This is a genomic window from Ancylobacter vacuolatus (assembly GCF_030813595.1).
GTDB lineage: Bacteria > Pseudomonadota > Alphaproteobacteria > Rhizobiales > Xanthobacteraceae > Ancylobacter > Ancylobacter vacuolatus.
Window position 1 is genome coordinate 1 of record NZ_JAUSUH010000002.1, and the last position, 114480, is coordinate 114480.

Annotated in this window: 97 protein-coding genes, 1 tRNA gene and 1 pseudogene (1 of these 99 only partly in view); 38 read left to right on the forward strand and 61 right to left on the reverse strand. The window is 68.4% G+C overall.

The window, feature by feature from the left end:
- The first annotated feature begins 336 nt into the window (after positions 1-336).
- Complete coding sequence (locus J2S76_RS04020) at positions 337-1428, forward strand: FecCD family ABC transporter permease (protein WP_307057759.1); 1092 nt, start codon at positions 337-339, stop codon at positions 1426-1428.
- A complete protein-coding gene (locus tag J2S76_RS04025) occupies positions 1428-2249 on the forward strand; it encodes an ABC transporter ATP-binding protein (RefSeq protein ID WP_307057761.1) in 822 nt (273 codons plus the stop codon). The genes J2S76_RS04020 and J2S76_RS04025 overlap by 1 nt, the downstream gene beginning before the upstream one ends.
- A 101-nt stretch (positions 2250-2350) precedes the next feature.
- Here J2S76_RS04025 and J2S76_RS04030 read toward each other — a convergent pair whose 3' ends face one another.
- The 8 genes from J2S76_RS04030 to J2S76_RS04065 form a co-directional block, all read right to left on the reverse strand.
- Entirely contained in the window at positions 2351-3127 is a 777-nt protein-coding gene (locus tag J2S76_RS04030) for a 2,3-dihydro-2,3-dihydroxybenzoate dehydrogenase (RefSeq protein WP_307057763.1), read from the reverse strand.
- Positions 3109-7005, reverse strand: coding sequence for a non-ribosomal peptide synthetase (locus tag J2S76_RS04035; RefSeq protein ID WP_307057765.1), 3897 nt, complete (start codon positions 7003-7005; stop codon positions 3109-3111). The genes J2S76_RS04030 and J2S76_RS04035 overlap by 19 nt, the downstream gene beginning before the upstream one ends.
- A 4-nt stretch (positions 7006-7009) precedes the next feature.
- Positions 7010-7297 (reverse strand): phosphopantetheine-binding protein, encoded by a 288-nt coding sequence (locus J2S76_RS04040; RefSeq protein WP_307057766.1) that lies wholly within the window; start codon positions 7295-7297, stop codon positions 7010-7012.
- Positions 7297-7938, reverse strand: coding sequence for an isochorismatase family protein (locus J2S76_RS04045; protein ID WP_307057768.1), 642 nt, complete (start codon positions 7936-7938; stop codon positions 7297-7299). Before J2S76_RS04045 ends, J2S76_RS04040 begins: the two co-directional genes overlap by 1 nt.
- Position 7939: 1 nt before the next feature.
- Entirely contained in the window at positions 7940-9565 is a 1626-nt protein-coding gene (locus J2S76_RS04050) for a (2,3-dihydroxybenzoyl)adenylate synthase (protein ID WP_307057770.1), read from the reverse strand.
- On the reverse strand, positions 9562-10830 hold the full coding sequence (locus J2S76_RS04055) for an isochorismate synthase (RefSeq protein WP_307057772.1): 1269 nt from the start codon (positions 10828-10830) through the stop codon (positions 9562-9564). Before J2S76_RS04055 ends, J2S76_RS04050 begins: the two co-directional genes overlap by 4 nt.
- A 25-nt stretch (positions 10831-10855) precedes the next feature.
- Entirely contained in the window at positions 10856-11995 is a 1140-nt protein-coding gene (locus J2S76_RS04060) for a YncE family protein (protein ID WP_307057774.1), read from the reverse strand.
- 62 nt (positions 11996-12057) lie between these two features.
- Positions 12058-13128: an ABC transporter substrate-binding protein gene (locus J2S76_RS04065; protein WP_307057776.1), complete on the reverse strand. Its 1071-nt coding sequence runs from the start codon at positions 13126-13128 to the stop codon at positions 12058-12060.
- Positions 13129-13560: 432 nt separating this feature from the next.
- Between J2S76_RS04065 and J2S76_RS04070 the strand changes: the two genes are divergently transcribed.
- Positions 13561-14883, forward strand: coding sequence for a UDP-glucose dehydrogenase family protein (locus J2S76_RS04070; protein ID WP_307057779.1), 1323 nt, complete (start codon positions 13561-13563; stop codon positions 14881-14883).
- Positions 14884-15272: 389 nt separating this feature from the next.
- Complete coding sequence (locus J2S76_RS04075) at positions 15273-16118, forward strand: YihY/virulence factor BrkB family protein (protein ID WP_370874692.1); 846 nt, start codon at positions 15273-15275, stop codon at positions 16116-16118.
- Between the two features lie 63 nt (positions 16119-16181).
- Here the strand turns inward: J2S76_RS04075 and J2S76_RS04080 are convergent, their stop codons facing one another.
- The 8 genes from J2S76_RS04080 to J2S76_RS04115 form a co-directional block, all read right to left on the reverse strand.
- The gene (locus J2S76_RS04080; RefSeq protein WP_307057781.1) at positions 16182-16802 is read right to left on the reverse strand and encodes a TPM domain-containing protein; all 621 of its coding nucleotides are present in this window, start codon (positions 16800-16802) and stop codon (positions 16182-16184) included.
- Entirely contained in the window at positions 16802-17641 is an 840-nt protein-coding gene (locus J2S76_RS04085; protein ID WP_307057783.1) for a TPM domain-containing protein, read from the reverse strand. The genes J2S76_RS04080 and J2S76_RS04085 overlap by 1 nt, the downstream gene beginning before the upstream one ends.
- Before the next feature lie 2 nt (positions 17642-17643).
- Positions 17644-18264: a LemA family protein gene (locus J2S76_RS04090; RefSeq protein WP_307057785.1), complete on the reverse strand. Its 621-nt coding sequence runs from the start codon at positions 18262-18264 to the stop codon at positions 17644-17646.
- A 349-nt stretch (positions 18265-18613) separates the two neighbouring features.
- Positions 18614-19429: a COG3904 family protein gene (locus J2S76_RS04095; protein WP_307057787.1), complete on the reverse strand. Its 816-nt coding sequence runs from the start codon at positions 19427-19429 to the stop codon at positions 18614-18616.
- 4 nt (positions 19430-19433) lie between these two features.
- The gene (locus tag J2S76_RS04100) at positions 19434-20720 is read right to left on the reverse strand and encodes a hypothetical protein (RefSeq protein ID WP_307057789.1); all 1287 of its coding nucleotides are present in this window, start codon (positions 20718-20720) and stop codon (positions 19434-19436) included.
- Positions 20721-20821: 101 nt separating this feature from the next.
- Positions 20822-21736, reverse strand: coding sequence for an NAD-dependent epimerase/dehydratase family protein (locus tag J2S76_RS04105; RefSeq protein ID WP_370874693.1), 915 nt, complete (start codon positions 21734-21736; stop codon positions 20822-20824).
- Between the two features lie 59 nt (positions 21737-21795).
- Entirely contained in the window at positions 21796-26418 is a 4623-nt protein-coding gene (locus J2S76_RS04110) for a rhamnan synthesis F family protein (RefSeq protein WP_307057793.1), read from the reverse strand.
- Positions 26419-26750: 332 nt separating this feature from the next.
- Positions 26751-26826: transfer RNA gene (locus tag J2S76_RS04115), tRNA-Ala, on the reverse strand.
- A 236-nt stretch (positions 26827-27062) separates the two neighbouring features.
- On the opposite strand from J2S76_RS04115, the gene J2S76_RS04120 reads away from it, so the two are divergent.
- Complete coding sequence (locus J2S76_RS04120; RefSeq protein ID WP_307057796.1) at positions 27063-27347, forward strand: YggT family protein; 285 nt, start codon at positions 27063-27065, stop codon at positions 27345-27347.
- Between the two features lie 14 nt (positions 27348-27361).
- On the forward strand, positions 27362-27694 hold the full coding sequence (locus J2S76_RS04125; protein ID WP_307057798.1) for a DUF167 family protein: 333 nt from the start codon (positions 27362-27364) through the stop codon (positions 27692-27694).
- A gap of 47 nt (positions 27695-27741) precedes the next feature.
- On the opposite strand, the gene J2S76_RS04130 is transcribed toward J2S76_RS04125, so the two are convergent.
- The 3 genes from J2S76_RS04130 to J2S76_RS04140 all read right to left on the reverse strand — a co-directional run bounded on the left by J2S76_RS04130 (position 27742) and on the right by J2S76_RS04140 (position 30646).
- Entirely contained in the window at positions 27742-28251 is a 510-nt protein-coding gene (locus J2S76_RS04130; RefSeq protein ID WP_026221174.1) for a GNAT family N-acetyltransferase, read from the reverse strand.
- 167 nt (positions 28252-28418) lie between these two features.
- Positions 28419-30248, reverse strand: coding sequence for a translational GTPase TypA (typA, locus tag J2S76_RS04135; protein WP_307057800.1), 1830 nt, complete (start codon positions 30246-30248; stop codon positions 28419-28421).
- Between the two features lie 164 nt (positions 30249-30412).
- Positions 30413-30646 carry a hypothetical protein gene (locus J2S76_RS04140; protein ID WP_307057802.1) on the reverse strand — a complete coding sequence of 78 codons (234 nt, stop codon included), beginning with the start codon at positions 30644-30646 and terminating at the stop codon, positions 30413-30415.
- A 230-nt stretch (positions 30647-30876) separates the two neighbouring features.
- Between J2S76_RS04140 and J2S76_RS04145 the strand changes: the two genes are divergently transcribed.
- Entirely contained in the window at positions 30877-31173 is a 297-nt protein-coding gene (locus J2S76_RS04145) for a hypothetical protein (RefSeq protein ID WP_307057804.1), read from the forward strand.
- A 19-nt stretch (positions 31174-31192) separates the two neighbouring features.
- Here the strand turns inward: J2S76_RS04145 and J2S76_RS04150 are convergent, their stop codons facing one another.
- Entirely contained in the window at positions 31193-32320 is a 1128-nt protein-coding gene (locus tag J2S76_RS04150) for a site-2 protease family protein (RefSeq protein ID WP_018388092.1), read from the reverse strand.
- Between the two features lie 152 nt (positions 32321-32472).
- On the opposite strand from J2S76_RS04150, the gene J2S76_RS04155 reads away from it, so the two are divergent.
- The gene (locus J2S76_RS04155; protein ID WP_307057808.1) at positions 32473-32970 is read left to right on the forward strand and encodes a pyridoxamine 5'-phosphate oxidase family protein; all 498 of its coding nucleotides are present in this window, start codon (positions 32473-32475) and stop codon (positions 32968-32970) included.
- A gap of 16 nt (positions 32971-32986) precedes the next feature.
- Here J2S76_RS04155 and J2S76_RS04160 read toward each other — a convergent pair whose 3' ends face one another.
- Positions 32987-33874: an AraC family transcriptional regulator gene (locus J2S76_RS04160; RefSeq protein WP_307057810.1), complete on the reverse strand. Its 888-nt coding sequence runs from the start codon at positions 33872-33874 to the stop codon at positions 32987-32989.
- 133 nt (positions 33875-34007) lie between these two features.
- Between J2S76_RS04160 and J2S76_RS04165 the strand changes: the two genes are divergently transcribed.
- A complete protein-coding gene (locus J2S76_RS04165; RefSeq protein WP_307057812.1) occupies positions 34008-34763 on the forward strand; it encodes an SDR family NAD(P)-dependent oxidoreductase in 756 nt (251 codons plus the stop codon).
- 183 nt (positions 34764-34946) lie between these two features.
- Here J2S76_RS04165 and J2S76_RS04170 read toward each other — a convergent pair whose 3' ends face one another.
- From J2S76_RS04170 to J2S76_RS04185, 4 genes are all read right to left on the reverse strand, one after another.
- Positions 34947-36176 carry an argininosuccinate synthase gene (locus J2S76_RS04170; RefSeq protein WP_126279497.1) on the reverse strand — a complete coding sequence of 410 codons (1230 nt, stop codon included), beginning with the start codon at positions 36174-36176 and terminating at the stop codon, positions 34947-34949.
- A gap of 102 nt (positions 36177-36278) precedes the next feature.
- Entirely contained in the window at positions 36279-36797 is a 519-nt protein-coding gene (locus J2S76_RS04175; RefSeq protein ID WP_307057817.1) for a hypothetical protein, read from the reverse strand.
- 9 nt (positions 36798-36806) lie between these two features.
- Positions 36807-38069, reverse strand: a complete 1263-nt coding sequence (rlmN, locus tag J2S76_RS04180; protein WP_307057819.1) for a dual-specificity RNA methyltransferase RlmN — start codon at positions 38067-38069, stop codon at positions 36807-36809.
- A gap of 195 nt (positions 38070-38264) precedes the next feature.
- A complete protein-coding gene (locus J2S76_RS04185; protein ID WP_307057822.1) occupies positions 38265-39038 on the reverse strand; it encodes a GyrI-like domain-containing protein in 774 nt (257 codons plus the stop codon).
- 216 nt (positions 39039-39254) lie between these two features.
- Here J2S76_RS04185 and dapF point away from each other — a divergent pair, with 216 nt between their 5' ends.
- From dapF to J2S76_RS04205, 4 genes and pseudogenes are all read left to right on the forward strand, one after another.
- A complete protein-coding gene (gene dapF, locus J2S76_RS04190; RefSeq protein ID WP_307057824.1) occupies positions 39255-40154 on the forward strand; it encodes a diaminopimelate epimerase in 900 nt (299 codons plus the stop codon).
- Positions 40155-40156: 2 nt separating this feature from the next.
- Positions 40157-41458 carry a tRNA (N(6)-L-threonylcarbamoyladenosine(37)-C(2))-methylthiotransferase MtaB gene (gene mtaB / locus J2S76_RS04195; protein ID WP_307057826.1) on the forward strand — a complete coding sequence of 434 codons (1302 nt, stop codon included), beginning with the start codon at positions 40157-40159 and terminating at the stop codon, positions 41456-41458.
- A gap of 32 nt (positions 41459-41490) precedes the next feature.
- A pseudogene (ftsY, locus tag J2S76_RS04200) lies at positions 41491-42405 on the forward strand (signal recognition particle-docking protein FtsY); the annotation flags it as partial.
- Positions 42406-42407: 2 nt separating this feature from the next.
- Positions 42408-43010: a septation protein A gene (locus tag J2S76_RS04205; RefSeq protein WP_307057830.1), complete on the forward strand. Its 603-nt coding sequence runs from the start codon at positions 42408-42410 to the stop codon at positions 43008-43010.
- Between the two features lie 39 nt (positions 43011-43049).
- On the opposite strand, the gene J2S76_RS04210 is transcribed toward J2S76_RS04205, so the two are convergent.
- From J2S76_RS04210 to J2S76_RS04220, 3 genes are all read right to left on the reverse strand, one after another.
- Complete coding sequence (locus tag J2S76_RS04210) at positions 43050-44096, reverse strand: aldo/keto reductase (RefSeq protein WP_307057831.1); 1047 nt, start codon at positions 44094-44096, stop codon at positions 43050-43052.
- A 105-nt stretch (positions 44097-44201) separates the two neighbouring features.
- The gene (locus tag J2S76_RS04215) at positions 44202-46265 is read right to left on the reverse strand and encodes an acyltransferase family protein (RefSeq protein ID WP_307057833.1); all 2064 of its coding nucleotides are present in this window, start codon (positions 46263-46265) and stop codon (positions 44202-44204) included.
- Between the two features lie 140 nt (positions 46266-46405).
- Positions 46406-47092, reverse strand: coding sequence for an arylesterase (locus J2S76_RS04220; protein WP_307059110.1), 687 nt, complete (start codon positions 47090-47092; stop codon positions 46406-46408).
- Positions 47093-47206: 114 nt separating this feature from the next.
- On the opposite strand from J2S76_RS04220, the gene J2S76_RS04225 reads away from it, so the two are divergent.
- The 5 genes from J2S76_RS04225 to J2S76_RS04245 all read left to right on the forward strand — a co-directional run bounded on the left by J2S76_RS04225 (position 47207) and on the right by J2S76_RS04245 (position 53599).
- A complete protein-coding gene (locus J2S76_RS04225) occupies positions 47207-47932 on the forward strand; it encodes an ABC transporter ATP-binding protein (RefSeq protein ID WP_307057835.1) in 726 nt (241 codons plus the stop codon).
- Complete coding sequence (locus J2S76_RS04230; protein WP_307057837.1) at positions 47929-50532, forward strand: ABC transporter permease; 2604 nt, start codon at positions 47929-47931, stop codon at positions 50530-50532. The genes J2S76_RS04225 and J2S76_RS04230 overlap by 4 nt, the downstream gene beginning before the upstream one ends.
- Positions 50533-50690: 158 nt before the next feature.
- Positions 50691-51470, forward strand: coding sequence for a Bax inhibitor-1/YccA family protein (locus tag J2S76_RS04235; protein ID WP_018388109.1), 780 nt, complete (start codon positions 50691-50693; stop codon positions 51468-51470).
- 143 nt (positions 51471-51613) lie between these two features.
- Entirely contained in the window at positions 51614-51973 is a 360-nt protein-coding gene (locus tag J2S76_RS04240; RefSeq protein WP_307057839.1) for a DUF1428 domain-containing protein, read from the forward strand.
- A 183-nt stretch (positions 51974-52156) separates the two neighbouring features.
- Positions 52157-53599, forward strand: a complete 1443-nt coding sequence (locus J2S76_RS04245) for an NAD-dependent succinate-semialdehyde dehydrogenase (protein ID WP_307057841.1) — start codon at positions 52157-52159, stop codon at positions 53597-53599.
- Positions 53600-53673: 74 nt separating this feature from the next.
- On the opposite strand, the gene J2S76_RS04250 is transcribed toward J2S76_RS04245, so the two are convergent.
- The 3 genes from J2S76_RS04250 to J2S76_RS04260 all read right to left on the reverse strand — a co-directional run bounded on the left by J2S76_RS04250 (position 53674) and on the right by J2S76_RS04260 (position 57158).
- Positions 53674-55896: a xanthine dehydrogenase family protein molybdopterin-binding subunit gene (locus J2S76_RS04250; protein WP_307057843.1), complete on the reverse strand. Its 2223-nt coding sequence runs from the start codon at positions 55894-55896 to the stop codon at positions 53674-53676.
- A gap of 5 nt (positions 55897-55901) precedes the next feature.
- Positions 55902-56360 (reverse strand): (2Fe-2S)-binding protein, encoded by a 459-nt coding sequence (locus J2S76_RS04255; protein WP_307057844.1) that lies wholly within the window; start codon positions 56358-56360, stop codon positions 55902-55904.
- 174 nt (positions 56361-56534) lie between these two features.
- Positions 56535-57158 carry a TetR/AcrR family transcriptional regulator gene (locus J2S76_RS04260; RefSeq protein ID WP_307057846.1) on the reverse strand — a complete coding sequence of 208 codons (624 nt, stop codon included), beginning with the start codon at positions 57156-57158 and terminating at the stop codon, positions 56535-56537.
- A 136-nt stretch (positions 57159-57294) separates the two neighbouring features.
- Here J2S76_RS04260 and J2S76_RS04265 point away from each other — a divergent pair, with 136 nt between their 5' ends.
- The 5 genes from J2S76_RS04265 (at position 57295) to J2S76_RS04285 (ending at position 62249) form a co-directional block, all read left to right on the forward strand.
- Entirely contained in the window at positions 57295-58374 is a 1080-nt protein-coding gene (locus tag J2S76_RS04265; RefSeq protein ID WP_307057848.1) for a putative urea ABC transporter substrate-binding protein, read from the forward strand.
- Positions 58375-58631: 257 nt separating this feature from the next.
- On the forward strand, positions 58632-59450 hold the full coding sequence (locus J2S76_RS04270; protein ID WP_307057850.1) for an ABC transporter permease: 819 nt from the start codon (positions 58632-58634) through the stop codon (positions 59448-59450).
- A gap of 1 nt (position 59451) precedes the next feature.
- Positions 59452-60300, forward strand: a complete 849-nt coding sequence (locus J2S76_RS04275; RefSeq protein WP_307057851.1) for an ABC transporter ATP-binding protein — start codon at positions 59452-59454, stop codon at positions 60298-60300.
- Positions 60301-60305: 5 nt separating this feature from the next.
- Entirely contained in the window at positions 60306-61619 is a 1314-nt protein-coding gene (locus tag J2S76_RS04280) for an NtaA/DmoA family FMN-dependent monooxygenase (protein ID WP_307057853.1), read from the forward strand.
- 168 nt (positions 61620-61787) lie between these two features.
- Positions 61788-62249, forward strand: coding sequence for a flavin reductase (locus J2S76_RS04285; protein WP_245261865.1), 462 nt, complete (start codon positions 61788-61790; stop codon positions 62247-62249).
- Between the two features lie 31 nt (positions 62250-62280).
- On the opposite strand, the gene uraD is transcribed toward J2S76_RS04285, so the two are convergent.
- The 5 genes from uraD to pucL are packed head-to-tail and all read right to left on the reverse strand — an operon-like array spanning position 62281 to position 68961.
- Positions 62281-63174, reverse strand: a complete 894-nt coding sequence (uraD, locus tag J2S76_RS04290; protein WP_307057855.1) for a 2-oxo-4-hydroxy-4-carboxy-5-ureidoimidazoline decarboxylase — start codon at positions 63172-63174, stop codon at positions 62281-62283.
- Positions 63171-64532, reverse strand: coding sequence for a guanine deaminase (gene guaD, locus J2S76_RS04295; RefSeq protein ID WP_307057858.1), 1362 nt, complete (start codon positions 64530-64532; stop codon positions 63171-63173). The genes uraD and guaD overlap by 4 nt, the downstream gene beginning before the upstream one ends.
- Positions 64529-67255: a molybdopterin-dependent oxidoreductase gene (locus J2S76_RS04300; protein ID WP_307057860.1), complete on the reverse strand. Its 2727-nt coding sequence runs from the start codon at positions 67253-67255 to the stop codon at positions 64529-64531. The genes guaD and J2S76_RS04300 overlap by 4 nt, the downstream gene beginning before the upstream one ends.
- Positions 67252-68076, reverse strand: coding sequence for an FAD binding domain-containing protein (locus J2S76_RS04305; RefSeq protein WP_307057861.1), 825 nt, complete (start codon positions 68074-68076; stop codon positions 67252-67254). Before J2S76_RS04305 ends, J2S76_RS04300 begins: the two co-directional genes overlap by 4 nt.
- 45 nt (positions 68077-68121) lie before the next feature.
- Positions 68122-68961, reverse strand: a complete 840-nt coding sequence (gene pucL / locus J2S76_RS04310) for a factor-independent urate hydroxylase (protein WP_307057863.1) — start codon at positions 68959-68961, stop codon at positions 68122-68124.
- A 519-nt stretch (positions 68962-69480) separates the two neighbouring features.
- Here pucL and J2S76_RS04315 point away from each other — a divergent pair.
- The 3 genes from J2S76_RS04315 (at position 69481) to J2S76_RS04325 (ending at position 71899) form a co-directional block, all read left to right on the forward strand.
- On the forward strand, positions 69481-70284 hold the full coding sequence (locus tag J2S76_RS04315; RefSeq protein ID WP_307057865.1) for an SDR family oxidoreductase: 804 nt from the start codon (positions 69481-69483) through the stop codon (positions 70282-70284).
- Between the two features lie 96 nt (positions 70285-70380).
- Positions 70381-71025, forward strand: coding sequence for a TenA family protein (locus J2S76_RS04320; protein WP_307057867.1), 645 nt, complete (start codon positions 70381-70383; stop codon positions 71023-71025).
- Between the two features lie 409 nt (positions 71026-71434).
- Positions 71435-71899: a Ros/MucR family transcriptional regulator gene (locus J2S76_RS04325; protein ID WP_018388129.1), complete on the forward strand. Its 465-nt coding sequence runs from the start codon at positions 71435-71437 to the stop codon at positions 71897-71899.
- Positions 71900-72243: 344 nt separating this feature from the next.
- Here J2S76_RS04325 and J2S76_RS04330 read toward each other — a convergent pair whose 3' ends face one another.
- The 6 genes from J2S76_RS04330 to J2S76_RS04355 all read right to left on the reverse strand — a co-directional run bounded on the left by J2S76_RS04330 (position 72244) and on the right by J2S76_RS04355 (position 78206).
- Entirely contained in the window at positions 72244-73011 is a 768-nt protein-coding gene (locus tag J2S76_RS04330) for a glutamine amidotransferase (RefSeq protein WP_307057870.1), read from the reverse strand.
- Positions 73012-73119: 108 nt separating this feature from the next.
- Positions 73120-73581, reverse strand: a complete 462-nt coding sequence (locus J2S76_RS04335) for a tellurite resistance TerB family protein (protein ID WP_018388131.1) — start codon at positions 73579-73581, stop codon at positions 73120-73122.
- Positions 73582-73838: 257 nt separating this feature from the next.
- Positions 73839-74567, reverse strand: coding sequence for a GntR family transcriptional regulator (locus J2S76_RS04340; RefSeq protein WP_370874694.1), 729 nt, complete (start codon positions 74565-74567; stop codon positions 73839-73841).
- Positions 74568-74901: 334 nt separating this feature from the next.
- Positions 74902-76416: a tripartite tricarboxylate transporter permease gene (locus tag J2S76_RS04345; RefSeq protein WP_307057874.1), complete on the reverse strand. Its 1515-nt coding sequence runs from the start codon at positions 76414-76416 to the stop codon at positions 74902-74904.
- 53 nt (positions 76417-76469) lie between these two features.
- On the reverse strand, positions 76470-76970 hold the full coding sequence (locus J2S76_RS04350) for a tripartite tricarboxylate transporter TctB family protein (RefSeq protein WP_307057878.1): 501 nt from the start codon (positions 76968-76970) through the stop codon (positions 76470-76472).
- Positions 76971-77195: 225 nt separating this feature from the next.
- Complete coding sequence (locus J2S76_RS04355; RefSeq protein WP_126279467.1) at positions 77196-78206, reverse strand: Bug family tripartite tricarboxylate transporter substrate binding protein; 1011 nt, start codon at positions 78204-78206, stop codon at positions 77196-77198.
- A gap of 740 nt (positions 78207-78946) precedes the next feature.
- Between J2S76_RS04355 and zwf the strand changes: the two genes are divergently transcribed.
- From zwf to edd, 3 genes are all read left to right on the forward strand, one after another.
- Entirely contained in the window at positions 78947-80422 is a 1476-nt protein-coding gene (gene zwf, locus J2S76_RS04360; protein WP_307057881.1) for a glucose-6-phosphate dehydrogenase, read from the forward strand.
- 177 nt (positions 80423-80599) lie between these two features.
- On the forward strand, positions 80600-81292 hold the full coding sequence (pgl, locus tag J2S76_RS04365; RefSeq protein WP_307057882.1) for a 6-phosphogluconolactonase: 693 nt from the start codon (positions 80600-80602) through the stop codon (positions 81290-81292).
- Positions 81293-81383: 91 nt separating this feature from the next.
- Positions 81384-83222 carry a phosphogluconate dehydratase gene (gene edd / locus J2S76_RS04370; RefSeq protein WP_307057884.1) on the forward strand — a complete coding sequence of 613 codons (1839 nt, stop codon included), beginning with the start codon at positions 81384-81386 and terminating at the stop codon, positions 83220-83222.
- Positions 83223-83330: 108 nt separating this feature from the next.
- Here the strand turns inward: edd and J2S76_RS04375 are convergent, their stop codons facing one another.
- A complete protein-coding gene (locus J2S76_RS04375) occupies positions 83331-84422 on the reverse strand; it encodes a DUF2125 domain-containing protein (RefSeq protein ID WP_307057886.1) in 1092 nt (363 codons plus the stop codon).
- A 316-nt stretch (positions 84423-84738) separates the two neighbouring features.
- Here J2S76_RS04375 and J2S76_RS04380 point away from each other — a divergent pair, with 316 nt between their 5' ends.
- On the forward strand, positions 84739-85296 hold the full coding sequence (locus tag J2S76_RS04380) for a gamma-glutamylcyclotransferase (protein ID WP_307059113.1): 558 nt from the start codon (positions 84739-84741) through the stop codon (positions 85294-85296).
- A gap of 21 nt (positions 85297-85317) precedes the next feature.
- Here J2S76_RS04380 and J2S76_RS04385 read toward each other — a convergent pair whose 3' ends face one another.
- The 4 genes from J2S76_RS04385 to ftsE all read right to left on the reverse strand — a co-directional run bounded on the left by J2S76_RS04385 (position 85318) and on the right by ftsE (position 88103).
- Positions 85318-85626: a hypothetical protein gene (locus J2S76_RS04385; RefSeq protein ID WP_307057888.1), complete on the reverse strand. Its 309-nt coding sequence runs from the start codon at positions 85624-85626 to the stop codon at positions 85318-85320.
- 104 nt (positions 85627-85730) lie between these two features.
- Positions 85731-86414: a YdcF family protein gene (locus tag J2S76_RS04390; RefSeq protein ID WP_307057890.1), complete on the reverse strand. Its 684-nt coding sequence runs from the start codon at positions 86412-86414 to the stop codon at positions 85731-85733.
- An 8-nt stretch (positions 86415-86422) separates the two neighbouring features.
- Positions 86423-87409, reverse strand: coding sequence for a cell division protein FtsX (locus J2S76_RS04395; protein ID WP_307057891.1), 987 nt, complete (start codon positions 87407-87409; stop codon positions 86423-86425).
- A 34-nt stretch (positions 87410-87443) separates the two neighbouring features.
- Positions 87444-88103, reverse strand: coding sequence for a cell division ATP-binding protein FtsE (gene ftsE, locus J2S76_RS04400; protein ID WP_018388144.1), 660 nt, complete (start codon positions 88101-88103; stop codon positions 87444-87446).
- A gap of 202 nt (positions 88104-88305) precedes the next feature.
- Here ftsE and hpt point away from each other — a divergent pair, with 202 nt between their 5' ends.
- Positions 88306-88893 (forward strand): hypoxanthine phosphoribosyltransferase, encoded by a 588-nt coding sequence (hpt, locus tag J2S76_RS04405; protein ID WP_307057894.1) that lies wholly within the window; start codon positions 88306-88308, stop codon positions 88891-88893.
- 155 nt (positions 88894-89048) lie between these two features.
- Here the strand turns inward: hpt and J2S76_RS04410 are convergent, their stop codons facing one another.
- The 11 genes from J2S76_RS04410 to J2S76_RS04460 form a co-directional block, all read right to left on the reverse strand.
- Positions 89049-91877, reverse strand: coding sequence for a TIGR02302 family protein (locus tag J2S76_RS04410; protein ID WP_307057896.1), 2829 nt, complete (start codon positions 91875-91877; stop codon positions 89049-89051).
- 162 nt (positions 91878-92039) lie between these two features.
- Entirely contained in the window at positions 92040-93308 is a 1269-nt protein-coding gene (lysA, locus tag J2S76_RS04415) for a diaminopimelate decarboxylase (RefSeq protein WP_307057899.1), read from the reverse strand.
- 13 nt (positions 93309-93321) lie between these two features.
- Positions 93322-93531, reverse strand: coding sequence for an LPS translocon maturation chaperone LptM (lptM, locus tag J2S76_RS04420; protein WP_307057901.1), 210 nt, complete (start codon positions 93529-93531; stop codon positions 93322-93324).
- A gap of 89 nt (positions 93532-93620) precedes the next feature.
- Positions 93621-94439 carry an exodeoxyribonuclease III gene (locus J2S76_RS04425; protein WP_307057903.1) on the reverse strand — a complete coding sequence of 273 codons (819 nt, stop codon included), beginning with the start codon at positions 94437-94439 and terminating at the stop codon, positions 93621-93623.
- A gap of 299 nt (positions 94440-94738) precedes the next feature.
- Entirely contained in the window at positions 94739-95500 is a 762-nt protein-coding gene (locus J2S76_RS04430; protein WP_307057905.1) for an outer-membrane lipoprotein carrier protein LolA, read from the reverse strand.
- Between the two features lie 181 nt (positions 95501-95681).
- Positions 95682-98171 (reverse strand): DNA translocase FtsK, encoded by a 2490-nt coding sequence (locus J2S76_RS04435; protein WP_307059115.1) that lies wholly within the window; start codon positions 98169-98171, stop codon positions 95682-95684.
- Positions 98172-98398: 227 nt separating this feature from the next.
- Positions 98399-99712, reverse strand: coding sequence for an aminotransferase class I/II-fold pyridoxal phosphate-dependent enzyme (locus J2S76_RS04440; RefSeq protein ID WP_307057907.1), 1314 nt, complete (start codon positions 99710-99712; stop codon positions 98399-98401).
- 88 nt (positions 99713-99800) lie between these two features.
- Positions 99801-100730, reverse strand: coding sequence for a dihydrodipicolinate synthase family protein (locus J2S76_RS04445; protein ID WP_307057909.1), 930 nt, complete (start codon positions 100728-100730; stop codon positions 99801-99803).
- A gap of 326 nt (positions 100731-101056) precedes the next feature.
- Complete coding sequence (locus J2S76_RS04450) at positions 101057-102424, reverse strand: ammonium transporter (RefSeq protein ID WP_307057910.1); 1368 nt, start codon at positions 102422-102424, stop codon at positions 101057-101059.
- 51 nt (positions 102425-102475) lie between these two features.
- Positions 102476-102814 (reverse strand): P-II family nitrogen regulator, encoded by a 339-nt coding sequence (locus tag J2S76_RS04455; protein ID WP_013168191.1) that lies wholly within the window; start codon positions 102812-102814, stop codon positions 102476-102478.
- 296 nt (positions 102815-103110) lie between these two features.
- Positions 103111-104001 carry an acyl-CoA thioesterase gene (locus J2S76_RS04460; protein WP_307057913.1) on the reverse strand — a complete coding sequence of 297 codons (891 nt, stop codon included), beginning with the start codon at positions 103999-104001 and terminating at the stop codon, positions 103111-103113.
- Between the two features lie 168 nt (positions 104002-104169).
- Here J2S76_RS04460 and J2S76_RS04465 point away from each other — a divergent pair, with 168 nt between their 5' ends.
- Complete coding sequence (locus J2S76_RS04465) at positions 104170-105402, forward strand: ubiquinone biosynthesis hydroxylase (RefSeq protein WP_307057915.1); 1233 nt, start codon at positions 104170-104172, stop codon at positions 105400-105402.
- A 3-nt stretch (positions 105403-105405) separates the two neighbouring features.
- Here the strand turns inward: J2S76_RS04465 and J2S76_RS04470 are convergent, their stop codons facing one another.
- On the reverse strand, positions 105406-105633 hold the full coding sequence (locus J2S76_RS04470) for a Trm112 family protein (RefSeq protein WP_018388162.1): 228 nt from the start codon (positions 105631-105633) through the stop codon (positions 105406-105408).
- Between the two features lie 110 nt (positions 105634-105743).
- Between J2S76_RS04470 and J2S76_RS04475 the strand changes: the two genes are divergently transcribed.
- Complete coding sequence (locus J2S76_RS04475) at positions 105744-106418, forward strand: GntR family transcriptional regulator (RefSeq protein ID WP_307057918.1); 675 nt, start codon at positions 105744-105746, stop codon at positions 106416-106418.
- 161 nt (positions 106419-106579) lie between these two features.
- On the opposite strand, the gene J2S76_RS04480 is transcribed toward J2S76_RS04475, so the two are convergent.
- Positions 106580-107383: a gamma-glutamyl-gamma-aminobutyrate hydrolase family protein gene (locus tag J2S76_RS04480; RefSeq protein WP_307057920.1), complete on the reverse strand. Its 804-nt coding sequence runs from the start codon at positions 107381-107383 to the stop codon at positions 106580-106582.
- A 237-nt stretch (positions 107384-107620) separates the two neighbouring features.
- Between J2S76_RS04480 and J2S76_RS04485 the strand changes: the two genes are divergently transcribed.
- From J2S76_RS04485 to J2S76_RS04505, 5 genes are all read left to right on the forward strand, one after another.
- The gene (locus tag J2S76_RS04485; protein WP_307057921.1) at positions 107621-109036 is read left to right on the forward strand and encodes an MBOAT family O-acyltransferase; all 1416 of its coding nucleotides are present in this window, start codon (positions 107621-107623) and stop codon (positions 109034-109036) included.
- 14 nt (positions 109037-109050) lie between these two features.
- Complete coding sequence (locus J2S76_RS04490; protein ID WP_307057923.1) at positions 109051-110169, forward strand: alginate O-acetyltransferase AlgX-related protein; 1119 nt, start codon at positions 109051-109053, stop codon at positions 110167-110169.
- A gap of 88 nt (positions 110170-110257) precedes the next feature.
- Positions 110258-110791 (forward strand): prolyl-tRNA synthetase associated domain-containing protein, encoded by a 534-nt coding sequence (locus tag J2S76_RS04495; protein ID WP_307057925.1) that lies wholly within the window; start codon positions 110258-110260, stop codon positions 110789-110791.
- A 71-nt stretch (positions 110792-110862) separates the two neighbouring features.
- Complete coding sequence (gene trxA, locus J2S76_RS04500; RefSeq protein WP_307057927.1) at positions 110863-111789, forward strand: thioredoxin; 927 nt, start codon at positions 110863-110865, stop codon at positions 111787-111789.
- A gap of 74 nt (positions 111790-111863) precedes the next feature.
- On the forward strand, positions 111864-112541 hold the full coding sequence (locus J2S76_RS04505; RefSeq protein WP_307057930.1) for an LON peptidase substrate-binding domain-containing protein: 678 nt from the start codon (positions 111864-111866) through the stop codon (positions 112539-112541).
- A 160-nt stretch (positions 112542-112701) separates the two neighbouring features.
- Here J2S76_RS04505 and J2S76_RS04510 read toward each other — a convergent pair whose 3' ends face one another.
- A protein-coding gene (locus tag J2S76_RS04510) for an efflux RND transporter permease subunit (protein ID WP_307057932.1) crosses the window boundary here: on the reverse strand, positions 112702-114480 show its 3' portion. It continues 1422 nt past the right edge of the window; the window shows 1779 of its 3201 coding nt (coding positions 1423-3201); the start codon falls outside the window, past its right edge — the gene reads right to left on this strand; the stop codon is at positions 112702-112704.

Genomic DNA, 114480 nt, shown 5'->3' on the forward strand with positions numbered 1-114480 from the left:
GTCCGCCGGCGGCACGGGCCTGCGTCCCTCGCGGTCCGGCGCTGCCGGGCACCTCAGGATGAAGGGGGATGCGAAAGCCGGAAGGCCGGGGCCCCGCCCGACCGTCTTCGCCCGCCCCCTCACCCGCCGCTGCGCGGCGACCTCTCCCCGACGGGGAGAGGTGACGGCGATGCGCGCGACCCTTCCCGCTCCCCCGCCTCACAAAGACCACTCCACACTGGAACCATTCCAGAAATTTCCCTGATACAGCAGGAACTTGACCCGCCCTTGCGGCTCATGCAGAACCGCCTTGTGTCCCTTGGCGCCCTGTGGTGCCGAAGGGCGGCCGGAGATCGCATGCGCCTGTCCCCTGCCCCCACCCCTGCCGCCCATGCGGCCTCCCACGCCTCCCATGCCGGCGAGCGCGCGGCCTATGCGCGCCTCGTGCGCCGGCGCGTTCTGCTCGTCGCCGGGCTCGGTGCGCTGATGGCGCTGGCGCTGGTGGTCGACATCGCCACCGGCCCTTCCAACCTGCCGCTTGCCGACGTGGTGTCCGGCCTTGTGAACCCCGCCGGGCTCGACGCCCCCTCCCGCGTCATCCTCTGGCAGGTGCGCCTGCCGATGGCGCTGATGGCGGTGCTGGTGGGGGCGGCGCTGGCGCTGGCCGGGGCGGAGATGCAGACCATTCTCAACAACCCGCTGGCCAGCCCCTTCACCCTCGGCGTGTCCTCCGCCGCCTCCTTCGGCGCGGCGCTGGCGCTGGTGCTGGGGGTGAGCCTGCCGGTGATCCCCGCCGACTGGAACCTGCCGGCCTTCGCCTTCCTCTTCGCCCTCGGCTCGGTGCTGATGTTGCAGGCCATGGCCAATCTGCGCGGCACCGGGGTGGAAACGCTGGTGCTGTTCGGCATCGCGCTGGTGTTCACCTTCAACGCGCTGGTGGCGCTGGTGCAATATGTCGCCAGCCAGGAGGCGCTGCAGCAGCTGGTGTTCTGGAGCATGGGCAGCCTCTCGCGCGCCAGCTGGGGCAAGCTCGGCGTGCTGGCGCTGGTCATCGCCGCCGTGGTGCCGTTCTCGCTGGCCGCCGCCTGGCGGATGACGGCGCTGCGCCTCGGCGAGGACCGGGCGCGCTCCTTCGGCATCTCGGTCAGGCGGCTGCGCTTCTTCTCGCTGCTGCGGGTGAGCCTGCTGGCCGCCACCTCGGTCGCCTTTGTCGGCACCATCGGCTTCATCGGGCTGGTGGCGCCGCACATTGCCCGGATGCTGGTGGGCGAGGACCACCGCTTCTTCCTGCCGGCGTCGATGCTGGCGGGCGCCGTCATCATGTCGCTGGCCTCGGTCGGCTCGAAGCTCATCGTGCCCGGCGCGCTGCTGCCGGTCGGCATCATCACCGCGCTGATCGGCGTGCCCTTCTTCATGGTGCTGATCTTCGCCCGCAGGGAGCGGATGTGATGGTGCCCTCCCTCACCATCGAGGGCCTGTCCGTCGTTTATGGAAGGCGGCCGGTCATCGACAACCTCACACTACCTCCGGTTGCGGGCGGCGGGGTGACGGCGCTGATCGGCCCGAACGCGGCCGGCAAGACCACCCTGCTGCGCGCGCTCGCCGGGCTGGTGCCGGCGAAGGGGTCGGTCCGGCTCGGTCAAGCGGCGCGCGTTGGTCCCACTGCACCGATCGTCCACCCCATCGAACTGACTGCACTGCCGATTTCGCAGCATGCGCGGCACGTCACTTACATGCCGCAGGCCCTGCCGCAGCGTGTGGCGCTCACCGTGTTCGAGGCGACGCTTTCGGCGCTGATGTCGGCCCGCAGCGAGGTCGTGCTTTCGCAAGCGCAGGCACAGGCGCGCGCGCTGGAGGTGCTGGAAAGGCTTGGAATCCTTGATCTTTCCCGGCGCGGCCTGGATGAGTTGTCCGGCGGCCAGCGCCAGCTCGCCAGCCTCGCGCAATCGCTGGTGCGCGAGCCGACCGTGCTGCTGCTCGACGAGCCGACCAGCGCGCTCGACATCCATCACCAGATGCGGGTGATGCAGCTGGTGGCGGAACTGGCGCGCGAGCGTTCCATCATCGTGGTGATCGTGCTGCACGACATCGCCCAGGCCGCCCGCTACGCGCAGCGAATCGTTGTTCTGGAACAAGGGCTTATCGCCGCAGATGGTCCGCCGGAACAGGCGATTACGCCTGAAATGCTGGCCCGCGTCTACAAGGTCGAAGCCCGCGTCGAACCGTGCTCGCAGGGTTTTCTGCAGGTGATCGTCGATCGCGCGGTGTAGTTGAGCGTTTTCGAGCGAAGTGGATACCGGTTCGCGTCAAGAAAACGCGTAGATTCAAGGAGCTAGAGCATTTCCCCGATTCATTTAATCGGGGAAATGCTCTAGCCGCGCAGTGTGGCGCCGCCATCGACATAGAGATCGGCCATGGTGACATGGCCGGCGCGGTCGGAGAGCAGGAACAGGACGGCGTCGGCGACATCGTCCGGATTCGCCAGCTTTCCCAAAGGGATGCCGGCCTTGAAGGTCTCCGGCGTGCCGGCGATCACCCGTGCGGCGCCGTGCTCGTCCGCCCACATGCCGGTCTGCATCGGCGTCAGGGTGGAGCCGGGCGCGACGATGTTGCAGCGAATGCCGTGCGGCGCCAGTTCCAGCCCGAGGCAGCGGGTGAACATGGTCGCCGCCGCCTTGGAAGCGGCATAGGCCGCCATGGCATGGCGCGGAATGCCGGCGGCATTGGAGGAGACGACCACCATCGCCCCGCGATTGCGCGGCTTCATCACCCGCGCCACCGCCCGCGCCACCCGGAAAACGCCGGTGGCGTTGATGTCCAGCACCCGCTCCCACTCGGCATCGGAAAGGCTCGTCACCGGCTCATAAGAGAGCACGCCCGCCACATGGGCGAGCAGATCGATGGGGCCTATCTCGCCTTCGATCCGCGCCACCAGCGCGTCCACCGCCTCGGTCGAGCGCACATCGAGCAGGAACGGGGTAACGGCCGTGCCCAGTTCCCCGGCCAGCGCCTCCCCCCCCGCCTCCTCGCGATCGGTCGCGACGACGCGCACGCCCTCCGCCACGAGTTGGCGCACCAGGGCCGCACCAATGCCGCCGGCCGCGCCCGTCACCAGCGCGATTTTGCCGCTCAACCCGCTGTCACGCATGGCTTTTCCTCGTTCGCTGCCGCCATTTCCAGCGCCTTCGCCAGCGCGGGGGCGATCGCTTGCACCGCCGCCGGCCCGGTGAGATGGGCGTGCAGGCTCGGCACCTCGATCACCTCGACCGACGCCGCATAGGGCTCCCACTGCGCCGGCGAGAGATCCCGCCCCGCATGGTCCAGCGCGGCGCGGAAATGCAGGATCGGGCCATGGTAGCGGCGGTGAAAATGCCCGCGCACCAGCCGGTTATTGCCCGCCACCACCCGCACCACGCCGTCCAGCGCCGCGTCGGGCAATTGGCCGAGCGGGCTGTCGGAAGCGCGCAGAAAAGCGAGCACGGAAGGCCGGTTCAGCGCCAGCGCCGGCAGTCGGTCGGGGTCATGGCCGGCGATGGCGAGCAGCGCCCTCAAGGCGCCGTCCTCGCCCGGGTCCGGCTCGCCGCGCCAGACATCGCAGGGGTAGGAATCGAGCAGCGCCACCACGCCGACTTCCGCGCTGGTCTCGGCGAGCCGCACCGCCATCGCCTGCGCGAGGATGCCGCCGACCGACCAGCCGAGCAGATGATAGGGGCCTTGCCGCCGCAGCGCGCGAATGCGCGCGACATACTCGGCCGCCAGCGCCTCCAGGTTTTCCGGCGACTCGACGCCCGGCGCCAGCGCCGGCGCCTGCAGGCCATACACAGTCCGGCGGGGGCTGAGCGTCCGCGCCAGCCTTCCATAGCACCAGGAAATGCCGCCAGCGGGATGGATGACGAACAAAGGCGGCAGGTCGGGCGCGCCCTCGACAAGGGTGATAAGCGGCGCGAGGCCGAGATCCTCCGCCGGGGCCTCCGCCTCCACCAGCCGGGCGAAGCCTTCCACTGTCGGCTGGGCGAACAGGGCGCCAAGGCCGGGATCGCGGCCGAACGCCGCGCGCACCCGCAGCAGCAGCGCGACGGCACTGAGCGAATCCCCGCCCAGCGCGAAGAAGTCGTCCTCGGCCATGACCGGCGAACCGAGCTTCAATTCTGCCGCGAAGAGGCCCGCCAGCATCCGCTCGGTCGGCGTGGCCGGCAAACGACTGCCGGAACTGGCAAAATCCGGTGCCGGCAGCGCGGTGCGGTCGAGCTTGCCATTGGCGTTCACCGGCACTTGGTCGAGCGCGACTATCGCCGCCGGCACCATATAGTCCGGCAGGCGGACGGCCATTGCGGCCCTCAGCGTGGAAAGGTCGGCGCCGGGCTCGGCCACCACATAGGCGACAAGGCGGGTGGTCCCCCGGTCCTCGCGGGCGAGGAGGGCGCACTGGCGCACGAGGCCGCTCTCCATCGCCGCCGCCTCGATCTCGCCGAGTTCGATGCGCAGGCCGCGGATCTTCACCTGATGGTCGGAGCGGCCGAGAAACACCACCGCCCCGTCCGGCCGCCACAAAGCGAGGTCGCCGGTGGCGTAGATCCGTTCGCCCGACCGGAACGGGTCGGGAAGGAAGCGCTCTTCGGTCAGGTCCGGCCGGCCGAGATAGCCGCGCGCCAGCTGCACCCCGCCAAGGAAGAGGTGGCCCGGCACATCGGGCGGCTGCGGCCGGCCAGCCTCGTCGAGCACATAGAGCCGGGTGTTCCACACCGGAAATCCGATCGGCACCGGGCGCGAAGCATCATCCGCGCCGGCCGGCCAGTAGCTGACATCCACCCCCGCCTCGGTCGGCCCATAGAGATTGTGCAGCTCGGCGGAGAGGGTTCGGTGGAACCGGTCGCGCAGGTCGGCCGGGAGTTCCTCGCCGGAGCAGAACACGCGGGCAAGGCGCAGCCCCTGCACGGCCGGCTCGGCGAGAAAGGCGGCCAGCATGGAGGGCACGAAATGCGCTGTCGTGATCGCTTCCTCCCGGATGATCCGCGCCAGCGCCAGCGGATCCCGATGCGCCTCCGGCGGGGCGACCACAAGGCAAGCACCTGATATCAATGGAAGGAAGAACTCCCACACCGAGACATCGAAGGTCGCTGGCGTCTTCTGCAGGATTCGGTCGGCTTGGGTGAAGCCATACTGCGCCCGCATCCATTCCAGCCGGTTGACGATGGCGCGGTGCTCAATCACCACGCCCTTCGGTTCTCCGGTCGAACCCGAAGTGTAGATCACATAGGCCGCATCATCAGGCGCCGGGCCGGTGAGCGCCACCTCGGCCGGCGCCACCGGCCAGTCGCAGAACGACAGAACCTCGACCTCGCCCCTGAAGCGGTGGGCATCCTCCGCCCGCACCAGCACGAGGCGCGGCTTGGCCGAGGCGAGGATGCGGGAAAGCCGCGCCTCCGGCTGGGCGAGATCGAGCGGCAGATAGGCAAGCCCCGACCGCAGCACCGCGACCAGCGCCACCACCAGATCGAAGGAGCGCGGCAGTGCCACCGCGACGATGCCGCCCTCACCCGCCGGCAGACGCGCCGCTAGCGCCCGGCTGCGCGCTTCCAGCGTGGCATAGTCCATCGTCTCCCCGGCAAAGCGCAGCGCCGGCGCGTGCGGCGTCACCCGCATCTGCGCCTCAATCAGCGCGGCGAGCGTGATGTCGGGCACGGAGTGGTCGGTGCCGTTGAGGTCGTAGAGGTGGCGCTGCGCCTCCTCCGGCGTCGCGGTGGGCACATCGTCGAGGTTCTCGGCCGCGCTGGCCGCCGCGATGAAATGCGCCAGCCGGGCGGCGTGCGCCGCCACGGCATCGGCGGCGTAGAGGTCCGGATTGGCGTCCACCTCCAGTCGCAGGCCATCCGTGCCGTGCAGGCGGAAGGTGAAGGTGATGTCCTCCACCGGCCCGGTCGACAGCACGTCCAGCCGGCTGGAGAGTCCGTCGAAGCGCGGCGTCTCGTCGAAGGGCAGGAGATTGATCAGCGGCCCGTGCAGCCGGCGCTGGCCGCCAACCCGCCGGAGGTCGCGCCGCAGCTGCTCCGAGCGGTAACGGCCGTGCCGGCGGGCGCGGATGAGGCTTTTCGCCACCGCGCCGAGATAGGCGTTGCGGTCGCCCCCCTCCGTCAGGTCGACGCGCAACGGCAGCACATTCATCAGCATGGAAGGCACTCGCGCCGCCGCGCTGCCGAGCCGCGCCATGAACGGCACGCCGACGATCACCTCCGACGTGCCGGTGTGGCGCCCGACATAGGCAGCCGTCAGCGCCGTCACGACGTCCGGCCAGGGGATGGCCGTGCGCTCGGCCACCGCCCGCAGCCGCGCGAAGGCGGGCGCGTCGATCTCCACCGCGCGGCGGTGGAAGGCGGGCGCGCTCATAGGGTTGCCGGGCGCGAGGCTCGCCACATCTGGCGCGTCGGCGAACAGCGCGCGCCAATAGGCACTGTCTTTTTCACGCTTCTCGGAGGTTTGATAAGCCGCATCTTCGGCGAGGGCGGCGGCAAGGCCGGGCAGCGGCGCGCCGGTGGCGGTGCCGCGCCGGCGGGCATTGTAGAGTTCGGCCACCCGCTGGGTGAGCAGGATCATCCCGTAGCCGTCAATGGCGAGATGGTGGATGCGCTGCTGCCAGATATGCCGCTCGCCCCCCAGCACGAACAGCCGCTCGGCGGCGAGTTTGTCGCGCGTCGGGTCGATCGGGGCCGCCATGTCGCGGGCGATCTCCACCTGAGCCGCCGCCAGCGGGTCGATCTCCCGCGAGAGGTCGATCACATCAAGCACCGGACGCTGCGCCGGGTCGATCACCTGCCTCGGCCCGCCGGGCGCGTCGATCATTCGCAGGGAGAGCGCGTCGGCCTCCGCCACCGCCTGCGCCAGCGCCGCCTCGAAGGCCGTGCGGTCCAGCGGGCCGGTCAGCTCGATCAACTGGCCGGTATTGAACAGCGGGTTGGCGGGGTCGAGCCGCTGCGCGTACCACAGGCCGGACTGCGCCTCGGTGAGCGGATGGGCCTGCGGCTCGGCCATGCGTTCACGCGCCCGCGCTCTGCCGGGCCTCGACCAACGCCCACCAGCCGTCCAGCGTCGGGGTCTCGGCGAAGGCCGCGAAGTCGAGCGCCAGCCCGCCCTCGCTCCATTTCAGGACGAGGTTCATCGCCCGCATGGAATCGAGGCCGAGGTCGATGAGGCTGTCGCCGCCGCCGATCTCCTCAGGGTCCTCGTGCAGCATCCGGGCGATGTCGGCGCGCATGGCCTCGCGCGTCACCGGCGCGGCGGCAGGTGTTAAGATGCGGCGGATATCGCCGGGCTCAATGGCCATCACAGCACCTCCAGGATTTGCGCGGTGTTCAGCGGAACGCCGCACACATCAGCGACATAGGCCAGCGCGAGGTCATGCTTGGCGCGGGAGAAATCGGCCAGCGCATCGGCTGCCATGAACGGCTCGATATCGCGCATGAAGGCGTCGGCGGCGGTCAGCGTGCAGCCGATATGCGCGTAGACGCCTGATATGATGAGCTGGTCGCGGCCGCGCGCGCGCAGCAGAGTCTCCAGATTCGAGCGCTGGAAGGCGCTGTAGCGGTGCTTCACCAGCGTGAAATCGCCCGGCTGCGGGGCGAGCGCGGCGAGGATCGGCTGATGCGCGGGCGCAGCGCTCATTCCCGGCCCCCAGAGGTCGGCCTGCAGGCCCCGGTCGCGCCGGTCCTGGTCGCCCTCCTGTGCGGTGTAGAACACCGGCACGCCCGCCTTGCGCGCCGCCTGCGCCAGCGCGGCGATGTTGGCGACGACGGTGACGAGCGGGTCGGCACCGGAAGTGAAGGGGCGCAGGAAATAGTTCTGCATGTCGTGGATCAGCAGCGCCGCGCGGTCGCGCTGCAGCTTCCACGGCGCGCGCGGCGTGGGCAGTTCCTCGGCGCGAGGCAGCGCATAGGGGGAAATCGTCGGCAAGCCTTTGGCGGTCATGTCAGCCCTCCGCCTGTGCGAGGAAGCGCCGGCGCAGGCTGGCGCGCAGTTCCTTGCGCGAAACCTTGCCCACCGCTGTGGTCTCGAAGCCATCGACGAAGACGATCTGGTCCGGCACCTTGAAGTCGGCGAGCCCACGCCGGCGCATCCACGCCTTCAGCGCCGCCGCCTTCGGCGTCTCGCCTTGCGCGATGATGAAGGCGCAGGAGCGCTCGCCGAGAAACGCGTCCGGCAGCGAGACCACCGCCGCGTCGAACACATTTGGGTGCCCGAGCAGATGGTCCTCGATCTCCTCGGCGGAAATCTTCTCGCCGGCGCGGTTGATGTGGTCGCCCGCCCGGCCCTGCACGACGAGATTGCCGTCCAGCATGCGCTTCACCACGTCGCCGGTGCGGTAGAAGCCATCCGGCGTGAAGGCGCGGGCATTGGCGCCGTCATTATTGTGATAGGCGCGGATCGTGTAGGGCCCGCGCGTCAACAGGTTGCCGGCTTCACCCTCCGGCACGGGGCGGCCCTCATCGTCGAGGATCAGCACCTCGTCATCCGGGCTGATCGGCCGGCCCTGCGTGGTGACGATGGTCTCCTCCGGGTCGTCGAGGCGGGTGTAGTTCACCAGCCCCTCAGCCATGCCGAACACCTGCTGCAGCGTGCAGCCGAGCACGGGGCGCACCCGGCGGGCGGATTCGGCCAGGAACTTCGCGCCCCCAACCTGCAGCACCTCGAGCGAAGACAGGTCGTGCGGCGTCGTCGGCGCCGCCTGCAGCCAGAGCAGCGCCAGCGGCGGCACCAGGCCGGTAATGGTCACGCCCTCGCGGGCGATCAGCGGGAAAGCGGCTTCCGGGCTCGGCGAGGGCGCCAGCACCACGCGCGAACCCGCATAGAGCGCGCCGAACACGCCGGGCGAGCTCATCGGGAAATTATGCGCCACCGGCAGCGCGGCGAGATAGACGCTGTCGGGGGTCAGCCGGCAGATCTCGGCGCTGGCGCGGAAGGAATAGATGTAGTCGTCATGGGTGCGCGGGATCAGCTTGGAAAGGCCCGTCGATCCCCCGGAGATCTGCAGGAAGGCTACGTCGGACGGCTCAGCATCTTCGGGAAGGGCGGCCGCATCGCCATCCGGCAGCGCGTCGAGCGCGGTGAACGGCCCGGCCTCGCCCACCACCACGACATGGGCGAGCTCCGGCACCTCGCCGCACACCTCCTGCGCCAGCGCCCGGTAGTCGAACCCGTCATGCCGGTCGGCGATGATGTAACCGCGCGCTTCGGCGGTGCGGGCGAAATGGACGATCTCGACGCTGCGATGCGCCGGCAGCGCATAGACCGGGACCAGCCGGGCGCGGAACAGGCCGAACACGACGGAGAGAAATTCGGCGATATTGGGCAGTTGCACCACCACCCGGTCGCCCAGCTTCAGCCCGAGCGCCAGCAGGCCGCGCGCAAGCCGCTCGGCCCGCGCGTCCAGCTCGGCGAAGCTCCAGCGCTGCTCGCCCCCGATCACGGCCAGCCGGTCGGGCATCGCGGCCACGCGCGCGCGCAAAAACGAGGTGAAGGTCTCCCCGCGCCAATAGCCCTTGTCGCTGTAGCGGGCGGCAAACGCCGTCGGCCAGACCTGCTGCAGCGGCCTCATGCGCGCTCCTCCATCAGGGGGGCGCCCTTCTCGTCGATGCCGAGAGCGGTGAGCAGGGCGGCGAATTTGGCCGAGGTCTCCTCGCCTTCCGCCGCCGGATCGGACCCGGCGACAATGCCCGCGCCGGCTGAGAGCCGTGCCTCACATCCGGAAAGCTCAGCGCAGCGGATCGCCACATGCCAGTCGCCATCGCCGGAAGCCTCGCACCAGCCAACCGCGCCGGCGTAGAAGCCGCGCTCATAGCCTTCCAATTCGGCGATGGCCCGCGCCGCCGCCGCCCTCGGCGTGCCGCAGACGGCGGGCGTCGGGTGCAGCAGCAGCGCGAGGTCGAGCGCGGAAAGCGTGTCATCGCGCAGGCGGCCCGCGATCGGGGTACCGAGATGCCACATGCTGGCGGTGGAGGTCAGTTCCGGCTCGCCCGGGGCGGCGAGATCCGTGCAATGGGGCGCCAGCTGGTCGAGTATGGCCTCGACCACCTCCCGGTGCTCGCGCCGGTCCTTCTCGGAGCCGAGCAGCGCCTGCGCCGCCGCGCGGTCCGCCGCAGCCGCGCGGGCCCGGCGGGACGAGCCGGCAAGCGGATGCGAAGTGACGTCGCGGCCGCGCTTCGACACCAGAAGCTCCGGTGTCGCGCCCACCAGCACACGCGGCGCACCGGCGCTCGGCAGCGGCACGCAGAAGGCGGCGACGCTCACATCCCGCGCCAGGGCGCGCAGCAGGGCGGCCGCATCGATCGGCCGGTCGGCAAGGATCTTCAGGCTGCGCGAAAGCACGATCTTGCGCAGCCCCTCCTGGCTCTGCGCCATCCGCACCAACGCCGCGGCGACGGCGGCCTCATAGGCGGCAAGCGTCGGCTCCGGCGTCACCTGCCAGCGCGCCGGGCGGGCGCTTTCGGCCCGGCGCGGCAGCGGGAAGGAGGAGGCGAGGTCGGAGCGGCCGGGGCGGCGCGACAGCTCCGCCGGTCGATAGAGATGGGCTGGAACCTGCGCCGCGAAGGGCAGCGCGCCGACGACGAGCCTGGGCCCCTCCCCACCCGCCAGCAGCCGACGCACCCGCGCGCCCGGAGGCTCCAGCCCCTCGGCGACAGATTCGAGCCACCCCCGCGCCACCAGCGTCTCCCCGGTGGAAGCGAGCACGAACGGCATGGCGGGCGCGGGGGAGAGCGACGGCGCGGCGTCGGCGACGCGACCGGGTGCCGGCGCCGCCTCGAACGAATCGGTTCTCGCCGCACCCGCGCGCCAACGCATCGCTCCGTGGGAAACCGTCATGATGGCAGGGCTCCGGCGCAGCCGATCAGGGCCTGATCAGGGTGACGGTGTCGCCATAGGGGTCGACCATTGGCACCGGACGGGCGCGGGGGGCCTCGCCGGCGGGCGCGGCGGCTCCGGCGGGCGGCGCGGCCGGACGCGGACGGCCGGCGGTCTTCAGCTTGTTCGACACATAGGCATTGCCGGTGGCGACATCGACCGTCACGGTCTGCGGCATCGAGCCGGTGACGATGTTGGCGACCGGGTCCAACGTCTTGGTATCAATGAGCGAGGTGAAGCCGGCCTGCCGGTTGGTGACATAGAGCAGGTTGCGCTGCGGATCGATGGCAAGGCTGAGCGCGCCCGGGCCGGTGGGAATCTTCTTGATGACCTTGCCGTCCTTGGCATCGAGCGCGACGACCTCGCCCGAGCCCTGATGGGCGACGAACACCTGGTCGCCGGAAGCATCATAAGCGAGGTTGATCGCCCCCTCGCCGCCCGAAGGGAAGCTCGTGACCTTCTTGCTGGCGAGATCGACGACATGCACCTCGTTGCTCTCCATGGCGGAGAGGAAAAGGCGCTGGCCCTTGGCGTCGAGCGCGATGCCGGTCACTGAGCCGGGCAGATTGTCGATGGAACCGACGATTTCCTTCTTGGCGCCGTCGACGATCCACACCGAGGATGGCGTGTCGCGCCGGCCGGTCACGCTGACATAGGCGCGGTTGGCCGCCTCGTCGACGGCGACCTCGCGCACATGCGCCTTCTCGCCCTTGGCGAGCTTGGCCACGACCTTGCCGGTGGCGAGATCGACCACCGCGACCGAGCCGTCGCGGGTCTGCGTGCCGTAGAGCGTCTTCGTCTTGTTGTCGATGGCGAGCCCGAACACCGGGTCGTCGCCGAGCGCGATGGTTTCCTTCGTCTCCAGCGTCGCCGGGTCGAGCGCGTAGATGAAGGTCTCGGTGGCCCCTCGGGCGCCAGCGGCGGCGACATAGACACGGTTCATCGGCGCGCTGAACACCAGTTCATACAGTCCCGCGCCGGGCTTCACCGTCTTGACGAACTCGGGATCGGCCAGCGCCGCACCGGCAAGGCCGACCAGCGCCACCGAGGCAAGGGCAACCCGGGCAAGGGCAACCCGGGCGAGCGATCGCAGGCAGGGCCGGGCAAAGGTCGCGTCGATCGGCATGACGTGTCTCCGTTGAGTAATGTCGGGATATCCGCGACAGGGCCGCCCCCCGGCGGGCCCCGTCAGTCGAGGCTGATCCAGTTGGGTCCTTCGACCGGCACGGTGAGAAAGCGCTCATTGACCTGCGCCACCGTGCGCTCGACATCGAGCGCCGCGAAGCGTTCGGGATGGATCCACTTGGCGAGGATCTCCACCGTGAACAGGTCGAGCGGCGAGTTGAGCATCTGGTGCGAGAGGCCGTGGACGCGGTGAGCGCGCACGGCGGCAAAGCCGGAGAAGCCCGGCCGGGCGACCACACGCGCCAGCGTCTCGCGCGCCTTGTCGGCGCTGTATTCCGGGCCGATCAGCAGCCCGGCAGTGCCTTCCATGTGGCTGCCGCCGGTGGCGATATAGACCTGCGGGTCCTGGGCGATGACATATTCGAGGTTGAGCTTGCCGAAGGCGCGCGAGATCACCGCCGCGCCGATATTGGTGCCGCCCACCGCCTCGATGATGTCGCCGACATTGCCCCGACCGGGCGAATTGCAGCAATCCGCCGTCATCGCCGCATGCGGTTCGAGAAACACGCGCGGACGCTCGGCCTCGCTCAGCCCGGCGAGCGTGTCGCGCACCGCGTCGAGATGGCTGCGACGGAAGGCGAGGAATTCCTCCGCCTTGGCGGAAGCCCCGGTGGCCGCCCCGAGCAGGAGCAGGCTCGGTTCCATATGCGTCAGCGGATGGGTGAAGAAGTCGATCACCACCACCGGAATGCCCGCCGCCTCGATGCGCGCGCGCTCCTCCGGCGAGGGCTGGCCGCCGAGAGAGAACACGGCAAGATCGGGCCGCGCCGCCACCACCTGCTCCACCGAGACGGCGCCGGCCGAGCTCGCCACCTTGGCGAGGGTGACGATGGCCGGGAACCTCGCCCGGTAGGCGTCATAGGTGCGCGTGCCGATTCGGTTGATGTCGTGCGGCCACGCGGCCAGCACGCTTACCGGGTCACGGTGGATGAGCGCCAGGGCGATGAGAAAGCGGCCGTCGTCGATCAGCAGCCGCTTGGCCGGCGCCGCCAGCGTCACCTCGCGCCCGGTCACGTCCTTCAGCGCAATCTGCCCCTGTGCCGGAACCGTCAAAGCAAGAAAGACGAATGCCAACGCCGCCCGCCACCCCGCCCGGAGGCGGCACGCAACTGCAGTCTTGGCGCGAATACGGAAAAACATGGGCGGAAAATACCGGCAAGAAACGCGATTTGCGGAGCCTATTCCCTCCGAAATGCCCGTTATGTCAACTAAACAATTTGTAATTGCTTGTTTTTAATTGGTCTAATTTGTATTCTTTTCTATATGTGAAACGTTTTTACTTACATGCCTCCATCTTGTCTTGACGTCGCGTCATCACAACGCCCTGGCCGGCGAGGCCAATGGGGCACTCCTGTGTCGTTCGAACGACGCAGAAGGCTGGCAGTCTTCTTGCCCCAGAAACCACGAGCCGCGACGCCTCTCCAAAGGGAGGGCGCCATTGGCTAAAGGGTAGAAGGCTCCTGACCGGCGGTAGGAGCCCCGCCGCCAACCGGATTGAGAGCACCCATGCGCGTCGCGATGATCGGCACAGGCTATGTCGGCCTGGTTTCCGGCACCTGCTTTTCCGATTTCGGCCACGACGTTACCTGCGTCGACACCGACCTCTCCAAGATCGAGCGGCTGAAGGCGGGCATCATGCCGATCTTCGAGCCGGGCCTCGACGATCTGGTCGCCCGCAATGTGGCCGACGGCAGGCTGCACTTCACCACCGACCTCGCGGAAGCGGTCGCGGGCGCGGAGGTGGTGTTCATCGCGGTGGGCACGCCCTCCCGCCGGGGCGATGGCCATGCCGACCTGTCCTATGTCCACGCCGCCGCCCGCGAGATCGCCCGCGCCGTCAAGGGCTTCACCGTCGTTGTCACCAAGTCGACCGTGCCGGTCGGCACCGGCGCCGATCTCGAAGCGATCATCCGCGAGGAAGCGCCGGACGCCGACATCGCCGTGGTCTCCAATCCCGAATTCCTGCGCGAGGGCGCGGCGATCGAGGATTTCAAGCGCCCGGACCGCATCGTCGTCGGCACCGCCGATCCGCGTGCCCGCGAGGTGATGGCGGCTCTCTACCGTCCGCTCTCGTTGAACACCGCGCCGCTTCTGTTCACCGATCGCGCCAATGCCGAGCTGATCAAATACGCCAGCAACGCCTTTCTCGCGGTCAAGATCACCTTCATCAACGAGATGGCGGACCTGTGCGAGAAGGTCGGCGGCGACGTGCAGGAAGTGGCGCGCGGCATCGGCCTCGACCGCCGCATCGGGCCGAAATTCCTGCATGCCGGGCCCGGCTATGGGGGTTCCTGCTTTCCCAAGGACACGCTGGCCCTCACCCGCACCGCCCAGGAGGCGGGCACGCCGCTGCGCCTGGTCGAGACCGTGACCACGGTCAACGAAACCCGCAAGGCCGCGATGGGCCGCCGGGTGCTGGAAGCGCTGAGCGTGCCTCCGCGCGGGGCCACCGTTGCCGTGCTCGGCCTCACCTTCAAGCCCAACACTGACGACATGCGCGACAGCCCGGCCATCAACATCGTGCAGTTGCTGGTCGATCGGGGGGTGAAGATCCGCGCCTATGATCCGGTCGGCATGGAGGAGGCGCGCAAGGTTCTCCCCGAGGGCATCCACTACGCGACCGGCGCCTATGAATGCGCCGAGGGCGCCGACTGCCTGGTCATCGTCACCGAATGGGACGCCTTCCGCGCCCTCGATCTCGACCGGCTGAAGACGCAGCTGCGCAGTCCCATCGTGGTCGATCTGCGCAACATCTACCCCCCAGAAGACCTCATCCGCCGCGGCTTCACCTATGTCGGCATCGGACGGGGCGATCTGTCGATAGGCTGAGCCTGCGCGCCCCTCGGCGGAACATGGCTTCCTCCGTCGCGTTGCCCCCTCGACCAGCAACCCGATACGGTCATGGGCGGGCCTCGCACCCCCGCGCAGTGGCGGGTTGTCGGGATGGCAGCGCGGGAGGGACAGGCGTGAGCACAAGCGAAAGACGCGCGATATGGAGCGCGGCCCTCAGCGGCGCCGTGATCGGCGCCCTCGCCAGCGCGGCTCTTCGCTCAGTAGGCCAGGGCCAGACCTTTGGCGGCGCGCCTCGAACGGCAAGCCACGCCGGCGCGGGCTTGGAGGGCGCCCGCGGGCGCGCCGCCGCAAACCCCGCTCAGATTCCGCGTCGGGGCTGGCGCGATATCGTCCTTCGCACGGGCAAGGCCTTCTTTGCCAATCGGGTGCTCGGCCTTTCGGCCGGCGTCACCTTCTATACGCTTCTCGCCACCTTCCCCGCCCTTGCGGCCATCATCTCGCTCTACGGGCTGTTCCTCGACCCCGCAACCATTCAGGGCCAGCTTGAGGCGGCCTCCTGGCTGCTGCCGTCAGGCGCCATCGAGGTGATGCGGGACCAGATCCAGCGGCTGAGGGCGACGGAGACCTCCAGCCTTGGATGGCGCTTCGTGTTCAGCCTCGGAGCGGCGCTATGGAGCGCGAACGCGGCCACCAAGGCGATGATCGAGGCGCTCAATATCGTTTATGAGGAGGAGGAGCGGCGCTCCTTCCTCCACTTCACGCTGGTCACGCTGGGCTTTACCCTCGCCGCCGTGCTCTTCGCGGTCATCGCGCTTGCGGCGGTGGTGGTGCTGCCGCTCATGCTCACGGTGCTCGACCTTCCCAGCGGCAATGAGCGGCTGATTACGTGGCTGAGATGGCCGGCGCTGGCCGTGGTCGTGGCGTTCCTCATCACCGTCATCTACCGCTTCGGCCCGTCGCGGGAGCGGCCGCAATGGAAATGGGTAAGCATGGGCAGCGCGGTCGCCGCCTTTCTGTGGCTTGCGACCTCGGCAGGCTTCTCCTGGTATGTGAGCCACTTCGCCTCCTATGAGCAGACCTATGGATCGCTGGGCGCGGTGATCGGCTTCATGGTGTGGATATGGCTGTCGATGTCGGTGCTTCTGCTGGGCGCGGAATTGAACGCCGAGATCGAGCATCAGACCGCCATCGACACCACCACGGGCGCTCCCCTGCCGATGGGCCTGCGCGGGGCCCGGATGGCGGACACCATCGGCGCGGCTCAAGGCTGATCGCACCGCCGCGCGCCGGCAAATGCGGCACCGGCGGCTCCGGCGGCTTGTCCGGCGGATCGCTCAGATGACGATCATGTGGTCAGGCAGTTCGTTGGTATCGCCGGCGATGGGCGGCACATGCCGGGCGAGAAGGTGACCGGCCACGGCCACGCCATCCACCAGCCCGTCGCCGAGTCGCCCCTGCCGGGCGCCGGCCAGCACGGCGGCGCACACGCTCTCCCAGGCCTCATGCCCCACCTTGGCGTGAATCGCCTCGTCGGCGACCACTTCCACCAGATGCTCGGCCGGCGCCACCAGGATCAGCACCCCGGTGCGGCCGCTGGTCCGGTGAATGCCCCGCGCCAGGAAATGGTCGATGGCGGCGGCCCTTCCGGCTTCCTCGCGGGCAAAGCGCGGCACGGTGAGCGCCCCGAGCGGGGTGAAGATCAGCACCGCGCCGGCCACCATAAAGGCGCAGGCCTGCACGGAGAGCAGTGCAGGCGTGTCCAGCGCGGTCAGCAGGGCGAGCGGCCAGGGCAGCACCAGCGCCAGCAGCGCCGCCCACATCAGCCCGTAGAAGGGGTGGCGCACCAGCGGCCGGGTGAGCACCACGACGCGGATCTCGCCCGCCGTGGCCGCCTCCGCCTGCGCGATCGCGGCAGCCACCGCCACATGTTCCTGTTCGCTCAAGCTCTTGCCCATCACCAGCTTCCCGATGCCCCGCCGCCGCCGGAGGAGCCGCCGCCGCCCGAGAAGCCACCACCACCGCCACTACTGCTGCCGCCGGACCAGCCGCCGCCGCTCCGGCGTGACCAGTCCCAGCCCGCCGCGCCGCCCGTGAGCGCCCCGGCGCCGCGCCGCCCGCGCGTGCGCAGATGGCCCGACTTGGCCTGCCGGTAGAACACGAAGGCCCAGAAGGCGATCATCAGCACGATGAAGACGATGTGCCCCCAATCCTCGCCGCTCATCGCCGGCTCGGCCGCAAGGCGGGCGCGTTCGCGCGCCTCTTCCGGGTCGAGATTGAGCACCTCGATCACCGCGTCGGCGCCCTTCTCGATGCCGCCGGCGAAATCGCCGTTGCGGAAGGCCGGGAGAACTGCGGTCTGGATGATGGTGCTCGCCACCGCATCGGGCAGCACCCCCTCCAGCCCATAACCGGTCTCGATCCGCACCCGCCGCTCAGTGGGCGCGACCAGCAGAAGCACGCCATTGTCCTTGTCGCCCTGCCCCAGCTTCCAGAAGCGGAACAGCCGGTTCGCATAGTCCTCCACCGAGGTGCCCTCCAGCGAGGGCACGGTGGCGACGACGAACTGGTCGGTGGTGCGCGCTTCCTGCGCGGCGAGCTTGGCCTCCAGCGTCGCCCGGGCGTCGGGGCTCAGCACCTGCGCGCCATCCACCACCCGCCCGGAAAGGGCGGGGAAGGTCATATCCGCCCACGCCACGCCAATGCCGAGCGACAGGCCGGCGAGGACGACCAGCCCTGCCAGCAGCACGCGCGCGGCGGCGCGCCTGAGGGGTCCCGAGGGGATCACCGCCCGCACGGTCAGTTGAACTTCACCTGAGGCGCCTTCATCTGCTCCTCGGCGATGGTGAAGGTCTCCATCGGCTTGCTGCTGCGATACAGCGTGCTGGCCCAAAGGACGCCGGGGAAGGTGCGCAGCTCGGTATTATAGACGCGCACCGCCTCGATATAGTCGCGCCGCGCCACGGCGATTCGGTTTTCCGTGCCTTCGATCTGCGCCTGAAGCGCCAGGAAGTTCTGATTCGCCTTCAGGTCGGGATAGGATTCGGAGATGGCTATCAGGCGCCCCAGCGCGCCGGAAAGCTGCGACTGCGCCTGCTGGAACTGCCGGAACTGTTCGGGGTCGGTGATGGTGGAGGCATCGACCTTGATCGAGGTCGCCTGCGCCCGCGCCTGCGTCACCTGGGTCAGCACCTCGCTCTCGTGCTGGGCGTAGCCCTTCACGGTCTCGACGAGGTTGGGGATCAGTTCGGCGCGGCGCTGATACTGGTTCAGCACATCGCTCCACGCCGCCTTGGCCTTCTCCTCATTGGTCGGGATGTTGTTTACCCCGCAGCCGGCAAGGCCGGTGGCGAGCACCACCAGCAGCAGCGGCGCGAGAAGGCGGCGGGAGAACCCCGACAGGCGGGAGAGGTTCGGCATGACGGGCCCTTTCAGCAGCACGGCCGCTTGGCGACGCGCTGACTATAGAGCGGAGCGCTGCCGAGTTCATCACTCCAATCAGGACTTGCCGCTGCCTCGCTCGCCCAGCACGTTGAAGGCGATCATCATGGAAACGGCAAAGCCCACCAGCAAAAGGGCGGAGACGAGGGGAATGGGGAGAAAGCCGAGAGCGCTCATGGCGGCACGTCCAGTCAGAGAGGCGCTTGATATAGGCGCGCCAGCCCGCTTTGGGATGGGGGACATCCATGCAGGCAAGCCATTGATGAAGTGCAAAAATGTCGGCGCCGCGGCGCTTTTTTCGCCGATTTGCGACGCGGTCTGAAAAAGCCTAGGGCGTCGCCAGCTTGAACTCGCGCAGTTCCTCCGGCGTGAAATAGAACATCTCCTGCGGCGGGGTCTCCATGGCGCTGATCCAGACCCGGGGATCGACCCCCATGCTGACCAGATGGCGCTGCGCCTCGGCGGAGACGCGCTGCGCCTGCGCCATGCCCTCGGCGCCATCGAGGTGCGGCCCGCCCGGCTGATGGGCGGCAAAGACCTGATGCACGCCGATGGCCGACCCCGGCTCCGCCGTGCGTTTGACGCCCGCCGCGAAAATGAGTGGGCAGGAAGAGGCGCAGAGCGCTTTCGCCTCGACGCGCGTGGCCAGCCCTCGGGCGCGGATCAGCCGCCCCATGGCCAGCGCATCGGCAACCGAGCCGCCCGGCGAACTCAGCGCCACCGCCTTCACATAGCTTCCGCGCTTCTCAAGCTCGGCCTTGAACCGCTCGGCCGTGCCGGGGGTGATGGTTCCCCGCGCCTCCAGCCGGCCATCGGCCAGCAATTCGATCGTCATCGCCTGCCGCAGCTCGGCATCGGGCTGGCGGCCGGGGCGATCCTGGCCCGGTGGCGCCTTGTCGGGGCGCGCGGACGGCAGATAGGGCACCGCCGGCGCCTCGGCCGGGGCGGTGGGGTCGGCGTTCGGCAGGGCAGCGGGCGCCTGCCCGCGCTCGTGGAAATCCCACACCACCACCAGCACCGTCAGCCCGACAAGGGCGCGGAAGACCAGCCTCAGCAGCGTCTCGTCCGGACGGTCCCCGAGCGCGCGGCGCCACAGCGCGCGCGCCGGCGCGGGAGAAGATGGGCCTGGGGCGGCGGCGTCCAAAAGCTCAGTCCTTCTTGATCCGATTGGCGGGCAGTGTCGTGACCGTCGCGGCGGGCGAAACCGCGGCCCCCTCCGCTTCGGTCATCGCCGCCTCGAACGCCTCCGCTTCCGACGCCGTCCGCCGCTCGTCGCCCACCTGCCGGGCCAGCCGCAGCGCGGTGATGAGCTGGGCGGCCGACATCGTGTCCGCCTCGGCCGGTTGCTCCTCGCGCCGGATCGCGGCGTGCACCACGCACAGGATGAGCACGAGCACGGCCGGCAGCAGGTCGATGGAGATGGCCCCGGCCCAGCTCGGCAGGAAATCGCCAGCATAGCGCACCACCGCCTCGGCGGTGGAGAGCGGCTGGAAGCGTGCCGGCTCGACCGATCCGGTGCCGATGATCTTGTCGGCGGCCTGCGAGAGCGCGTTCGCCTGCGCCTGCACCGCCTTCTCGACGCTGCCGACAACGGTGGACTGGCGTCCCGCGAGATCCGCCGTGCGGCCATCGGCGGCGGGGGCGATGAAGCCGGTGACGAGGTCGTCGGCCGCCCGCCGCACCGCCGGCGCCATCGAGGTCTGTTCCAGCGAGGCGATGGTGCCGATCAGCGCCAGCGCCTCGGCGCCGAACGCATCCGAGCGGGCCTTGATGTCGCCCTGCCCGGAGACGAAGGCCCGCATCCGGGCGATCTGCGCGCTGCCCTCTTCATACAACGCCTTCGCCCGCTCGCCGCTCGCCGCGACTTGACGGGCGAGATCGTCGAGCTGGCTGGACATCTGGCTGAGCAACTGGACCACCGTGCCCGACCCGCCGGTGCCGGTGAGCGCCCCGCCGCGCTCCGCGTCTGCCAGGCGGGCGAAACGGGTCGAGGCCAGCTGGATATCGGGGAGGAGGCTCTGTGCGCCCAGCGCCCGGTTATGCGCCGTGTCGAGGTCGCGGGTGTAGTTCTGCACCGTCACCGCGAGATGCTGCTCGATGGCTGCCGCCCCCGCCAGCGCCGCGGCGTTCAGCCAGGACGACATGGCGATGATCATCAGCGAGCCGAGCAGCATGGCGGCGGTGAGCCACAGGCGGCTTGCCACGTCCCGCACATGCGGCAGGAAGCGCAGCAGGAACGACCAGAAGGCGTAGATCGCGATCGAGACCGCGCTCGAATAGATGATCGCGGCGAAGACCGTCATAACGGGCGAGCCGTCGAGCAGTTCGCGAACGCCGAGATAGGTGTAGACGCCCGACGCGAGGGCCAGCACGGCAAGCGTGAGGCGCATGGTCGTGTCGAGCCCGGACACGCCTTCGCGCAGAGCCGAAGCCATTCAGGGGAACCTCGTGGGAAAACTGTCTTGATGTTGCCGGGCTTTGCGCCGGCAATGTGACGCAGGGTCCCGCGGGTCCGCTCGCCCGCGTCACAGCTCCGTTACCCCGCCTGCGCCATCCATTCATAGGTTGCCCGCACCCCTTCGCGCAGCGGGATTGTGCTTTCCCAACCGAAATCGGCCTTCGCCCGCGAGACGTCCAGAATGGATTCGCACACGTCGAGAGCCCGTCCTGGTCGATAGAGCGGCGCGATGTCACGGCCGGTGACGGCGTGCAGGATGGCGATGATCTCGTTCAGCGACGTGCCCTGCCCGCTGCCGGCATTATAGGGGCCGGTCCTGTCCGTCGCGACGGCGCGGGCGCACAGATCCGCCAGTTCCGTCACATAGACATAGTCGCGCACCACGCTGCCATCGCCCCAGATCTCGATCGGCTCATTCTGGCGAAGCCTGGTCAGGAAGGTGGAAATGACGCCCTGCACACCGGCGTGGCCCTGTCGCGGGCCATAGGGATTGGAGGCGCGGATCGTCACCGGCGACAGCCCCCGCGTGCGGCCGTAGAGGTCGAGATAATGCTCGATCGCCACCTTGACGATTCCGTAGGAATTTATCGGCCGCAGCGGATGCGTCTCGGGGATCGGCACCTGGTCGGGTCGTCCATAGACGGTGCCGCCGGACGACAGGAACAGCAACCGCGACACCCCCACCCGGCTCATGGCATCGAGCAGGCCGAGAGTGCCGATCAGGTTTCCCTGCACATCCAGCGCGGGGTTAAGGTCCGCCGTGCCGGGGACGGTGGTTCCGGCCAGATGCAGCACCGCTTCGACCCCCGCCAAGGCTTCGATGAGAACCATCTGGTCGCTGAAGTCGCCGACAAGATACTCAACACCCTCCACCGGCGGGCGAAACCTCTCCGGCTGCCGGTCGAGCACCTTGACGCTATGCCCGCGAGCCCGCAGCCGGTCCACCACATGGGAACCGATGAAACCGCAGCCCCCGATTACAAGCGTCTTCACACACATCGTCCTGTCGCTCGAATGGCCAGGCCATCCCTCAGACCTGCCCCGGCAGGCAATTAACGGGTAACGCCCCTTATATTGGTCACAACCGCCCGCCAACCTTCCAGCAGTGGAATTACACCAAACAGCCGCTCAAGCGCATGCAGATCCGTCCCGTCGTCGGACAGCGGCTCGCGGGGATAATCCGATCCTTCCAGCTTGAGATCGACGAACGGCTTGAGCGCGGCCGTTCGCATCCAGAACATGGTGCCGATCGGAAAATTGATCGCCTTCGGAAGCGCCGCGTGCCCCATCGCACGCGCAAGACGCTCCGCCTTCCGCCAATTTCGCGTCCAGCCGAAGATGTGCGGATCGTCGGGATAGATAAGACCCACCTTCGGATCTTGCGCGAAATGGCCGAGGACAAGATCCATCATGCGCCCGCCCTGCGGGCCGCCCAGCAGGTTCTCCAGCAGGAAATCGCTCCAGGCCGACACCATGGCGGCGTTTGCGAGCTGGACGCTGCGCTTGATGTGGACATGCCCGACCACTTCGTAGTCCTCAACCAGCTGAGGACCGAAGGTGGAGAGCAGGGGTGCGATATCGCGCCCGATATTGGGCGTCTGGCGCACCACCACGCGCCCGCGATGCCGCTTGAAGATCTCTTCCACCTGTTCGGGGGCGGCCATCTCCCCCACGCTGATGAACAGGTCCGGCTGAGCCTCGTTCAGGGCCAGGCGAGCCGCGAACTCCCGCAGCCGCTCAGGAAAATAGGCATGCAGGTGAAGCGCGGCTCGGATCGCCGGAGCCGAACCTGGCCGGTGGGCCTGCTCGCCCCCCTGAAGGACCTCCAGCATCCACGGACCGGGAGGGCGGCCCTTGCGCAGGAAATCGGCATAGGCCTCGCGACGGCCATCATACCCGCTGGCGAGCGTCTGCGCATAGACATACGGGTTGAAGCCCGGCTCCGGCTTGCGCGCCGCCCCGATCTGGCCCAGGCGATCAATATAGGCCGCGACCAGATCACGCGACGCCGCCGTCTCGCCCGTCCCGGCCTCGAAGAAATCGGCGCGGAAGCGACCGGAGGCGATGATCGTCTCGATGTCGCCAGCCCTTTTGTCGGCACGGCTCCTCGCCTTCAGGCCCAGCGCGTCAAGGCGCTCCACATAGCGCCCAAGGTCCAGATTCGCGGCAGCGTAAACCTTCGCCTTGTCGGAAACCTCTTTGCAAAGCGCCTCGGACCGGACGAGGGCCAGGAGCTTTTTGGCCATGTCGGCTGTGTCGAGATAATCGGCGACGCAGGCCTCCCTGAGGCCCGCTTGCGTCAACAGCTCGGCGATTCCGGTGGCCCGCTCGAAGCAGAGCACGGGCATCCCGCGCGCCAGCCCATCGATACCCACATTCGGCAGTGGATCGAGACGGCTGGAAACGAGCAGCACGTCCGCCATCTCATAGGCAAGCTCGATTTCCGAAGTTGCCGGCAGCATGGTCACGCGGTCGGCGATGCCGGCGCGCTGCAGCTGATCGCGCAGATAGACCGAATAGGCATAGTCGCGGTCTGGGGCGTAGCCTTCGCCCAACCAGGCAAAATGCACATACTCACCCCCCGGCGCCTTGAGAACCCTGTTCGCGGTTTCGATGAACAGGTCAATGCCCTTGCGGATCTCCACCGTACCTGCGCCGAGAACCTGGAAGCGCTTGCGCTTCCCGGCAAGCGTGTCCTGCCCCGACGACAGAACCTCGCGCAGCATGGCCCGTTCGGCGTCCTGCTCGGCCTCCGCTATCTGCTTTCCCGGAACAACGCATTTGCCCTGCGCAATGACGTGCAGATGCGGCGTGAAGTCCATCCGATTGGTGTCGAAGGCATTGTCGAGCGTCAGCTGCGTCGAGAACACGGTCTCGTCCGCCCAGCGCATGGCATCGGGGAAAGCCGACCTCTTGCCGGTATAGGCGGCGAATTCGTGCAGCAGGGCGACCGTGGGCACGCCATTCTGGCGGAGCGGGGCCAGCACGGCGTGAGATTCGACCGAGTTAACGATGGCGAATGCGAAATCCGTTTCGGACGCCAGGCGCGCGATCAGCTTCTCATAGGGCGCCGACTCCATACTGTGGAGATTGGCATCGATCACCGTCACGGCGACGGCACGAAAATCCTCAAGGATTTCCCCGCCCAGCAGGCTAAGGATGGTTACATTATACTTCTCAGCGAGGCGCTGTGCGATGTTGAGCGTCAGAATGGGCGCGCCCGTTCGGCTCGCCTGGTGACTCACGACAAGAATGTTCTTCTTCTCGGCATCGCGCTCCTTGCCCCCCGGATGAGCGCGCGCCGCACCGGCCATGGAGACCGAAGGCGGCGCCGCGCTTCCCCCTGGCTCGGCATCTGAACGGGCCGGATCGTATTTCAAGGCACGCCGTGCGTATCTCGCCGCTTTGTCCGCCGGGAGCGGCGGCGAAAGAGCCGCCAGACAGGTGTAGAGGTTGAACTTCAGCTTGGCGCGGACGAGTCGCAGCGGGTGCCTGCGGCTTCGGGACAGCTCCTGCTCCAGCGCCGTTGCGCGCGCCGTCGCCGCGATCCACCGCGCCACCACCTCCCGCAATTGTCCGAGCGGAGCCGCGTCGCGGTCGCTCGGCAGCGCAGGCCGACCACTGCCCGACGGCGGGGCCGCCAATCGGCGGGCGCTGGCGATGACGGCGAGACTGCCTTCGGCGAGCTGGGGATCGTAGGCGTTGGCAGCCAGCAGCGAACGCCATTCTGCCACAGCGTGCGCCTGGAGAACGGCCATCTTGATGAAGGGAAACCCCTGCTCGATGAGCTCGCGCCACTGCGTCGTCGTCGGGTTGGTGTGCCCCCGGCTCGGAAACAGCGCCTCGCTCGTAAGTCCCTTCGTCTGGAAGGCGGCAAGAACGTTAAGCTCATAGGACAGGATGACGTCCTGCTTGCTCTGCAGCCATTGGACGCCGGACAGGAAAGCGGCGAGTTCGGCCACCCCCTGGTCCTTGGCCACCAGAAAATAGCTCTGCAGATGATGGCGAAATTCATAATTGTCGGTCAGGCTGACAATCTGCGCCTCGGAGGCGCGAACCCGAGCCATCACCGCCTGCATCGCCGCGTCACTGAACGGCCCCACGAGGCTGTCATTGATCAGGCCCAGGAGCCGCACCCCCGAGAGATCGACGAGGCCGGCGACATGGGCCCAGGCGGCGAAGTCGAGGCCGCCATTCTCGCGAATGACCAGACCATCGACCCGATCAGCCATGTCAGCCGGGTCGACCTCATGCCCCCGGTCGGCGACGATGATCAGAACGACCGATAGCCCGCAATTCTTCAGCGCATCGATGTAGCGGCCCACATGCGGTTTGATGGTTCCGCCCGGCGCATGGGTGACGAAGAGAACCAGTTCGTCGGCCGGCGCCGCCACCTTGATCGTCTCGATTCTTGCCGTCGCAGGCAGGCGGACCCGATCCTCGGCGCGCCGGCGCAGCCCCTGCTCCCAGCCCTCGCGCAGATAGTGCTGGAGGGGCTCCTCTCCAGCGGCGAGGCTGTGGGGATAGGCGTCGCGATACCAGACAGGGTCGAAGTCGGGCGAGGGTTTCAACCCCGCCGCCGAGCCCCGCGTCAGGTAGTGCAGCAGCGGGTTGAGCCCCGATGCCCGGACCTCCTGGTAGGTGTCGACGTAGAACTGGGTCGAGAAGACGGGATTGGGATCGCGCCCCTCCTTCGCCCCATAGGCGATATAGTGGCGCAGCGCGTCCTGCCGGTTTCCCGGCACATCGGGATAACGCTCCAGATACCATTGGCCATCGAACAGCCCCGACGCCTCGATCTGCGCCGCGTCTGCGGCAAGCGTCTGCGGCTCCGCGGCGTCAGCGGCAAGCGCCGGCGGTTCCGCCTCGGCGTGCCGGCAGTCTTCGGCAATCTTCCTGCGGCCAAAGGCGAAGACGCCATGCCTCTCCTTCAGCCGGGCGATGCGCCGTTTGAATGCGCGCGGAAAGGCTGAACGGGTCGCCATCGCCGCAAGGCGCCTCTCCAGGGCGGCATTCTCGGCCGTCAGCCCGGCGATGCGCCGCTTGCGCTCTTCCGTCTCGATGCGGCTCATCACCAGACGGGCCTGCACCTCCAGCTCGGCCTCCATGGGGGCGACAGGTCGACGCTCGAACAGAATGGCCCAGGGGGTCAGGAACGAGCCGTCGAATTCCGCCCTCGGCCCAAAGCCCTGCTGCGCGAAAAGCCGCATCCAGTAAAGCGGCGGCTGGACATTGATATGAGTGGCTTCAGCGAAATCCAGCGGCGTTGACGAGAGCAGGACCCGTGGCGCCGCGCGGCACATATTCTCGATCGCCCGCATGGCCTCGGCCGGGGGCATATGCTCCACAACCTCGATGCATGTGACGAGATCATAGGATGCCTCGATCGGATCGGCGATCGAGCCGCATTCGCAGTAAGCCTGCAATCCTGCGGGCACCTGCCCGATGGCATAAGACGAGAAGTCCCGGCCGAACGCCTCGATGCCGCGCGCGCGCAGAGCCTCGACAAGAAATCCTATGGCGCAGCCGGCATCGAAGACGGTTTTCGGCGCCCACGCTTCATCAATTCGCTGCGCGACACCCGCGAAGAAGGCCTGCCAGTGCGGTTCTTCCCGTGTATAAGGAATTCCACAGTACAGCCGATAATATTCTTCGCCGTACGCCGCATCGCCCATTCAAATGCAACCTCAGGACCAAACTAGAGCGCCGCATCCTCAGCCATGGGCCAATGAATGTCACCCCTGCGTCCCGTCGGATAACACACAGCGCTCCCATTAGCTGTGCCGACGAAAGGATGAAGCGTCAAGTGGTACGGTAGCTTGGTAGGGTCGACAGAAGCAGGCCTCGCCCCGAACCGCTGGCGAAGCGTCGCCGCGCGTTTCTCGCGCCCCAGAAGGCCGGAACTGAACGCAGATTAAACACACACGCCCGCAAGGTCCATCGGCCTCGCGGCATGCCCGCTGTCATGGCCAGCCGGGCGAACATAAAACGAAACAGGAAGCTGGGATGGTGGAGCCGAGGGGATTTGAACCCCTGACCTCTGCAGTGCGATTGCAGCGCTCTCCCAACTGAGCTACGGCCCCAAGCCTCAGGCCGCGCCTTGTACGTTCGCCGCCCCTGCGCTGTCAAGGCGCCTCGGCATGGTTGCCGCACGGCGCTGTGAATCAGGGTTGCCGCAATGCAGCGGCAGCATTAAGCATCGTGGCGGACGGCGCTTTGGCGGCTGATCCGATCCGGTCGAAATACCGGGTCGGCCGGCAGGTTTCCAACGCGACGAGCAAGTCCGCGCCGTGCTCCCGCCCCTGCTTCGAGGCTGCCGATGAATTCGCTTCTCTGGCTCTTTAATACGCTGATCTCGCTCTATGTCTGGATCCTCATCGCCTCGGCCATCTTGTCCTGGCTGGTGGTGTTCAACGTGGTGAACGCGCAAAATCCCATCGTGCGCAGCGTCGGCGAATTCCTCTGGCGGGTGACGGAGCCGGTGCTGGCGCCGCTGCGGCGTTTGCTGCCCAATCTCGGCGGCATCGACGTTTCGCCTGTCATCCTCATCATCGGGCTTTATTTCATCCAGAACCTCGTCAACGAGTTCTTCCTCGGGTTTTGACGGGCGCCTCACCCATGGCGCTTCCCTGGAGCGAGACGGCCGACGGCGTAACGGTGACGGTGCGCGCCACCCCGCGCGGCGGGCGCGATGCCATTGACGGCATCGTCGCCCTGTCTGATGGGCGCCGCGCCCTGAAGGCGCGCGTCAGCGTCGCCGCCGAGGACGGCAAGGCCAATGCGGCCCTGGCGAAGCTGCTGGCTAAGGCGGCCGGCATCGCCCCCTCGCGGGTGGAACTGCTGTCGGGCGCCACCGGGCGGACCAAGAGCTTCCGGCTCAGCGGCAATGCGCAGGAGATTGCCGCCCGGCTGTCAGGCCTCAAGGGCGGGAAAGACGACGAACCGGCGTAGACACCACAGGAGAAGCAGCGGGCCGCCGGCAAGGCGCGGGTCAGGCGTCAGGCGTTCCAGCCAAAGGCCAGCTTCTCCAGCGCGCGACCGCCGAAGGTCTCGGTGGAGCGGGCGACACTGAGCCCCCCCATGGCGCGGTAGAAGCCCAGCGCCGGCTCGTTGGCCGCCAGCGCCCACACCGCCAGCCCGTCGAACCCGGCACTGACGAGTTCCTTGCGGGCATCGCCGAACAGGCGGCGACCGAAGCCCAGCCCCTGATATTCCGGCCGCAGGTAAAGTTCGTAGATCTCGCCCTCGAAGGGCAGGCCCTTGGCGCGGTTACGCCCGACATTGGCATAGCCTGCCACGGCATCGCCGAAGGTCAGCACCATGACCCGCGAGCCGCGCTTCAGCGCGGTCTGCCACCAGGCAGGGCCACGGCGCAGGATCATCTTTTCCAGCTCGGCACCGGGAATAAGGCCGCGATAGGCAAACCGCCATGCCGAATCATGGATATCGGCAATGTCGCCTGCATCGGCCGGCCGAGCCCGGCGTGTCTCGACGAGAAGCGTGCTCATGACCCGATGGGAGCAAATGCGCTCGGCGGGATCAAGGGGTTTCCACACCGATGGCGCGATCGTTCCACCGGGGCGTGGCGCGGGCGCCACGCTCTCGCCCGAAAAAGAAAGGCCCGCCCGCGCACGCGGACAGGCCTTTTACGACATCGACAGGGGGAGCGGGAGCGTCAGACGCCCTCGGACTCCTTGCGGCGCTCCTCGCGCTTGCGCTCGTTCGGGTCGAGCCAGCGCTTGCGGATGCGGATCGACTTCGGCGTCACCTCGACCAGTTCGTCGTCCTGAATCCAGGCCAGCGAGCGCTCCAGCGTCATGCGGATCGGCGGGGTGAGGCGCACCGCCTCATCCTTCGAGGTGGTGCGGATATTGGTGAGCTTCTTGCCCTTGAGAACGTTCACTTCCAGATCGTTCTCGCGGTTGTGCTCGCCCACGATCATGCCCTGATAGACCTTCCAGCCGGGCTCGATCATCATCGGGCCGCGATCTTCGAGGTTCCACAGCGCATAGGCCACCGCCTCGCCGGCCTCGTTGGAGATCAGCACGCCATTGCGGCGGCCGGGGATCTCGCCGCGATGCGGCTGATAGGCGTGGAACAGCCGGTTCATGATGGCGGTGCCGCGCGTATCGGTCATCAGTTCGCCCTGATAGCCGATGAGGCCACGGGTCGGGGCGTAGAACACCAGGCGCTGGCGGCTGCCGCCCGAGGGCTTCATCTCGACCATTTCGGCCCGGCGCTCGGACATCTTCTGCACGACGACGCCGGAATATTCCTCGTCGACGTCGATCAGCACTTCCTCGACCGGCTCAAGAATCTCGCCGGTGGCCTCGTCCTTGGAGAACACCACGCGCGGACGCGACACGGCGATCTCGAAGCCCTCGCGGCGCATGGTCTCGATCAGCACGGAGAGCTGGAGTTCGCCGCGACCGGAGACGAAGAACGAATCCTTGTCGGTGGATTCCTCGATCTTCAGCGCCACATTGCCTTCCGCCTCGCGCAGCAGGCGGTCGCGGATGACGCGGCTCGTCACCTTGTCGCCCTCGGTGCCGGCGAGCGGCGAATCATTGACGATGAAGGACATGGTGACGGTCGGCGGGTCGATCGGCTGCGCCTTCAGCGGCTCGGTGACTTCGAGCGCGCAGAAGGTGTCGGCAACCGTGCCCTTGGAAAGGCCGGCAATGGCGATGATGTCGCCCTGCACGCCTTCTTCGATCGGCTGGCGCTCGATGCCGCGGAAGGCGAGGATCTTGGAGACGCGACCCTGCTCGACCAGCGAGCCGTCCTGCGCGAGAACCTTGATCGCCTGGTTCGGCTTGATCGAACCGGAGGTGATGCGCCCGGTGATCATGCGGCCGAGGAAGGGGTTGGCTTCCAAGAGCGTGCCGATCATGCTGAACGGGCCGTCATCGACGGTCGGCTCGGGCACATGCTTGAGCACGAGGTCGAACAGCGGCGCCATGCCCTGGTCCTGCGGGCCTTCGGCGCTCGCGGCCATCCAGCCATTGCGGCCGGAACCGTAGAGGATGGGGAAGTCGAGCTGCTCGTCGCTGGCGTCGAGCGCCGCGAACAGGTCGAACACCTCGTTGATGACTTCCTGCGAGCGGGCGTCCTGGCGGTCGACCTTGTTGATCGCCACGATGGGACGAAGACCAACCTTCAGCGCCTTGCCGACCACGAACTTGGTCTGCGGCATCGGGCCTTCGGCGGCGTCGACCAGCACGATGGCGCCGTCCACCATATTGAGGATGCGCTCCACCTCGCCGCCGAAATCGGCATGGCCGGGGGTGTCGACGATGTTGATCCGGGTATCCTTCCAGACCACCGAAGTGGCCTTGGCGAGGATGGTGATGCCGCGCTCCTTTTCGAGGTCGTTCGAATCCATCACACGCTCGGCGACGCGCTGGTTCTCACGATAGGAGCCGGACTGCTTCAGCAGTTCGTCCACCAGCGTGGTCTTGCCGTGGTCGACGTGGGCGATGATGGCGATGTTGCGCAGCTTCATATGAAAACACCAAAAAGCGGGCCCGAACGGTTCCGGACCCGCATGAATTTTGCGGCGCACTATACTCACAACGCCCGCGAGATCAACGCCGGAAGGCACGAACGGCCCGGGAAGGCGCGAAAAAGCGCCGATGGAGCGCCTCACAGGGCGCCTCGGCAGAGCGTCTAATGGTCGCGGCGCAGCTCCCACAGGCGGCGGATCTGCGCCGGCTTGAGGATCTCTCCCTCCGCCGTGCGCAGCCACGCCACCTCGCGATGGGCCGGCGACTGGGTCATGGCAAAGGCGACCGCGTCGTCCACCGTCCCGAACTCATAGGCCTCCGGCCACGGATCGGGGGCGTCGACCGTGTGGGAAGGCGGCCAGTATTGCAGCCGGACGGGCTCGTGATCGGGGGTCATGAACCTTCTCCTCGGCGCGCCAGGGATCGACAGCCGCCGCGCCCGCGCGCGCTGGATCAAGGCGCGACGTTGGGGGTAACGCGCCAAGACATGGAAAGTTCCCTCCCACCGGCGCCCTGGCGTCGGCGCCCTGCGCCCGTTGAAAAGGTTCGGGAGCAGCGCGCTCCCTCGCCCTTGAAGCGCCCGCCGTTTCGCCCACTTCTGAAGGGTCGAGACGCAAGGAGTGGGTCATGGATCCGAACAAGGGCAAGCCGCAGAATCCCGAATACACCGAGAGCGAGATCGACGAGAGCGTGGAGGACACCTTCCCCGCCAGCGATCCGCCGGCCCTCGGCGGCATCACCGGCGCTGTGCCGCCCTCCGATGGCGGCGTGCCGGGCGGGACGCAGGTCATTCCCCCGCCCGGCGCCAGGGCCGACGATTCCGACCTCACCGAGGCCGAGATCGACGAGGCCCTGGAGGAGAGCTTTCCCGCCAGCGACCCGCCCTCCTTCACCGCCGTCACCGGCGTGAAGGAAGGCAACTGAGCGGACGCCTCCCGCCCGGTCACACCGGGCGCGAGGGCGCCGGCCGCTTCGCCCACGGCCCGAAGCGCGCGTCCGGCTGAGCCGCGCGCAGCATCATCATCTCGCCGACATTCTCCGGCGAGAGCAGGCCGACCAGCCGGCCGGCGCCGTCCAGCACCCCAACAACCGGCGCGCCGCGCTGGGTGATCAGCGCCAGCGCGCGATCCAGCGGCGTGCGGGTGCCGACGGTGGGCACGTCCGCCTGCATCGCCTCCAGCACCGAGGCACCGGGGCCCTGCGCCTGCAGCGCCGCGATCATCGCGTCGCGGGTCAGCACGCCGCGCAGATGCTCGGCGCCGTCGACGATGGGGAAATCCTTCTGCGTGGTGCGGATCAGCGCCTCCGCCGCGTCGCCCACGCTCGCCGTCGGCCCCAGCGTCTCGAACTGGGTGATCATCGCGTCCTCGACCAGCAGCCCCTGCGCCGCCTGCTTCATCTGCACCTGCCCGGCCTCGCCGGAAGCGGCGAGGAAGACGAACACGGCGATGATGATCAGCATCGGGTTGCCGAAGATGCCCAGCACGCCGAGGCCGATGGCGAGGCCCTGGCCGATCGAGGCCGCCATCTGCGTCGCCTGGGCATGGCTCATCTTCATCGCCAGCAGCGCCCGCAGCACCCGGCCGCCATCCATGGGGAAGGCGGGAATGAGGTTGAACACCACGAGGAAGATGTTCGCCGCCGCCAGCTTGGCCAGCAGGCTCACCTGCGGGTTCTCGATCGCCTCGATGTGCTCCACCCCGACATTGCCGCCGAGGAACACCAGCAGCACGGCGGCGATGACGACATTCACCGCCGGTCCGGCCAGGGCGACCACGAGTTCTTCCGACGGCTTCTCGGGGATGCGCTCCAGCCGGGCGATGCCGCCGAACGGCCAGAGCGTGACCTCCGGCGTCTTCACCCCGTAGCGGCGCGCCGCGAAGATGTGGCCGAACTCGTGCAGCAGTACGCACAGGAACAGCAACGCCACGAAGGCAACGCCCTCCCACGCCGCGCCCGCCCCGCCGCGCTGGTAATAGGCGACCCAGATCCAGGCGAGAAACAGCAGGAAGGTCACATGGATGCGGACCGCGGTGCCGTAGACATATCCGACCGTGAGCGACCAGGGCATGAGATTCTCCTTGAGGTGCCGTTCGCTACCATAGCCGCAGCGAAGCCGCATGACAGCGCAAGAGCCCGAATGGCGCTGCGTCATCGGCGCATCCCGCAAGGAACCACCACTGCACCAACGGGTTCTCCCCTCGAACCCGAGGAGGCATTCACATGGACGACAAGACCACTGCCGAGGCCATCGACCACGTGTGGGAGATGATGGAGGACATGCGGATCTGCATGCTCGTCACCCGCGAGGGCGAAACTCTGCGCGCCCGCCCGATGGATGCTCACCCCTCGCGCGAGGAAGGCTGCATCTGGTTCCTCTCCGACCGCCGGGGCCACAAGGACGACGAGCTGGACCGCGACCCGCAGGCCGCGCTCACCTTCGCCAAGCCGGGCGACAACAACTACCTCTCCGTCTCCGGCCAGGCGGAAGTCTCGAACGACCGTGCCAAGATCGACGAGCTGTGGAGCGACATGAACAAGGCGTTCTGGCCGGAGGGCAAGACCGACCCGAATATCTGCGTCCTGCGTTTTGTGCCCGATCAGGCCGAATATTGGGACGGCCCGTCGAGCTCCATCGGCGTGCTGTTCAAGATGATGTCCGCCCGCCTGTCCGGGTCGACCACCGATCTCGGCGAAAATCGCAAGGTGCCGCTGGACTGAGGTCCATCGGCGACACTCAGGCCGCGCGCGCCTTTTCGCGGGCGGCCCTGGCGTCACGCACCGGCGGGACGCCGAACAGCCTGCCATATTCGCGGGTGAACTGCGGCACGCTCTCATAGCCGACGGCAAAGGCGGCCGTGCTGGCGGAAGCACCTTCCGCCGCCATCAGCCGCCGCGCCTCGATCAGCCGCAGCTGCTTCTGGAACTGCAGCGGCGAGAGTGAGGTCGCGGCGCGAAAATGCTGATGGAAGGTGGAGGGGCTCATCCCCGCCGCCTCCGCCAGCCGGCTGACCGGCAGGGGTCTGGCGAACTCGGCACGCAGCAGCGCCACCGCGCGGGCGACGCGCTGGGCGTGGCCGTCCGGCCAGCCCAGGCGCCGGATGGCCGCTCCATGGCGGCCAGCGAGCAGCCAGTAATGCATCTCGCGGATGAGCGGCGCCTGGAGCACCGGCAAGGCCGCTGGACGATCGAGCAATTGCAGCAGCCGCAATGCCGCTGCCGCGACCTCGCCATCCGTCGGGTCGACCCGCACGGGATCGGCACTGCTCGCCAGCGCCGGTCCCATCTCGCGCACGAGCTCGGCAACGATCGCGAGGTCCAGCTCCAGCACCAGCGAGATATAGGGCGTGGCGTGGCTCGCTTTGGTGATCTGGCTGACGATCGGCACATCAGCGGTGATGAGCAGCGAGTCGCCCGCCCCCAGACCGTATTCCTGCGTGCCCATCGTCACCTGCTTGGCGCCCTGCACCACCAGGCAGACCAGCGGCCGGGCAATGGCGTGGGTGACGCCGGACGGGGTGGCGACGCGAAAGAACATGAGCCCCGGAATCGGGGTTGCGGCGATCCCGTCCGCGTTGGCGTGCAACCGGCCGTGCCGGTCCATGATGTCGAGCAGCGTTGTCATGCCGGCATTCTACCCCGCTCAGGTGGGAAGGAAAGCACCTTCGGAGGATCAGGCAAGAACTCGCGCCCATCCGGCAAGCGCAGGCCGGCGCCGCGCGTCATATCTGGCTCACCCCAATAACAGGAGACCGATCATGACCACCATCACCCTCATCACCGGCGGCAGCCGTGGCCTCGGCCGAAACACCGCCCTCAGCGTTGCCCGTCGTGGCGGCGATGTCGTGCTGACCTATCACAGCCGCGCGGAGGACGCGCAGGCCGTCGTCGCCGAGATCGAAGCCATGGGCCGCAAGGCGGTGGCGCTGCAGCTCGACACCGGCAAGGTCGCCGATTTCCCCACCTTCGCCGACACGCTGCGCGCGGCGCTGTCCGAGACCTGGGGCCGGGCCGATATCGACCATCTCGTCAATAATGCCGGCCATGGCGACTATGCCGCCTTCGCCGAGACCACCGAGGCGCAGTTCGACCGGCTGGTCGACGTGCATGTGAAGGGCGTGTTCTTTCTCACCCAGACGCTGCTGCCGCTGATCGCCGATGGCGGGCGCATCGTCAATTTCTCCTCCGGCCTCACCCGCTTCGCCTATCCCGGCTACGCCGCCTACGCGGCGATGAAGGGCGCGGTCGAGGTGCTCACCCACTACATGGCGAAGGAGCTTGGCGCGCGCGGCATCGCCGTCAACACGGTGGCGCCGGGGGCGATCGAGACCGATTTCGGCGGCGGCGCGGTGCGCGACAATCCCGAGATCAACAAGCACCTCGCCGGCATCACGGCGCTGGGACGTGTCGGCGTGCCTGACGATATCGGCCCGATGGTGGCCAGCCTGCTGTCGCCGGACAATCGCTGGGTCACGGCCCAGCGCATCGAGGTGTCCGGCGGGCAGGCGATCTGAGGAAAAGCGGGGCGCTGGGGAAACTCGCACCCCTCATGCCCGGGTTTGACCCGGGCACCCAGTGGCTGGCTGCACTGGAAGGTCTGGGTCCCCGGGTCAAGCCCGGGGATGAGGGAGGTTGCAAAGGGAGGCGGGCAGAGCTTTCGGGTCAGGCGCGCGCAAACTCTCCCGCCCAGCCTCGTTTCAGCCCCGGACCTTGCGGTCGCGGTTGGCCAGGGTGCGCAGGCGCAGTGCGTTCAGCTTGATGAAGCCGGCGGCGTCGCGGTGGTCATAGGCGACCGCGCCTTCCTCGAAGGTCACGAGGTCCTGGTTGTAGAGCGAATAGGGCGAGGAGCGGCCGACCACCTCGACATTGCCCTTGTAGAGCTTGATCCGAACCTCGCCGCTGACAAATTCCTGGCTCTTGTCGATCAGCGCCTGCAGCATCTCGCGCTCGGGCGAGAACCAGAAGCCGTAATAGATCAGCTCCGCATAGCGGGGCATGATGTCGTCCTTCAGATGCGCCGCGCCACGGTCGAGCGTGATGCTCTCAATGCCGCGATGCGCCTGCAGCAGGATCGTGCCACCGGGGGTCTCGTAGACGCCCCGCGATTTCATGCCGACGAAGCGGTTCTCCACGAGGTCGAGCCGGCCGATGCCGTTGGCTTTGCCGAGTTCGTTCAGCCTGGTCAGCAGCGTGGCGGGCGAGAGCTTTTCCCCGTCGATGGAGACGGCGTCGCCCTTTTCGAAGCCCACCGTGATGTAGGTCGCCTTGTCAGGCGCGGCCTCGGGCGAGATGGTACGCTGGTAGACATATTCCGGCGCCTCGTCAGCCGGGTCTTCCAGAACCTTGCCCTCGGAGGAGGAGTGCAGCAAATTGGCATCGACCGAGAACGGCGCCTCGCCGCGCTTGTCCTTGGCAATCGGGATCTGGTGGGTCTCGGCGAATTCCAGCAGGCGGGTGCGCGAGGTCAGGTCCCATTCGCGCCACGGCGCGATCACCTTGATCTCTGGCTCCAGCGCGTAATAGGCGAGCTCGAAGCGCACCTGGTCGTTGCCCTTGCCGGTGGCGCCATGGGCCACGGCGTCGGCGCCGACCTTGCGGGCAATCTCGATCTGCTTCTTCGAGATCAGCGGCCGGGCGATGGAGGTGCCGAGCAGGTACAGCCCCTCATACAGCGCATTGGCGCGGAACATCGGGAAGACGTATTCGGAAACGAATTCCTCGCGCACATCCTCGATGAAGATGTTTTCCGGCTTGATGCCGAGCAGTTCCGCCTTCTTGCGCGCCGGCTCCAGTTCCTCGCCCTGGCCGAGATCGGCGGTGAAGGTCACCACCTCGCAGCCATAGGTGGTCTGCAGCCATTTGAGGATCACCGAGGTGTCGAGACCGCCGGAATAGGCGAGCACCACCTTCTTCACATCGTTCGCCATGTCAGGTTCCGAAAAAGTCATGTTGCGCAGGAAAGAGGCCGAGCCCGAAAGGGCGCGCGGACTATAGGCATGGCGCGCGCCGGTGCAAGCTCTGCACGATGGCTAGGGGGCCGACGGCGGCGCCGGCTGTGCGGGCGCCGGCGAGGCGGGGGGCAGCGGCCGCGCCACCAGCTCGGCCCGAAGCGGCTTCCAGAAGCCGGCATTCCACCCCGCGACCAGCCAATAGGCCAGCCCGCCGGCGAACCCGGCCGCGATCACGTAGAGATCGCCGTCGAAGGGCACCGGCACCTGCGCATAAGGCGCGAAGACCGAGGCGGCGAGCCAGGCCGATACCGCGCCATTGGCCACATGGAACATCCAGGAACGCACGGCGAAGGCTTCGGCGAACAGGATGCCGATCAGCGCCACCGCCCACATCGCCAGCACCACCATCATCAGGAGGTAGCTCGCCGCCGCCAGCGCGTCATAGAGCGCGATCGCCTCGACATCGACATTGCCGGCGAGAAGGTCGCCGACCCGCCAATAGCCGAACAGGATCACCAGGAAGGAGGCGATGAAGCCGCACATCATGCCGAGCGGCACGAGGATGAAACGCAGCAGCAGGCGCAGCAGATTGTCCATCGTCCCCGCCTATTCCGCCGCCGCCGCCATGGCGCGCAGCGCCAGCCGCTCGCGGGCGGAGAGCTTTTCCGTCTCGCTCTTCAGCTGGCCGCAGGCGGCGAGAATGTCGCGGCCGCGCGGCGTCCGCACCGGGCTGGAATAGCCGGCGCGAAAGACGATGTCGGAGAACTGCTCGATCGTCTCCCATTCCGAGCACTCATACTTCGTGCCCGGCCACGGGTTGAACGGGATCAGGTTGATCTTGGCCGGAATGCCGGCGAGCAGCTTCACCAGCGCCTTGGCGTCGGCGGGGCTGTCGTTCACGCCCTTGAGCATGACGTACTCAAAAGTGATGCGCTTGGCGTTGGAGGCCGGCGGGTAGGTGCGGCAGGCTTCCAGCAGCTCTTTCAGCGGGTACTTCTTGTTGATCGGCACCAGCTCGTCGCGCAGTTCGTCGCGCACCGCGTGCAGCGAGATGGCGAGCATCGGCCCGACCTCGCGGCCGAGCTTCTCGATTTCCGGCACCACGCCCGAGGTCGAGACGGTGATGCGCCTTTTGCCGATGCCGAGGCCTTCGCCATCGGCCAGCACCTCGATGGATTTCGCCACCGAGTCATAGGCGTAAAGCGGCTCGCCCATGCCCATGAACACGATGTTGGTCACCAGCCGGTCGCCCTCGGTGGGCAGGCCGGGGCCGACGGCACGGTCGCGGCCGGGATAGTCGCCGAGCCGGTCGCGCGCCACCATCACCTGCAGCACGATCTCGGCGCTGGTGAGGTTGCGCACCAGCCGCTGGGTGCCGGTGTGGCAGAACGAGCAGTTGAGCGTGCAGCCCACCTGGGAGGAGACGCACAGCGTGCCGCGGTCGCTCTCGGGGATATAGACCATCTCGACATCGTGCGGCTTGTCGCCGGCAATGTCGGGCGGCAGGCGCAGCAGCCATTTACGGGTGCCGTCATTCGACACCTGCTCCACCACCACCTCGGGGCGGTCGAGCGTGAAGGCGGCACTGAGCTTCTCGCGCAGGCCTTTGCCGACATTGGTCATCTCGTCGAAGGACAGCGCCCCGCGCAGATAGATCCAGTGCCAGAGCTGGGCGACGCGCATGCGCTGCTCACGCTCGGAAACGCCGATCTCAGCCAGCGCCTGCGCCAGCCCGGCGCGGTCCAGCCCGGCAAGGGACGGCTTCGCAGGCGACGGCTTCGCTTCCACGCGGCCCGTCTCGGTGCCGGCGATCTCTACGGGAGCACGCGCCCCGGCGGCAGCGGCCGCAGTGGTATCGATCAGGTTCATGTGGCTATCGATGATGTCCGTTTGCGCGCCTCTTAGCACAGAGCGGCGGGCGAGGCGAATATGGGGCTGCTGCCACCGTCATCCCGGACGAAGGCATAGCCTTCGAGCCGGGATCGCGCGCAGAAAAGGGCACGGTGGGTTCGCGCGATCCCGGATAGGACCTGTCGGTCCTTCCGGGATGACGGCCTCGTTAAATCACTTCAGCGGCACCCAGATGTCGATGACGAGGTTGTCCTCCGGCGTGGTGCGCGGGTCGGAGCGGTATTCCTCGACATAGACGTCCTGCGCCTCGAGATCCTTCGCGTCGAGCAGGTTGGCGATCTGCTCATAGGTGGGGTCCATCGCATCATAGGGGCCGCGATGGGTGAAGCGCAGCGCCTTGCCGGCCGGCGAGGCGGAAAACACCATGCCGTTCTGCGGCTTTTCCGCCGTCGCCCCTTCGAACGGCACCGCCGCCTCGAAGTCGAAGCCCATATCGTCGGTCGAGGTGTAGATGATGAAGGAGGCGCCATTGGGCTTGAGCTTCAGCCGCGCCATCTCGGCGTCGATCTCCTTCAGCGTGGCGACGATGGTCTTGAAGGCGTCGTCCCAGGTCGCACGGGCCTTCTTCATCAGCACCGGCACCGGCTGCATCACCGCCGGGTCGCCAAAGCCATCGGGCCGGGTCAGGGGATCGGGCGCGGGGGCGACGTTCTGCGTCTCCACCGAGCGCGGGTCGACCATCGGCGGCGCGATCATGTCGTCCTCGTCGAGCGGCGCCGCGTCCGGCGCGGGAGCGGCGGGGGCGGCGGGAGAAGCGTCGGTCGGCGCCTGCGCCCGCAGCGGTGCCGGCAGCGCCAGAACCGCGACGAGCGCGAGCACCGCCAGGCGCGTGAGCAGGTGCAGGAGCCCGCGCGGAAGGGCGCGGAAAGGCGAAATCACCATCATCGTCGGTTCACCGGAAAGGGCGCGGGCCAAGAGGTCTAGCATTCCCGCCCGCCGCCTGCGACGCCGCGCGGAACACGCTGAGGTGTTTGCCCGCACCTGTCGCTCGCCTGCGACACGTTTGCCGGCATGCCAGCGCCACGCCGTCCATCCGGCGCGGTCGATAGGTCTGGCCAATCCTCCGCGCTTCGCCATATAAGAGCCGCACCCTCTTCCCTCACATTCGGTGGCCCTGCCGCCGCACGCTGTGAAACCGGGTCCATGGCCGCGCTGGAAAACCGCCCTTTCGTGAAGATGAACGGTCTCGGCAACGAGATCGTCGTGCTGGATCTGCGCGACGCGCCGCTGATGGTGCCGCCGGAAGAGGCGCGCGCCCTCGCCCGCGACGGCGTGCTGCCCTTCGACCAGATCATGGCGCTCTACCCGCCGCAGAGCGAAGGCACCCACGCCTTTGTCCGCATCATCAATGCCGATGGCTCGGAATCGGGCGCCTGCGGCAATGGCACGCGCTGCATCGCGCTTTATGAGGCCGGCCGGACCGGCGCCGACCATCTGGTGTTCGAGAGCGTCGCCGGCCCGCTCGATTGCACTCTCGCGCCCGAGGGCATCACGGTCGACATGGGCGTACCGCGCTTCGGCTGGCACGACATTCCCCTCGCCGGCCCGGTCGCCGACACCCGCGCCATCGAATTGCAGGCCGGCCCGGCGGAAGCGCCGGTGCTGCGCGCGCCCGCGGTGGTGAATGTCGGCAATCCGCACGCCATCTTCTGGGTCGATGATGTGAACGCCGTCGATCTTGCCCAGTTCGGGCCGGAGCTGGAACACCACCCGATCTTCCCCGAGCGGGCCAATATATCGGTGGTGCAGATCGTCTCGCCCGAGCACATCATCCTCAGGGTGTGGGAGCGCGGCGTCGGCCTCACCCGCGCCTGCGGCACCGGCGCCTGCGCCGCTGCCGTCTGTGCCGCGCGCCTCGGCCTCACCGGGCGGCGCGTCACCGTCACCCTGCCGGGCGGCGATCTCGTGATCGACTGGCGCGAGAGCGACGACCACATGCTGATGACCGGCCCGGCCGAAATCGAGTTCGACGGCCGGCTCACCGCCGCCATGCTCGGCGATGCCGAGCCCACCGCCGCCCGACCCGGCGCCGGCGCCGAGTGACCATGGCGCTCGCCTCCCCTGCCCGCGCCGCGCCGGTTGAAGTCGTCACCTTCGGCTGCCGGCTGAACGCGCTCGATTCCGCCACCGCCAAGGCGATGGCCGGCGCGGCCGGGCTGGAGAACGCTGTTATCGTCAACACCTGCGCCGTCACCGCCGAGGCGGTGAAGCAGGCCCGCCAGACCATCCGCCGGCTCAAGCGCGAAGCCCCCTCGCGCCGCATCCTTGTCACCGGCTGCGCCGCGCAGACCGAGCCCGAACGCTTCGCCGCGATGGAAGAGGTCGACCGCGTGCTCGGCAATGCCGAGAAGACGGCGCCCGAGAGCTGGAAGGCGACCCGCGCCGCGCTCGATTTCGGCCTCGGGGACATGGCAAAGGTCGTGGTCGGCGACATCATGGCCGTGCGCGAGACCGCGCCGCATTTGCTCGACGGCCCGGCCGACACGATCGAGGGGCACACCCGCGCCTTCGTGCAGGTGCAGGAGGGTTGCGACCACCGCTGCACCTTCTGCATCATTCCCTATGGGCGGGGCAATTCCCGCTCGGTGCCGATGGGCGCCGTGGTGACGCGGGTGCGCGAGCTGGTAGTCGAGGGCGCCCGCGAAATCGTGCTGACCGGCGTCGACCTCACCTCCTATGGCGCGGATCTTCCCGGCGCGCCGAGGCTCGGCACGCTGGTGCGCGCTTTGCTGCGCCATGTGCCTGATCTGCCCCGGCTGCGGCTGTCCTCCATCGACTCGGTGGAGGTGGACGACGAGCTGATGCGGGCTCTGGCGGAAGAAGAGCGGCTGATGCCCCATCTCCACCTCTCGCTGCAGGCCGGCGACGATCTCATCCTCAAGCGCATGAAGCGCCGCCATGCGCGCGCCGACGCCATCGCCCTCTGCGCCGCGCTGCGGCGGGCGCGGCCGGACATGGTGTTCGGCGCCGACCTGATCGCCGGGTTCCCGACCGAGACCGAGACGGCGTTCCGCGCCTCGCTCGACCTTGTCGATGCCTGCGGGCTCACGCATCTGCATGTCTTCCCCTTCTCCCCGCGCCCCGGCACGCCGGCCGCCCGCATGCCGCAGGTTCCGCCCGCGCTTGCCCGGGAGCGGGCGCGGCGACTGCGCGAGAAGGGCGCCCACGCGCTGCTGCGTCATCTCGCCGGCGAGATCGGCGGGCGGCGCGAGGTTCTGGCCGAGCGCGGCGGGCTGGCCCGCACCAAGAGTTTCACCCCGGTGCGCCTTGCCACACCGCTGGCGCCCGGCACGCTCACCCATATCCGCATCGCCGGCCATGACGGCGTTCGGCTGATCGCGGCATGAACGACATGAACGACGACACCACCACCCGCCCCGGCTTCTGGAAGCGCCTGACGCAGGGCCTCACCCGCACCGCCACCGGCCTGTCGACCGGCATCACCGACCTGTTCACCAAGCGCAAGCTCGATGCCGACACGCTGGAAGATCTGGAAGACGTGCTGATCCGCGCCGATCTCGGCGTTGACACCGCGGCCCGCATCGCCGCCGCCGTGGGCAAGGGGCGCTACGACAAGACCATCGAGCCGGACGAGGTGCGCGCCCTCGTCGCTGCCGAAATCGAGGCGGTGCTGAATCCCGTTGCCGTACCTCTGGTGTTCGCCGCGGACAGCAAGCCGTTCATCCTGCTGATGGTCGGCGTCAACGGCTCGGGCAAGACCACCACCATCGGCAAGCTCGCCTCCACCCTGAAGGCGCAGGGCAAGAAGGTCGTGCTCGCCGCCGGCGACACGTTTCGCGCCGCCGCGATCGAGCAGCTGAAGGTGTGGGCCGACAGGACCGGTGCCACCGTCGTCTCCCGTGCGCCCGGCGCCGACGCCGCCGGCGTCGCTTTTGACGGGCTGCAGCAGGCCCGGGCCGACGGCGCCGACGTGCTCATCATTGACACCGCCGGCCGGCTGCAGAACCGCGTCGAGCTGATGGCGGAACTGGAGAAGATCGTCCGCGTCATCAAGAAGCAGGACCCCACCGCCCCGCACGCCGTGGTGCTGACGCTGGACGCCACGGTGGGCCAGAACGCGCTCCAGCAGGTGGAAGCGTTCAAGCGGGTGGCGGGCGTCACCGGCCTCGTCATGACCAAGCTGGACGGCACCGCGCGTGGCGGCATCCTGGTCGCCCTCGCCGCCAAGCACGGCCTTCCCATTCATCTCGTCGGCGTCGGCGAGGGCATTGACGACCTGCAACCCTTTGCGGCGCGCGATTTCGCCCGCGCCATCGTCGGACTGGAGCACTGACCATGAGCGATTCACCGTCCGATGCGCCGTCCGCCAAGCGCCTGCGCACCATGCACCCGCTGCTCAAATTCGCGCTGGAGCTGGGCCCGCTGGTCGTGTTCTTCGTCGCCAATGGGCGCGGCGGCATCTATCTCGCCACCGGTGCCTTCATGGTCGCCACCTTCGCCGCGCTGGCTGTCATGTGGATCATCGCCCGCAAGATCGCGGTGATGCCTCTGGTCTCGGCCGGCGTGGTGCTGGTGTTCGGCACGCTCACTTTGGTGCTGCAGGACGACCATTTCATCAAGATGAAGCCGACCCTGGTCAATGCGCTGTTCGGCGGCGCCCTGCTTGCCGGCCTGTGGCTGCGCAAGCCGCTGCTGCCCTATGTGCTGGGCGACGTGTTCGTGCTGACCGACCAGGGCTGGCGTGAGCTCACCATTCGCTGGGGCGTGTTCTTCCTGGTCATGGCGGTGCTGAACGAGATCGTCTGGCGCAACGTCTCGACCGACACCTGGGTGGCGTTCAAGACCTTCGGCTATCTCCCGCTGACGCTGGTCTTCGCCATGGCGCAGGTGCCGCTGATGACCCGCCATGCCCCGCCCGAAAGCAAGGGCGAAAGCTGAGGGAGGGCGGCGCGCGCTCCGCCCGCCGCCCGCCGCCTCTCAGGGGCAGGGATTGCCGCGAAGCTGGTGCACGGCGTCGATGCGCGCCAGCACCTCCGGCGACAGCGTCAGGTCAGCCGCGCCGATATCGGCGGCGAGCTGTTCCATCGTCGTCGCGCCGATGATGACCGAGGTCACGAATTCCGGCGTCAGGCAGAAGGCGATGGCCATCTGCGACGGATCGAGCCCGGCATCGCGAGCGATGGCGAGGTAATCCTCGATCGCCTCCTCCGCCCCCGGCACCTGGTAGCGGAAGGCCCGCTGGAACAGGGCAGTGCGCGAGCCCTCAGGCAGCGCGCCCTTCTGGTACTTGCCGGTGAGATAGCCCTGGCCGAGCGGCGAATAGGCCAGCAGCCCCACCTCCTCGCGCAGGCTCACCTCGGCCAGCGCCGTCTCATAGGTGCGGTTCAGCAGATTATAGGCGTTCTGCACCGAGGCGACGCGCGGCCCGCCCGTGCGTTCCGCCTCGCTGAGAAATTTCATCGTGCCCCAGGCGCTCTCATTGGAGAGGCCGACATGGCGGATCTTGCCTTCCTTCACCAGCTCGCCAAAGGCGTCCAGCGTCTCGGCGATCGGGGTTTCCTCGCCGGCCGCGCTTTTCCAGCGGGTCGGGTTGGCCCCGAACAGATCGACCGGACGGCCCGGCCAGTGGAGCTGGTAGAGGTCGATATAGTCGGTCTGGAGACGGGTAAGGCTCTTCTCCACCGCCTCGCGGATCTGCCCGCGTGTCGGGCGCGCGGGCGCGCCGTCGTCGCGAAACCAGGTCATCTGCGACAGCCCGCACACCTTGGTGGCGAGGATCACCTTGTCGCGGTTGCCGCGCGCCTTGAACCAGCTGCCGATGATGCGTTCGGTGGAACCCTGGGTCTCGGGCTTGGGCGGAATGGAATAGAGTTCGGCGGTGTCGAAGAAATTGATGCCGTGGTCGAGCGCATGGTCCATCTGCGCGTGGCCTTCGGCCTCGGTGTTCTGCTCGCCATAGGTCATGGTGCCGAGACAGATCGAGGAGACCTCGAGGCCGGTGCGGCCGAGCGGGCGATATTGCATAGGGCTGGCTTTTCGGAAAAAGGGGGGAGGAAGGTGCGGGCAAGATAGGTAGCCGCGCTCCGCCCGGCAAGCGGCCTCCATGGGAAAGCCCCCACCGCGCCACCCTCAGGGCGGGGCCTCTCCTGGCGGCCGGCCCGGTCGCAAAACAGTCGCGATTTCCTCGAAGGCCGCCGTCATCGCCGGCTCCACCAGCGCCGCGCCATGGTTGGAGAGGTGGTCGCCGTCGAGATAATAGGTGCCGTCGCGGTCGCCCCAGAGATAGCGCCCGTCGCGCGCGAAAAGCTCGTCGAACGACAACACCCAGACCTTCTCGCCGCGTAGCTTGTCCAGCTCCGCCTCGGCGAACCCCTGGAGCTTGCCGCTCTCCTCGATGGTGACGGAGGTTTCCCGCACCGCCTGCTCGAACTGCGCCTCGCCCTGCCCTTGCTCCAGCTCGAGCAGGATCGCCTGCTCGATCACCTTGCGCGGCAGCACCCTGTGCTCGGGCACCTGGTCGATCAGCACCACGGCGACGCCGAGATCGCGATACTCCTTCACCGTCGCCGCGAGATGGCTGGAGAAAGTGTCGCGCGAGGTGGCGAGGGAGGGGAAAAACGGGTCGCCCTCCGGGCCCAGCGCGAAGGAGCGGCGCCCCTCGCGGCCGGCATAGACCGACCACCGGGCGGCCAGCACCACCACGTCGAACTGCCCCTCGCGGACCGCCTGCACCTGGTCGCGTGTCGCCTGCTCGCACACCCCGATATCGAAGATCGCCCGGTGCAGCGAGGTGCGGTTGATTGGCGGGCAGCTGGCGAGCGCCATCTGGTACACCGCATTGTCGCGCCCGACGCCGGCAAAGGCCCGCAGGACCGAGCCGGCATGGCTGTCGCCGATGATCAGAATGCGCAGCTTCGGGTTCGCCGGGGTGAAGACCGCGCACAAAGGCGGCCGGTTCGCTCCCGCCGATACCGGCGTGCAATCGACGCGGAGCCCTGCCCCGCGCGTGGACGCGAGGAGCCTTTCGGCGTAGCTGCCGGGCGCGATGCCGGCGAGCCGGCTCGGAATGCCGCCGGAGAGGCTGGCATAGAGGCCGACGGCAACGAACCCGGCACCGACCACGCCGCTCGCCGTGAACACGGCGCGGCGCGAGGGCAGCAGCGGAATCGGCCGCCGGCGAAAGGGCTGCTCGACAAAGCGCCAGCTGAGATAGGCCAGCAGCATCGACAACAGCGCCAGCCCCATCATCAGCTCCGGGGCGGGTTCCACCAGCGAGCGGATGCGGGCAAAGGCGAATAGCGGCTGGTGCCAGAGATAGGCGCTGTAGCTGATGAGCCCGATGCCCACCAGCGCCCGCGCCGAGAGCAGGCGGGCCACCCATGTGCCCTTATGGGCGAACAGCACCACCAGCGCCGCCCCGCCCACCGGCACCAGCGCATAGAGGCTCGGAAAGGGCGTGTTCTCGTCGAAGGCGAAGATCGCGAACAGGATCATCCCCAGCCCCAGCGCGCTCAGCGCATTGCTGGCGTGCGGCAGATTTTTGGCGCCTGGCGGGCGGCTGGTGGCGAGAAAGCCGCAGATCGAGCCGGCGAGAAGCTCCCAGATGCGGAACTGCGGCAGGTAGAAATTCGCCCGCGCCGCGTAGCGCCAGCCCCATTCGGTGGCGAGAAGGCCGAGCACCGCGGACGCCACCACAAGCCAGAACAGCGTGCGCCGGCCAAAGCGCCAGAGCAGCGCCAGGCTCAGCGGCGCGAACAGGTAATATTGTTCCTCCACCGCCAGGCTCCAGGTGTGCAGCAGCGGCTTCAGTTCGGCAGCGGCGGCGAAATAGCTGCCTTCCTCGCTCCAGAACAGGAAATTGGAGACGAAGAACACCACCGCCATCAGGCTGGCGCCGAACTCGCGCAGCTGGTCGGGGATCATCCACATCCAGGCGAAGGGCAGACACGCCAGCATCACCACGCTGAGCGCCGGCAGGATGCGCCGCGCCCGTCGCTCATAGAAGCGCGCGATCGAGAAGGTGCCACCCTCGATCTCGGACAGCAGGATGATGGTGATCAGGTACCCGCTGATGACGAAAAAAACGTCGACCCCGACATACCCGCCGGAAAACGCCCCGAAACCGGCATGAAACAGGATCACAGGAACGACGGCGACGGCCCGAAGGCCGTCGATCTCGCTTCGGTATTTCATGTGCCCCCGCACAGGCAGACAATGCACGACATGGATGGCCCCGGGGGCGAGCGATAGCGTAGCCGCCCCCATGCGTCGAGGACCGCCCGGCAACACGTCGTCACAATTTTGCCATCACCCTCCCGCGCGGCGGGGCAGGATCAGCCGGGATTGGCCCCGCCGGCGGCCCCTGTGCCGCCCGCCGCCGGCGCTCCCGCCTTCAGCGTGCCGATGAACGCCTCCACCGCCGGAAGCATGCGCTCGACGATGATGTCGACCCCGGCGGCGGTGGGATGGACGCCGTCGGGCAGGTTCACCGCCGTGTTGCCCGCTACGCCATCGAGGAAGAACGGATAGAGCGGCACGTCATATTTCTGCGCCAGCCGCTCATAGAGGCCATCGAAGCGCTTCTGATAGGCGGCGCCAAGATTGGGCGGCGCCCGCATGCCGGCCATCAGCACCGGAATGCCGCGCGCCTTCAGCCGTGCCAGAATGGCATCGAGCGAGCGCTCGGGAATGGCGGGATCGAGCCCGCGCAGCGCGTCATTGGCGCCCAGCTCCAGGATCACCCCATCGGTGCCCTCGGGGATCGACCAGTCGAGCCGCGCGAGGCCGGCGCTGGTGGTGTCACCGGAAACGCCGGCATTCTCGATCACAACCTCGTGTCCCTTGGCCCTGAGTGCCGCCTGCAGCCGTACCGGGAAGGCCTGGCTGGCGGGCAGGCCGTAGCCGGCGGTGAGGCTGTCGCCAAACGCCACGAGGCGCAGCGGTTCGGCCAGAACAGGGCTGGCAATGCCCGCCGCGCCAAGCAGGACAAGGCCGCAGAGCGCAAAGAGCCGATGGAGCAATCGTGACAAGGGCCTACCCTTTCGGAAACGGTGCAGCGCAACATATGGTGCGGGAGATATCGGCCTCCAGAGGACGAGGCCTTCGCCGGCCCAAACAGACGCGAAAAGAGCCCCATGCCTTTTGACAAGACGACCGCCACCGCCATCCGCCTCGACGGGGTGGATCTCTCCCTCGGCAGCGGCGCGGCGCGCGTCCACATCCTCAAGGGCGTCTCGCTCGCGATAAAGCAGGGCGAGGCCGTTGGCCTGGTCGGCCCCTCCGGCTCGGGCAAGTCGAGCCTGCTGATGGTGCTCGCCGGGCTGGAGCGCGCCGATGCCGGCCGGGTCGAGGTGGCGGGGCAACAGCTCACCGGCCTCGACGAGGATTCCCTCGCCCGCTTTCGCGGCCGCCATGTCGGCATCGTGTTCCAGGCCTTCCACCTCATCCCCACCATGACGGCGGTGGAGAATGTCGCCGTGCCGCTGGAGCTTGCCGGCCGGGCCGACGCCTTTGCGCGCGCCGCCGCCGAACTCACCGCCGTCGGCCTCGGCCACCGGCTGGACCATTACCCCTCGCAGCTTTCCGGCGGCGAGCAGCAGCGCGTGGCGGTGGCCCGCGCTTTGGCGCCGGAGCCGCGCATCCTCGTCGCCGACGAGCCGACCGGCAATCTCGACGAGGCCACCGGCCGGCAGATCATGGACCTGCTGTTCGAGGCACAGGCGCGGCGCGGCGCCACGCTGGTCATCGTCACCCATGACGCGACGCTGGCCCGCCGCTGCGACCGCACGGTGCGGCTGCGCTCCGGCGCGGTCGAGGCGGAAGAGGCGTTGGCCGGCGCCGGCGCAGAGTCGCGCGCATGAGCACGGATCAGGTCTCCACCTCGGCGGCGGCTGCCGGCCGGGCCGCCCCGCTGCGCGCGCCCAGCCGCCGCACCCTGCCGCTGCGCTTCGCCCTGCGCGAACTGCGCGGCGGCCTGCGGGGCTTTGCGGTCTTCCTCGCCTGCCTCGCCCTCGGCGTCGCCGCCATCGCCGGCGTCGGCGCCTTCTCGCGCGCCCTGACCGATGGGCTGGCGCGCGAGGGCACCACCCTGCTCGGCGGCGATGCCGCCTTCACCCTGGTGCAGCGCGAGGCCAGCCCGGAGGAATACCGGCTCATTGAGGCGGGCGGGCGGGTCTCCACCATCGCCACGCTGCGGGCGATGGCCCGGGCCGGCAGCGGCGAGGCGCTCGACGCCACGCTGGCGGAAGTGAAAGCGGTGGACGGCGTCTACCCGATGGTCGGCACGCTCGACATTGTGCCGCCCCAGCCGCTTGCCGGCGCGCTCGCGCGCGACGGCGACGCCTATGGCGCGCTGGTCGATCCCTCCCTTGCCGACCGTCTGCAGCTGAAAACCGGCGATCGCTTCCAGCTCGGCGCCGCGACCCTCATCCTCAAGGGCACCCTTGAGCGCGAGCCGGACCTGCTCTCCACCGGCCTCGGCTTCGGCCCGCGCCTGATGGTGTCGGTCGAGGCGCTGCGGGCAACCGACCTGCTGCAGCCCGGCAGCCTGGTGCGCTGGCACTACCGGGTGAAAATGGACCGCCCGGCGGAACTCACCGCCTTCGTCGAAAGGGTGCAGAAAGGCGCGCCGGAGGCGGGCTTCGAGGCCCGCACTCGCGATGCCGCCGCCCCTCGGCTGGAAAACAATGTTCGCCGCTTCACCGAATATCTAACTCTCGTCGGCCTCACGGCACTCCTCGTTGGCGGCGTCGGCGTCGCCAATGCCGTGAAGAGCCATCTCGACGCCAAGCGCGGCGTCATCGCCACCTTCAAGAGCCTCGGCGCGCCGGGGGTGACGGTGTTCGGCATCTATCTCGCCGAGGTCGGGCTGATCGCGCTGATCGGCATCGCCATCGGCATCACGGTGGGTTCCGCCCTGCCCTTCCTCGCCGATGCCGCCTTCGGCCATCTGCTTCCCGTCGCCATCGAACCCAGCCTGCAACCCGGCGCGATCCTGCTGGCGCTGGCCTATGGCGCGCTGATCGCGCTGGCCTTCGCGCTCTGGCCGCTCGGCCTTGCCCATGACGTGCCGGTGTCGGCGCTGTTCCGCGAGCATGTGGAAGGCGCACGGCACCGCCCGCGCCTCGTCTATATCGCCCTCACCACACTGGCGGTGGCCGCCTTGGCGGGCCTCGCGGTCTATGCCTCCGAGCAGCGGCATATCGCGATGATCTATCTCGCGGCGGCGGCGAGCGTATTGGTAACGCTGCGCCTGGTCGCGGCCGGCATCATGGCGGCCGCCCGCCGGCTGCCGCGCCCGCGCTCCACCGCACTGCGCCTCGCTCTGGCCAATATCCACCGGCCGGCGGCGCTCACCCCCACCATCGTGCTGTCGCTCGGCCTCGGCCTGACGCTGCTGGTGACGCTGGCGCTGATCGACCGCAGCCTGACGCGCGAACTCACCTCGCGCCTGCCGACCGAGGCGCCGAGCTTCTTCTTCCTCGACATCCAGAACAGCGAGACCGAGGCCTTCACGCGCTTCCTGCGCGAGAAGGCGCCGAAGGGCGAGGTCGAGGTGGTGCCGATGCTGCGCGGGCGCATCCTCACCTTGGGCGGGCGCGCGGCGGAGAGCCTCGATCCGCCGGCGGAATTCGCCTGGGTTCTCTCCTCCGATCGCGGCATCACCTACGCGCAGGACCTGCCCGAGGGCTCGGTGCTGGCGGGCGGCGAATGGTGGCCGGCCGATTATGCCGGGCCGCCGCTCGTCTCCTTCGAGCGCGAGATCGCCGACGCCTTCGGCCTCAAGATCGGCGACGAGGTGACGGTGAACGTGCTCGGCCGCTCCATCACCGCCACCATCGCCAATCTGCGCGATGTGGAGTGGGAGCGGCTGGCCATCAACTTTGTCATGGTCTATTCGCCCAACACCTTCGCCGGCGCGCCGCACACCTCGCTGGCGACGCTGACCCTGCCGGAAGGCGGCGATGTCGCCACCGAGCGCAGCCTCGGCCGCGCCGTGGCGGCGGACTTCCCCGCCGTAACCGCCGTGCGGGTGAAGGAAGCGCTGACCCAGATCGGCGAGATCGTCGGCAATCTGCTCATCGCTATTCGCGGCGCCAGCCTCGTCACCCTGCTCTCCAGCGTGCTGGTGCTCGCCGGGGCGCTGGCGGCCGGGCAGCACCACCGGGTCTATGACGCGGTGATCCTGAAGACGCTCGGCGCCACGCGGGCGCGGCTGGTGGCCGCCTACGCGCTGGAATATGCCGCGCTTGGCCTCGTCACGGCGGTAGTCGCGGTCGGCGCCGGCACGGCGGCGGCCTATGTGGTGGTGGTCTATGTGATGAAGATCGGCTTCGCCTGGTCCACCGGCGCGGCGCTCGGCGCGGCGGCGGTGGCGCTGGTGCTCACCGTCGGCTTCGGCCTCATCGGCACCTGGCGGGCATTGGGGCAGAAACCGGCGCGCATCCTGCGCAATCTGTGAGTGCGTATCGGCAGAACCCACTGCCCTAGCGTCATTCCTGTCGCAAACTTCACTTGCGGCAGGCCCGTGCCGCCCTCATATTCAGCGCAATGATCCACGTCCCCCGGCAGAGTGCCGGTGGCGGCGTGGATGACGGGATTTCGCGAGAGGATTCGACCATGTCCGACTTTAACCGCAACGTCTCCGTGCCGCGCTTCGGGGCGACCGCGGCCCGGACGCAGGCCGACATCGACCAGGGCCTGCGCGCCTACATGCTGCGCGTCTACAACTACATGACGCTCGGCCTTGCCATCACAGGCGCGGCGGCGCTGGGCATTTACATGCTCGCCGTCTCCGACGTGGCGACGCCCTACCAGTTCGCCGGCATCTACCTCACCGAGTTCGGCGCGACGCTGTTCGGCAGCCCGCTGCGTTATGTCGTGATGTTCGCGCCGCTGGCCGCCGTGCTGTTCCTCAGCTTCCGGGTCGACCGGCTGAGCGTCGGCGTGGCGCAGACCATCTTTTGGGTCTATGCCGCGCTCGTGGGCGTGTCGCTGGCCAGCATCTTCCTGGTCTACACGCATGAGAGCATCGTCCGGGTGTTCTTCATCACCGCGGCGGCGTTCGGTGGCCTCAGCCTCTATGGCTATACCACCTCGCGCAGCCTGTCGGGCCTCGGCTCGTTCCTGATCATGGGCCTGATCGGCATCCTGGTCGCCATGGTGGTGAACATCTTCCTCGGCTCCACCATGCTGCAGTTCATCATCTCGGTGGCGGGCGTGCTGGTGTTCGCGGGCCTCACCGCCTACGACACCCAGCGCATCAAGGAGATGTACTTCGCCGGCGACGACGACGTGGTGGCCGGGCGCAAGGCGATCATGGGCGCGCTGACGCTCTATCTCGACTTCATCAACATGTTCCTGATGCTGCTGCAGCTGTTCGGCAACCGGAACAACTGAGCCGCCGCACCGCTCCGCTGATACGAAAGCCCCGGCCCCGCGCCGGGGCTTTTTCGTTTGCGCGCCCTCCCGGCCGGCGACCGTACTTCCCATGCGGAATGGGCTAGACTGTCGGCCTGCCCCGGCAGAACGAGGAGGACGCCATGAGCTATATCGACGGATTCGTCATCGCCGTGCCGACCGCCAACAAGGAGGCCTACCGCGTCCTGGCCGAGAAGGCTGCGCCGATCTTCTTCGACCATGGCGCGCTGCGGCTGGTGGAGAACTGGGGCGACGACGTGCCGGACGGCAAGGTCACGGATTTCCGCCGGGCGGTACAGGCGACGCCCGAGGAGACGGTGGTGTTCTCCTGGATCGAATGGCCCTCGCGCGAGGCGCGCGATGCCGGCATGAAGACCTTCATGGAAGACCCGCGGCTGAACGAGATGACCGACATGCCCTTCGACGGGCAGCGCATGATCTTCGGCGGCTTCGCCCCGCTGCTGGACCAGAAAAAGGGCTGAGCCACCCTCTGCCCGCCGCCTCACAACCGATGTGACCGTCCCGGCGATTGTCGCCATGCCGGCCGGGCGCTACATAGCCTTGGCCGGCGCCGGCCAGGAGGGCTGCGCCCCGGGAGCCTGATCCGGTCAGGTCGTCCGCCTGATCGGAGAATCAGTCTCCCCCTGATGGAGAGGCGGAAACCCATGAACTGGGCGGATTTCAAGCGCGACGCGAATCTCATTGGCGGCGAATGGGTGGGCGCCGATGGCGGCGGCACGATCGACGTCACCAACCCGGCCACCGGCGAGGTGATCGGCACCGTGCCGAATGCCGGCACCGACGAGACCCGCCGCGCCATCGCCGCCGCGCAGAAGGCGTTCGAGACCTTCTCGCGCACCACGGCGGATGAGCGCGCCAAGCTGCTGCGGCGCCTCCACGCCGCCATCATGGACAATCAGCGGGCGCTGGCCGAACTGCTCACCATCGAGCAGGGCAAGCCGCTGGCGGAATCCATGGGCGAGGTCGGCGCCAGTGCCGCCTATGTGCTGTGGTTCTCGGAAGAAGCCCGGCGCGTCTATGGCGACGTCATCCCCTCGCCCTGGGGCGAGCGGCGCATTCTCGTCACCAAGCAGGCGGTAGGCGTGGTGGCGGCGATCACGCCGTGGAACTTCCCCTCCTCCATGGCGGCGCGCAAGATCGGCCCGGCGCTCGCCACTGGCTGCACCTCGGTGATGAAGCCGGCGACCCAGACCCCCTATTCCGGCCTCGCCTGGGGTGTGCTGTGCGAACAGGCGGGCTATCCCAAGGGTGTGGTCAACATCCTCACCGGCTCGGCCTCGGCCATTGGTGGCGAGATGACCTCCAACCCCACCGTGCGCAAGATCACCTTCACCGGCTCCACCCCGATCGGCAAGATGCTGATCAAGCAGGCCGCCGACACGGTGAAGCGCGTCTCGATGGAACTGGGCGGCAATGCGCCCTTCCTCATTTTCGACGACGCCGATCTCGACAAGGCGGTGGAGGGCGCCATCGCCTCGAAATACCGCAATTCCGGCCAGACCTGCGTCTGCGCTAACCGCTTCTATGCCCAGGCCGGCATCTATGACGCCTTCGTCGAGAAGTTCGCCGCCGCCTCGGCCAAGCTCAAGGTCGGGCCGGGCCTTGAGGAAGGCGTGGTGCAGGGCCCGCTGATCGACGACAAGGCGGTGGCCAAGACCGCGAGCTTCGTTGCCGACGCGCTGGCCAAGGGCGGTCGGCTCGTCACCGGCGGCAAGCGCCATGATCTGGGCGGCCAGTTCTTCGAGCCGACCGTCATCGCCGACGCCACGAGCGAGATGAACTTCGCCCGCGAGGAAATCTTCGGCCCGGTCGCCCCGGTATTCCGCTTCGAGACCGAGGAAGAGGCGGTGCGCCTCGCCAACGACACCGAATTCGGCCTCGCCTGCTATTTCTACACCCGCGACCTCTCGCGTGCCTTCCGCGTCTCGGAAAACCTGCGCTACGGCCAGGTTGGCATCAATGCCGGCGTCATCACCACGGAAGTGGCGCCATTCGGCGGGGTAAAGGAATCCGGCATCGGCCGCGAGGGCTCGAAATACGGCATCGAGGAATATGTCGACGTGAAATATGTCTGCGTCGGCCTGTAAGCCGGCAAAGTAGCGCTGCAGCAAAAAGGCCGGTCTCGCGACCGGCCTTTTCATATGCCGAAAGGGCGCGCCCCTCAGGCCTTGAAGTCCTCCAGCCGGAAGGGGAGCGAGCGCAGCCGCTGGCCGGTGGCATCAAAAATGGCATTGGAGAGCGCCGGCGCCACCCCGGGAACGCCCGGTTCGCCGATGCCGGTCGGCGCATTGGCGGAGGGCAGGATATGCACCTCCACCTTGGGCATTTCCGACATGCGCAGCGGCACATAGGTGTCGAAATTGGCCTGCTCGACCACGCCGTCCTCGAGCGTGATCTCGTCATGCAACGCCGCGCCGAGGCCGAAGCCGACGCCACCCTCGATCTGCGCCGCGATCACGTCCGGGTTGATGGCGATGCCGCAATCGACCGCACAGACCACACGCTCGACCTTGATCTTGCCGTCGACCACGGAAATGTCGATGACGCTGCCGACCACGGTGTTGAAACTCTCATGCAGCGCCACGCCACGCCCCTTGCCGGGCCCGGCCTTCGCGCCCCAACTGGCCTTCTCCGCCAGCAGCTTCAGCACGGCGGCATGGCGTGGCTTGTCCTTCAGCAGCTCCAGCCGGAACTCGACGGGATCACGCCCCGCCGCCCGGGCGAGTTCGTCGATCATCACCTCCACCACATGGGCGGTGTGGGTGTGGCCAACCGAGCGCCACCACAGGGTAGGCACCGCGACTTTCGGCGAGTGCAGGTCCACCGCGAAATTGCCGATGTCGTAATTGGTGTCGGAGGCGCCTTCCACCGAGGTGCCGTCCACCCCCTCCTTGATCGCGAACGCCTCGAAAGGCGTGCCAGCCATGAAGGACTGGCCGACGATCTGCTGCTCCCAGCCGGCGATCTTGCCGTCCGCCGTCAGCCCCGCACGCACCTTGTGATAGAACATCGGGCGGTAATAGCCGCCCTTGATGTCGTCCTCGCGGGTCCACACCAGATGCACCGGCGCCCGGCCGTCGATCGCCTTGAGGATGGTGGCGGCCTCGGCGACATAGTCGGCCGCCGTGTTGGCGCGCCGGCCGAAGGAGCCGCCGGCATAGAGCGACTCGATCTTTACCTGCTCCGGCCTCAACCCGAGAATGCCGGCGGTGATTGCCTGCTCGATGGTCTGGAACTGCGAGCCGGTCCAGATGGTGGCGCCGTCCGCCGTCTTCTCGATCACGCAGTTCAGCGGCTCCATCGGCGCGTGTGCGAGATAGGGGAAGCTGAACTCGGCCTCGATGGTCTTGGCGGCGCCCGCTAACCCCTTGGCAGCGTCGCCCCGGCGCGCCGCGGGCAGGCCCGGCGAGGCCGCCAGCTTGCGATATTCGTCGAACAGTTCGGCGGTGCCGCGTTTTTCGGCCTTGGCCTCGTCCCATTCGAGGCCGGCGAGCGCCTCGCGGCCCTGGATCGCCGCCCAGGTGTTGGTGGCGAGCACCGCGATGCCGGAGGGCACCGCCACCACCTCGACCACACCAGGCACCTTCTTCGCCGCCGCCGCGTCGAAGCTATTCACCGTGGCGCCGAAACGGTCGGGCCGGCGGATGACGGCGGTCAGCATGCCCGGCCGGCGCATGTCGAGCGCATAGGTCGCGGTGCCGTCGGTCTTCACCGTGGAATCGAGCCGCGGAAGCTTGGTGCCGATCAGCGTGAAGTCCTTCGGCTCCTTCAGCTCCACCTCGGCCGGCACCGGCAGCTTGGCGGCGGCTTCCGCGAACGCGCCGAAGGTGCCGGAATGGCTGCCGCTGGTCAGCACGCCTTTGGAAACCGTGATGCTGTCGGGCGCCACGCCCCACTGCTTGGCGGCGGCCTCGACGAGCATGGCCCGCGCGGCGGCGCCCGCCCGGCGCAGCTGGTCCCAGCTATTGGCGACTGAGGTGGAGCCGCCCGTGCCCTGCACCGGACCGAAGGCGAGATTGTTGTAGAGCTTGGCATCGGCCGGCGCGAAGGCGGTCCGCATCTGGCTCCAGTCGGCGTCGAGCTCTTCCGCCACAATGGTCGGCAGGCCGGTTGTGACGCCCTGGCCCATGTCGACATGCTTGATCAGCACCGTCACCGTGTTGTCGGGGGCGATACGCACAAAGGCGTTCGGCATCGGCGGAGCGGCGGGGGCGGCGGCGGCGGCCTCTTCCGCCAGCGCCAGGCGCGGGCCGAGATTGAGGCCGATCACCAGCGCGCCGCCAGCGGCGCCAAGGCCTTTGAGAAAATGGCGGCGGGAAGCGGCGAGCGGCGCGCCCATGCCCGCCAGCATCTGCCGGTATTGGTCGGGTGTGATGAGGTGCATGGCGCTCACGCGAGGTTGGAGGCGGCTTCGTGGATGGCGGCGCGAATGCGCTGATAGGTGGCGCAGCGGCAGACATTGCCATCCATCGCGGCGTCAATGTCGTCATCGGTCGGCGTGCGGTTCTCGCTGAGCAGACCCACGGCCGACATGATCTGGCCGGGCTGGCAATAGCCGCACTGCACCACGTCGAGCGTGCGCCACGCCTGCACCACGGCCTCGCCCACCTTGCCGGTGGCGGCGACGCCCTCGATGGTGGTGACGTTCTTGCCCTCGACATCGGAGACGAAGGTCTGGCACGAGCGCACAGGCGCGCCGTCGACATGCACCGTGCAGGCGCCGCACAAAGCGGCGCCGCAGCCGAATTTGGTGCCGGTCAGCCCGGCAATGTCGCGAAGCGCCCAGAGCAGCGGCATGTCGCCATCGGCGTCGAGCGTTTGTTCGCGTCCGTTGAGTGTGAATTTCATGTCCGCCCTCTCCTTCCCGGGGATGAGGACGCGCAACGACAATGGCCCGCCCTGCCTCGCGGCGGCGGCAAGCCGTGATGTCTGCGCTCCCGGCGGGAGGCTAGCCCTTCATGATGGCCATCATCTAATCACCGTTCCGTGATACCCGAGCAACCGCAGGACGCGACCCTCCGCCTACGCCACCATTTCGGTGCGCAGGCCCAGAAGGTCGCGCACAAAATCGGCGAGATCGGCGATGTCGTCGACGATGCGGTCGTCGCCCCGGCTGGCGGAAGCGTAGAAGATGCCATCGAGCATCAGGCCGATGCGGCGCGCGGTGCGGCCAATGTCGACCGCCGCGAACCGGCCGCTCGCCACCCCGCGCGCCAGAGCGCCCTCCAGCAGCTGCTTCTCGCGGGCATAGAAGCCGGCGATCAGGGCGTCGAGCTCATCATCGCGCAGGCCCGAGCTGGCATAATCGGCCATCAGCTTCACCATCTGCGCGAGGGTGGGCGCCAGTTCCATATGAATGTCGAGCCAGGCGAGAATCTCCTCCAGCGGCTCGGCCCCGTCGGCGCGGCGCGCCTCATAGCCGGCCATGAGCTGCTCGATCGCGTGCCCAAGCGCGCGCCGCACCAGATCGTCCTTGTTGTCGAAATAGTGGTAGAGCAGCCCGACATTGATGTCGCAGACCAGCGCGATGTCGCGCACCGTCACAACAGAGAAATGGCGCGTCGCGAACAGCCGCAAGGCTTCTTCGAGGATCATCCCCCGCCGCTCGGCGGGCTGGAGGCGCTTGCGCGCGGTGCGGGCCGTCATCGGTTTCCTCCGTAATTCTACGGAATTTTCTGCCTTGCTCATATGCTAGGCGTGCCCATTTGTTGGGCTTGCACGCGATATTAAGTCACCGTTTAATAGCCCGGTCCAGCCATTTCAGCGACCGGAGCCACTCCTCATGAAGCGCATAATCAGGGCTGCAGCCGTCTTCGCCAGCCTCACCGCCGCCGTCCTTGCGGGAGCGCCCGCGGCGCAAGCCGCGCCGAAGAAGAGTTTCAAGGTCGCCTACACCGTCTATATCGGCTTCATGCCCTTCGCCTACATGAAGTCCTCCGGCATCATGAAGAAGTGGGCTGACAAATACGGCATCGAGGTTGAGGTCATTCAGGCCAATGACTATGTCGGCTCGATCAACCAGTTCATCGCCGGCGAGATCGACGCGGTCGGCGTCGCCTCGATGGACGGCCTCACCATGCCGGCCGCCGGCGGCGTCGACACCTCGATCCTGCTGATCACCGACTATTCCGACGGCAACGACATCGTCGTCTCCAAGACCGCCAAGGACGTGAAGGAACTGGCCGGCCAGGACGTGTACCTGCTGCAGTACAGCGTCTCGCACTATCTCCTGAACCGCGGCCTGCAGCTCGCCGGCATCAATGATCCCACCGCCGCCAAGACGGTGAACATCTCGGACGCGGAAATCTCCGCCGCCTTCATCTCGCAGGACGAGATGAAGCACGCCGTCTCGTGGAAGCCGCTGACCGAGGACATGCTCAAGGTCAAGGGCGCCACCAACCTGTTCGACAGCTCCAAGATCCCCGGCGAGATCATGGACGTGTTCATCGGCAACACGCAGAACCTCAAGGACAATCCCGATTTCGCCAAGGCCGTGGTCGGCGCCTGGTATGAGGCGCTCGGCATCCTCAAGGCCGGCGGCGCCCCCGCCGAGGAGATGCGCGCTGTCATGACCAGCGCCATGGGCACCGATGCGGGCGGCCTGCAGGCGCAGCTCGACACCACCCACTTCTTCTACACCGCCCCCGACGCGCTGGCCTTCCTCACCTCGGCCGACAACGCCAAGATCTGGGACAATATCCGCACCTTCTGCTTCCAGCAGGGCCTGTTCGGCCAGGGAGCCACCAGCGTCGACACCATCGGCATCGAAGTCGCCGACGGCACGGTGCTGGGCGACAAGGCCAACATCAAGATGCGGGTCAACGCCAGCTTCACCAAGGATTCAGCCGACGGGAAGCTGTGAGCCCGCGCCCCCTGCCCGGACAAGCGGCGCCCCGCGCCGCACCGATCCGGGGCACTGGGAGCGCTCCGGCGAAGCCTGAGAGACGGCTCCAACGCGCCGTGATCCTGAGGTGCGAGCGGAGCGAGCCTCGAAGGATGGGATGTTGAGTGCCTGAAACATCCTTCGAGGCCCGCCCTCTGGGCGGGCACCTCAGGATGACGGTCATCGCGGGATGAAGTTCAGCCTCCGGGATGACGATCGCAACCGAAAGGCCCCCCATGCGCCGCATCATCAATTACGCGCCACGTCCCGGCGTCCGGCTCATCCTCGCCTTGCTGCCCTTCATCGCGGTGCTGGCGATCTACATCCTCGCCTCCAATGCGCGCCTCGCGGTGGAGCCGGCGGACAAGCTGATGCCGAGCTTCGCCAGCTTCTGGACCACCATGGTCCGCATGGCGACAACGGTGGACAAGGCAACGAGCCAGTATCTGCTGTGGTGGGACACCTGGCTCAGCCTGCAGCGGCTGTTTCTCGGGCTCGGCATCTCCGCCCTGCTCGGCCTGGTGCTCGGCATCATTGTCGGCTTCGTGCCCTATCTGCGCGCCACCTTCGAGCCGTTCTTCGCCGCCTTCTCGCTGATCCCACCGCTCGCCGTGCTGCCGATCCTGTTCATCCTGTTCGGGCTCGGCGAAGCCTCCAAGATCGTGCTGATCGTGTTCGGCATCGCGCCCTTCATCATCCGCGACGTGATGCTGCGGGTGTCTGCCATCCCGGCCGAGCAGATCATCAAGGCGCAGACGCTCGGCGCCTCCACCTGGCAGATGATAGCGGGCGTGGTGCTGCCGCAGGTGATGCCGCGCCTCATCGATTCGGTGCGGCTTTCGCTCGGCGCCGCCTGGCTGTTCGTCATCGCGGCGGAAGCGATCACCTCGGAGGGGGGCCTCGGCTACCGCATCTTCCTGGTGCGGCGCTACCTCGCCATGGACGTGATCCTTCCCTACGTGATCTGGATCACCCTTCTCGCCTTTCTCATGGATTACGCGCTGCGCCGCCTCGCGGTGGCCGCCTATCCCTGGGACCAGATAAAGGCGGCCTGACATGACCACCATCCGCTTTGAGAATGTCTGGAAGGAATATGACGAGCGGGTCGTGCTCGAACAGGTGAACCTGTCGCTGGCCGACCACGAATTCCTCGTCATCATCGGCCCCTCCGGGGTCGGCAAGACCACGCTGCTGCGCATGCTGCTCTCACAGGAGCAACCGTCGCGCGGGCGCATTCTCCTTGATGGCGAGCCGATCGCCACCGAGCCCACCGCCGATCGCGGCGTCGTCTTCCAGCGCTATTCGGTGTTTCCGCACCGCACCGTGCTGGGCAATGTGATGATGGGCCCGCAATGGGCCGGCGCGCCCTTCCTCGGCCGTTTCTTCGGCGCCCGCCGCAGGGCGCTGGAAGAACGCGCCATGGCGCTGCTCACCCGCGTCGGCCTTGGCGAGCACGCGCATAAATACCCAGCCCAGCTCTCCGGCGGCATGCAGCAGCGCCTCGCTCTGGCGCAGGCGCTGATCATGCGACCGAAAGTGCTGCTGCTCGACGAGCCCTTCGGCGCGCTCGACCCCGGCACCCGCAAGTCGATGCACGAACTGGTCGGCGAATTGTGGGAAGAGAACCGCATGACCATCGTCATGGTCACGCATGACCTGCCCGAGGCCTTCCTGCTCGGCACCCGCGTCATCGCCGTCGACCGCCGGCGCAACGACCCGCAGGCGCCCGAGCGCTTCGGCGCCACCATCGTCTCCGACTTTGAAGCCAAGTGCCGCAGCGTGCGCGAATCCAGGGCCTTCGAGGCGGAGCGCGAAAGGGTCCGCCTCGCCCTCCTCGCCGGCACATCCCCCGCCGAGGACGCCCCGGCCGTCCCGGCATTCGAGACTGCTTTAGTGAAGGACTGACAGCAATGGCCGACAAGCGCTTCCATCTCGCCTGGTTCATGAACTTCACGCCCGACGAATGGCGCGAGCCGTTCGGCCAGGGCGGCAATCCGTGGGACGGCCAGTTCTACATCGAAATGGCCCAGGCCATGGAACGCGCCTGTTTCGATCTGATCATGATCGAGGACAAGCTGATGGTGCCCGAAACCTTCGGCGGCTCGCGCGACCTGTCGCTCAAGCACGCCATGATGGTGCCGAAGGCCGATCCGGCGCCGCTGGCGGTGGCGATGGGGATGGCGACCAAGCATCTCGGCGTGGTGGCGACGCTCTCCACCATGGCCTACCCGCCCTTCATGCTGGCACGGCTGTGCTCGACCATCGACAGCCTCACCAAGGGCCGCTTCGGCTGGAACGTCGTCACCTCGGCCGAGGACCTGATGGCGAAGAATTTCGGCATGGACAAGCTGCCTCCGCGCGAGGACCGCTACGCCATGGCCGAGGAATACATGGAAGTCTGCGACAAGCTGTTCAACAGCTGGGAGCCGGACGCCGTGGTGCTCGACCGCGCCAATGGCATCTATGCCGACGGCTCCAAGGTCCACACCATCGACCACAAGGGCACCTATTATCAGGTGCGCGGCCCGCTCAACACCGTGCCCTCGCCGCAGCGCCGCCCGGTCTATCTGCAGGCCGGCGCCTCCCCGCGCGGGCGCGACTTCGCCGCCCGCCATGCCGACGCCATCGTCTCGGTGGCCAACGGCGTCGAGGGCATGAAGGCGTTCCGCGCCGACATCCGCGCCCGCGCCACCGCCATCGGCCGCGACCCCGACGAGATCAAGGTGTTCTTCTGCATCACGCCGAGCCTCGGCGAGACCGAGGAGGAAGCCCGCGCCCGCTTCGATCGGGTGACCTTGTCCGACAATTTCGCCAATGACGTGCTGATCTCCATCTCGGCGATCACCGAGATCGACTTCGCCCAGTTCGACCTCGACCAGCCGCTGCCGGAAAAGCTCGTCACCAACGGCGAATCCGGCACGCTCGACAAGTTCCAGCAATGGGGCTCGGGCAAGACGCTGCGCCAGCTGGCGGCCGATGGCGGCGGCGGGCTCGTCTCCTCGCTGGAACTCATCGGCACGCCGGCGCAGGTGGCGCAGAAGATGGGCGAGGCGATGGAAGAAGTCGGCGGCGACGGCTTCCTCATCACCACCCCGGTGCTGCGCGTCTCCCGCCGCTACATCACCGAGATCTGCGACGGGCTGGTGCCGGAGCTGCAGCGGCGCGGCCTCACCCGCACCGAATACAAGCACCAGCTGCTCCGCGACAATCTGCGCGAGTTCTGATCCGCGACCCCGAAATCGCGACCCGGGGGCGCGGCCAGCCCGCGCCCCGCACCAGCGCCGGAAAGGCTCCGGCAGAAGGAGATGGGCATGTCCCCCCCGTGCTCGCCGCTCGACGGCGCTCCCGCCACTCCCCCTCCCGCCGTCACGCGGGAAGGCTTTCGCAACGCCATGGCGCGGCTGGGCGCGGCGGTCAACATCGTCACAACAGACGGTCCGGGCGGGCGCCACGGCTTCACCGCCTCGGCGGTGTGCTCGGTCACCGACAGCCCGCCGACCCTGCTGGTCTGTCTCAACAAGGGCTCCTCGGCGGCCGGCCCGGTCCATGCCAATGGCGTCGTATGCATCAACACACTGGCGGCGGGGCATGAGCCGCTCTCCAACCTGTTCGGCGGCCGCACCCCGCCGGAGGAGCGCTTTGCCAGCGGCACCTGGCGCGTGGCCGCCACCGGCGCGCCGATGCTGGTCGGGGCGGTGGTCGCCTTCGATTGCCGCATCGTCCGCACGGTCGAGGTCGGCACCCATAATGTGCTGTTCTGCGAGGTGGTTGGCGTCGCCGAGGGCGGCTCGAATGAGAGCCTGATCTATTACAGCCGCCGCTACCACACGCTGTCCGGCCCCACCGACGACTGAACCGCCCCTGGGGCGCCCCCGCGCGCGTCGCTCAGCTGCCGCGATAGGTGGAATAGCTCCACGGTGTCACCACCAGCGGCACGTGATAGTGCCCTTCCGGCTCGGCGATACCGAAGCGGATCGGCACCGTGTCGAGGAAGGCCGGGCCGGGCAGGTCGAGGCCGCGCGCCCTGAAATAGGCGCCGACATGGAACACCAGCTCATAGCGCCCCGCCCGCAGCGGCGCGGCTGAGATCAGCGGCGCGTCGGTGCGCCCGTCTTCATTGGTCACCGCCGCGCGCAGCAGCGCCCGCCCGCTCGCCCCCACCTCGAACAGCTCCACCCGCACGCCCTGCGCCGGGCCGCCTCTGTGGGTGTCGAGCACATGGGTGGACAGCCGGCCATACACCTTCGGCAGGCCGGGGCCGACCACCCGCTCCACCAGCCGCAGCGCGGTGATATGGCCGATCTCGACCAGCGCCGAGGCGAGCTCCGCCTCCCGCCCCTGCAGCAGCCGGGCCTCGAAGGCATCGAGCAGCGCGTCGCGTGTCTGCCGCCGCACGCAGATCACGAAGGGAAAGCCGAAGCGGGCGCGATAGGCGGCATTCAGCCGTTCGAAGCGCGCGAATTCCGCGTCCGACAGCCGGTCGAGGCCCAGCCCCGCCTGCTCCGACACCGAGGCGGCGGCGATGCCGCCGGCCCGCGCCGCCTTGCCGGCGAGGTCGGGATGGGCGGCGACGAAGGCGATCCGCTCCGCCTCCGGCCGCGCCCACACGACGGCCATCAGACCCTCATGCAGCGCAGACACTGTGTCGAACGGCGCATGGGCGAAGGCGGCTTCCGCCACCCACGGCGCATGCTCGAAGATGCCGTCCAGCGCGGCGATGAAGCCATCCCGGTCGAGGGCGTTCAGGGCGTCGAGGGAAAGGGGCTCGGGCACGGTCATTCCTCGCTCGGCACGGCGGGCCGGAACGGATCGCCGGCCCGGTCGCGGTCATAGACGCAGCGCCCGGCGACATAGGTGGCACGCACCGCCCGGTCGTCGCCCAGCGTCATCAGCATGAACAGCGTTTCCTCGATCGAGGCGCAATAGCCGGCACGGAATTCCATGAACGGCGTCGCCCGCGGGTCGAGCACGCAGATATCGGCCTCCATGCCGGGGGCCAGCCGGCCGATCCTGTCGTCGAGCCCCAGCGCCCGCGCCCCGCCCCGCGTGGCAAGATAGAAGCCCTGCACCGCGTCGAGCTTGTGGCCGACCATGGCCGCCACCTTGTAGGCCTCGTTCAGCGTCTGCAATTGCGAGAGCGAGGTGCCGCCGCCGACATCGGTGCCGAGCCCCACCATCACCGGCCGGCGCGGATCGACCGCGTCGAACAGGCGAAACAGGCCGCTGCCCAGAAACAGGTTCGAGGTCGGGCAATGCGCCAGCGCTGCCCCGGCCTGATGGCAGGTGCAGAAATCGCCCTCATGCAGGTGGATGCCGTGGCCGAACATGGAGCGCGGCCCCACCAGCCCGGCATGGGCGTAGACATCGAGATAGGAGGCGCGGGCGGGGAAAAGCTCGCGCACCCAATCGATCTCGGCCGGGTTCTCGCACAGATGCGTCTGCAGGAAGAGCCCGTCCCGGGTCTTGAGCAACGCCCCGGCGGCGTCGAGCTGGGCCTGCGTCGAGGTCGGCGCGAAGCGCGGGGTGACGCAGTAGAGCGCCCGCCCCCGCCCGTGCCAGCGCTCGATCAAGGCGAGGCTCTCATCATAGCCGCGCTGGGCGGTGTCGAGCAGACCCGCCGGCGCGTGGCGGTCCATAAGAACTTTGCCGGCTATCATCCGCGCGTCATAGCGTGCCGCCTCGGCGAAGAAGGCGTCCACCGATTGCGGGTGCACGGTGCAGTAGACCATCGCCGTGGTGGTGCCCGCGCGCAATAATTCGCGCAGGAACAGATGCGCCACCCGGCGGGCATGGCCGGCATCAGCGAAGCTCATCTCGGCGGGGAAGGTGTAGGTCTCCAGCCACTCCAGCAATTGCGTGCCGAAGGCGCCGATCACCTGCATCTGTGGGTAATGCACATGCGCGTCGATGAAGCCGGGCACGATGAGATGGTCGGGATAATGCGTGACCTCGATGCCGGCGGGCAGCCCGTCGTTCAGCTCGGCATAGGGGCCGAAGGCGGTGATGATTCCGTCCTCGATCACGACAAGCGCATCGTCGTGATAGGCGAGGCAGGCGCGCGAGGGCTGCTCGAACGGGTTGCCCGCCAGCGTCGCCGCTGGCCCGCGCAGCACCGTCGATCGGCCGGGCACGCTCATGGCGTGGCCTCCGTCGCCGCCTGGGAGGGCAGAAGCGCATAGAGTTCATCCGCCACGAAAGGCGTGGCGCGCAATCGCACGCCGGTGGCGTCGAAGATCGCGTTGGCCAGCGCCGCAGCCACCGGGTTGAACGGGCTCTCGCTCATCGATTTCGCCCCCATCGGGCCGATCGCATCAAACGTATCGGCAAAGAACACCTCCGTGCGCGGCACATCGGCGAAGGCGGGAATGTGGTAGCCGCGAAAGCTGGGATTGGCCACGGCGCCCTCATCGTCCATCATCAGCCGCTCATAGAGCGCCGCGCCGATCGCCTGCGCCACCCCGCCCTCCACCTGCCCCCGGCACTGCATCGGGTTGACCACCGTGCCGGCATCGGCGGCGTGGACGGAGCGCAGGATGCGGATCTCGCCGGTGCGGGCATGCACCGCCACTTCAAAGCCCTGCACGTTGAACGCGACCGAGCGCGGCGTGCCCGAGGCATCGCCCAGCGCCTCCAGCGGCGCCAGCGCGGCGAGCGCGATCCGCCTGTCCCCCGCGACCACCGACTCGCCCTCGATCCGGCAATCCTCGCGGGCCACGCCCAAAAGGCCGGCGCCGGCGTCCCGGATCATCCCGGCCAGAGCCGTGGCGGCCGCCTGCGTCGCCGCGCCTGCCACCACCGTGCCGGTCGAGCCATAAGCCCCTGTATCGTGTTCCACATGGGCGGTGTCGGACTGGCGCACGACGATCTGCCCCGGCCGCGCGCCCAGCAGCGTCGCGGCGATCTGCACATGCACGGTGGTGGTGCCATTGCCGAATTCCGCCGTGCCGGTGCGCAGTTCGTAGGTGCCTGAAGTGGTTAGCGCCAGCCGCGTCTGCGCGACATGGCCACGCGGGGGAATGGTGTCGATCATCGCCGCCGCGAGACCCCGCCCGACATGCCAATCGGCGGAAAGCCTTTCCGCTGAAGGCTTATCCAGCGCCGCCGCGACATGATCGAGGCACTGGTCGAGCCCGTAGCTGCCCATGTCGACGTCGTGATGCGGCGCGCCGGAAGAGACCATCGCATCGCCCGGCCGCACCATGTTCAGCCGCCGCAGCGCCACCGGATCGATGCCGAGCTTGTGCGCCAGCTCGTCCATGGCCGATTCCACCGCGAAGATGGTCTGGCTCAGCCCATAGCCGCGAAAGGCGCCGCTGGGCAGGGAGTGTGTATAAACCGACCAGCCCTCTATCTTCTTGTTCGGGCAGCGATAAAGCGCGACGCTCTCGCCCGAGCCGTGAAACAGCACGCCGGTGGCATGGTTGCCATAGCCGCCGGTGTTCAGCAGCATCCGCATGGAAAAGGCGGTCAGCCGCCCCTCCCGTGTGGCGCCGAGCTTCACCGTCACCTTCATCGGGTGGCGGCTGGTGGAGGCGGCGAACTGCTCGTCGCGGGTATATTCCAGCTTCACCGGCCGGCCGGTCTTCAGCACCGCGAGCGCGACGATATCCTCGGTGAGCATTTCCTGCTTGCCGCCGAAACCGCCGCCGACCCGCTCGGCAAAAACCCGCACGCCCTCGCGCGGCAAATCGTAGAGCGCCGCCAGCGCGTCGCGGGTGAGGAAGGGCGTCTGGGTCGAGCTGCGGATCACCAGCCGTCCGTCGGCATCGCGCCAGCCGATGCAGCCATGCGTTTCCAGATGCGCGTGCTGCACCCGCTGGCTCTCATAGGTCGCCTCGTGGATCACATCGGCCTCGCCGAAGCCCGCCGCGACATCTCCCACTTCGCCAGCCAGCGCCGCGACGATGTTGCGGGAGGGATCATTGATGCGGCTGTCCGGGCCCTTCTCGCCATGCACCAGCGGCGCGCCTTCCGCCATCGCCAGTTCAGGGTCGAACACCGCCGGCAGCGGTTCATAGTCGACCCGGAGCGCCGCGCACCCCGCCTCCGCCGCCTGTTCGCTCACCGCCACCACCGCCGCCACGCGCTGGCCGATATGGCGCACCACATCGTCGAGCACGCGGGTGTCGTCGACATCGTCGGTGGCGTGGTGATGGCGCGCGGTGGAAAAGTGCCGCGCGGGCGCGTCCTGATGGGTCAGCACCGCGACGACGCCCGGCAGGGCGAGCGCCGCTGCCGTGTCGAGGGCGCGGATGCGCGCATGCGGATGGGGCGCGCGCAGCAGCTTCATATGCAGCAGCCCCGCCAGTTCGCCCTCCGGAGCCACATCCATCGTGTAGCGCGCCGCGCCGGTGACGATGGCCGGCCCCGCTGGCGCGGCAACGCTGCGGCCGACGCGGCCCTCCTGCGCGTCCGCCTCCACCGTCACCACGCCACCCACCGCATCGGCGATGGCGGCATAGCCGGTGCAGCGGCAGAGATTGCCCTTCAGCGCGTCCGGCAGGTCCGCCCGCTGGCCCTGGTCAAGCGCGGCAGCGGTCATCACCATGCCGGCGGTGCAGAAGCCGCACTGGAAGCCCTGCGCCTTGAGGAAGGCAACCTGCATCGGGTGCAGCCCCTCGCCTTCCGCGGTGTCCGCCAGCCCCTCGATCGTGGTGACGACGCGCCCCTCAGCGCGGAAGGCGGGGGTGATGCAGCTGTGCACCGGCCGCCCGTCGAGATGCACCGTGCAGGCGCCGCAATCGCCGGCGTCGCACCCCTTCTTCACCCCGAACCAGCCCAGCTCGCGCAGCAGCGTGCGCAGGCACTGGCCCGGGCGGGCATCGGCTGTGAGGGCGCGGCCGTTGACGGTGAGCCTCACGCGCTCTCCTCCGCCAGTTCGTCGCGGATGTCGCCGGCCAGCAAAGCGGTCATGTGGCGGCGCCAGTCGGGCCGTCCGTGCATGTCGTCATAATAGAGGGCATCGGGAATGGCCGCCGCCAGCCGGGCGGCAAGTTCGCCGGGCGTGGGCACCCCGGGAAAGGCGAGCTGCACCGGCCGGCGGGTCGACGCGGTGACAGTGAGAGCAAAGGTGCCGTCCGTGTCGTGGGTGCCGATCAGCAGCACGCCCGAGCGGCCGAGCGGGGTGAGCGAGGCGCGGCGGAAGGCGGCGCGCCGGCGCAACGCCACGGCAGGAAGATGAACCGCCCGCAGCACCTCGCCGGGCGCCAACTCCACCTCGCGCGGCCCGCGCACGAAATCGGCGATCCGGACCCGCCGCTCGCCGCCATCGGGTGTCCACACGACGCCCTCGCCATCGAGCGCGGCAGCAAGGGAGATCATCGGCCCGGCCGGCAGGCCGAGGCAGATATTGCCGCCGACCGTCGCCATGTTCCAGATCTTGAACGAGGCGAGAAAGGCACGGCAGCACTCCCGGATGAGGAAGGCCGCCCGCCACTCCATCGGCGCCTCGAAGCCGTTGAGCTGCTCGATCGTGCAGGTGGCCGCGAGGGTGAGCCCGTCCGCGTCTGCACGCAGCGCTTCCCAGCCGAGGCCGGCGAGGTCGATCAGCCGGCGGATGGAGGGCTGCGGCTCGGAGAACAGCCAGGTGCCGCCGCCGAGCACGGCGTCGCCCTCGCGCGCTGGCGGCAGTTCGGCCCGCCCGCGCGGTCGTAGCACATCCGTGACCGCGTTGAGGTCCATCCACCGATCCTTGTCGCCGTTAATTGTCGCCGATCCCGCCGCCGCTCAGCCACGCCCCACGGTGCAGACGATCTGGCCGTGCGGCTCGTCGGTCGGGGTGAATACCTGCCCGTCAAAGGCGCGGCCGAAGGGCGAGAGGTCGATGGGCAGATAGTGCTTGTTCGGGCAGGCCATGGAAATCTCAGCCACCTCCGGCACCGCGGCCAGCACCGCCTCGCCCATCTGGTACAGCGTCGCCTGCACGCCGGGGCTATAGGTGGTGGCGAACACCTTCAGCGCCGCGTCCAACACCGCGGCATTGGCGGCTTCATAGCTCTCGGGCACGCCCCTCCACAGCCACTGCGCCTCCATGGCGGTGGCGAACAGCCGGTCGGCGGTCGGCTTCAGCGTCGTCGCCTCGTCGAACCAATAGTCTTCCCAGCCGGACTGGGTGGTCTTGAGAAAGGTGAAGCCGTCGACCCCCGAGGCGAGGCGGGCGCCCTCGCGGGTAGCCGCCAGCGACACGGTAGGCTTGCCATTGCCGTCGAGCACGAAAGCATGGTCGTGCGCGGCGCCCTCGACCTCGATCCGCCGCCATTTCGTCTCCAGCGCGGAAATGTCGACGCCGGTGACATGGGGGTAGCGGTCGAGGAAATACCGCGCCAGCGCGCTGGCGAACACCTCGTTCTCCGCCCCGACATGGTCGCGGGCGACGATGTTGATGATGTTCTTGATCGAATCGGTGGCGATCACCTGCCGGTTGTCGCCCTGCGTGTAGGCCGCCGTGAAATCCCCGGTCAGCATCGCCTGCACGGAAAGCTCGCGCACCTCGTGGCGGGCGCTGTCGCGCTGCACGCGCATGATACGCACGCGGCCCTTGCCGTAGCTGTTGGAAATGAGCGGCATGGGCACTGTCCCCCCAAGGAGCGGATTGGTCGGCGGATTGGTCCGCTAACGGTTGCGCATGCGAAACCGATGCCAGTCTGGCACCGGGGCGCGCCGTGCGAAAGCCACCTAGACCAATGGGACCGAAACGCCGCAGCGCTGCCGCAGGCGGGCAAGGGCGCGGCGAAAGACCTCCCCCGTCCTCGCGCGCCTGCGCCCGCACGATCGCGCCCTGAACGCCGATAGGGACTTCCTCGGCCCGCTCCATGAGGCTGCCCTTGCCGAGGCCGGTGCGCATAGAATCTCAGCGCCTCGGTGACGCCGATGGCGATCATCGCGCCGAGGCCGGCGAGCAGGGCGGCGCGGCATGTGCGGCGGCTGATGGCGGTGCAGATAATGACGCATGTCAATGTACCAATCGGCCTGCTGTTTACCGAACAGCACAGACAGCGTGCAGCGTTCCAGCGCGGAAGCGGGTGGCGCCGACCCCGCGGCCGGGTCAACATGCGCCTCCCCTGCGCATTCCACCCCGAGACCAGCATGACCACCTCTCCCGCTTCTGCCGCCTCTGATCCTGTGCCGCGCCCCTTCCGTCTGGACGGGCGCGTCGCCCTCGTCACCGGGGCGGGGCGCGGTCTCGGTTTCGAGATGGCGAAGGCGCTTTCCGCCGCCGGCGCGCGGGTGGTGATCAATGGCCGCCACGCCGGCCGGCTGGAAGCGGCGGCCGCCGCCCTCACCCGCGCCACCGGACGGCCGATCGCCATCGCGCCCTTCGATGTCGCCGACACCACCGCCGGGCGTGCGGCGATCGCGGCCATCGTCGCGGAACATGGTCGGCTCGACATATTGGTCAACAATGTCGGCGCCCGCGACCGTCGCCCGCTGAAGGATTTCGTGCCGGGCGAGGTGGAAGCCCTGCTTGCCGCCGATCTCGTCGGGCCGATGCTGCTGGCGCGCGAGGCGGCCGAGCACATGGCAACCCACCGGCATGGTAGGCTGATCACCGTCACCTCGATCGCCGCCCACATCGCCAACCGGCATGACCCGGTCTACACCGCCGCCAAAGCCGGGCTCGGCGGGCTCATGCGCGCGCTGGCGGTGGACTATGCCCGGGCAGGGATCACCAGCAACGCCATCGCCCCCGGCATGTTCGCCACCGAAACCAATGCCGGCCTGGTCGCCGATGCCAATTTCTCGGCCTTTGTCGATATCCGGGTGCCGCTCGGCCGCTGGGGCCGGCCGGAAGAAATCGGTGCGGCCGCTGTGTTCCTGGCCTCGGATGAGGCCTCCTTCGTCAATGGGCATGTTCTTGTCGTGGATGGCGGCCAGTCGGTAAGAATGTAGCTCGTCGCCACAGCATCTTTTCGATCCGGGTGATTTCTCTGCGACGTAAAACGCTCTAGATAGCCGCGCAGGACCTGATGTAGCGGAGAGAAACGAATGAGCTTCAGCGATGAACTGCGGCAGGAGAACGCGCAGGACTGGCAGGACTGCGTCGATCACCGCTTTGTCCGCGAGATCTTCGCCGGCGCGGTGCCACCAGAGGTGATGCGCCGCTATCTGGCGCAGGACTACCAGTTCATCGACGGTTTCGTCGCCCTGCTCGGCATGGCGATTGCCACCGCCGACCGTTTCGACTCCCGCATCCGCTTCGCGCAGTTCGCGGCGATGATCACTAGCGACGAGAACACCTATTTCCAGCGCGCCTTCGTCGCGCTTGGCGTGCCGGAAGCCGAGCGCGCCCACCCGGTGCTGACGGCGCCGACCAGCGGCTTCCAGGCCTTGATGCGGGACGCCGCTGCCAGCCGGGACTATGCCAGCTGCCTGGCGGTGCTCACCGTGGCCGAGTGGCTTTACTTAAGCTGGGCGGACCGCCCCGGCGAAGATCTTCCGCCCGACTTCGTCCATGCGGAATGGATCACCCTGCACAATAATGACGGTTTTCGTGAGTTCGTCATCTGGTTGCGCAGCGAACTGGACCGCATCGGCGCAGCTAGCGATCCTGCCGGCCGGGCCGATGCCGCCGCCTTCTTCCGCCGCGCCGTGACGCTGGAGCGGGCTTTCTTCGATCACATCTACGAGTGATTCGACCGAGCCTGCTGCGCAACCCGTGACGCCCAACGATTGTACTTCACGGCGACGCTCATCAAGAAATTGTGCGCAGCTGTCTGGGTCTCGTTTATTTCCCCGCAGCCTTTGCTCTCGCGCGCGAGGTGCCAAACGCCAATACATCGGACCGCTGCCGCCATGCGGACCGCGGCGATCGGACGAAGCGAAAAACCTTTATCGCCGCAGGACTTCATTCAACTTGACCCAAGGGCCGCCGCAACATCGCACCGTGCCGCCGGAAGCCGCCATAAATAGAGACTCTGACGCGCTAGTTTTCACTTTAAGGCAAAGAAACTGCCACAACGACGCCGCTTTGCTTGTCGATTGCTTATTGACGTTTCGACGGTTGATGTTAAATCGATATCAGATTCAATGGAGAAAATAGATGTCTGAGCAGGAAAGCGTGTCGGCCGACTATCTCGGCCTCACCGCGGATGTCGTTGCGGCTTTCGTCGGCAACAACTCGGTGCCCGCCGCCGAGCTTCCGGATCTGATCGCCAAGGTGCATGGCGCCCTGCTTCGTCTCTCCACTCCCGCTCCGGCTGTCGTCGAAGAGGTTTTGAAGCCTGCGGTGCCGGTGAAGAAGTCGGTGACCCCGGAATATATCATCTGCCTGGAAGACGGGCTCAAGTTCAAGTCGCTGAAGCGTCATCTTCGCACGAAGTACAACATGACGCCCGAGGAATACCGCGCGAAGTGGGGCCTGCCGAACGACTATCCCATGGTCGCCCCCAGCTATGCTGAAGCGCGCTCCAACCTGGCGAAGAAGATGGGCCTCGGCCAGCAGCGCAAGAAGCCGGTGCCGGCCCCGGTGCCCAAGCCGCGCGGCCGCGCCAAGAAGGTCGCCTGAGGCACATATTTCGGCTGAAGCCTGTCATCGCAGCGACCACCTCGCCGCTATGCGGGCGTGACCCTTGAAGGCACAGATAGGAAGAAGGCCGCGTCGACATCGTTCGACGCGGCCTTTCTCTTTGGGTTGTGCCGCCCTCGGCGTCGCGGGGCCGGCGACGCGGGCGCCTTGCAGCGCGACCCGATCAGATTGCACAAATCTGATCAGCAAGTTGCCCTCCAACTCTAAGATAGAGACGGCATTATCCGATCAGCTTGCGATGCAAGCTGATCGGCGCGGGCTCTAGCTTTTGTTTTTACGCATTTTCTTCACGCCAGCCGGAGCCCACGTCGCTCGAAAATGCGCTAGTGGCCGGCGCCGGCGGATCGTCCCGCATCGCCGGCCAGCCAGTGCTCCACGAAGGCCTCCAGCCAGAGCCGGATGCGGGCGTCATGCTGCAGCCGGTCGGTGAAATGCGCCCGGCGCGGGCGGGCGCCCGGCAGGTCCAGCCGCTCCCCGCCCTGCACCGTCCAGCGGCACATCATGTGATGCGTCACCTCCGGGTGAAACTGGATGCCATAGGCATGGGGGCCGTAGCGGAAGGCCTGGTTGGGAAAGGTCGGCCCCTCCGCCAGCAGCTCCGCTCCTGCGGCCAGGTCGAAGCCTTCGCGATGCCAGTGGTAGACATGATCGGGCCAGTGCGCCGGGTCGGCGGGCGCTCCCCCGGCCGGGGTACGCAGCATCTGTGTTCCGGCATCGGTGGCGCGGATCGGGTAATAGCCGATCTCCACCAACCCTTCCGGATGTGGAGCGACGCGGGCGCCGAGATGGCGCGCCAGCATCTGCGCGCCCAGGCAGATGCCGAGATAGGGCTTGCCCTCGCGCAGCGGTACGCCGATCCAGTCGATCTCGGCCCGCACATAGTCATGACAGTCATTGGCGCTTTGCGGGCCGCCGAACACCACCGCCCCGGCATGGCCGGCGAGAGTGGGCGGCAAGGCTTCGCCGAGGCAGGGCCGCCTTATGTCGAGCCGATGCCCGCGCTCGGCCAGCAGCCGCCCGACGCGGCCGGGGGAGGAATGCTCCTGATGGAGCACGATGAGAACGGGAAGCGGGTTTTCTGCGAAAGCCATGATCTCGGTGCGGCACGAACCGGGTTGGAACGCTGGGCCCCCACCCAAGCAAGGATGACGCCACGATTCGCCCCGCACCTCAACCCCGCGCTTCGGCGCGGCAGCCGATCAGCCCTCGAAGGCGTCGCGCACGCGCTTGCGGATATCCACCCGGTCGCGGGACGTGATGTTGAGCAGCTCAGCCGCGCGCCAGACCAGATTGTCCTCGAATTCGGTCAGCCCGCCATCGGCATAGGCGACCTCGAACATCATCTCCACCACGCGGCGGCGGCCTTCCTCGTCCATGGCGCGGTTGAGCACGCTGGTGAAGGCGTAGAGATCGACCGCCTCGGCATCGCGGGCGATGGCGGCTTCCAGCAACTTTTCCGCGTCGTCCTCGGAGAGCGTGAAGCGGGCGGCGAGCAGACGGCGCAGCTTGTCCATCTCGTCGGCGCCGATCACGCCGTCAATCGTCACCACATGCACCAGCAGCGCGGCGGCGGCCAGCCGGTAGTCGTTCTCGGCAAAGGCGGAGGTCTCGCGACCGCCCCCGGCAATCTCGGCAATGAAATCGGTCAGCGAGCGCAGCATGCCGGACGGCTCCTCCTGCGGCGGGTCGATCGGTTCGGCAATGGGATGGGGTCCGGCGGCGGACCTGAAACGTGGGTAACGCAATCGCTGCGGGGGTGCAACGGCCGGCCGGTCGCGCGCGAGAGAAGGTGCGGCTTCGGTGCAGGCGCGCCACACCTCGTCGCCGCGCCGCGCCGGCAATCCAAGCAAAAAAGCCCGGCGGGGTCGAGGAACCCGCCGGGTCGAGGTTACGTAGGGAACGGGCCCGGGGGGCCGCCCTATTCGAGATAGTCGGCGTAGCGCGAGACGTGGTCGGCCAGCCCCAGCGCGTGGTTGCGCACCAGCACCTCGGCCGCGTTGGTATCGCGCGCTTCCAGCGCCTGGATGATGGCGAGGTGATCCTGGATCGAGCGATCGGCCCGGTTCTCCTCGCCAATGGTCTTGCGGCGGATCATCCGCATATGGGTGAACAGGTTTTCCGCCAGATTGACCAGGATGCCGTTGCCGCCCATGGCGATGATCGTCTGGTGAAACTGGATGTTCACCTCGGAATATTCGTCGAGCTTGGCATGGGGCCCGCCCGCCTCGTCGAAGGACGCAAACATCTGCCGCAGCCGGCCGATTTCCTCATCGCTGGCGTGGACGGTGATCAGCCGCGCCGCGAGGCTTTCCAGCGCCGCCCAGACCTGGATCATCTCGATCACTTCACGCCGGGTCTTGCGCACCACATAGATGCCGCGCCGCGGCACCGAATGGACGAAGCCTTCGCGTTCGAGCTGGGCCATCGCCTCGCGCACCGGGGTGCGGCTGACCCCGAGGCTCTGGGCGAGCTGGCGCTCGTCGAGGCGCACCTCGTTGGACTGGTCGTAGATGTTGAGCGAGACGATCACCTCCTTCAGCGCGGTATAGGCGCGGTTCTTGAAGGTGGACGTGTCTTCGAGCGGCGCCACGGAGAGCTTGGCCGCTCCTCCATTCACCCGGCGGATGGTGCTTTCGACGCTCATCATGATGCTTCCATCCCCCGCCGGCTGCCGGGTACCTGCCCCTGGCATCGGCGATGAAGCTTCCTATCGGCGTAGATCATTGGCGTTGCCTCCCGTCCCCCGAAACGCCGGTTCGCGCTTCCGTCCGCCGGCCACCTTCTGCTGCGTGGCTCGGGCGCCGGAGTGTCCCGCGACCGTTGATGGCCCGATTTCCCTCTCCGGGGGCGAGGGATTCGGCGGAAGAGCGATTGGCCCCGCCCTTCGCCTGGGCGCCCCGAGGGGGATGACGCTAGGTCAGCCCTCTCGCGGCAGAGCCCGCCGCGCGGTTCACGCGCGGCGGGTCGTTCGTGTGCCTGCCTCAGGCCGGCTGGGTGGTGTTGCCGCGCAGCTTGCTGAAGCCCATGGCGATCAGCGGCCACAGGCCGGCGATGAGGCCGAGAGCCATGATCGTCGACACCAGCGGGTTCGACCAGAACACGGCGAGCGAGCCACCGGAACCGAGCAGGGACTGGCGGAAGGCTTCCTCGGCACTGTCGCCGAGAACGATGGCCAGCACCAGCGGGGCCAGCGGGTAGTTCGTCTTCTTCAAGAGGTAGCCGAGGACGCCGAACACCATCATCATCAGCACGTCGAAGACGTTGTTGTTCACCGTATAGGCACCGATCGCGCAGATCACCAGGATCACCGGGGCGATGATCGAGAACGGAATCCGCAGGATCGAGGCGAACAGCGGCACCGTGGTCAGCACCAGGATGAGGCCGACGACGTTGCCGAGATACATGGAGGCGATGAGGCCCCACACGAATTCGGCCTGTTCAACGAACAGCATCGGGCCAGGCTGCAGACCCCAGATCAGCAGGCCGCCGAGCAGGACCGCGGCGGTCGGCGAACCGGGAACGCCCAGCGCCAGCATCGGGAGCATGGCGGCAGTGCCCGCGGCGTGCGCGGCGGTCTCGGGGGCCACGACGCCCTCGATCTCGCCATTGCCGAAGTTCTTGCCGTTCTTCGACACGCGCTTGGCGATGCCATAGGCCATGAAGGAGGCCGGGGTGGCACCGGCTGGCGTGATGCCCATCCAGCAGCCGATGATGCAGGAGCGCAGCGACGTCGCCCAGTACTTGGGCAGCGTCTTCCAGGTCTTCCACACCACCTTCGGATCGATCTTCGCCGCCTTGCCGCGGAACTCCAGGCCCTCTTCCATGGTGAGCAGGATTTCACCGATGCCGAACAGGCCGATGACCGCGATCAGGAAGTCGAAGCCGTTGAGCAGCTCGGTGACGCCGAAGGTCAGGCGCAGCTGGCCCGTCACCATGTCGAGGCCGACCGCCGCCAGGGCGAAGCCGATCATCATCGACACGATGGTCTTGGCCGGGGGTTCCTTGCTCATGCCGACGAAGGAGGCAAAGGCGAGGAAGTAGACCGCGAATTTCTCGGCGGGACCGAACTGCAGCGCGAACTGGGCGACCAGCGGCGCGATCAGCGTGATCATCACGATGGCGAAGAAGGCGCCGACGAAGGACGAGGTGAACGCGGCGGTCAGCGCCTCGCCTGCCCGTCCCGAGCGTGCCATGGGATGACCGTCGAAGGTCGTCGCCACGGACCAGGGTTCGCCCGGAATGTTGAACAGCACCGAGGTGATGGCGCCGCCGAACAGCGCGCCCCAGTAGATGCAGGTCAGAAGGATGATCGCCGAGGTGGGCGACATCGAGAAGGTCAGCGGCAGCAGGATGGCGACGCCATTGGCGCCACCAAGGCCCGGCAGCACGCCGATGATCACGCCGAGCAGGATGCCGATCACCATCAGGAGGATGTTGAACGGATCGCCGGCTATGTAGAAGCCGTGATAGAGGTTGATGAAGTTGTCGACGATCATGGGCGTGTTTCCCTGGGAGCGGCCGCAACCGGCCCCGTCTTATCTGTTGGCGTTCAGAGTCCGAGCATTGCTTCGATCGGCCCCTTGGGGAGGGGGATCAGGAACCAGCGCTCAAGCGTCAGGTAGAAGAACGCCGGCACACCGACAGCCACCGCCAGCGAGAGCGGGAAGCCGTATTTGCCCAGCCAGGTCATGAACACGACGATCAGCAGGAACGACGGAAGGTAGATGCCGAGAAACGGGATCAGCACGACATAAATCGTCGCCGGAATGAGCACCCGCAGCACCTGGCCGAGCTGGCCCCATTCGGCGAACAGGCCCGTGGCCTCCGTGCGAAGCGCCATGACCAGGTTGATCAGGCTGCAGATGCAGATGATGAGCCCGACATAGAAGGGAAAGAAGCCGGCCTGCGGACCATCCGAACCCCAGCCGTAGCCGACGATGACGCTGCCATAAATGACGATGAGGCCGAACAGCATGGTCAGCAGTGCCGTGCCGATCTCGACGGCACGTTGCTTGGGTCCCGCTGCGGCTCCGTGATGAGCCTGTTCCATCAAGATTCTCCGAAAATTTCCGCGCAAAGGACCACCCGGCGGGACAACCCCGTCGGCGGCACGTTTGAGGCTCTATCGCTGGTGAGATATTCGTCGCAGGCCCGGGGGCGGCCAGGCGGAGGACCCTTCGGTCCCCCGCCCTTCGCCGTGTTTCCACGCTTGTCGCAGATTCCGCAGCCGGCTATCGGCCGACTGTTCTCGGGCGTGCGCGCCTGTCGGGGCGCATCAGTTGCCGGCGATGAAGCCCGCTTCCTGCATCAGGCCCTTGTGGGTCGTCTCAGCCTGATCGAGCCAGGCCTTGAACTCGTCACCGGCCATGAAGGTCTGGTTGAAGGCGCCATCCTTCATGAGCTGCTTCCACTCGGGGGTCTCGCGAACCTTCTTGAACAGTTCGACGAAGTAGGCGACCTGCTCGTCGGTCACGCCCGGGGGCATGAAGACGCCGCGCAGCATCAGATATTCCACGTCGAGGCCGGCCGACTTGCAGGTCGGCACCGAGGACCAGGACAGGTCGCCCTGGATCTTGTCGGTGTAGGGAAGCGGCTTGGAGTCGAACACGCAGAGCGGACGAACCTTGTCGCCGCGCCACTGCGAGACGGCCTCGATCGGGTTGTTCACGCTCGAATTGATGTGCCCGCCGACCAGCTGCACGGCCACTTCGCCGCCGCCCTTGTAGGGGATGTAGGTCAGCTTCTTGCCCAGCGCCTTCTGGATGGCGACGGTGATGATCTGGTCTTCCTGCTTGGAGCCCGTGCCACCCATCTTGAAGGTGTTGTCCGGGGCGGCCTTGATCGCGGCCTCATATTCCTGCGCGGTCTTGTAGGGCTCCTGGGCGTTCACCCAGAGCACGAACTCGTCCAGCGCCAGCATGGCGACCGGGGTCAGGTCCTTCCAGTTGAAGGGAATGCCGGTGGCGAGCGGGGTGGTGAACAGGTTGGAGAGCGAGATGACGATCTTGTGCGGATTGCCCTTGTTGCTCTTCACGTCGAGGAAGCCCTCGCCGCCGGCGCCGCCGGACTTGTTGATGACGACCAGCTGGGTCGACATCAGGTCATGCTTGGCGATGATGCCCTGGAGCGTGCGGGCCATCTGGTCGGCGCCGCCGCCGGTGCCGGCGGGCACGATGAATTCGACCGGCTTGGTGGGTTCCCAGGCGGCCGCGGCGGGCAGCATGGACAGGGCCGTCATGCCAAGAGCGGTCACGGCACCGAGGCCGAGAGCATGCAGATGTTTCATTTGGCGTTTCCTTCCCAAAGGGTTTGGCGAACGGCCGACTCATTGGATGGTCGGCTCTTTGCTTGGGCCTCTCCTCGCGTCCGAAGGACGGGGCGAGACCTCGATAACCGGGGACTTCTTGTATGTCTCTCCGCCGGATATTCTGTGGAATAACTTGTACCAAGAATAAGCCCAAGCCAAGTGCTAATTCTAAAGTTCAATGTTGCATCGCAAGGTCAACTGGTATTACGTATTCCGATTATTTTGTATCTGGCATACCGATTTTGGTATACCTAATAATTCATAATGTGTCCTTGAATACGTTATTAATCAAACCATTGACCCAAAAGCCTTTTTTTGCGGGCTTCTGCCGCGGGGCCTCCGCGCCCCCGGCCCTGCGGATGCTGGGGAAGCCGCCAGCGGCGGCTTCCAAGCCGGGAGCAAGCCGGGCCGCGCGAATACATGAGCATCCTCACTTCGCCCGATTTTGCCCCAAGCTCGCCCACTTTGTCGCCATATTGTTGCGGTGCAACACAGGCGTGCGGAAGCGGGCGATGGATTCCCGGCGTTTCTGACCGGCGTCTTCACCTGCCATCGCACGGCAGATCGGGACAACACCGCCCCTACCGCTCGCGCCGGGTCGCGGCGCGGAATCGTTTTTGCTAGGAGTCATGTGAAACGGCTCCCGTGCCGGCGACGGCGCGAAACGGAGCGACCCACCTCCCGTCCCGGCCACGGGACACCACGGAGACACTGTCCAAATGACCAGCCGCGTGATTCCGGTGGCTCCCTTCACCCTCACCGTCTTCGGGGCGACCGGCGACCTCGCCCGCCGCAAGCTCATTCCGGCGCTCTTTCACCGCGACCTCGACGGGCAGATACCCGACGACGCCACCATCATCGGCGTCTCGCGCCGCGCGCTGAGCGACGACCAGTTCCGTGCCTTCGCCCGCCAGGCGCTCAGCGACCATATTCCGGCGAGCGAGCTGGAAGGGCCGGAGGTGGAGCGTTTCCTCGCGCGCCTCTCTTACGTCGCCGCCGATGCCGACGCCGATGGCGGCTGGCCGGAGCTGGCGCAGCGCGTCGAGGCCTTCCCGGAGCATATCCCGGTCTATTATCTCGCCACGGCGCCGCATCTGTTCGGGCCGATCTGCGAGCGGCTGGGCAAATACGGGCTCTCCCGCAATGGCCGCGTCGTCATCGAGAAGCCGATCGGCAAGGACCTGAAGTCCGCCGTCGCGCTTAACGAGCAGGTCGGCCGCATCTTCCCGGAAGATCGCGTCTACCGCATCGACCATTATCTGGGCAAGGAGACGGTGCAGAACCTGATGGCGCTGCGCTTCGCCAATGCCCTGTTCGAGCCGCTGTGGAACAACGCCCACATCGACCATGTGCAGATCACGGTGGCCGAGGCGCTCGGCGTCGAGGAGCGGGCCGGCTATTACGACACCGCGGGCGCCATGCGCGACATGGTGCAGAACCACATCCTCCAGCTGCTCTGCCTCGTCGCCATGGAGCCGCCCGCCTCGCTCGACGCCGATGCGGTGCGCGACGAGAAGCTGAAGGTGCTGCGCGCCCTCAAGCCGATCGACGACCAGAACATGGCGGCCGTCACCGTGCGCGGCCAGTACCGCGCCGGCGCCTCGGCGGGCGGGGCGGTGGCCGGCTATCTCGACGAGCTCGGCTCCTCCACCAGCAGCACCGAAACCTTCGTCGCCGTGAAGGCGGAGGTGGAGAACTGGCGCTGGGCCGGCGTGCCCTTCTATCTGCGCACCGGCAAGCGGCTCGCCTCGCGCGTCTCGGAAATCGTGGTTGGCTTCAAGCCGGTGCCGCATTCGGTGTTCGACGCCAATGTCGGGCCGATCGAATCGAACCGGCTGGTCATCCGCCTGCAGCCGGACGAGGGCGTGAAGCTGTGGCTGATGATCAAGGATCCCGGCCCCGGCGGCATCCGCCTCACCCATGTGCCGCTCGACATGAGCTTCGCCAAGGCGTTCAAGGTCCGCAACCCGGACGCCTATGAGCGTCTCATCCTCGACGTGGTGCGCGGCAACCAGACCCTGTTCATGCGCCGCGACGAGGTCGAGGCGGCGTGGAAATGGGTGGACCCGATCCTGCAGGCCTGGCGCAGCGCCAAGGAGCCGCCGCGCCCCTACACCGCCGGCACCTGGGGCCCCTCGGCCGCCATCGCCCTGATCGAGCGCGACGGCCGCACGTGGTTGGAAGACGGCGCCTGACGGCGCCTTCGGCTGAAAGACGGCGCCCCGCCGGGACGTGTGGGCGCTCAATCAGACGTGTGGCGACCGGCCTCCGGTCGTCGCACAACTGCCCTATACTCGGGCGGACGGCGCACCGCCGCCGCCATGGGTACAGGAGCCGGCTTCGGGCCGGCACGAGAGGGAGCACGCAGACGCATGCCGGAACTGCATGAACTGAAGGACAGCGCCGAGGTGGCGCGCGCCGTGGCCGATTTCGTCGCCGCCGCGCTGAGCGCGCGCGTCGCCCGCAGCGGCTATGCCAGCCTCGCGGTTTCCGGCGGGCGCACCCCCACCCGCTTCTTCGAGGAACTCTCCACCCGCGATCTGCCCTGGGACAAGATCGCCATCACCCTGGTGGACGAGCGCTGGGTGCGCGAGACCTCGGATCGCTCCAACGCCCGACTGGTGCGTCAGCACCTGCTGCAGAACAAGGCGGCCGCCGCCAAATTCGTGCCACTCGCCAATGATGCCCCCACGCCGGAAGATGGCCTGTTCGCCGTCAACGAGGCGCTGGAGGAAATGTCTTGGCCGCTTGCCTGCGCCATTCTCGGCATGGGCGATGACGGCCACACCGCCTCCTTCTTCCCCAATGGCGACCATCTGGAAGAGGCGATCGACCCCGACGCGGCGCTCGGCCTCCTTCCGATGCGAGCGCCCGATGCCGGCGAGCCGCGCATCACCCTCACCCTGCCGGTGCTGCTGGGCGCCGACGCGCTCGCCCTGCACATTGAGGGCGAGGCGAAGAAGCCGGTGCTGGAAAAGGCGCTGGGCGAGGGCCCGGCGACCGAGATGCCCATCCGCGCCGTGCTGCGGGCCAAGCCCGGGCTCGACATCTTCTGGTGCCCCTGACACCGGCACACCCCTCCGGCGACCCGCCCGGGCCGCCGGCCACCAAGGAGCGGCCGGAGTGCCGGCCGCTGACGCTTCTGAGGAGAGCCGCATGGCCCATGCCATCCCATCCAGCGTGAATGCCCGCATCGGCGAGGTCACGGAGCGCATCGCGGTGCGCTCGCGCGACGCCCGCGCGCGTTATCTGGAGCGGATCGCCCTGGCGGCCGAGCGCGGGCCGACCCGGTCGAAGCTCGGCTGCGCCAACCAGGCGCACGGCTTCGCCGCCTGCGGCCCCTCCGACAAGTCCATGCTGCGCGAGGGCGCGGGCGCCAATCTCGGCATCGTCACCGCCTATAACGACATGCTCTCCGCCCACCAGCCCTATGAAACCTATCCCGAGCTGATCCGCGCGGCGGCGCGCCGCGCCGGCGGCACGGCGCAGGTGGCCGGCGGCGTGCCCGCCATGTGCGACGGCGTCACCCAGGGCGAGGCCGGCATGGAATTGTCGCTGTTCTCGCGCGACGTCATCGCGCTCTCCACCGCCGTCGCCCTCTCGCACCAGACCTTCGACGCCGCCGTGTTTCTGGGCATCTGCGACAAGATCGTGCCCGGCCTCGTCATCGGCGCGCTGTCCTTCGGCCATCTGCCGGCGGTGTTCATCCCCGCCGGGCCGATGACCTCGGGCCTGCCCAATGACGAGAAGGCCAAGATCCGCCAGCTCTTCGCCGAAGGAAAGGTCGGCCGCGACGCGCTGATGGAGGCCGAGAGCCAGTCCTATCACGGGCCGGGCACCTGCACCTTCTACGGCACCGCAAACACCAACCAGATGATGATGGAGATCATGGGCCTGCATCTGCCCGGAGCCTCCTTCGTCAACCCCAACACGCCGCTGCGCGACGCGCTGACCACGGCGGCGGCGGAGCGCGCCATGGCGATGACCGCGCTCGGCAATGATTATGTGCCGGTTGGCCGGATGCTGGACGAGAAGGCGTTCGTGAACGGCATTGTCGGCCTGCACGCCACCGGCGGCTCCACCAATCACACGCTGCACATCGTCGCCATGGCGGCGGCGGCGGGCATCCGCCTCAGCTGGGACGATTTCTCCGATCTCGCCGACGTCACCCCGCTACTCTGCCGCGTCTACCCCAATGGCAAGGCCGACGTGAACCATTTCCACGCCGCCGGCGGCATGGGCTTTGTCATTGGCGAGCTCCTCGCCGACGGCAAGCTGCACGCTGATGTGGAAACCGTGTGGGGCGGCGGGCTCGACGCCTACACGCAGGAGCCGATGCTGAACCCGGACGGCACGCTGGGCTGGCGCGAAGGCACCACGGCGAGCGGCGACCAGGCGGTGCTGCGCGGCGCCAAGGCGCCGTTCCAACAGACGGGCGGGCTGAGGCTGCTCGCCGGCGAGCTTGGCCGGGCTGTCATCAAGACCTCCGCCATTGCGCCGGAGCGCCACATCATCGAGGCACCCGCCCGCGTCTTCCACAGCCAGGAGGAACTCCAGGCGGCGTTCAAGGCGGGGTCGCTCACCGGCGATTTCATCGCCGTGGTGCGCTTCCAGGGGCCGAAGGCCAATGGCATGCCGGAGTTGCACAAGCTGATGCCGCCGCTGGGCGTGCTACAGGACCGTGGCCACAAGGTCGCGCTCGTCACCGATGGCCGGCTGTCGGGCGCGTCCGGCAAGGTGCCGGCGGCCATCCACGTCACCCCGGAAGCCGCCGATGGCGGCGCCATCGCGCTGATCCGCAATGGCGACATGATCCGGCTCGACGCGGTCAACGGCACGCTGAAGATTCTGGTCGAGCCGGAAATCTGGGCCGAGCGGGCGCCCGCCTCCGCCAATCTCGCCCCCTCGCATGTCGGCGTCGGGCGCGAACTGTTCGCCGCCTTCCGCGCCGCTGTCGGCACGGCGGATACGGGCGCGAGCATCTTCGCGGTGTGAGCCGGAAAGCCTCGTCCCGGCCGGCGGCGCCGCCGCCGAGCCGGGAGCGTCCGTCCGCCCGTGCGATCCCGGGTCGGCCCATGGCCGTCCGGGATGACGCATGACAGCTCAGTACAGCGGGCCGATCTTGCCGAGCGGGAGCACGCCGAGCATCACCCGTCCGTCGCGGAAGGCGAAGGGGAATGAACTCGCCTTCTGCCCGTCCACGGTGGTTGGCATCCCCGCCATCATCATGGCCGGGGCGAGATTGGCCAGGAAATCGGGCATCAGCCCCGCCTCCGCCATGGCGGCGAACAGGGGCTGCGCCTTCACCACGGCGAGGTCGAGCCGGCCGTCCGGGCGGCGCTGCGCGTCAAGGCCGAGATCGCCCGAGGCGCTGAGCGCGCCGCCGCCGCCGGTGATGCGCGCCAGCTCCAGGTCGATCCGCCCGCCGGCTTGCTGCCAAAGCGCAAGTCGCTCGGCCGCCGACATGGTGCGGAAGGGCGGCACCTGCGTCACGCTCGCCTGCACTTCGCCGTCGATCGACTTGGCGGCCAGAGCCGCCGCCTGCGCCATCGCGACGCCGGAGGTGCGCGCCTGCGGGGTGGTCAGCGCCATGCCGCTGGCGCCGGTGAAGCCGAAGGCGATGTCCAGCGTGCCCGCGGCCTCGCCGGGGTGGTGGCGCACATGCAGCTCCGCATGGCGGGCGGAGAACACCGTCGTGCCGCCTTCAGCCAGCGTGTAGTCATTGGCGGCGATCGAGACACGCTCGGCCTGCCCCTCGCGGCCGACACCGCTCACCTGCAGCAGCGACCAGTTGGCGGTGATCTCGCGGCCGGTCGCGGTTTCCGTCAGCACGGAGGGCCCCTCGAACTCGGCGATGAGGTGGCGGGGATTCCACACCTGCGCCACCGCATGGGCGCGGGTCATGCGGGCGGTCCACGCCGTGGGGCCGGCGAAGGTCACGCTGGGCGCGGCGCAGATCAGCTCGAACCGGAAGGGAAAGCCACCGAATTCGCGGCTGGCGCAGTTCCACACCCGCCCCTCCGTCGCCTCGCGCGCGATCCAGGCATCAACCTCCGCCGCCGCACGCTGGGCGCCCCAGTTCCAGGCGAACGACCAGCCGATGCCGAGCACGACGAGAAGCGTGAAAGGCAGCGCGATCAGCCAGCGGCGGCGCCGGGACGCGGCAGGATCGGGGGGAAGGTCGGACACGCTCATGCAGCAACTCCAGGGATTTCGGGCGGCGCACGCTCTGCCGCCGATGCGGCAGGCTTAAGGCGGGGCGCCGGGCGGGGATGGGCACGGGCGCCGACACCGGCTTTTCTTAGAGCATTTCGCGCCAAGTGGGTTCCGGTTCGCGTGAAGAATAGGCGTAGCGACAAAACCTGGAGCTCGTCCGGTGGACCGGCTTTCACCGGACGTGCTCCAGGTCGTGCTCCAGGTGGCGCGCGCCCCTTGCGCCCTGCCGCCGGCTCGCGCAAGCAGAAGCCTGTTGCCGTCCTCGCCCGATTCCACCCTTCTGCAGGTGCCCGCCATGCCCGCCGCCGGCCTCCTCGCCCATCCTCCCGCGCCCGGCGAACCACTCTGGGTGTTCGGCTATGGCTCGCTGATGTGGAATCCGGGCTTTGCCTATGAGGAGCGGGTGCCGGGCAAGCTGATCGGCGCGCACCGTTCCTTCTGTGTCAAATCCGTGCACTGGCGGGGAACGCCGGAAAAGCCCGGCCTCGTGCTCGGCCTCGATCGCGGCGGCGCCTGCGTCGGCATCGCCTTCCGCGTGGCGCCGGATACGGCGGAGGCCACCCTTGCCTATCTGCGCGAACGCGAGCAGGTGACGAACATCTATCGCGAGGCGGTGCGCCGGGTCTGGCTGAAAGATGGCAGCGAACGCGCCGTGCCGGCCGTGGTGTTTCTGGTCGATCGCGGCCATGCGCAATATGCCGGACGCCTCAGCGCCGAGGAGCGGCTGCATCTGATCCGGCAGGGCCACGGCATAGGCGGGCCGAATGCCGATTATGTCACCGCCACTGCCCAGCATCTGGCCGAACTCGGCATCCGCGATCCAGAGCTACACTGGCTGGTGGAGCGGCTCTGAGCGCTTTGTGCGCTCCGGCGCTCACATCGGGGCGAGCGCGCCGCTCTCGGCATCGGGGAGAATGCGCAGATGGATTTCCTGTGCCCCGGTGGCCATGGCGGCGCTGCGGGCCTTGGCCCCGGCCGGCCCGGTCCACACCGGAATGCGGCGCGTGCCTTCCATCCGCACCGCGATAGCGACGGCGGCGGGATAGTCGGGCGCCTCATCGGCGGCATAGACGGAATACATCTGCCGGCGGCCATCCGTGCCGCGCCAGAGACGGAAGCGCCGCGCCAGCAAACCGCTGGCGCTGAGCGGCCCGGCGTCCTCAAGCGAATCAAAGCGGTGCATGTCGCGTGTCATCATGGGAACAAATCTAGAACATCTGGTTGCGGCGTCAACTCTGCCTGTGGAGGAATCCGCAAAGATGCTGAAGGTTCCCTTGACAGCCCCTCTCAGGGGGGTGGCGACCGCCCCGGATCACGCAGTTGCGATGTCACCGCCGGCCAGGCACGCACCCCGAGAGAGGCGGCGAGGAACTTCACATATTCGATCCCCAGCAGCCGCAGGCTGGCGAGCGGCGCCGGGCCACCCTCCGTCCGCCGCGGCACGACAGGATAGGGCACGAGGGTGATCCCCGCCGTGGTGCGGCGCAGTTCCACCAGCGCGCGCGGCATGTGCCAGGCCGACGTCACCACCAGAAGCGAGCGGAAATGGTTGGCCCGCGCCCATTCCCCGGTCTCGATGGCGTTGCCTTGGGTGTTCAACGCCGAGCGGCCCAGTTCGACGCAGCATTCCAGCGCCTCGCGCGTCGCCGGCACGGTCCGCACGATTTCGTCCAGCGTGGTGTCGGGGTGCACGCCGGTGATGAGCAGCCGCTTGCCCCGCCCTTCGAGCAGGAGATTGGTGGCCTCGACAATGCGCTCGGACCCGCCGGTCAGCACCACGATGCCGTCGGCGCGCCGCCCGGCCTGCGCCTCGCGCCCCTCGATCCCGGCGACGAAAACGGCGAAGCCGGCCAGCACGGCGAGAAACGCCACCAGCGGCACGGCGGCAAGTATCATGATGAGGCGCATCAGGCGGCGGCGGGCCGGCCGGGCCGGCGCTTTCGCGGGATCGGTGGGGGAGAGCGTGGCCACGGCGGTGCCTAGCTGATGCCGCGCAAGGTGCGGTAGACGGTGAGGCGCGAGGTGAGAGTCGTCACCAGCGCCACCAGCACCGCGACGCCGACAATGCCGCCATAGCCGCGCGCGTCGATCGTCATCGCCCCCACCAGCGTGTCGATCTGCTGGTCGAAGCTCAGCCAGGACGGCAGGGTCGAGCCGAGGAAGAACAGCGCGATCGCCGCGCCGCCGCCAATGGCCGCGCCCTTGAGCCCGACGGTGAGGAAATGGCGCTGGAACTCCGAGACGATGAAGGTGTCCCGCGCCCCGACGAAATGCAGCACCTCCACCACAAAGCGGGCGGCGTCCACCGCCGCGCGGGTGGCCACCGTCACGCACAGCACGGTGGCGGTGGCGACCAGCGCCAGCACGGCGAGCCCGATCGCCATCGCCGTGCGCGTGGTGGTGGCCAGCCGCTCGGCCCAGACCCGGTGGTCGTCGAGCGTGGCGGAAGGCACCTGCCGGGCCAGCTCGGCGCGCAGGGCCGGCAGCGTCTGCGCATCGGCCGTGCCGGCGAGCGTCACCGTCACCAGCCGGGGCACCGGCAAATTGGCAAGGTCCAGCCCGGTGCCGAGCCACGGCTCCAGCAGCTTGGAGGTCGCGGCGGGGTCAAGCGCCTGCGCGCCCGCCACGCCGGGCGTCGCCTTCGCCAGCTCCACCGCCTTGGCGAGTGCGGCCTCAATATCGAGCCCGTCGCCCGGCTTGATCTCGATCGTCGCCTCGCGGGCGATGTCGGCGGTCCATTCCGCCGCGACATTGCTCACCGCGGAGACCGCGCCGATGGTGATGCCGGCCAGAAAGGTCATGATCGCGATCACCGCGATCAGCGCCCGCGCCGTCACCGTCGCGCTGGGCACGATCGGGCGCTGCGTCGCCGATTTGGTCGGCGGGTTCTGGCTGGCGCGGGCCGGGCCGGGCTTTGCCGCCGGCTCGGCGCCGGCGATGGCCGGGGCGCGCAAGCGCCCGGCCATCGCCGCCAGCCGTCCTGATGCCGTGGGTCGATGTTCAGTCATAGACGGTCAGGCGCCCCTGATTGATGACGAGCCGGCGCGCGTCGAACTGGTCCATCAGCCCGATGTCATGGGTGGCGATGAGAACCGAGGTGCCGCTCTTGTGCAGTTCGAGGAACAGGCGCAGCAAACGGCGCGCCAGGCTGGGATCGACATTGCCGGTGGGCTCGTCGGCCAGCAGGATTTCCGGCCGGCTGATCAGCGCCCTCGCGATGGCCGCGCGCTGCTTCTCGCCGCCCGAGAGCACGGGGGGCAGCACATGCATGCGCTCGCCCAGCCCCACCCAGTGCAGAAGCTCGGTCACTTCGGCGCGATAGGTCGCCTCCTCGCGCCCCTGCACCCGCAGCGGCAGGGCGACATTCTCATAGGTGCTGAGATGATCGAGCAGCCGGAAATCCTGGAACACGATGCCGATGCGCTGGCGCAGCGCCGCCGTCTCGTCGGGGGCGAGCTTGGCGGCATCGCGGCCGAAGACCGTGACAAGGCCGCGCGTCGGCCGCAGCGACAGGAAAAGCAGCCGCAGCAGCGTGGTCTTGCCCGCACCGGAGGGGCCGGTGAGGAACTGGAAGGAATGCGGGGGAATGCCGAAAGTGACATCCCGCAGCACTTCCGGGCCCATGCCGTAGCGCAGGCCGACATTTTCGAAGCGAACCAAGACTCAATCCTTCGGCGGAGGGACCCCCGCTGATTCTGATGCCGCGACCTCTAACATAGCGTGTGCGCGCCGTCGCAAAAGACGGGCATGCCGCCCGGTAACGGGAAACCCCGCTGGACGTGCGAGGACGGCCCGTTCATCCTGCCGGCAAAGCACAGGGTGCGCCAGCAGCGTGCGCCACCTGCCGCGCGAGAGGAAGCCGATGACGCAAGAAAATGCCGCCCCGACCACCACCGACGCCGGACCCGCCTATCGCGATGCCCGGATCGAGGTGCTGTTCGACGCCGAGACTATCGCCGCCCGCAACCGCGAGCTGGTGGACGAGATCGTCGCGGCCGCGCCGGAAAAGCTGGTGGTCATCGCGGTGCTGAAGGGCAGCTTCGTCTTCGCCGCCGATCTCATCCGCGCCATGCACCATGCCGGGCTGGCGCCGGAGGTGGAGTTCATCACCCTGTCGAGCTATCGCGACGCGCGCGTTTCTTCCGGCCAGGTGACAGTGCTGCGCGACATCGAGACCGATGTGCGCGGGCGCGACGTGCTGCTGATCGACGACATTCTCGAATCCGGCCGCACCCTGGCCTTCGCCAAGGACCTGCTGGCGGCGCGCGGCGCCCGGCGGGTCATGGTCGCCGTGCTGCTGGAAAAGCCGCATAAGCGCGCGGTGCAGATCACGGCGGATTTCGTCGGCTTTCCCTGCCCGGACTATTTCGTCGTCGGCTATGGCATGGACGTCTCGCATGCGTTCCGCCAGCTGCCCTTCATCGGCTACATCCCCGACGCGGAGAAATAGCAACCGCGGCCGCTCGCAGCCCCGCACCCGCATCCCGGCGCCACGGGCAGCGGTGCGACCGGAGCGGCTCGCCGGGCTCTGCCGACGATGACGTCGTGACGAGCCCGGAGCGGGGTCGCCGTCCGGGACGCGTGTCGGGCACGCGGCGGGCCGCATCAGAAGTCGCGCAGCAGCCGCTCCAGATAGTCGAGTTCAAGCCGCGGCCGGTCGGGCTCGCCGAAGCGGCGGCGCAGCTCCTCCAGCACCCGGCGGGCGCGCTGCATGTCGATCTCTTCCGGCACCTTCACCGTGTTGTCGTCGCCATAGTCGCGCGAGCGCATCGGCCGGCCGAGCGGGTCGGTGCGCTCGGCGGTCTGGCCGGAGGGGCCGCCCGGCCCCTCGCCGCCGGGCTCGCCCTGCTGTTGCTGCATCGCCTCGGCCATCTGCTGGGCGCCGCGACGCAGCGCCTGCAGCGCCTCGCTTTGCGCATCGACCGCGCCGGTGCCGTCGCCCTCGCCGAGCGCCTGCTCGGCCTCGCGCATCGCCTGCTCGGCCTGGGCGAAGCCGCCGTCGCCCGGCATGCCCTGGCCCTGGCCTCGGCCCTGCCCCTGCTGACCCTGTTGGCCCTGACCCTGACCCTGCCCTTGCTGGCCCTGACCCTGCTGGCCCTGCCCCTGCTGGCCCTGTTGACCTTGCTGACCTTGCTGGCCTTGCTGACCTTGCTGGCCTTGCTGACCCTGCTGGCCCTGCTCGCGCATGGCCTGCTGCATCTTCTCGCGCAGCTGGCGCAGCTGCTCGCGCAGTTGCTCCTGGTTCTGCTTCAGCTCGTTGAACGCCTGGTCCTGCTGGCCCTCGCGCCCTTCCTTGAAGGTGCGGTCGCGCAGCTGCTGCTGCCGGCGGATCATGTCGCCGAGCTGGTCCATCGACTGCGACATCTGGCTCTGGCCCTGCTGGCGCTGCTGCTGCCGGCCGGCCTGCAGGCCGTTCAGCATGTTCTGCAGCTCGCTCAGCATCTGCCGCGCCGCGTCGCGGGCGCCGTTCTTCGCCATGTCCTCGATGCGGTCGAGCATCTTCTGCAGGTCCTGCGGGCGGACCGTGCGGGTGTTGGGATCGGCCGGCTGGTTGGCGTCGGCGCGATTTTGATTGCGCTGCGCCTCCTGGGCGAGCGCCTTCATGAACTCGTTCATCGCCTCGCGCAGTTCCTGCGCCAGCTTCTGGATCTCCTCGTCCGGGGCGTTGTTCTCCAGCGCGTTCTGCAGCGCCTGCTGGGCGTCGCGCAGCCGCTTCTCGACATCGGAGAGGTCGCCATCCTCGATGCGGACCGCCACTTCCCAGAGATAGTCGACCACGCCGCGCAGATCCTCGTCGCTGCGGGCATTGGCCAGCCGGAAAGAGGCGGTGCGCAGGCCCATGTACTGCGAGGGATCGGGCGTGAAAGCCTCCGGCGCGATCGACAGCGCGTCGAGCGCGGCCTGCACCCGTTCGCGCGTGTTGACGTCGAGCGCCAAGAGCCGCCGCTCGTCGATCAGCGCCCGCGCCAGCGGGTTGGAGAAGCTGCGCTGCGGCAAGGTGAGGCGGCGCGGCTTTGACTGGCCGACATTGCCGGCCTGGTCGCGCGCCACCAGAACCATCTCCACCCGGCTGCCCGCCCACGGGTTTTCAGTGAAGTCCTTGGTCGTCTGCCCGCTCGCCGCCCGGGAGCGGCCGCCGACCAGCGGCAGCGGAAAGTTCGGCGCCTCGACCAGCGGACGAGGCTCGGCCGGCTTGGGCGCGTTTTTCAGCCCGTGCAGGGGCGGGGGCGGCGGCAGGGCGGTGAAGCGCGCCTCGGCACCGGCAATGCCGTAATCGTCCTCGGCCTTGTAGCTCAGCGCCAGCGCGTTATTGCCCGAGGCCTGCGGCTCCTTGGTCAGTTCGATGGTCGGCGGGTTGTCCGGCTGGGCGTGGAAATGCCAGGACACGAAGCGCCCGTCCGGCCCTTCGATCCGGGCCGTGCCATCGCTGGCGATGACGAAGCGCCGCTCCTCGCCGGTGGCGGAAGCGGAGGCCGGTGTGGCCGCCGGTGCCGCTGCGCCTGAAGCCGCCGGCGTCTCACTCTCCTTCGGCGGCGCCGCGGCGATGCCGCCCTGCGTCACCAGCCTCGCATCGTCCAGTCCGATGATCCGCACCACCAGCTCGCTGCCGGCCGGCACGGTCATCGCGCTCGCCTCATAGGACGCGCTCGTATCCTCGGCGCGCCCGGCGGCGGCGGCCTGCGCCATTTCCTGCGAGCGCAGGCCCGGCAGCATGATCGGCGCGCGGCCGGTATAGCCGGGCGGCGTCACCCAGGCATCGACGCGATAGGGCTTGGGCGGCACGAGCTCGGCCCAGTCGAAGGCGGCAGCGATGCGGCGCAGATGGTCGCCCGGCACCATGAAGAATGTGGCAATCACCCCGAGCAGCACCAGCGCCCGCAGCGCCTGCCCATCCTTGGCGGCGACGCCCGGCGCCGGCAGGCCGACACGCAGGCTGCCGATCTGCGCCGACATTCGCGCCAGATGCGCCCGCCAGAGCGCGGCGCCGACCGGATCGTCGGGCTTGGAGGCGAGATGGTCGGACAGCGCCGTGGCCGGCCGGTGCGGAAGGTGGCTCTCGCGGTCGAGCCGCGACAGCGCCTCGCTGGCCGAAGGCGGCCGAATGCGCAACGCCGGCACCAGCGCCAGCGCGAACAGCGCGGCGAAGAGCACAAGGCCGAGGATGCGGCCATAGGGCGGCAGCGACAGCCAGAGGCCGAGCCAGGAGGCGATGAGAAACAGGCCGAGCGCGGCGCCAAGCGCGACCATGGCGGGCCAGACGCGCTCCCACAGCAGCACGCCCCAGGCCCGCTGCAGCGCGGCGCCCATGAGGCGCCCGGCAGAACTGTTTTGCTCGGCGGCCCAGCGCTCGCCGGCGCGTGCCATCTCGGCGCGCGCGCCAGCGGCCGCAGCCGGGCGGCCCTCGCCTTCCGTACCTTCCGGTGTTGCCGTCACGCGGCTGACCTCCGACGCTCTCAGGTCCACACCAGCCCCAGCGTCACCTTAACATGGGCAATCGGGCGCGCCAGCCCTGCCGCCGGAACGGGCACGCTCAACGCATCATCACCTCGTGAGAGCGCGCCGGCCGCGCAGAAGGCGGCCGGGTATCTGCCGTGATCAGGCCAGCCAGCCGGGAATCCGGTCGAGGGCGATCAGCTCGTCGACCTCGACGCGCGGCCGCACAATCGCGAATTCCCCGCCTCTCGCCAGCACTTCCGGGATCAGTGGGCGCGTATTGTAGGTGGAGGCCTGCACCGCGCCATAGGCGCCCGCCGTCATCACCGCGATGAGATCGCCGGCCTTCAGCCCCGGCAGCCGCCGCCCCAGCGCCAGGAAATCGCCGGATTCGCACACCGGCCCGACCACATCCGCGACCATCTGCCCCTCGCCGGGCACCGCCTCGCGCACGGGCAAGATTTCGTGATGCGCGTCGTACAGCGTCGGGCGGATGAGATCGTTCATCGCCGCGTCGACGATGACGAAGTGCTTGCCCTCGCCTTCCTTCACATAGAGCACGCGGGTGACGAGGATGCCGGCATTGGCCACCAGCATGCGCCCGACCTCGAAGACGAGGCCGAGGCCGAGATTATGCGTGTGCCGCTTCACCAGCGCCGCATAGGCGGAAGGCAGCGGCGGCTCCGCCTCGCCCGCGACATAGGGCACGCCGAGCCCGCCGCCGAGGTCGAGATGGGTCAGCGCATGCCCGTCCGCCATCAGGTCGCGGGCGAGTTCCACCAGCAGCGCGGTGGCATTGTCGAACGGGCCGAGATCGGTGATCTGGCTGCCGATATGCATGTCGACGCCGGTAATGCGCAGCCCCGGCAGGGCGGCGGCGTGGCGATAGACCTCGCGCGCCCGCGACACCGGAATGCCGAACTTGTTGTCGGACTTGCCGGTGGAGATCTTGTGGTGGGTCTTGGCGTCGACGTCCGGGTTGACGCGAATCGAGATCGGCGCCGCCACCCCGTGGCTCACCGCCACCTCGGAGAGGGTCAGCAGTTCCGGCTCGCTCTCCACATTGAAGCACATGATGCCGGCATCGAGCGCCGCCGCCATTTCCTCGCGCGTCTTGCCGACGCCGGAGAACACGATCTTGCGCGGCTCGACACCCGCCGCCAGCGCCCGCTTCAATTCGCCGCCGGAGACGATGTCGGCCCCGGCGCCCAGCTTGGCGAAGGTGCGAATCACCGCCTGGTTGGAATTGGCCTTCACCGCGTAGCAGAGGGTGGTGCGCATGTCGGCGAAGGCGTCGGTGAACACCCGGTGGTGCCGCTCCAGCGTCGCGGTGGAATAGGCGTAGAAGGGCGTGCCGACCGCGCGCGCGATGTCGACAAGGCTTACATCCTCGGCGTGGAGGATGCCGTCACGATAGGCGAAATGATGCATGGCGCTTCGGTGGTCAGAGCAGGCCGTCGAGGATGAAAGGCGTCTTCGGCTTCACCGGGCCGGTATCCTTCGGCACCTTGCCGTCCGGACCGGGCTGCGCCTGCGGCGAGTTCGGCGGCGGCTCCAGCGGGCCTTTCACGCCGCAGCCACCCAGCGCCAGCGCGCCACCGAGCGCGAGCGAAAGGCCAAGGACGCGGCACAGGCGGGAGAGAGCACGGGACAAGGAGGCTTCCTCGGCTGGGTCAGGTGATGAACAGGGGCAACCTATAACGGCGCTTTCGGAAAGGCGAGCCCGCAGCGCGCCCTCGCGCCTCAGGCATCGAAGGTGGCGATCACGGGCACATGATCGGAAGGGCGCTCCCAGCCCCGCGCCTCGCGCAGCACGGTGAGCGCCCGGGCGGTGGGGGCCAGCGCCGGGGTCGCCCACACATGGTCGAGCCGCCGGCCCCGATTGGACGCCGCCCAGTCGGCCGCGCGGTAGCTCCACCACGTATAGAGCTTTTCCTGCGGCGGGATGAAATTGCGCATCACGTCCACCCATTGGCCGGCCGCCTGCAGCTTCGCCAGCTTGTCGACCTCAACAGGCGTGTGGCTGACCACGTCGAGCAATTGCTTGTGGCTCCACACATCCGCTTCCAGCGGGGCGATGTTGAGATCGCCCACCAGCACCGAGCGCGCGGTGGGGTCCTGCGGGTGCAGGTGCTCCCAGGCAGTCGCCTCGTCGAGGAAGGCCAGCTTGTGGCGGAACTTCTCGTTCACCTCGGGGTCAGGAACGTCGCCACCGGCCGGGATGTAGAAATTATGGATGGTCAGCGGCGCCGCCAACCCCGCCTCGCGGCCGAGCACCACCGAGATGTGGCGGGCATCGCCCATGTCGCAGAAGCCCTGCCGACTCACATCCTCGAAGGGCCGCTTCGAGAGGATGGCGACGCCGTGATAGCCCTTCTGGCCGTGGATGGCGGCGTGGGGATAGCCGAACTTGGCCGCCTCCTTCAGCGGAAAGCGGTCATCCGGCGTCTTGGTCTCCTGCAGGCAGATGACGTCCGGCTGGTGCTCTTCGGCCAGCTTGGCGACGAGCCCGATGCGCAGGCGCACCGAATTGATGTTCCAGGTGGCGATGGAGAGCGGCAAAGCGGGGGAACCTTCGCGGGGCGGGAATCGGCCGCGACACTAGAGCATGTTCCGCCGAAGGTGAACGGGCGCCGCGCCATCCCCACGCGCGCTCGTGTCCCGGCGCAGCGGGAGCGCCGCACCGCGATCCCGGCCGTCGCACCATCATCCCCCGGCTTGACCCGGGGATCCACGGCTTTTGCAGCGGCGCCGAGTGGACGACCGCGCCAAGCCCGGTCCTGACGGTCATCTAACGCCATGTTCGGTGCGTCCCGGATCGGCGCTGCGCGCGGCTTGTCCGGGACACGGCTTCCGCCCGCTCAATTCCGGTTGATGACGAACAGCATCGGGTCGGGCCGCTGCGAGGTGTCGAGGTTGGAGACCGCGACCGTGGTGTCGTAGCCCTGCGGGTCGGTGACGGTCCACTGCTTCAGCTGCATGGTCTTGGCGTCGAACATGATCATCAGCCGGTAGGTGCCGACCATGGGCTGCTTCTCCTCGATCACAACAGTGGCGAAGATGTCGTCCTGGTAGACGCCGGTCACATTGGCGTTGCGGGCGAGGTTGAAGTTCTCCGACAGCAGGAAGCGCAGCGGCGTGGCGGAAAGCGGCGAAATATCCTGCGTCTTCAGCTTCTTGTCGCGCACCGCCACCGAACGCCCGTCGGCCACCAGCTCGATCCGGCTCGGCGCCTCATATTCAAACAGCACCCGGCCCGGCTTGAGGATGTAGAACTGGCCCTGCTGCCGGTCGCCATTGGGATCGACCTGCACGAAATCGCCGATCATCGTCTTGAAGCTGTTGAAATAATCGTTGATGCGCTGGACCGTCTCATTGGCCGCGCGCTGGTTCGCCGCGGCGGCGACCTGAATGTCGGGACTGGCGGCAGGAGCAGCGGTCGCGGCGGCCCCCGAAGCAGCGGCAGGGCCGGCCTGAGCGGTGCGCATCAGCGCCGCCGGCTTCTTCGGCGGCACCGGCACGAAGGAGGGCGGCGGCACCTGCGCCAGCGCAAGCCCTGCGGGCAGGAACACCGCCGGCAGGAGCAGGAGGGCGGTGGCGCGGATACGGAACATAGGGCGCATGGGGCAAATCTCGCTGGAGCACGTCTCGCGGGGCGCACGTCTGGCTGGGCGCGCGGCGCGAAAGCGACCGGGGGCGCATGTCGGTGTCAATGAAGCGGGTAGCGCGCCGCTGTGGCGATCCTGTGGCCCGGACGCTGCGTCAGCGCCGTCTCGGCGGAAGGGGGGAGTGGCCCTCATCGGCTCAATAGCCCTCCCCGCCGCCCTCGACCAGAATCTCGCGCTTGCCGGCATGGTTGGCCGGGCCGACCAGCCCCTCGCGCTCCATCCGCTCGACCAGCGAGGCGGCGCGGTTATAGCCGATCTGTAGCCGGCGCTGGATATAGGAGGTGGAGCATTTCTTGTCGCGCAGCACCACCGCCACGGCCTGGGAGTAGAGGTCGCCGCCCTCCTCCCCGCCCATGCCGCTCTTGTCGAAGACGGCGCCGTCCTCGCCCTCGCTGTCGAGATCGACCGTCACCGCGTCGAGATAATCGGGCGCGCCCTGCGCCTTCAGGTGCTCCACCACGCGCTCGACCTCCTGATCGGAGACGAACGGCCCGTGGACGCGGGAAATCCGCCCGCCGCCGGCCATGTAGAGCATGTCGCCCTGACCCAGCAGCTGCTCGGCGCCCATCTCGCCGAGGATGGTGCGTGAATCGATCTTCGAGGTCACCTGGAAGGAGATGCGGGTGGGGAAGTTCGCCTTGATGGTGCCGGTGATGACGTCGACCGAGGGCCGCTGTGTGGCCATGATGAGGTGGATGCCGGCGGCGCGGGCCATCTGCGCCAGGCGCTGGATGGCGCCTTCGATATCCTTGCCCGCCACCATCATCAGATCGGCCATCTCGTCGACCACCACCACGATATAGGGGATCGGCGAGAGGTCCATTTCCTCGCGCTCATAGATCGCCTCGCCCGTCTCCTTGTCGAAGCCGGTCTGCACGGTGCGCACGATCTGCTCGCCCTTGACCTGCGCCTCGGCGATGCGGGCATTGAAGCCGTCAATGCTGCGCACGCCGACCTTGGACATCTTGCGGTAGCGCTCCTCCATCTCCCGCACCGCCCATTTCAGCGCCACCACCGCCTTCTTCGGATCGGTGACGACGGGGGTGAGCAGATGCGGGATGCCGTCATAGGTGGACAGTTCCAGCATCTTCGGGTCGATCATGATCAAGCGGCACTGTTCCGGCCGCAGCCGGTACAGCAGGCTGAGGATCATGGTGTTGATCGCCACCGACTTGCCCGAGCCTGTCGTGCCGGCGACCAAGAGATGCGGCATGCGGGCGAGATCGACGATCACCGGCTCGCCGCCAATGGTCTTGCCGAGCGCGATGGCGAGCTTGTGCGCCGCCTCGCCGAAATCGCGCGCGGCGAGGATCTCGCGCAGCAGCACCTTGTCGCGCTTGGGGTTCGGCAATTCGATGCCGATGGCGTTCTTGCCGGGAATCACCGCCACGCGGGCGGAAATCGCGCTCATCGAGCGGGCGATATCGTCGGCGAGGCCGATGACGCGGCTCGACTTGATGCCGGGCGCCGGCTCCAGTTCATAGAGCGTCACCACGGGGCCGGGGCGGGAATTGACGATGGCGCCGCGCACGCCGAAATCGTCCAGCACGCCTTCAAGGTCGCGGGCGTTCTGCTCCAGCGCCTCGCGCGAGAGGGCCGGCCCGCTACGCGGCGGCGGCGGCGCCAGCAGGTCGAGCCCCGGCAGGGCATAGCGCCGGCGCTGCTCCTCCAGCGCGGCACGCCCGCCGCGAATCGAGCGCAGCGGCGGCGGGCGCTTGGCCGCGCGCGGCGCCGGGGGGGGCGGCGGCGCGGCGAAATCCTCGTCGAGCGTGTCGGGCAGGTCGTCATCGGCGCTCTCGAAGCCGGCGACATCCTCCTCCTCGTCAAACACCTCGCGCCGGCCGAAGCTCGGCTCGTGCCGGCCACCGCGCAGGGCGGCGAGGTCGTCCTCCTCCGCTCCGCCAAAGCCGACGCTCTCGCGCAGCCGCTCCGACAGGGGGCGCGCGGGGCGGGGCTGGCGGGCGCGACGCCCGCCACCGGGCGCCAGCCGCGCCTTCAGCGACAGCGCGGCGTGGGTCATCATGCCCAGCAGGAAGGCCAGCCAGCCCGGTTCGTCATCCTCGAAGCCGGCCGGGGCGCGGCGGGCCTCGTCCGGGTCTTCCTCCGGATTGGCGCGCAGGCCGAACCCGACCGCCAGTGGCAAGGTGAGCGCCGCGCCGATGAGGCAGACAATGCCGACCACCGCATAATCGGCGCTGGTCAGCCAGCTGCTGCGCAGCGCGCCCGGCACCGCCAGCACGAACTCGCCGAGCACCCCGCCCAGCCCGCTTGGCAGCGGCCAGCCGCCGAAGCGCGGCAGGCAGGCGGCAAAGCCGGCCGCGAACACGATGCCTACCAACAGCGCGATCAGCCGCGCCCGCAGCCGCCCGGGATGGCGATGGGTCAGGAGAAGCCAGCCCCAGATGCCGACGGGCAGCACCACCGCCAGCGCGGCGACGCCGAACAGCTGCATCATCACATCGGCGAACACCGCGCCGGGAACGCTCAGGAGATTGGACGGCGGCGCGGCGCTGGAGCGGCTGAAACTGGGATCGTCGGCCGACCAGGTGGCCAGGGCCAGCAGCATCAGCGCGCACAGGCCCAGCAGGGCAAGGCCGACCAGCTCCGCCGTGCGGCGCGAGAGCACGCCCCGCACCTCCTCCGGCAGAAACCCGCCCGGCGCGCTCTTGCCCGCCCGGTGCGCCCGCCCGCCGGGGCCGGCCGCGCCGCCCCCCTTGCTGGCGGGGTCGACCCGCGGCCTTGGCCGGGCGGCACGGGAAGGGGCGGCCTCCAGCCGAGGCGTCCGCATCGATGTCTGCGTCCCCATATCGCGCCCCGTGTCCTTGCCCCGCCTCGCCAAACGCCCCGCCCCGCTCAGGACAGACCGGCCAGAAGGCGCGGCAGCGCCTCCTGCGTCGTCGCCAGATCCTGCACCAGGGCGATGCGCAAATAGTCCGCGCCGGGATTGCGCCCGTCCGCGCCGCTGCGGCAGAGATAGCCGCCGGGCACGGTGCGCAGCCCCTCGCGCCGCCACAGCAGCCGTGCCGCCGCTTCGCCGGCGCTGAAACTTTCGCTGCGCAGCCCGGCGACGTTCAGCCAAAGGAAGAAGCCGCCATCGGGCCGCTGATAGTCGAAATGCCCGCCCAGCACCGCGTCGGCGATGTCGAACTTCGCCCGGTAGAGCTCGCGGCTCTCAGCCACATGCACCTCATCGCCCAGCGCGGCGATGCCGACCCATTGCAGCGGCTCGGGCACCTGCGGCGCGGCGACATTGCGGAAATCGGCGAAGGCCTCGATGAAGCGCGCCTCGCCGGCGCAGAAGCCGCAGCGCAGCCCCGGCAGGCTGGAGCGCTTCGACAGCGAGTTGAACGTCACCACGCCGGCGAAATCCGGTCCCGCCACTTCAAGAATGCCGGTCGGCGGCGCCTCGCCCAGCCAGATCTCGGAATAGCATTCGTCAGCGAACACCATCACCTCATGCGCCTGGCACAGCGCCACCAGCCGCTCGAGATAGGCGCGCGGGGCAATGGTGCCCTGCGGGTTGGCGGGGGAGGCGAAATAGAGCGCCACCGCGCGGTCCAGCAGTTCCGGCGTCAGCGCGTCGAGGTCGGGCAGCCAGCCGCCATGCGCCGGCAACGGCAGGTCGACGCTCTCGCACCCGGCGGCCTCCGCTCCGGCGCCATAGGCGGCATAGAACGGGTTGGGCAGCAGCACCGCCGGGGCACTCTCGCCAATGCGGGCGCGCTTTTGCGGCGAGAGCAGCCGGCGCGCCATCAGCGCGGCGAAGAACAGCCCCTCGCGCGAACCGTTGAGCACCAGCACCTCGCGCTCCGGGTCGGGGGCGCGCGCCAGCGTGTAGCGGCGGGCGAACCAGTCGCTGGCCGCGCGACGGAACTCGGGCAGACCCTTGCCGGCGGGATAGCGGCCGAAGCCGTCGAGATGGCCGGCCAGCACGTCGCCGACAAAGCCCGGCATGGCATGGCGCGGCTCCCCGACCGCCAGACTCAGCGCCGGCTTGCCTGGGGCGAGATCGGCGAGCAGCTCGGTCAGCCGCACGAAGGGCGAGCGCGCCGCCGGCCCGGGATCGGGGGCGGCGGCTGCCGGGGTCGCGACGGCGGCGGGAGAGAGGGCGTCAGGCACGGGGAACGTCTCGCCTCGGCCACGGAATGCGGCCTCTTGCGGCAGCATAGCCCGGCTGCGGTAAAGGCGTTCTTAACCATGCGCGCATGAAGAGGCCGCGGAACCGGGCCTTGCGCGCGCAAAAAGAGGCGCGGGTTCAGAGCCGCGCCCGCTCATCGTGCCGGGCGAGGCGGGACAGCAGGTAGTCGACTTCCCCGCGCGCCGCCGCGGTCAGCGCCGTGCCCGGCTTGCGCTGGGCGTCCGAGGCGATGAAGCCGCGCCGCATCAGCACATATTTGCGCACCGCCAGCCCTACTCCAGGCTGCTGCTCATAGCGCAGCAGCGGCAGATGCGCGTCGAACAGGTCGTGCGCCTCCTCGCGCCGGCCTTCCCTCTGCAAACGCACCACATCCGCGAGCATTTCCGGGAAGGCATAGCCGGTCATGGCGCCATCCGCCCCGCGCTCCATCTCGAAATCGAGGAACAGGCCGCCATTGCCGGTGAGGATGGAGAGCGGCCGCAGCGTACCCTCCCTCTGGAAGCCCCGCAGCGCCGAAATCTTCTCCAGCCCCGGCCAGTCCTCATGCTTCAGCATCACGCAGGACGGGTTCTCCTCGACGATCTGGCGGATCACCTTCGGCGTCATCTGCACGGAAAGGGTGAGCGGGTAGTCCTGGATCACGAACGGAATGTCGGCGCCGATCGCCTCAACCGCCTGGCGGTAGTAGCCGGTGATCTGCTCATCGGTGCGCAGCGCGGGCGGGGGCGCGATCATCACGCCGGCGGCGCCACGCTCCATCACCGCGCGGGCCAGCGCCCGCATGGCGGCAAAGCCCGGCGCCGACACGCCGACGATCACCGGCAGCGCGCCGAACCCCTCGATGAAGCGCGCGGCGAGGGCCAGCGCCTCCTCCGGCTCCAGCTTAGGCGCCTCGCCCATGATGCCGAGCACGGTGACGCCGGTGGCGCCGGCGGCGAGATAGCGCGCGATCAGCGTGTCGACCGAGCCGTGGTCGATGGCGCCGTCCGGCGTGAAGGGCGTCGGGGCGATGGGAAACAGGCCGGAGGCGGTGGCGTCGAGCGGCATGGGTCGGGCTCCGGTTCAGGGGCTGGGCGTGCGGGGGCGGCGGCCGCCGCCGCGCGTCACCCGCAGCACCCGCCACGATGCCTCAGACGCCGCCGGGAAAGAACCGTCTTGTTGTTGGCTCACAGCCGCGAAAATGTGCGCTTCTGATTTCACGCCCAAAGAAAAGGCCCCGGTGGATGCCGGGGCCTTGAGGCAGCGGGAGGCTGCGGAACGGGGGACCGGCGTGCGGGCCGGGGAGAACGGCGCCAAAGGGGCGCCGTGCGCCGTTCCTGGAAGGGTCGACGCGCGGGACGGGCCCGCGCACCGGAGCGAAGCCGAAGCCTCGCTCAGCTGTGATAGGCGCGCTCGCCGTGCTCGACGATATCGAGACCCTCGCGCTCCTTCTCCACCGACGGACGCAGGCCGACGAGGACATTGACGATGTAGTAGATGATCGCCGAGACGACGCCGCCCCACACGAGGGTCATCGCCACCGCCTGGAACTGCACCCAGACCTGGTGGCCCATCGCGTAATCGGCGACGCCGGGACCGCCGAGGGCGGGGGCGACGACGATGCCGGTGCCGAGGGCGCCGACAATGCCGCCCACGCCATGGACGCCGAACACGTCGAGGCTGTCGTCATAGCCCAGCGCGTTCTTGATGGTGGTGCAGAAGAAGAAGCAGATGATCGAGGCGACGAAGCCGAGCACGATCGCGCCGAGCGGACCCGAGAGGCCGGCAGCCGGGGTGATGGCGACGAGGCCGGCCACCATGCCGGAGATCGCGCCGAGCATGGAGGGCTTGCCCTTGGCCAGCCATTCGATGAGCGTCCAGCCGACAATGGCGCCGGCGGTGGCGACGAAGGTGTTCATCACGGCGAGCGTGGTGCCGGCATTGGCTTCGAGGTTGGAACCGGCATTGAAGCCGAACCAGCCGACCCACAGGACGCTGGCGCCAACCATGGCGAAGGGCAGCGAGTGGGGAGGCATCAGTTCCTTGCCGTAGCCGGTGCGCTTGCCGATGATGATGCAGCCCACCAGGCCGGCGATGCCGGCATTGATGTGCACCACCGTGCCGCCGGCGAAGTCCAGCGCGCCCATGGCGAACAGGTAGCCTTCCGAGAACCACACCATGTGGGCGATCGGGTAGTAAACGAACGTCACCCAGAGGATGCTGAACAGCACGATGGCCGAGAACTTCATGCGCTCGGCGAAGGCGCCGATGATGAGCGCGGGGGTGATGGCCGAGAAGGTCATCTGGAACACGATGAAGATATATTCCGGAATCTTCACGCCCTTGGAGAAGGTGTCGGCCAGGCTCTCCGTCGTCACGCCGGCGAGGAAGGCCTTGTCGAAGCCGCCGATGAAGGCGTTGCCGGCGGTGAAGGCGAGCGAGTAGCCGTAGAACACCCAGATCAGCATCATCACGGCGGCGATCACCGTGACCTGCATCAGCACGGAGAGCATGTTCTTGGCGCGCACCAGGCCGCCATAGAACAGCGCCAGGCCCGGCACGGTCATGAACAGCACGAGGATGGAGGAAACCATCATCCAGGTGACGTCGCCCTTGTCCACGGTGGCGACGACCGCGGCGGCGGCCTCGGCGGTGGCTTCCGCGCCGGTGGCCGGGTTGTCCTGGGCGAAAGCGGCGGCCGCGAACAGCGCCGTCGTCGCCAGCGCAGGCAGGCCCGCGCGTATCCAATTCTTGGTCGTCATGGGTTCAATGCTCCGTCGCAATCGGAAAATATCGGGATCAGTGTCGCGGGCTTAGAGCGCGTCGGCGTCGGTTTCGCCGGTGCGGATGCGCACGGCCTGGTCGATCGCGTAGACGAAGATCTTGCCGTCGCCGATCTGGCCGGTCTTGGCCGAGGTGGTAATCGCGTCGATGACCTTGGAAACCTGATCGGAAGGCACGGCGACCTCGATCTTGAGCTTCGGCAGGAAGCTCACCGCGTATTCCGCGCCGCGGTAGATCTCGGTGTGGCCCTTCTGCCGGCCATATCCCTTGACCTCCGTGACGGTCAGTCCGTGCACACCAATGCCAGTGAGCGCATCCCGGACTTCCTCAAGCTTGAAAGGCTTGATGATAGCCATGACGATCTTCATGGTTCCTGTCCCCGCTTGGCCCCGAACCGCTGGCGGGGTTCTGGGCGTTTCATGTCGGACTCGGCCAGGCTGATTCCTTCAGCCTCCCGGTCAAGCCGCGAAGAGAGAATCAATTCGCGTGCCAACCGAGATGAATCAACGCTTCCGCTGCAAATGCCCGCCCCGCGCGCGGCCCGGCGCGGCGCACGCTGGCGCTGCGTCCTGCCGGTGCGACATGGCCCGCTTGCTCAATTCTTGATCGCGCCGATGACCCTTCCTGAGTCACCGCCGCATAATCGCCATATGAAGACTAATTTTTAGGCAGATGCCTGCGCAGGAGGCGGCCCGGCAGGCCGCATCGGCCGGATCAGCCCTTCCTGCGCCACCGAGGCGACCAGCCGCCCGGCGCGGTCGTAGATCAGCCCCCGTGCGAGGCCGCGCGCGCCGGCGGCACTGGGGCTGTCCTGCGTGTAAAGCAGCCAGTCATCGGCGCGGAACGGCCGGTGCAGCCACAATGCGTGGTCGAGGCTCGCGACCTGCAGGCTCTCGCCGAGCACGCTGGTGCCGTGCAGTGCCGTCGTCGCCTCCAGCAGCGTCATGTCGCTCGCATAGGCGAGCACGGCGCGGTGCAGGCCCTCCTCGTCCGGCAGCGCGCCGCTGGCGCGGAACCACACCGCCCGGCGCGGCGCCGCGACCGTCTCGCCGAGCCCGACCGGCTTGAGCTCGATCGGGCGCGGCCGCTGCCAATAGGCCAGCACCGGCGCCGGCAGCCGGGCCAGCACCTCGGCGGGCAGTTCGCCAATGCCCGGCACTTCCTCCGGCGAGGGCACCACCATGTCGATATCGAGCTGGTGCTCCAGCCCCGGCTCCTCGCGATGGAAGGAAACCGACATGATGAAGATCGGCCGCCCGTGCTGGATCGCCACCGTGCGCCGTGTGGCGAAGCTGCGCCCGTCGCGCACCCGCTCGACATCGTAGATGATCGGCACGCGCGGGTCGCCGGCGAGCAGGAAATAGGCATGCATGGAGTGGGCGCCCGCCGCGTCCACCGTGCGCTGCGCCGCTACCAGCGCCTGCGCCAGCACCTGCCCGCCGAACACACGAGCACGGAACGGCCAGGATTCCGGCGGGTTGTCGCCGCGGAAGAGGTTGTCCTCCAGCCGCTCCAGGTCGAGCAGGGCGACGAGTTCGGCGGCGCTGTTGGTCATGGACGAGCGGCTCCTCAGTGGAACGAGACGGCGGACAGTGAGACGGGCGGGCACTAAGACGGCGGACATGGCGGGGCGTCACCCCGGCGCATTGTCCGGGGTGCCTAGCTAAGGCATAGGAGGGAGCGCGCACAATGCGCGGATGGTCGAGAGCGGAGGCGGTGTGCCATGCAACGGGACCAGCGATATGATGCGGTGATGGCGGGCGGCGGGCTCGCCGGGCTTTCCCTCGCCTTGGCGCTGCGACAGGGGCTGGGGGACAGCGCCCGCCTCGCCATCGCCGATCCCGCCTTCGCCGCGCCCCGGCCTTCCAGCACGGATTTGCGGGCCTCCGCCATCGCCGCCGGCGCCCGCCGCCTGTTCGAGGCGCTGGGCGTGTGGGAGCGGGTGGAAGGCGAGGCCCAGCCGATCCTCGCCATGGAAATCACCGATTCCAAGCTCGGCGATGCCGCGCGCCCCGTGTTCCTCTCCTTTGACGGCGAGGTGGAGCCCGGCGAGCCCTTCGCCCATATGCTGCCCAATGCGGTGCTGCAGGACGCGATGACCGAACTGGCGCGCGAACGCGGCATCGCCCTGCTGCCGACCCGCATCGCCGGCTTCACCCCCGGCCCGGCGCGCACCGCGCTGCGCCTTGCCAATGGCGAGGACGCCGCCGCCTCGCTGCTCGCCGCCTGCGACGGCGGCCGCTCGAAGCTGCGCGCGCTGGCCGGCATCGGCGTCACCGGCTGGCCCTACAACCAGTCGGCCATCGTGATGACGGTCGGCCATGAACGCCCGCATGGCGGCAAGGCGATCGAGCATTTCCTGCCGGCCGGGCCCTTCGCCATGCTGCCGCTCACCGGCAATCGCTGCTCCATCGTCTGGACAGAGGCGACCGAGACCGCCGCGCGCCTGCTCAAGCTGCCCCGCGTGCTGCTGCAGGACGAGCTGGAACAGCGCTTCGGGCTGGAGCTGGGCGAGATCGAGATCCTGGACGAGCCGAAGGCGTTTCCGCTCGGCTTCCAGATGGCGCGTTCCTTCATCGGTGAACGCCTCGCACTGGTGGGCGATGCCGCCCACACCATCCACCCCATTGCCGGCCAGGGCATCAATATGGGCCTGCGCGACGTAGCGGCGCTGGCCGAGGCGGTCACCGATGCCGCCCGGCTCGGCCTCGACATTGGCGGGCCGGATGTACTGGAGCGCTACCAGCGCTGGCGCCGCTTCGACACGCTGGCCATGGGCGCAGCCACCGACGGGCTGAACCGGCTGTTCGGCCTGCGCTCGGACGCGGTGCGGCTGGTGCGCGATGTCGGGCTCGGCCTCGTTGAGCGGCTGCCTGTCCTGAAGGGCTTCTTCATCCGCGACGCCGCCGGCATTGGCGGGAAGTCACCCCGCCTGCTGCGCGGCGAGGCGCTATAGGGCCTAGCGGGCGGCTTCTTCCTCGGTCAGCGTGCGCGCCTCGTCGGCGAGCAGGATGGGGATGCCGTCGCGAATCGGGTAGGCCAGACGTGCCGCGCGCGACACCAGTTCGTGCGCCGCCCGGTCATAGTCCAGCGGGCCCTTGGTGACGGGGCAGACCAAGAGTTCGAGCAGCTTCGGGTCGATCTCATAGCCCGAGCGCGCGGCGGGAAATTCGGGGGTGGTGGCCATGGGCAGGGTTCTCTCGATCTACGCGAACGACGGAAACGTATTCCGGCTATATAGCGCAGCAAGCTGACATTCTCACGTCGTCGCCTCTCACCCGCCAGCCGCACGGACCAATGGACTCTCCCGCGCTCGATCTCGCCCAGGAACCGCGCCTTGATGGCGAGACCTTGCAGCAATGGGTGTTTCGCCGGCTGCGGCGCTCCGTCATGGCCGGCCGCTTCCCGCCCGGCAAGGCGGTGACAATCCGCGGGCTGGCGGACGCGCTCGGCGTCTCCTCCATGCCGGTGCGCGAGGCACTGCGCCGACTGGTGGCCGAGCGGGCGCTGGTGCTGCTCGATAATCGCCGCGTGCGGGTGCCTGAGATGACCGTCCGCCGCTTCGAGGAGCTGATGACAGCGCGCACCTTGCTGGAATGCGAGGCCGCCGCGCGCGCGCTGGCAGGCGCCGATGCTGCCTTCATCGCCCGGCTCGACGCGCTCGATGCGGATTCCGATGCCGCCGTGGCGGCCGGCGATACCGAGGCGATGATCGAGACCAACCTCGCCTTCCATGGCGCGCTCTATGGCGGGCGGGCGGACAATGTGCTGCTGCCGCTGATCGAATCGGTCTGGCTGCAGATCGGCCCGTTCATGCGGATGGCGCTGGCCGATTTGGAGACCCATTACCCGGTGGACCGCCACGCGCAGGCCCTCGCCGCCCTGCGGGCGCGCGACGAGGCGGCGCTGCGCCGCGCCATCGAGGCCGACATCCGCGACGGCATCGGCCATTTGCTGGCACAGCTGGGGTAGGTATCGCCCCACACCCCAACACACCGTCCCGCCCCGGGATGACGCTCCACTGGCCGTCATCCCGGCCGAAGGCGCAGCCGCAGCGCCGGCATCGCTCTCCGTCTGGTAACGATTCCGGATCGGCCTGCGGCCGTCCGGGATGACGATCTAACAGCGAAGGCTCAGCCCACGGCCTTCAGCTTCGCCCCGGTCCGCCGGCGCTCGGCCGCCAGCCGGGCGGCAGCGCCGAAGGCGGTGAAGACGCCGCTGGAGAGCTTGTCCTGCCAGAAGCGCCATTCCGGGTGCCACTGGATCGCCAGGTTGAAGCCCGGCGCGTCCGGCACGCGGAAGGCCTCGATGGTGCCGTCCTCGGCCTGCGCTTCCACCACCACGCCGGGCGCGAGCGTCGCCACGCCCTGCCCGTGCAGCGAGTTCACCCGCCAGCTGCTGGCGCCGGCGAGGCTCGCCAGCAGGCCGTCCGGCGCCAGGTTCACCTCGTGAACGGGGGCGTACTGGCCCTCAAGCGCAAGGCTGGAATCCTCGCGATGGTCGAAGCGGCCGGGCTGCTGGTAGAGCTTCTGGAACAGCGTGCCGCCGAGCGCGACATTCATTTCCTGAAACCCCCGGCACACGCCGAACAGCGGCACGCCGCGCTCCAGCGCCGCGCGGATCAGCGGCAGCGAGATGTCGTCGCGGTGCGGGTCGGCCGGCAGCGGCGGGTCGTGCGGCACGTCGCCATAATGCTGCGGCCCGACATTGGACGGGCTGCCCGGCAGGAACAGCGCATCGACGAAATCGAGGATCTCGTCGACCACGATCCGCTCCGGCGCCATCTCGGCATCCACCGCCGAAATGGTGCCGGGAATAAGCACCGGCATCGCCTGGGCGCCGCGCGCCACCGCGTAGATGTATTTTTCCGTGACGCCATGGACGACCTGCCCGTCCTTGGCCTTCACGTCGCTGATCACTCCGATGACCGGACGCATGCTGTCTCCTGCGCTCTGCCCGCCAGATGTGGCGCCCGCCCCCGCCGGCTGTCAACGGTACCCGCGCGCAGGCCCGCCTTGCACAGGGCGCGCAGGCCGGCGCGAGAGCCGACGACGCCCCTCGCCTTGCGCCCGATCGCCGCTGCCGCCGGGACAGCCCGACTCCAAGCGTTTCCGCGGATGATTCTTCGTGTATGAAGGGCCACCCCTCCGCCCGCAGGCCGCCGCCGGAAGCTCATGGTTTTTTCGTCCGTCACCTTCCTCTTCTATTTCCTGCCGGCGTTCCTGATCTGCTATTTCGCCACACCGGGGCTGCGGGCGCGCAACCTGGTGCTGCTGGCGTTCTCGCTGGTGTTCTATGCCTGGGGCGGGCTGGCCAATGTGATGGTGCTGGCGGTGTCCATCGTCGCCAACTACGCCTTCGCCCTGCTGATCGACACCCGCACCGGGCCCTGGCGGCTGCGCATGCTGGGGCTGGCGGTGGCGCTGAACCTGTCCGGCCTGATCGCCTTCAAATATGCCGGCTTCCTCGCCGAAAACATCAACCTGCTGCTGCCGGCCGGCGCCCAGCTGCCGGTGGTGCATCTGCCACTGCCGCTCGGCATCTCCTTCTTCACCTTCCACGCCATCTCCTATCTCGTCGACATCTATCGCGGGAAGGCGCGGGCCAATGGCCGCTTCGAGGAGATCGCGGTCTACATCACCATGTTCCCGCAGCTCGTCGCCGGCCCGATCGTGCGCTACTCCACCATCGCGCACCGCATCCGCGCGCGGCGCACCACGCTCGGGCGGGTGTCGGCCGGGCTGCGCATCTTCGTCATCGGCCTGTCCTGGAAGGTGCTGATCGCCGACGAGGTGGCGCCGCTGGTTGCCGTGGTGTTCGACAACACCACCGCCCCGAGCCTGGGCGAGGCCTGGATCGGGGTCTGCGCCTATGCGCTGCAGATCTATTTCGACTTCGGCGGCTATTCCAACATGGCGATCGGCCTCGCCATCGCGATGGGGCTGAAATTCCCGCGCAACTTCAATCTGCCCTATGGCGCGCTGTCGATCACCGATTTCTGGCGCCGCTGGCATATGAGCCTGTCGAGCTGGTTCCGCGACTATGTCTACATCCCGCTCGGCGGCAACCGGCGCGGCCATGTCTACACGGCGCTGAATCTCTGGACCGTGTTCCTGCTCTGCGGCCTGTGGCACGGGGCGAGCTGGACCTTCGTCATCTGGGGCGTCCATCACGGCAGCTTCCTGGTGCTGGAGCGCACCCGCGTCGGCGCCGCCCTGCGCGCCGCGCCGCGCCTAGTGAACCACGCCTATGTGCTGCTGGTGGTGCTCACCGGTTGGGTCTGGTTCCGGGCGGAGAGCCTGCCGCAGGCGATCGACCTGTTCGCCGGCCTTGCCGGCCTCAACGGGGTGGGCCCGCTCTCGGTCAATCTTCTGGCCGATCTGGAGCCGGTGACGATCGTCATCATGGTGCTGGCCTGGCCGCTCGCCATGTTCGGCCTGCCTCAGCCGCGCCCGAAGCGGCTCTCCGAGCGCGCGCGCCGCACCCTGTTCGGCATCACCGACACGGTGCTGATGGCGCTGCTGTTCGTGCTGTGCATCCTGTCGGTGGGGGCGGCGACCTATTCGCCCTTCCTGTATTTCCGGTTCTGAGGGGAGCGAGGACGATGGCGCTGCTCATGGCTTTCCGCCGCTGGTGGGCGTTCGTCTTCGTCGCCCTCCTCGCCTTGCCCGCGCTCGGCCTGCTGCTGCCCGACCTGCCGGGGCCGATCCGCACCGTGCTGGCCCCGGAAGCGCGCTGGTGGGTGCACGCCTCCGAGCGGCTCGACCCCTACATCAACAATTCCTTCGGCTTCCGGGGCCCGGTGCTGGCCGCGCATCGCCGCTATCTGCGCTTCATCGGCTCGGCGCCGGGCACGCGCGTGCTGGATGGCACGGATGGCAGCCTGTTCCTGCGCGACGACAACGCGCTGGAGCAGTCCATCGGCCAGCTGGTGCGCCCGCAGGCGGTGGAACGGCTGGCCATTCTCGCCCGCGAGCTGAAGGCGAAGATGGCGGCCATCGGCGGCACCTTCGTTCTCACCCTGGCGCCCAACGCCCATACCGCCCGCTTCGAGATGCTGCCGGACTATATCCGCCAGCAGCGGCAGGCGCGCAGCGAATATGACCTCGTCGCCGCGCGGATGAAGCGGGACGGCATCACCTTCGTCGATCTGCGCCCCTTCCTCGCCGAGGCCGCGACGCAGGGCCCGATCTATTACCGCTACGACACCCATTGGAACGCGCGCGCGGCGCTGGCGGCGTTCAACGCCGTCATGGCGGCGGCGGGACGGCCGCAGCTGGCCATCCCGGAATCGGAAGCCTTCGGCGCCACCCGGATACGCACGAGCGGCGATCTGCTCACCGTCGCCGGCATCACCAGCCGCGAGCCGCCCGATGTCGAATATGTCTGGAAGCCGCCGCTGGCCGGCCCGCATGAGACCACGCCGCTGACCGGCATCGTCACCGCGCCGCCGCCGGAAAAGGACGATTACGGCTTCCACGCCTTCGCCACCGGCCATGCCGGGCCGCGCATCATGGTGGTGGGGGATTCCTTCACCCAGGGCTTCTGGTACAATCCGCTGGTCTATCGCGCCTCGGCGGCGGTGTGGATCCACCATGCCGCCTGCGAGTTCGACCAGGGCATCATCGATCGCTTCAAGCCCGACATATTGATCTACGCCCCGACCGAACGCTTCCTCACCTGCAAGAACTGGAGCCGCACGCCGCTGCCCGCCGGCGGGTGACGCCGACCTCCCGCCCTTGCCTCCAACCCTTGCCTCTTCACGCCGCCCGGCTCTAAAACGCGGCAGCTTTTCAGGCCGGATCACCGCCATGCCCCTCTCCCGCGACGACCTCCTCGCCCGGCTCGCCGAACTCGGAATTCCCACGCGCACCGTCGAGCATCCGCCGCTGTTCACGGTGGAGGATTCGCAGGCCCTGCGCGGCGACATTGCCGGCGGCCACACCAAGAACCTGTTCCTCAAGGACAAGAAGGGGAACCTGTTCCTCGTCGTGGTCGAGGAGGAGACACGGGTCGACCTCAAGAATCTGCACGTGCCGCTGGGCGCGGCGAGCAAGCTCTCCTTCGGCAGCGCCGAGCTCTTGGAAGAGGTGCTGGGCGTGAAGCCCGGCGCCGTTACCGCCTTCGGCCCGGTCAATGATACGCAGGGCCGCGTCACCGTCGTGCTCGACGCCGAGCTGATGGCGCATGAGGCGATCAATTGCCATCCGCTGGTCAACACCGCCACCACCACCCTTGCCAGCGCCGACCTCGTCCGCTTCCTGCGCGCCACCGGGCATGAGCCGCTGGTGCTGGCGGTACCCCGGCGCAGCGAGGCGGGGGAGCCCGCCACCGCCGAGAGCTGAACGCCCCGTTGCATTCGCGGCGCGGCAGACCATTTTAGACGCCGAGCACAGCCCTATTGCGAGGACGACCCATGTTGCTGAACCAGCCCTCCTCCCCCGCCGGCAAGGGCGACGCGCCGGGCGGTGACGATGTGGTGATGGATGTCACCACCAAGAGCTTCATGAAGGACGTGGTCGAGGAATCGCGCCAGCGCCCGGTGCTGGTCGATTTCTGGGCCCCCTGGTGCGGCCCGTGCCGCCAGCTGACCCCTGTCATCGAGAAGGTGGTGCGCGCGGCCAAGGGCAAGGTCCGCCTCGCCAAGATGAACACGGACGAGCACCCCGCCGTCGCCCAGCAGCTCGGCATCCAGTCGCTGCCCACCGTCTATGCCTTCGTCAACGGCCAGCCGGTCGACGGCTTCATGGGCGCGCAGCCGGAGGCGCAGATCAAGGCGCTGGTCGACAAGCTCGTCGCTGCCGCGGGCGGGGGCAACGACATCGCGGATATCCTCGCCAGCGGCGAGGCGGCCCTGGCCGAGGGCGATCTTGTCGGCGCGGCGGAAATCTTCGCCGCCGTTCTGGGCGAGGAGCCGGCCAATCTCGCCGCCATTGCCGGCCTTGCCCGCACCGAGCTTGCCGCCGGCAATCTCGAACAGGCGAGGGCCACCCTCGCTCTGGCGCCCGAGGCGGCCGCCAATGACAGCGCCCTCACCGCCGTCCGCGCCGCCATCGATCTGGAAGAGGCGGCAAGCGCGCTCGGCGACGTGAAGGAGCTGGAGGCCAAGGTCGCCGCCAACCCGCTCGACCACCAGGCCCGCTTCGATCTCGCCGTGGCGCTGAGCGCCCGGGGCAAGCGCGAGGAGGCGGTCGACCATCTGCTCTCCATCGTCCGCAAGGACCGCGCCTGGAACGAGGACGGCGCGCGCAAGCAGCTGGTGCAGTTCTTCGAAGCCTGGGGGCCGACCGACGAGCACACCCTCGCCGGCCGCCGCCGCCTGTCCTCTCTGCTCTTCGCCTGACGCCGGCGGGGGTGCCCCCCGCCACCGCCAAAAGTCGCGCCAGAAGTCGCGCCACAAGTCGCGCAAGGAACGTAATGGCGATCAACAAACCCTATACCGACCCGTCCGAGCTGGCGCCCATCATCCCGCTCTTCCCGCTGGAGGGCGCGCTGCTGCTGCCGCGCTGCCAGCTGCCGCTCAACGTGTTCGAGCCGCGCTATGTCGCGATGATCGACGCCGCTCTGGCCGGCAACCGGCTGATCGGCATCATCCAGACCGCGCTGGATCAGCCCGCGCTCGCCGTGCCCGGCGCGCCGGAAATCGTCGCGGTCGGCTGCGTCGGCCGCATCACCGAGATCGCCGAGAGCGGCGACGGGCGCTATCTGTTGAATCTGAGCGGCATTGCCCGGTTCAAGGTGGTGGCGGAGGTCGATTCCGGCACGCCGTTCCGGCAGGCCAAGGTCGACTATGAGCCCTTCCGCGCCGATTTCACCCCCAATGCCGGCGCCGAGGCGGTGGATCGCGGCACGTTGTTACGCACGCTGGCCGATTATCTCGACGCCAACCGGCTGGAAGCGGACTGGAAGAGCATCAAGGACGCGCCGAACGAGGCGCTGGTCAACGCGCTTGCCATGATGGCGCCCTTCGGCCCGCGCGAGAAGCAGGCGCTGCTGGAAGCGCCCAGCCTCGCCTCGCGCGCCGAAATGCTGATCGCCGTCACCCAGATGACGATGGCCCGCACCGGCGGCGAGGGCGACGGCACGCTGCAATAGCGGGCGGGCGCACCTTGCCGGCGAGCAAAGGCATGGATGGCCGGGCCAAGCCCGGCCATGACGTTGTTTGGGCCTCAAGGCGCGGACAAGGCGATCACCGTCATCCCCGGGCCTGGCCCGGGCATCCACGACGTCCTGCCGGCTGGCACACGGCGCCACCTCACTCCGCCGCCATCGGCGGGCGCGGCGTCGAGTGCGGGCCGGCATCGACCGCGTGCAGCCCCGGGCGCACCACCGGGTCGGCGTGGTGTGCGTCCTCCTCGTCGCGGGCGCCGATGAAGCGGCCGAAGATCCGCGCCATCAGCCGGCCGAGATCGTCCATCAGCGTGAACACCGCCGGCACGAACACCAGCGAGAGCACGGTGGAGGCGATGAGCCCGCCGATCACGGCGATCGCCATCGGCGCGCGGAACGTGCCGCCCTCGCCCAGCCCCAGCGCCGACGGCATCATCCCCGCCACCATGGCGATGGTGGTCATGACGATGGGCTGCGCGCGCTTGCGGCCGGCGTCGATCAGCGCCGTGGTGCGGTCGACACCGGCATGCACCGCCTCAATGGCGAAATCGACCAGCAGGATGGTGTTCTTGGTCACGATGCCCATCAGCATCAGGAAGCCGATCACGACCGGCAGCGTCATGGCGTTGTGGGTGACGAGCAGCGCGATGAAGGCGCCGCCCACCGACAGCGGCAGGGCGATCAGGATGGTGATGGGCTGCAGCACATTGGCGAACAGCAGCACCAGCACCGCCAGCACCATCATCACGCCGGCGGCCATGGCGGTGGCAAAGCCGCCAAACACCTCGGCCATGATCTCGGCGTCGCCGGTTTCCTTCAGCACCACGCTGGCCGGCAGGCTCTTCGCACCCGGCAGGGCATAGACCTCCGCCAGTGCCTCGCCGAGCTGCGTCTCGCCGGCAAGGTCCGCCTCGATGGCGACCCGGCGGGCGCGGTCATAGCGGTTGAGGCTGGAAGGGCCGGTGCCGAAGGAGATGTCGGCCACCGAGAGCAGCGGCACCGACGCGCCGGCCGCCGTGCGCACCTTCAGCGTCTCGAAGGTGGAGAGGTCGGCGCGCGCCTTCTCGTCGAGCTGCACCCGGATCGGGATCTGCCGGTCGCCGGCGGAGAATTTGGCGAGGTTCTGCGACACGTCGCCCAGCGTGGCGATCCGCACCGTCTGGGCGATATCGGCCACCGACACGCCCATTTCCGCCGCTTCCGCCAGCTTGGGCACCACGCGCAGTTCCGGCCGCTCCAGCGCCGCCGAGGTCTGGACGTTGGAGAGCCCCTTCACCTTCTCGCGGATCTCGCGTTCCAGCTCCAGCGCCTTGGCCTCCACCAGCGCGCCGTCCGAGCCGGAGAGAATGACGGTGAATTCGCGCCCGCCGGGACCGGCACCGCCCGAGGCGCCGAAATTGAAGCGCAGGTCGGGAATGCGCGCGATCTCCTCGCGCAGGCGCATCTCGAACTCTTTCTGCGTCGCCGCGCGCTCGGCGCGCGGCACCAGATTGACGATGATCGTCGCCTTGCGGACCTCGCCGCCACTGCTGACCCCCTCCCCGGCCGAGCCCGAGCCGGCGGTGGCGAAGACGCTGGCCACTTCGGGCTGCGCCTTCAGCAGGACGGCGATCTCGTCCACCGCCTCGCGGGTGGATTCCAGCGTCGCCCCCGGCGGCAGCTCCAGCGCCAGCACCGAGCGCGACACATCGGCATTGGGAATGAAGCCGGAGGGCAGCAGGGTCGAGAGCCACATCGAGCCGATGAACAGCACGATACCCGCCGCCACCGTCAGAAACCGGTAGCGGATCGAGCGGTGCAGCAGCGCGACATAGGCGCGCTTCAGCCAGCCATCGGGCTTTTCGCGATGGCCGAGATCGCGCATGAAATAGGCCGCGAGCATCGGCGTCAGCAGCCGCGCCACCAGCAGCGAGAACAGCACCGC

Coding starts and splice junctions, on each gene's coding strand:
- J2S76_RS04020 (WP_307057759.1), top strand. CDS start 337: ATGCGCCTGTCCCCTGCCCCCACCCCTGCCGCCCATGCGGCCTCCCAC.
- J2S76_RS04025 (WP_307057761.1), top strand. CDS start 1,428: ATGGTGCCCTCCCTCACCATCGAGGGCCTGTCCGTCGTTTATGGAAGG.
- J2S76_RS04030 (WP_307057763.1), bottom strand. CDS start 3,127: ATGCGTGACAGCGGGTTGAGCGGCAAAATCGCGCTGGTGACGGGCGCG.
- J2S76_RS04035 (WP_307057765.1), bottom strand. CDS start 7,005: ATGGCCGAGCCGCAGGCCCATCCGCTCACCGAGGCGCAGTCCGGCCTG.
- J2S76_RS04040 (WP_307057766.1), bottom strand. CDS start 7,297: ATGGCCATTGAGCCCGGCGATATCCGCCGCATCTTAACACCTGCCGCC.
- J2S76_RS04045 (WP_307057768.1), bottom strand. CDS start 7,938: ATGACCGCCAAAGGCTTGCCGACGATTTCCCCCTATGCGCTGCCTCGC.
- J2S76_RS04050 (WP_307057770.1), bottom strand. CDS start 9,565: ATGAGGCCGCTGCAGCAGGTCTGGCCGACGGCGTTTGCCGCCCGCTAC.
- J2S76_RS04055 (WP_307057772.1), bottom strand. CDS start 10,830: ATGACGGTTTCCCACGGAGCGATGCGTTGGCGCGCGGGTGCGGCGAGA.
- J2S76_RS04060 (WP_307057774.1), bottom strand. CDS start 11,995: ATGCCGATCGACGCGACCTTTGCCCGGCCCTGCCTGCGATCGCTCGCC.
- J2S76_RS04070 (WP_307057779.1), top strand. CDS start 13,561: ATGCGCGTCGCGATGATCGGCACAGGCTATGTCGGCCTGGTTTCCGGC.
- J2S76_RS04080 (WP_307057781.1), bottom strand. CDS start 16,802: ATGGGCAAGAGCTTGAGCGAACAGGAACATGTGGCGGTGGCTGCCGCG.
- J2S76_RS04090 (WP_307057785.1), bottom strand. CDS start 18,264: ATGCCGAACCTCTCCCGCCTGTCGGGGTTCTCCCGCCGCCTTCTCGCG.
- J2S76_RS04100 (WP_307057789.1), bottom strand. CDS start 20,720: ATGGCTTCGGCTCTGCGCGAAGGCGTGTCCGGGCTCGACACGACCATG.
- J2S76_RS04110 (WP_307057793.1), bottom strand. CDS start 26,418: ATGGGCGATGCGGCGTACGGCGAAGAATATTATCGGCTGTACTGTGGA.
- J2S76_RS04120 (WP_307057796.1), top strand. CDS start 27,063: ATGAATTCGCTTCTCTGGCTCTTTAATACGCTGATCTCGCTCTATGTC.
- J2S76_RS04125 (WP_307057798.1), top strand. CDS start 27,362: ATGGCGCTTCCCTGGAGCGAGACGGCCGACGGCGTAACGGTGACGGTG.
- J2S76_RS04130 (WP_026221174.1), bottom strand. CDS start 28,251: ATGAGCACGCTTCTCGTCGAGACACGCCGGGCTCGGCCGGCCGATGCA.
- typA (WP_307057800.1), bottom strand. CDS start 30,248: ATGAAGCTGCGCAACATCGCCATCATCGCCCACGTCGACCACGGCAAG.
- J2S76_RS04140 (WP_307057802.1), bottom strand. CDS start 30,646: ATGACCCCCGATCACGAGCCCGTCCGGCTGCAATACTGGCCGCCTTCC.
- J2S76_RS04145 (WP_307057804.1), top strand. CDS start 30,877: ATGGATCCGAACAAGGGCAAGCCGCAGAATCCCGAATACACCGAGAGC.
- J2S76_RS04150 (WP_018388092.1), bottom strand. CDS start 32,320: ATGCCCTGGTCGCTCACGGTCGGATATGTCTACGGCACCGCGGTCCGC.
- J2S76_RS04155 (WP_307057808.1), top strand. CDS start 32,473: ATGGACGACAAGACCACTGCCGAGGCCATCGACCACGTGTGGGAGATG.
- J2S76_RS04160 (WP_307057810.1), bottom strand. CDS start 33,874: ATGACAACGCTGCTCGACATCATGGACCGGCACGGCCGGTTGCACGCC.
- J2S76_RS04165 (WP_307057812.1), top strand. CDS start 34,008: ATGACCACCATCACCCTCATCACCGGCGGCAGCCGTGGCCTCGGCCGA.
- J2S76_RS04170 (WP_126279497.1), bottom strand. CDS start 36,176: ATGGCGAACGATGTGAAGAAGGTGGTGCTCGCCTATTCCGGCGGTCTC.
- J2S76_RS04175 (WP_307057817.1), bottom strand. CDS start 36,797: ATGGACAATCTGCTGCGCCTGCTGCTGCGTTTCATCCTCGTGCCGCTC.
- rlmN (WP_307057819.1), bottom strand. CDS start 38,069: ATGAACCTGATCGATACCACTGCGGCCGCTGCCGCCGGGGCGCGTGCT.
- J2S76_RS04185 (WP_307057822.1), bottom strand. CDS start 39,038: ATGCTAGACCTCTTGGCCCGCGCCCTTTCCGGTGAACCGACGATGATG.
- dapF (WP_307057824.1), top strand. CDS start 39,255: ATGGCCGCGCTGGAAAACCGCCCTTTCGTGAAGATGAACGGTCTCGGC.
- mtaB (WP_307057826.1), top strand. CDS start 40,157: ATGGCGCTCGCCTCCCCTGCCCGCGCCGCGCCGGTTGAAGTCGTCACC.
- J2S76_RS04205 (WP_307057830.1), top strand. CDS start 42,408: ATGAGCGATTCACCGTCCGATGCGCCGTCCGCCAAGCGCCTGCGCACC.
- J2S76_RS04210 (WP_307057831.1), bottom strand. CDS start 44,096: ATGCAATATCGCCCGCTCGGCCGCACCGGCCTCGAGGTCTCCTCGATC.
- J2S76_RS04215 (WP_307057833.1), bottom strand. CDS start 46,265: ATGAAATACCGAAGCGAGATCGACGGCCTTCGGGCCGTCGCCGTCGTT.
- J2S76_RS04225 (WP_307057835.1), top strand. CDS start 47,207: ATGCCTTTTGACAAGACGACCGCCACCGCCATCCGCCTCGACGGGGTG.
- J2S76_RS04230 (WP_307057837.1), top strand. CDS start 47,929: ATGAGCACGGATCAGGTCTCCACCTCGGCGGCGGCTGCCGGCCGGGCC.
- J2S76_RS04235 (WP_018388109.1), top strand. CDS start 50,691: ATGTCCGACTTTAACCGCAACGTCTCCGTGCCGCGCTTCGGGGCGACC.
- J2S76_RS04240 (WP_307057839.1), top strand. CDS start 51,614: ATGAGCTATATCGACGGATTCGTCATCGCCGTGCCGACCGCCAACAAG.
- J2S76_RS04245 (WP_307057841.1), top strand. CDS start 52,157: ATGAACTGGGCGGATTTCAAGCGCGACGCGAATCTCATTGGCGGCGAA.
- J2S76_RS04250 (WP_307057843.1), bottom strand. CDS start 55,896: ATGCACCTCATCACACCCGACCAATACCGGCAGATGCTGGCGGGCATG.
- J2S76_RS04255 (WP_307057844.1), bottom strand. CDS start 56,360: ATGAAATTCACACTCAACGGACGCGAACAAACGCTCGACGCCGATGGC.
- J2S76_RS04260 (WP_307057846.1), bottom strand. CDS start 57,158: ATGACGGCCCGCACCGCGCGCAAGCGCCTCCAGCCCGCCGAGCGGCGG.
- J2S76_RS04265 (WP_307057848.1), top strand. CDS start 57,295: ATGAAGCGCATAATCAGGGCTGCAGCCGTCTTCGCCAGCCTCACCGCC.
- J2S76_RS04270 (WP_307057850.1), top strand. CDS start 58,632: ATGCGCCGCATCATCAATTACGCGCCACGTCCCGGCGTCCGGCTCATC.
- J2S76_RS04275 (WP_307057851.1), top strand. CDS start 59,452: ATGACCACCATCCGCTTTGAGAATGTCTGGAAGGAATATGACGAGCGG.
- J2S76_RS04280 (WP_307057853.1), top strand. CDS start 60,306: ATGGCCGACAAGCGCTTCCATCTCGCCTGGTTCATGAACTTCACGCCC.
- J2S76_RS04285 (WP_245261865.1), top strand. CDS start 61,788: ATGGCGCGGCTGGGCGCGGCGGTCAACATCGTCACAACAGACGGTCCG.
- uraD (WP_307057855.1), bottom strand. CDS start 63,174: ATGACCGTGCCCGAGCCCCTTTCCCTCGACGCCCTGAACGCCCTCGAC.
- guaD (WP_307057858.1), bottom strand. CDS start 64,532: ATGAGCGTGCCCGGCCGATCGACGGTGCTGCGCGGGCCAGCGGCGACG.
- J2S76_RS04305 (WP_307057861.1), bottom strand. CDS start 68,076: ATGGACCTCAACGCGGTCACGGATGTGCTACGACCGCGCGGGCGGGCC.
- pucL (WP_307057863.1), bottom strand. CDS start 68,961: ATGCCGCTCATTTCCAACAGCTACGGCAAGGGCCGCGTGCGTATCATG.
- J2S76_RS04315 (WP_307057865.1), top strand. CDS start 69,481: ATGACCACCTCTCCCGCTTCTGCCGCCTCTGATCCTGTGCCGCGCCCC.
- J2S76_RS04320 (WP_307057867.1), top strand. CDS start 70,381: ATGAGCTTCAGCGATGAACTGCGGCAGGAGAACGCGCAGGACTGGCAG.
- J2S76_RS04325 (WP_018388129.1), top strand. CDS start 71,435: ATGTCTGAGCAGGAAAGCGTGTCGGCCGACTATCTCGGCCTCACCGCG.
- J2S76_RS04330 (WP_307057870.1), bottom strand. CDS start 73,011: ATGGCTTTCGCAGAAAACCCGCTTCCCGTTCTCATCGTGCTCCATCAG.
- J2S76_RS04335 (WP_018388131.1), bottom strand. CDS start 73,581: ATGCTGCGCTCGCTGACCGATTTCATTGCCGAGATTGCCGGGGGCGGT.
- J2S76_RS04340 (WP_370874694.1), bottom strand. CDS start 74,567: ATGATGAGCGTCGAAAGCACCATCCGCCGGGTGAATGGAGGAGCGGCC.
- J2S76_RS04345 (WP_307057874.1), bottom strand. CDS start 76,416: ATGATCGTCGACAACTTCATCAACCTCTATCACGGCTTCTACATAGCC.
- J2S76_RS04350 (WP_307057878.1), bottom strand. CDS start 76,970: ATGGAACAGGCTCATCACGGAGCCGCAGCGGGACCCAAGCAACGTGCC.
- J2S76_RS04355 (WP_126279467.1), bottom strand. CDS start 78,206: ATGAAACATCTGCATGCTCTCGGCCTCGGTGCCGTGACCGCTCTTGGC.
- zwf (WP_307057881.1), top strand. CDS start 78,947: ATGACCAGCCGCGTGATTCCGGTGGCTCCCTTCACCCTCACCGTCTTC.
- pgl (WP_307057882.1), top strand. CDS start 80,600: ATGCCGGAACTGCATGAACTGAAGGACAGCGCCGAGGTGGCGCGCGCC.
- edd (WP_307057884.1), top strand. CDS start 81,384: ATGGCCCATGCCATCCCATCCAGCGTGAATGCCCGCATCGGCGAGGTC.
- J2S76_RS04375 (WP_307057886.1), bottom strand. CDS start 84,422: ATGAGCGTGTCCGACCTTCCCCCCGATCCTGCCGCGTCCCGGCGCCGC.
- J2S76_RS04380 (WP_307059113.1), top strand. CDS start 84,739: ATGCCCGCCGCCGGCCTCCTCGCCCATCCTCCCGCGCCCGGCGAACCA.
- J2S76_RS04385 (WP_307057888.1), bottom strand. CDS start 85,626: ATGCACCGCTTTGATTCGCTTGAGGACGCCGGGCCGCTCAGCGCCAGC.
- J2S76_RS04395 (WP_307057891.1), bottom strand. CDS start 87,409: ATGGCCGGGCGCTTGCGCGCCCCGGCCATCGCCGGCGCCGAGCCGGCG.
- hpt (WP_307057894.1), top strand. CDS start 88,306: ATGACGCAAGAAAATGCCGCCCCGACCACCACCGACGCCGGACCCGCC.
- lysA (WP_307057899.1), bottom strand. CDS start 93,308: ATGCATCATTTCGCCTATCGTGACGGCATCCTCCACGCCGAGGATGTA.
- J2S76_RS04430 (WP_307057905.1), bottom strand. CDS start 95,500: ATGCGCCCTATGTTCCGTATCCGCGCCACCGCCCTCCTGCTCCTGCCG.
- J2S76_RS04440 (WP_307057907.1), bottom strand. CDS start 99,712: ATGCTGCCGCAAGAGGCCGCATTCCGTGGCCGAGGCGAGACGTTCCCC.
- J2S76_RS04445 (WP_307057909.1), bottom strand. CDS start 100,730: ATGCCGCTCGACGCCACCGCCTCCGGCCTGTTTCCCATCGCCCCGACG.
- J2S76_RS04450 (WP_307057910.1), bottom strand. CDS start 102,424: ATGACGACCAAGAATTGGATACGCGCGGGCCTGCCTGCGCTGGCGACG.
- J2S76_RS04455 (WP_013168191.1), bottom strand. CDS start 102,814: ATGAAGATCGTCATGGCTATCATCAAGCCTTTCAAGCTTGAGGAAGTC.
- J2S76_RS04460 (WP_307057913.1), bottom strand. CDS start 104,001: ATGACCAACAGCGCCGCCGAACTCGTCGCCCTGCTCGACCTGGAGCGG.
- J2S76_RS04465 (WP_307057915.1), top strand. CDS start 104,170: ATGCAACGGGACCAGCGATATGATGCGGTGATGGCGGGCGGCGGGCTC.
- J2S76_RS04470 (WP_018388162.1), bottom strand. CDS start 105,633: ATGGCCACCACCCCCGAATTTCCCGCCGCGCGCTCGGGCTATGAGATC.
- J2S76_RS04475 (WP_307057918.1), top strand. CDS start 105,744: ATGGACTCTCCCGCGCTCGATCTCGCCCAGGAACCGCGCCTTGATGGC.
- J2S76_RS04480 (WP_307057920.1), bottom strand. CDS start 107,383: ATGCGTCCGGTCATCGGAGTGATCAGCGACGTGAAGGCCAAGGACGGG.
- J2S76_RS04485 (WP_307057921.1), top strand. CDS start 107,621: ATGGTTTTTTCGTCCGTCACCTTCCTCTTCTATTTCCTGCCGGCGTTC.
- J2S76_RS04490 (WP_307057923.1), top strand. CDS start 109,051: ATGGCGCTGCTCATGGCTTTCCGCCGCTGGTGGGCGTTCGTCTTCGTC.
- J2S76_RS04495 (WP_307057925.1), top strand. CDS start 110,258: ATGCCCCTCTCCCGCGACGACCTCCTCGCCCGGCTCGCCGAACTCGGA.
- trxA (WP_307057927.1), top strand. CDS start 110,863: ATGTTGCTGAACCAGCCCTCCTCCCCCGCCGGCAAGGGCGACGCGCCG.
- J2S76_RS04505 (WP_307057930.1), top strand. CDS start 111,864: ATGGCGATCAACAAACCCTATACCGACCCGTCCGAGCTGGCGCCCATC.